Genomic DNA, 115343 nt, shown 5'->3' on the forward strand with positions numbered 1-115343 from the left:
GCCAATGATAGTGCTGCAACCAGTGTGAAAGTAGGTTATCGTCAGGCTCCCTATTGCTACCCCTCTCTGCTATCGCAGTGAGGGGTTTTGCTTTTGTGCGCTCCGATTGGGGTGTTCAAATAAAGGCATTCAAATCGAGGTGTTCAGACTGGGGTGTTAAGATTTGGGTCTACAGATCAGGTATCAGACTGAAGCGCTCAGGCTTAGACGCTCACCATCAGTCGCTTGTCAGTCCCGCATCGTTATGACACTTGGCGTTCAAAATCCAAATCCCACAGCCTCCAATCCTCAGATTCTCAGATTCTCTGACAATCAAACTACCAAATCCTCAAATCTTTAGACTCTCAAATTCTCAGACAATCAAACCACTAAACCCTCAAACCCTCAAATCATCAAATCATCAAATTCAACGATGCCTTTAGGTTTTATGGATCGCATGCTGCGTGTTTGCAACCAGTACGTTCTTACTTAAACAACAACAGTTAAAAAATTAATGAAAAGATTAAAATATTAAATAATGTAAATTTTTGTTATATTGTCTATAGTTAAACACTGATACGAACAGTAATATCGTCACTAGCCTTACAACCCTTGTGATAAATGCTGATGGTATTCGTATATCCGATTCTGTTGCTGGGCTATAAGGAATTCATATGGGAAGCAGTAATCAAAAAAAGAGGATCATTGGTGCACTCTCGTTGGTTACATCGACGGTATTTTTAGGTGGATGTGGACTTGGGGCAGAGGCGGAGGAGCAGGGACGTGAAATCGGCAGCGCGATAGCATGTGCACTCGTTAACTGTACTAATTCGGACACCATGATAGTGAGTGACATCACTGCTTCTTATTTTGTGACCCAAAAAAATGGGCAGGTCAGTATCGGCGCTTTCTTTGGTCAGACAGCGAATGTTCTAACAACGGTAGCGATAACCGGAGGAGATGCCCTTTCTGCTGCCGTCGACAATCAGCCAGTAACGTTTCAGGCGACACCCACTTTTGGGTCTCCCTACACAGCTCGTGTTGCAGATGCAAGTTTGCAGCCTGTAGCGTCAATCAATTTTGTCCGTGGTGTAACGAGCTACACAAGTACAGTAACCTTGCCCCCTTCATTTTCGATGCTGTCTCCCACTCGGGTAGTCAACGTGGGTAAAAGTACTGGAAACTTAGTCGTACAGCTGAGCATCCCGACGACGACAAATGTGCAGGGAACAATTAATGGTTCTTGTAATCGGGCTGATGGTTCTAATTTTGTAATCAGCGACCCAATTCCGGTAAGTGTGACACCGGTTCCAAATACGAATAATAATTTTGCGATGGCGACTGCGGATATTGATTCGCAAGTTAACTATGCCGGTCAAACCGCGAATGCGCAAGGGGTGTCAAATAAATCACCGGTCACGACTTGTGCTTTACAGGTCGATTGGCAAACGCAGGTGAGTGGTGTCGTTAGTCCCAGTTTCTATAAAGCCAGTCGTATTTTAGGAATTCAATCTGTCGAAAACCAAGTTAATTACGACGCTCGTATTTGAATTGTTATTGAGGAAAAATGATTTGTGTAGAAACAAAAATCTTTGTTTCTACATGAGGGTACCTCAATGTGCGGCGGTATGAGGTCATGCTTTGTGCACGATAAACGACACATGTACGCTCAATTGTTACTTTTAATCAATTCCGATGCACAAAAAGATTTCCACATGGAAATGAATAAGGCCATTTGTTAAAATTATTTCCTATAAATGTAAATTCAGTGCAAATGAAATGTAGTGAAAGTTTGTTCAGCGCTTAACGAGCAAGAAGCGGAGCAGTTGGTTTAAGTACCTTGTCGACATTGGCGTCCTCAATCACTCTGAATATGTTACGGTTTATTTGCTCAAATTTCCATTCCATTTGATTGATTTCTCCACAAAGGAGTCGAGGCACATGAAATTACACATAGTCGCAATCGATGATTCTTCGGTCAATCTCCGTCTTATTTCGTATCTTATTCGTCAAGTCGAAGACTGCAATGTGAGTGAATTTATGGATCCTAAGCAGGGACTCGAGTATTGTATTGACCATGTGCCTGACCTTGTGATCGTTGATTACATGATGCCGGAATTGGATGGTATCGAATTTATTGAGCGATTTCGCGCTTCGCCAGGGCGAGAAGATATTCCTGTACTAATGGTGACAGTCAATGATGAAACTGAAATCCGTTACCGGGCGTTAGAAGCGGGTGCCAATGATTTTTTGACGAGACCAATCGATAAAATAGAATTTATGGCGCGTACTCGCAATATGTTATCGCTTCGACGTAGCCAGCGAAAATTATTAGACACCGCATCTTGGCTCACAGATGAAGTGAGAATTGCTACGGAGAAAATCTTGGCCCGAGAACGTGAGACGATCATTCGTTTATCAAAAGCGGCTGACTCTCGTGATCCAGATACGGGTACACACGTGCAACGCATGTCTGAGTTTTGCCGACTCATTGCAGAGCATCTTGGCATGCCCGAGGAAAGACAGCGGATTCTCATGGATGCTGCACCGATGCACGATGTAGGAAAAGTGGGTATTCCAGATCAAATTTTGTTGAACCCACATCCTTTGGATACCAATGAAATTGAAGTCATGAGGAAGCATTCGCAATTAGGTTTTGGGATTCTTAACGGGAGCCAATCGGAGATCCTTCAGGCCGCTGCTCAGATTGCCTTATCTCATCATGAAAAATTCGATGGTACAGGCTATCCGTACGGGCTGGCAGGTGATGAAATTCCCGTCTTCGCTCGAATTTGTGCCGTTGCTGATGTTTTTGATGCACTGATTTCTGATCGAGCATACAAAAAAGCGTGGACAGACAGTGAGGCAATTGCTTATCTTCAACAAGGTCGTGGAAGCCACTTTGATCCCGCTTGTGTTGATGCCTTTTTAGGGCATTGGGATGAGGTGATGCGAATCAGACACCGATTTGAAGCAAAATGATTCACACGGATATTCTCTATGGATGCGATGTATGGGCTTGAGTCATGTTCGTGGATGTCGTTGCGGTCTTTGTGGAAATCATTGAGAGAATATCGAAAAAAATGAAAGTCCTCTTACGGTCATCACTAGTCGTTCTCGCCTATGTGATGTTCGGGAAATTATCGATTTTACTTGCACTTTCCCCAGGTTACACGTCCCCTATTTTTCCTCCTGCAGGTATTGCACTTGCAGTCATATTTATTGGTGGAAAACGATACCTACCTTCGATCATGGGGGGATCATTGATCCTCAACCTGTCGATTGCGTACACTGCTGAACGAACGTTGAGCCTAACAGGACTGGTGGCTTCGTTCTGTATAGCGATGTATTCCATGTGCCAGGCGGGAGTTGGAAGTGCTCTTTTACGCCGAGCGATTGGATATCCTGCCCGTTTAGACCGTATCAGTGACATTACCCGCTTTATGCTATTAACGCCGCTCTGCTGCGTGATTTCCGCGACGCTATCAGTGCTGAGCTTATATCTTCTTGGTCTGCTGACACTTGACGCACTATTGACTAACTGGGTGATTTGGTGGATCGGTGATACCTTCGGTGTCATGTTGCTTTTCCCGCTGACTATGATCGTTGCAGGACAACCCCGTGAGTTATGGGCGAAGCGTGTTCACTCTGTCGGTGTGCCTATTCTCTTTGCATTTACGATTTTTGTTGTTTTTTTCTTCCGTGCCAGTCAGTGGGAGTCCGATGACGCATTGAACGATTTCCATCAGACATCGCAAACAATCAAAAATGAAGTGCAAGCAAAATTAGGTGAGCAAGAATCACTTCTGGAGCAAATGGCCGGGCTGATGATTCAGGATAAGAATCATCAAGTGAGTAGAGACGGTTTTAGCCGTTTTGTTGCTCGTTCGCTGGTCCGATTTCCAATGATACAAGCCCTAGAATGGGCGCCTTATATTACTACTGACAAACGTCAAGAATTCGAAGCGAGGCAAAGGGAAAACATCGCCGGTTTTGAAATGAAGGAACGTGATGCTCAGGGTAAGATGCATACGTCTCAACCACACGAATTTTATTACCCTGTTACCTATATCGACCCCCTTGCTGGTAACGAGCCAGCGTTGGGCTTTGATTTGAGTTCTAACCCTGCACGCCAGCAAGCAATCAAAAAAGCCGTGATGTCCGGTAAAACGGTTATTTCTGCGCCGCTAAAGTTGGTACAGGAGACGCAACAGCAATTTGGTGCGCTGTTGTTACTAGCGGTTGATCCTACTGATCCTCATTCCGACGTCGTTCTCTCGGTATTGCGTTTGGGTGGTTTTATGGAGCATTTGCTTCAACCTACACGACCATTTGTGTACAGTAGATTGATTGACTTAGACGATAACGTTGTTGTCTACGATAATTTCAGTGGTGTTCAACCACTACATCTTTTGCAATACGCGCTTGATTTTGGATCTCGACATTACCGACTAGAGACCGCTCCAACGCCTTACTACCTTGGTATGCACCGCAACTGGCAAAGTTGGGCGTTGTTAGGAATTGGTATGCTGGGAACAAGTTTGTTGGGCTCCTTATTGTTGCTCGGATCGGGATATGCCTCGCGTATCAAACAAGACGTGACACAGCGTACGAAAGAATTGTTGGAGGCTAAAAAAGAGCTTGAACGAGAAAATCGCAAAAAAGTCGCGCTACTCCAAAACGCCAGTGATGGCTTACATATTTTGAACAGACAGGGCATTCTTATCGAAGCCAGTGATTCGTTTTGTACGATGTTGGGCTATGAGCGACATGAATTAATCGGGTGCCATGTGAGTAAGTGGGATCAGCAGTTCTCGTCCGAAAAGTTAGATCAGGTCATTGCACAGCAATTTAATAATCCGACCTTGTCACGCTTTGTCACGCGTCATCGATGCAAAGATAGTACGTTGATTGATGTAGAAATCAACGGTATGCCGCACAACTCAGACGGTGAGGAAGTGCTCATTAATTCTTCGCGTGACATCACAGAACGCAATCAATCCATGGAGCAGTTGAAACTTGCAAAAGAAATCGCTGAGGAGGCAAGTAACGCGAAAAGTGATTTTTTAGCGAACATGAGTCATGAAATTCGTACTCCCATGAATGGCATTATCGGGATGACGGAGCTCGCGTTAGATACGGAACTGAATCAAGAACAACGCGGCTATATCGAACTGGTGAAATCCTCTGCCGATGCATTATTAATGATCATCAATGACATTCTGGATTTCTCGAAAATTGAAGCCGGAAAGATGGAGATCGATCATATTGAATTTGATCTGCACAATATGCTCGGACAAACGACAAGAACGCTAGCCATTCGTGCTGATCAAAAAAACCTTGAGCTGCTACTGGACATCGATCCTGCGATTCCGAGAATGCTCATAGGCGATCCAGGTCGTCTTCGCCAAATCATTATTAATCTCATCGGTAACGCCATCAAATTTACCGAACGCGGTGAAATCGTTGTCAAAGTGGAGATCAATGACGCTGATGGAAATGCAGATGGTGACGCAGATGGTGATGGTGACCGTATCCCCCTTCGTATTAGCGTGAGCGATACGGGAATCGGTATTCCTAAGGAGAAATTCGACGTCATTTTCGATTCATTCTCTCAAGCTGACAGTTCCACAACCCGTCTCTATGGTGGAACGGGTCTTGGACTTTCCATTTCTGCGCGCTTGATCGAATTAATGGGAGGTAAAATTTCTCTTGAGAGCGAGGTAGGGAAGGGGACGAAATTTTATATTGATCTTTCCATGGAGCGAGCTAAGGAGAGTAAATCGGAACTTAATGACGCTGTCTATTTGAAGGATATGCGTGTATTAATCGTCGACGATAATTCAACCAATCGCGAGATCGCGGTCGCTCTGACCAAACGCTGGGGCATGTTGCCCACGGCGGTTGAGGGAGGCAAGCAAGCCGTCGAAGCAGTTACGCAAGCAATGCTCGCAGATGATCCATTCAAGTTGCTTTTGTTAGATGTACGTATGCCAGATCAGGACGGATTTTCAGTGATTGAAGATCTTCGTGCAATGCATGCTGATGATATTGCGCCAGTCATGATGCTGACCTCTGAGGGGCAGCACGGTGATGCCGTGAAATGTCGAGAGCTCGGCGTCTCAGCGTATCTGCTTAAACCCTACACTCAGTCGGATCTTTTCGAAGCGATCATGAATACGCTTGGTCTCAGTGAGAAAGAGGAACCCGCTCTGGTCACCCGTCACTTTTTGCGAGAGACGAAGCAACATTTGCATGTTCTGTTGGCAGAGGACAATAGTGTGAACCAAGCCCTCGTCAAAGGTTTATTGTCCAAATTTGGACATAGCGTTGATATCGCACAAAATGGATCTGAGGCTATCGAGAAGTGGATCGATGGTCGCTACGATTTAATTCTCATGGACGTTGATATGCCAGTGCTTAATGGCTACGGCGCGACTGAGCAGCTGCGTGCTCTCGAGAAACAACAAGGTAATGCGCGTATTCCAATCATTGGACTCACAGCGCACGTTCTTGAGGGAACGCGTGAAAAATGTTTAGCATCAGGTATGGATGGCTATCTCAGTAAGCCCATTAACACGGAAGCACTTTGGAGGGAGCTCAATAGTGTTCAGCATGCGATTCGTCATGAAACATCACCGGCGGAAGTAGTGGCCAAGTCGTTGCCTGTGGTCGATTTTAATAAGACCCGCGAGAATATTGACGATGACCGCGAGATTTTTGAAAAAATTGTAGAATTATTCCTAGCCGAAGCGCCGCTCCATATTCAAAAAATTAGAGAAAGCACTATTCAAAATGCAGTAGACCAAGTCCGGCGGAGCGCACATACCCTCCGTGGAATGTTGGGTATTTTTGCGGCTGAGCGGGCCATGTTGGTTGCCGATAAAATAGAGGCGCAAGCTGGCAAAATTCCGCTTGATGATCTGGTCAACGAACTTGATGATGAGATCAAGGAACTAAAAGAAGCGATGCACACTTACGAATGGTGAGCTACGTTGTGAAAGTACTGTAATAACTTACGCCAAAGGCGAAAAACGTCATGATAAAAAAATTCTCGATCAGTATTCTTGCCTGTGTATTGATGGTTGCCTGCGCATCTTCAGAGAAAACCGGTACGACAGTAACGAGTGTTGATCACGTCGATCTGCAAAAATACCTTGGCACCTGGTTTGAGATTGGCTCGTTTCCAATGTTTTTTCAACGACAATGTGTTGCCAATAGTCAGGCTAACTATACGATGGAAGCAGACGGACGTATTGGCGTTCATAACCAATGCCAAACCAATGACGGTATTGATAAAGCGAATGGCGTGGCGGTCGTTGTTGATGGCAGTAAGAATGCCAAACTGAAAGTGTCATTTTTCGGACCATTCTGGGCGGATTATTGGGTGATTGGGCTCGATCCTAACTATCAGTGGGCATTGGTTGGCAATCCTAATCGGAAATATCTGTGGTTGCTTTCACGTACAAAAACACTCCCCAAAGAGCAACTCGATGCAGCGCTCAGTGTCGCGCGTCAGCAGGGATTTGACCTCAATAACTTCCATTACACCGTTCAACGTTAAAAGTTAAACGAACCATGCATTGATGATGTTCAATGCATGGTTGTTTGTAACGTGTTGGTGCGCGGGTACTTGTTTGGATAATGATACATTTTCTGTGGCTGGAGGGATCGCAGCGATAGACAAAGTATAACGTCCCTTTCTACAGTCACTTCGAATTTCTATGAAACTCCTTTCCTTCCTCGTCGTTGCAGCATGCTTATTTAGCACCCATGTTTCTGCTCAGGAAGTGAAGCCAAGTGATGCCTCCTTGAAAGAGTTGATGCAGTTGGTGAATGCCTCAGATTTGCTCAAAGGCATGGACCAGCAGATGGATGTCATGTATGGAAACATGGTTCAACAAATGACGAAAGGGCAGACCGTCACAGCGCAGCAACAAAAGGCATTGGACGATTTTCACGGGAAAATGAAAGATATTCTGCATCGGCAATTGAGCTGGGATAAATTAGAGCCGCAAGTGATACAGGTGTACCGCGATACGCTAAGTCAGGATGAAGTGGATGGCATCGTCGTTTTTTATAAAACGCCTGCTGGCCAGGCGGTCATCAAAAAAATGCCTCTGATCATGCAAGCAACGATGACAATGATGCAGAAAAATATTCCTTCGATGATGGCAGAGGTGCAAGAAGCAGCTAAAGAATCATTCAAGGATTTTGATCGTAAGAAATAAAAACCACATCATTCATCACGTGACGCTCGGCAAAATAGTGCTGTTTTTTGTTGGTTTTTTAAGAAATTATTTCGGAATTTCCATTTGAATTTTTAATGGTAGGGCGGAACCCGGTACGCAACGACCATTGAAAATACGCAATATCGAGGTTTTGACAAGTGACGGAAGCTTGATGTCGCGAGCCAAACCCAGCATTGACAGACCAAAAGCTGCGGATACTCGGAGCCGTTGTGATGTCCGATTGGTTGGGAATAGCGCTATACAACCGGTCCTGATTCAATTCCCGTTTGCGGAATCAAATCCGCGTCCGTCAATGCCCATGAACCGCCTTCCAGGCTGTGTACTCGGACGGTCGTAAACCGTAGCGCGCCAGCACCCCCTCGTGTAGCCTGCGGAGTTCTTCGACAGTCAGTGCGTGTACGCCGGCTTGTTCACCCTCAGGAATTCGCTCTGCCACCGCTCGCTGAATGCAGGAAAGCGGTTCAAGATCCGGATGCGTGATGATTTTTCGGATGGTCTGCTTGATGAAGTCACGCCATGCCAAGCGAAGGGGATCGGGTTCCGACAAGTCTTGTTTGATCGCCAGATATTCCTGCGTAGAACGCTCATAAGCCCAGATGTAAAGATCACGCAGCAGTTCCACGCGGGTCATTTCGTACACGCCGAGCGTGGCCCGGCTGTAGGCCTGCTCTGGCACGTCCAGAAAAGTCAGAGGACAAAGATTCGCGAGGAACAGCGGGAGATTCGCGGCCAAACGCGATGTCCGCTTATTGATGTCGGCAAAAGGCTGCAGGTAGGGCAAATGCACCATCATGAAGAAGGACTGCTCAAACGGATCCTGAATCTGGTTGGCTTTACCCAGAAGCACTCCCAGCACGTCTTCGATCTGCTGTGGTGTCGAGAGCGGGCGATAAACGCTTTTACCGATATCAACGGCGTGCTGGCGAATTCGTCCCTCATCTGCTGGATTAGGTAACAAGTTTTCCGCTAAAGCGCTGTGCAAGTTCATCAGCGTGTAGCGGTTGAACTCGGCGCTGTTGATGTTTTCGACCAGCAGTTCGATCGCCGTTTTATGGTTCAGGATCATCTGTGTTTCGATGGCCGCCTTGCCCCGAGCGGCCTTGCCATGCTCAATGAGTTCGCGTGTATCGAGCCGGGAGTAGGTGTTGCCCTCCAGATGGCTTGATGCCCATGACAAATCGATCAGGAGTCGATTGAGAATGGCGCGGCTGTAGGTGCCCGCTGGTTCGTCAACGTCAGTAGTTTTGCCCATTTTGTGTAGTTGGCGACGCAGCGACTCAGACAAATACCAAGTTTCATTTGGATGGTAAGCATCCAAAAAATCTCGCTGGTAGCCTACCGGCTTGCGCGCTTCCAGAGGTTGATCGACATAGGCAAGGATGTCCTGGCTGTCAGCAGATAGGGGAATAAAAGGCGGGAAGCGATCTACACTGGTGGCCAGTGCAGCGCTGCCTGGCTGAGCATCTGCACGCAAATAGCGACGGGCCCGACCTTCACCCTTTGCTGCGACGTGGCCGCTATCGATCAGCTTTGCGATCAAACGCTGTGCTGTTCGCCGGGCAATGTGAGGGTGCGCGGTCAGCAGTTCTGCCAACGTCAATCCATCCCCGGATGCCCGGATGCTGTTCAGTAAGTCTGTTGTAGATGACATCGTGTTGTGGCGCCGTTCGAGGTTTATGTGGCGCAATTATGGCGCAGTTTATCGAACTGCGCCATAATTGACCCAAAAAAGTGGCGCAGTTTATGGCCATCTGCGCCACATCGGGGTGAAAGTCGAGGTCTCTGGTGCAAGGCTGAGCCCAATAGTGCGCCCATTTACATCCAATATGGCGCGGTTCTCCGCACGATCTGCGCCGAACGAAGCGTTCATGCGCTCCTGCCAACCCATTCGCAAGGAGACTAAGATGGAAGTTGTGCACTTCAATCAAAGACAACTGGCCGTACGCTGGGACGTCAGTGAGGCTACCTGTAGCGCTGCCTAGAGATTTCTACAAGCCAACGTACGATGGCGTCTCATTTTGGGTGTTACTTGCGGACGTAGCGATCCTCCGTAGTCAGGATCCGCTGGTCAATCGTGCTTGCCGTTCAAAAACAATGACCTGCCGTCAGACAGTGCGAATAGATGAGGGTAGTTGCGGGTTCCTGCTTACTGGTTCGTGCTCCTGCGGAAAGTTGAGGAACCTTGTGCGTTGGAACGACTATTACGCCTAGCAAACAATCGAACAAAATCAATTAATCCGACCCGCTTGAGGGGAAATGAATATTTCGACACTTTTCTACCACTTCACGAATGGCGGCGGTGACAATGGGTGTCGAGCAAACCATCCGCCGGCAGCCCTAAGCAACATCTTGTGGAGCCCCGCATTCGGAAATTGTCTCTTTAACTGCTTCATGTAACTGGCAGGTACGCCACCAAGGATCATTCCGAGTGAAAAGTCAGCCAAGTCAGAACGCCGGAAAATCTCCAGTAATGGATACTGCTGAGCCAGCGGACCTTTAATCGATCTGATCTTGTGGTGTAGATCGATCAGCAGGGTGATTTCCTCCTGCCAGTGTTGCAATTGATGATCATTGAGATATTTCACGGCCTCGCGAATCGACGGAGGCAAATAATCAACTGTATGGTCAGACCAGATTCCGATGTCGTGATGGCACGCGGCGATAATCAGCTTATGGCGGTCTTCGTCGCTACTGGGTACCAGTGCAAAGCAGCAATGCAGCATGCGGTAGACGTGATTCCTGTAGCCCTCGTAATCGACGCCAATTTGTTCACGCCAGGGAGACAGGATTTGCTCAACAAGTGGCAACGATGGGTGAACGGTCAGGGCAGAGGTCATGTTGAAGCTCGCTTTAGATGTAGATGTCTCTATTTTCCACGTCAGTCGCCAACACGAAAAGTGGCTTAAATGACGATTGTCGGTAATAATAGGCCATTATGAAAACTCAGATTTCACCTCGGCCTTCTGTCGCTGTTGTTGCCTTCGACCTGATCAGTCCATTCCATCTTTCCGTCCCTTGTGTCGTTTTTGGTGAGACGCACCCGAGTTGTCCGCCCTTCGATTTCAAGGTCTGTAGTCTGGAAGCCGGCATGCTGCGGACGTCGGCGGGATTCGATCTCTCTGTACTCCACGGACTTTCGGCTCTGCGCTGTGCAGATATCGTTATCGTTCCAAGCTGGCGTGATCCAGACGAGAAGCCGCCGGTCCAATTGCTCGATGCACTGAATGCTGCCCATGTGCGCGGCGCAAAGGTCGTTGGTCTTTGCCTCGGAGCCTATGTGTTGGCAGAGGCTGGCCTTCTCGATCGGCGGTCGGCAACGACTCATTGGGCCTATGCCAAAGACTTTAAGAGTCGCTACCCGAAGGTAGAGCTCAACGCAGACGTTCTTTACGTTGAGGACCGCGGCATCGTCACCTCAGCTGGCACCGCAGCCGCAATTGATTGTTGTTTGCACTTGTTGCGCCAGCAGTGCGGTTCCGATGTGGCCAACCGGGTTGCGCGCAGGTTGGTAGTGCCGCCGTTTCGTCAAGGTGGGCAGGCTCAATTTATCGAGCAGCCCATACCTGAAACCAATGCAAACTCCCGTCTAGCCGGCCTGTTCGATTTGGTTCTGCAAAATCTTCACGAATCCCACTCGGTAGAGTCTATGGCCAGTCGCGCCTTGATGAGCCGGCGAACCTTCACCCGTCAGTTCAAACAATTGACTGGCACCAGCTTCTTGACATGGCTGCAGAATGCGCGTTTAGCCTTTGCGCAACGATTGCTTGAAACCACGGATGTTCCAATTGAGGTCATTGCCGACAAAGCCGGATTCGGTTCGGTGGAGTCTCTGCGCCTGCACTTCAAAAGGCATATGAGTATTTCCCCAAGCGAGTGGCGGAGGCAGTTTCGTAGCTAACATACGATGATGAAGCGGCACATAAATGACCTACTTCGGAAAATTTCCTTGACGGGGAATTGGCTGAACTTTGCTGTTCCGTTTGCAGCGAAACCTGCATTCTCCACTCTCTGAATTAGGGCGGCTTCCGTCGCCTGCCGATGGCAAAAACAACCCCCTGATTCGTCCGATCATAACCTGTTGATTTATAACAAGGCAAAGTGTGGCTTTTGCGGACTTTGGGTGACTTAAGGGGAGGGGCGCAGTTGGAGAGAAAAATGGCCTTGAGAGAGTCAAAATCGGCTTTTTCTGACCGCCCAGCCAAACCACGAGGTCTGCAGGAATCCGCGTGCACCCTCGAAGACACGCGGGAGTTCAAGAAAAATGCCCAACTGCATAGGCAGTTGGGCATGTATATTGGTGGGTCGGCGGGAATCGAAAACTACGCCAGTAAATGCTTTCAAGAGTTTTAAGCCAAAGTTACTACGATAGTTACTACATACGGTTGACGGTGCAGGTAAGTGCATTAAGTCCGTAATTTACCTGAACTCATTTTGTAAATAAATTTCTATCAATTTTATATTTTTAATAGTCTTTCATGAGGTTCGTTTGGAAACGAAGGGCGGGCAATATTCAAGAAGCCGAGTTTTCGGCTTCTTGACAGATTCTTTCATGGGGTTATTTTGAAAATCTGCCACCGTATCCTCAAAACTGAGTAGGCGGTTTTTCTCTGTTCGCCGCTGGTGGCTGGGTAAAGGGTCGGATTTCAAATGCTGCCCTTTGGTCGTCCTCGCGCGCGTGCGCGTATTGCTCCGATTTTAATTAATCGCGCGCTATCGGGATACGACCGATAGGCCGCTATGCTCAATCTCATCGCGCGCGTACTTCGCAGAAGTAGTGCCAGCATGTACCTGTATGGTATGGATAAAATTATATTTTTTTAATATGAGTCGAGTTAGTTACGGCACTTTTTCGGCACTTTGCCGATCATCGTCGGCTTCAGTAACTGCCTTCTCAGTATTTCTCAGCACTTTGCTGGCTTTAGTACCCCATCTGTCAAATTGCAAAAACTAAAAGTTATGGACAATTAATTGAAGATCTTTCTCATATCCACTGTCCGTTTATCCGACTTAGTTTGCAAGCTGGGAAAATCACGGTCAATTTGCGACCAAATCTCTAACACTTCTTTTATTTCTTTGCTAGTGTCTTTCAACTTAACCGCTTCATCTTTGTTCATTTCATTAATATCAATCGTTTTATGAGAGTCAATATAACCAGTTGAGAGTAGATATTTAATTGTGACAATATTCGAAAAGTACCGAATAGCCGTTATTGCTCTCAAATATTCCATCTCTCTTTTAAATATCGGAGTTACATCAGATTGAGCAGCACGAAGTGTTTTGACTTCATCAGGGGAGAGATTGATTTTGTCCAAATCTTGGGGGCTAACGTTATGCTTTATTGCTAACCCGTTTATGATTTTCATTTCAGGCAATTCGTCTAATAACTTGTTGAGTTCAAGAGTTGTTGCAGTGTACTCATGCTCTAACGCCAAACCTAGAGAGCATACTGATCGATTCTCCTCATCAGGGTGATTAAAATCTCCTAGTTTCTTCTTTATCGAAAACAAGTAGGTATATTTTTTAGCATCATCGCTATTTAAATTAGGATTATTGGAATCAACGGCTAATTTTATTGATTTCATTATTGCCGGATCAAGCTTATCGATGTGTTCCGTCCTAGCAAATGTTAAGAAAGCGTAAATTATTTCAGTGTCGCGTTGAAATTGACTTTCCGCTAGCGTTTTGAGGTTAATCTTAATAATTCGGGATGATAATTCATCAAAACGTTGGGTCTCTTCAATTGAAAGAAAATCCTTGATCGGTTTATTTTGAAATTGTTTTCCCTTGTATCGGTCAACTATGCCAACAATTTCGTTATGAGGCTGCATCAATTTTTGCCCCAAAGACACTTCTCTGTTTATGCTCGCAAAGTTTATCGACATCCAAGCTTTATCAGCAGTGCAATTTACTAATGGTATCTCTGCCGCCACCATAGGTTGATCTGTATTTTCTGAATCCGCATAAGAAAAAGCATGAAATGCAAACAATGCAAACGCAATTAGAGATCGAAAATCCATTTTCACACACACGCAAAGTTAATGTTAATTGTTATTCAGTAGTACAGAGAATACCTCAATAATTTCTTCGATGATAATCAATTTAATAATTGATCATGCCAAACCATCATTCTCGGTTTAATGAAATCTAATTCTTAAAATACACACTGAGAAACACAAATATAAAAAATTTTTCAATATGTACCTGATTGCGTACTTATTTGATGCTCTGGCGGATTTATATTTTTCCATATGGCGTCTTCATCACTCTGGCGCTGATGGTTTCCGGTTCGGGTTTATTCGGCTAATGGTGCGAACCTATGCCGAATTGAAAAAGTCTGAATTGTGGAAATAAAAAAAAGATTAAACCGACGGTCAGAACGCCATACGGTCTTGAGGATTTTACCCCCCCCCGCCCATTCCAAACACCTCTAACAGTCAGGCTAAAGGGCTACGGTCTCGCGCATTGAGAAGCGCCAGCAAATAAACAAGCCAGCTCTGAGGCTGGCGCTGGTCTTAGTGATATGTCGGCTTGATTAGCTTCAGTGCTGGCGGCTGGCGCTGCATGTTGCCTTCTTTGTCCTGCTTATAGGTAGGTATTGACTCAAACAGGCCGCCTTCCTCAAATAACGAATCTCCCACGGCTTGCCCTTCTTCGGTGTTGGTCAGGAAGTCCATAAATACCAATTGCAAGGCTTCAAACATCGCGCCTTCTTTAAAGTCCTTTCCTCTGTGTTCTGCTGAATCTTCCAAGCCATGTACAAAGATGATGTGCGCAAGGCTATCAGATTCGGTCAGGTCTCCACGGTCGGATACATTAACATTTACTAACTCGCACCTTTGCGCCAAGGTCGTGCAAGTATCAAGCATATGACTAATGTCCATCAGCAAATAGCCCCATGCCTTCAATGCCGCGTTTGTGCTTTCCATTCCTTTGTGGATTGCGCTGGCAGTCTGTTCTAGCTCTGCTATTCTTCCAGCGTAAAACGGGCTGTTATAGCCTTTTAGCTGCCTTGCCTTTCTGCCGTACTGATAGGCTTCGTCACGAGCTGTATTGAGCGTTTTAACCGTCTTCCTGATTTTGTGACGAATGGCAATCAGAGGAAGTGCTATTTCTTGCATGGTTAGCGGGGTCGAATCGGTATTTTTCCGTTTCGCTTTCAATTGGTGAATGTTGCCAGCGCCAGCAATTTCTTCTTTTGTTTTCTTACTCATTGCCTTTACTCCATAAATTTATCACATCGGGGTAGGTCTTCTCACATTCAGCCATCGGGCAATGTACAACTATTTCGGCGGCCTTCTGTAAAGCTTCACCAAGCGGCAATTGATCGTCACGCATAAAGACATAAGCCATGTTATGAATACGCCGCATCTCGGCTTCTGGGTGTCCTGCTGCGATTTCTTGCTGTACTAGGTCAAACCTAAACAGTGCATTGAGTTCTATCGGGCTTGATAGGTGGCGCTCGATCTCCGCCTTATGGGTTTTAAGTAATGGGGCATATTTGCTCACCGCCTCCCTTGTCCCGCTGGCCTTGATGCTTCCATTCACCAAATAGACTGATACGCCGCTTTGTTCACATTCTCTTAAAAGGTCGCAAACGCTCATAATTCAATCTCCATGTGATCTTGCTGGTTAGCATCAGAATCAGGGTTAAACTCATTAAGACCGCCAAAATCTGTTAAGACCGCCACGTTTTTTCCTTGGCGGTCTTGGCGGTCTAAATGATTTTTGGCGGTGTTAATCACTTTTGGCATACTCCAGAACCAGTTACCCTTACCCTTGCCTTGTCCTCCCTCACGGTAAGCCTCTACGCTTAAAGAACGCTTTGCACGCTCAATAGTTCGCCAAGCATGTCCGGCATCACTTGATTCTGCCTTAATAACTTTGGTGGGCTTATCGCCATCCGCAAGCAAGTCCTTTAAAAACTGCTCCGCATCTTTTCTTTCGCTGCCGTCTTCGTTACCGTCCTGTTCTACATCGCCTAAAATCTCTCGTGCTGTTCCTTCAATAGCTCCGTCCCATGTGGCATAAGTCGTTTCTATGTTGCCCTCTATGGTGGTGACATTCAGGTTATAGGCCACGCCGCCATCATCGGGGGCAATGTTAGATTTTGCTCTGGCTAATACGCGGCGTTCTCCTTCTTCGTCTTTGGCTGCAACTAAGACCATACGCGCCAGTGCTCCAAACGCTTGAGAACCTATAACGCGATCTTGTGGGGCTTTTCCTACGCCGCCTTTGGCAAAGTGCGTAATCCCTATGACCGCACACAGATGCGCCTCTGCAAAGTCCACGATAGCTTGCAAGCTCCGCCGTACATCATTGGCCTTGTGCATATCGCCTGATACCGCTGAAACTATCGGGTCAATGATAAGCAGTGAAATACCGCCAATTTTCTCTACTGCGCGGTGTAGGTCTGGCATATCCTGCGAAGGGTCAAACGGTACATTTTCGCCATGGTGTGTAATGCCCTCGATAAAATGGCATCGCTTTATATCTGCCCCAGAAGCAATTAAACGGGGTAGCAAGGTATCCTCTGCCACGTCCTCACTAGACCAGATAAGGACGTTTCCGCGTTTAAGGCAGTGACTACCGTCCGGCCATTTCCCAGCGGTTGAAAGCGTGGCGGCTAGTCCTAATGCAAGCGTGGTTTTGCCTGTTCCTGCTGTTCCGGCCAGAATCGTGAGCTTTCCAGCGGGTAGCCATCCACTCCATAGCCAAGTAATCGGTACTGGGGTAATATCGGCTCCACTGCGAATGTTAACGGCTCTGTCTTGGCTGTTAGTCTTCTGTGGTGTTGGCGCTGCTATATTGGCTTTATCCATGATGGCTTTAACGGCCTGTAATCCCTCTGAATGGTGCAGGTCGTTAAAGTCCGTCAATTGAATGTCATCATTTTGAAAATGCGGGATAGCGATTAAGCCAGATACCGCGCCCGCTGCTTTGGTTGCTGCAACTAAGCCAGTATTAACGCCAGTCTTACTCTCGGTCTTCCTGTCATTGTCTGCACAAATAATGATCTTAATTGCTGCCCCCAGCTTGGCACGTAAGGCAATCGCTACGGCCTCCATGTTTCCAGCATGGAAAGCCACAGCCACGGGGTAGCCTGTCGCCTGGTGTAAGCTCGCCCCAGTAGCGTACCCCTCACATATAAGCAAGGTGTGAACGGGCTTCCCGCCAATGCTGTGGTAGCTGCCTTTAATTTTGCCATCTGCTTTAAATCTCTTTGTTCCGTCCGGCTCAATGAATTGCAAGCTGGTCAGGTTTCCTGATTCGTCACGCATTGGGACTAATAACGTGCGCTTATCTGAAAGCTCCCTAACTCCATACGGATTAATGCCTTTACGTTGGCAATAGGGGTTATCTGCTGGCGCTGGTGAGGCGTTATCCCATAGATCAGCGCATAAGCTCGCGGCCTTATCCTGTGCCCTGATGCGCTCGGCCTCTGCCTGTGCTTTGGCTTGCTGCATCAGTTCTATGTGCTTCTGCCATTCGCTTGGGCTTACTTGCTCTTTGCGCTTACTGCTCCATTTTTCAGATAAGCCTGTGCGCCAATCGCCATAAGCGCCAGCGGCAATACTTCCATCATCATAGAAAACATACCATCCAGTTTTGGATTGTCCTTTATCTTCGGAAGTAGCGAAGCGGTGGACTTTGCCGTCACTAATAATCTCTGATGGCTCTAATAGATAGGCCGCCATAGCATCAATAAAGCGGCTGGCGCTGTCCGTCAATAGTGCGCTCATTTGCTTACCTCCGCCCGATAGTTCAAAGGATCTGCAAAGAATTTATGAAGTTCTCGATTTGAATAAGCGGTGCAACGCTCGGAAAATTTGACTGGTTGCGGAGCCATGCCTTTTTTCACTAGCTGCCGGAATTTTTCACGGCTAAATGGTGAAAATGGGGCTATCTGGCTCCAGCGGCTCATGCCGTCGGCTGGGAGGGTCTTACTAGGGTTTACTGCTGGGTTTGTAATATTGCTGGTTTGGTCTAACATCTGAAACGCTCCAGAGAGAGCGTCCGCAACCATCGGTAAATTAGGAGGGAAATAGGCGTGCGGACGCTGTTACGTCCGCTGTACCCTTCTTACGGGTCTGGTGATGGTGATACTCTGCATGTTCCGCATGGACATACGGGGCAGGCTTCTGTTCTTTTTTAACAAGAACACTAGTGCTTAGAGGAGGTGGAACAAGGAACTAGAATCATTTCATATGCCCACTGGCATCCTTCGCTGCGACAAAATGGAATCAAAATCTAACGAAGTTCCGCGATGGTATCATGCAATAGAATGCAAAACAATGCCCAAAAACAGCAAAGGGGCAATGCTTGTTTTCCCGCCGTCGCGGTAGGCATGGTTAAACTGGTTATCTTGCTTGGTGCTCTCTAAACTCGATCAGGTCGCGTATTGCTACGCCAAACCTTGCCGCTGCCTTAGTTAAAGATTCGTCCGCAGCATTCTTTCGTATGACAAGGTATGTCGGCCCATCGCACGACTGTTCATAGCGAATTGAATTGTCAGAAACTTGCGCTAGTCTGTTGTCGTCATAGGTGGTAAGAATTACACGGCGGTCGGAAAAGTCTGCGGTGTGTGTAAAATCTGCCTCAGCCATAGTTCAAACTCCTTGTTAGTTTGGTTTGTGGTCAGGCGGCCTAAGTGTTCCCGCACCTCGTCCGCCGCTCTACCTGAAACCGTCAGGCTACGGAAACAAGCAAGACCGCCAATAAGCCAGCAAGTACGGCACATAAAAAGCGTGGCGGTGTTGGCGGTGTTGATATTAATTTTATAATCAAATGGAATGGTTAGGCCGCTCTAAATGGTATGACCTGAGCGCCAGACTTTAGGCCGTCCGCATAGTCTGCCCACGCTTGCATCATCTTTCTACGCTCATCGAGATACTGCGCTTTCTGATATACACCTTTAACGCCTTGTTCTTTATGGGCTAACTGACGATCAATAGCGTCTGTATTCCAGCCCATTTCTGCCAGCATTGTTGCTGCTGTATGCCTGAAACCATGCGGCTGGATAATGTCACTGCTATATCCAAGAGTTTTCAGCGCGGCATTGATCGTATTTTCAGATAGTGGACGTTCGCCCGCGCGAACACCAAAGACATATTCACCATGCCCCGTAAGTGCTTGTAGTCCCTGTAGTTTCGTAGCTACCTGATTAGACAAGGGTACGATATGGTCTGTTTTGGTTTTTGTCGCAATATAGCGCCACTCTCTAGTCTCAAGGTCAATATCTCGCCATTTGGCGCACCTAAACTCAGCGGGGCGGGTAAATACCAAGGGTAATAGAGAAAGGGCGACCTTCACCATGGGAGTGCCAGCATAATTATCTATGTCGCGTAAAAGTTGCCCCAACTGCTTAGGGTCTGTGATGTGAGAGAAGTTTTTGCCCACATGCTTAGGCAGTGCGCCAATTAGGTCGGCGGCAATATCACGCTTTGCTTTGCCGTTAGCAATAGCATACCGCCATATTTGTCCATTGACAGCGCGCAATCGGTTAGCTGCCTCTGTCGCGCCGCGTTGGTGAACTCTGCGCAAACATTCCAATAGATCAGGGGCTTCTATGTCGGCAATGGGTTTGCGGCCTATCCACGGTATTAAATCTTTTTCAAGATAAGCTAGAGTTCGGCTGGAATGACTTTCTGACCATGCAGGCTTCATGCCCTCGAACCACTCCATAGCAATATGAGCAAATGAATCAACAGTGGGTAAGCCGGAATCTTCGCGTTTCTCAATGGCAATTTGCTCTTTCTGCTTCGCTATATCTTCTTTGCGTAACGCGCTGGGGTCTCTCTTGGCAGATATCTCCTCCCGCGCTGCTTTTGCCTTTTCTCTGGCTGTTGCTAAAGTAGTATCGGGATATTTGCCAAGACTAATGGATTTTCTTTTGCCCGCGAAAGTGTAGTTAAAGCGCCAAGCTCTGCCGCCGCCTTTTACTGCCAGCAATAATACTAAGCCGCCGCCATCATCAAGGCGCTGCTTGCCCTTGTATTCGGTCGCACCTGCCTTAATCGCTCTCAGGGTTGTATCACTGAGTTTTTCTATTGCCATGATGCACCATGTAGTAACTGTAAAATGTAGTAACTAGAAAGTGTAGTAACTCATTAAATGTCAGTTACTACGATAGTTACTACATATTAGCGTAGGTTACTACAGCAATCAATTGGCAACGCTAGGCGAAAAAAAACCCAGTTACCTATGAGAGTAGCTGGGTTTTGGTCATACATTGTCATGCTTTTGCAGTAATTTGGTGGAGTCGGCGGGAATCGAACCCGCGTCCAGAAGCACTCTACAGACAGTTCTACATACTTAGTGCTGCCATTTGATTTAATCTTGACGACGCGGACGCACACGCTGCGGCAAGACGAGTTACCTATGATTTAATCCTGGGTCAAGTAACCCGGCTCAGGACGATTCCATATGAATGTCCTTACTGCTGTTGCCAGCCCACCCTATGGACGAGGTGGTGTAAGGTTAGCCGGTATTAAGCGGCTAATGCGTACGAGTTATCGTTTGCAGTTATAAATTTCAGATTGTATTTACGAGGTAGTCTGGCCTCGGTATGCCCTGCACTGCTTTGCAACCCCTGTCGAAACCTGGTCGACCCCAAAGCCCTGCTAGTATACCTCAATAATGGGGTTGAAGGCAGGGGATTCAATAGCCAAAGACGGTTTAAAGCCATTCTTTGATGTGTTCTAAGAGATCTTGAGGGCGATGCAGCACGAGGTTGGCATCCCATTGGGTTGGTTCGGTCGCGCCGCAGTATCCCCATGCAGCAGCGACACTCAGCATCCCTGCAGCTTTTGCGGCTTGGATGTCACGTAAATCGTCGCCGACGTACCAGCAATGCTCTGGGGTAATCCCGATTTGCCTGGCGGCTTCAAGTAACGGTGCTGGATGTGGTTTGGCATGGGGTGTTGTGTCGCCAGAAATCACGCAACGGGCTTGCTTGAGATCGAGTTGCGGCACCAACGCGTTTGTAAAGCGCATGGCTTTATTTGTCACAATGCCCCATGGCAACTGGAGCGCGTCCAATCCTTGTAACAAGGTCGGTACTTCTTCAAAGAGTTTGCTGTGTAGAGCGATGGCTGATTCGTACTGATCTAAAAATTCGATGCGCATCGACTCATATTCTGGCGCCTCTGGTGTGATATTGAATCCAGCACCGATGAGTCCACGTGCGCCCGCAGAGGCGAAGGGGCGGAGGAGTTCATAAGGCGTTGGCGGTAATTGCCTTTTCGTACGCATGACATTCACAGCCGCTGCCAGGTCGGGAGCGGTATCTGCGAGCGTGCCGTCAAGGTCAAATAAAATAGCTTTGGGTGTTTGCATGGCGTGAGACATTAAGATTCAGGCGCACAGCAGGTATGGTGGTCGGCGCCTGAACGGGGAGGAGGGGCACTATTAGGCTGGTTTAGTGCAAGCGATCATGTAGTTGACGCTCGTATCGTTATTGAGCGAGTACATTTTTGTAATCGGATTGTAGCCAAGACCTTTCATCGTATGCACATCAAGGCCTGCATTGCGAACATCTTGCGTTAATTCTGCTGGCGTAATGAATTTTGCGTAATCATGCGTTCCTTTTGGGAGTAATTGCAGAACGTATTCTGCGCCGATGATCGCAAACAAATACGATTTAATATTGCGGTTGAGTGTCGAGAAGAAAACATGTCCACCTGGTTTCACCATTTTTGTGCATGCTCGGATGATTGACGCAGGGTCTGGTACGTGTTCCAACATTTCCATACAGGTCACAACATCAAATTGTCCTGGTTCCAATTCTGCCATTTCTTCTGCAGGAATTTTTTTATAGCGTACGGAGACACCAGACTCCAGACCGTGAAGGTCCGCTACTTTGAGTGCCTTGTCCGAAAGGTCGATACCGGTCACGGTTGCCCCTTTCTTTGCCATGGATTCGGCGAGAATGCCGCCGCCACAGCCAACGTCAATAACTTTTTTACCAGCGAGTGGAATCCGTTGATTGATCCACTCTAGCCGCAAAGGATTAATTTCATGGAGTGGTCGAAATTCTGACGTTGGATCCCACCAGCGATGGGCAAGCTCACTAAATTTTTGAATTTCTGCTGGATCTGCGTTAATGGTAGACATGATGTGATCGCTTTGGCACAAAGTGCGAATGGCAAAAAAGCATATTGTAGGCGATTGTGGCAGATGCCGCATTAGCCCACATCAATCCAGAGTTCTCAGTGGGAAATACGAATGAATGTGCGACGATGATGAACGCGAAAATTGTCGCAATAAAGAGGGGGAGGCAAAAAAAAACCCCGCGTTTGCGGGGTTTTTGTCATCAAACTGACGTTTGATTATTTAGTGACGTTGTGTGTACCAACAACTTCGATCTCTACACGACGGTTTTTAGCGCGACCTTCTGCTGTTTTGTTGTCAGCAACTGGTTGTTTTTTGCCTTTGCCTTCTGTGTAGACGCGGTTAGCTTCGATACCTTTAGTTACCAGGTATGCTTTAACTGCTTCAGCGCGACGGATAGACAATTTTTGGTTGTATGCATCTGTACCAACAGAGTCAGTATGACCAACAGCAACAACCACTTCCAAGTTGATTTCTTTCAACTTAGCAGCCATGTCGTCCAGTTGTTTTTTGCCTTCTGGTTTCAATACAGCTTTGTCGAAGTCGAACAATGCGCTAGCAGCGAAAGTTACTTTTTCGGAAGTAACAACTGGAGCAACTGGTTTTGGTGCAGGTGCTGGTGTTACAACTGGAGCTGGAGCCGGAGCAGGTGCTGGAGCCGCTTCTTTAACCAATGGTGCATCGCAACCTGGCACTGCATCAGCAGGTGTCCAGTAGCCAGTGCGCCAGCACAGGCCGAACGGATCTCGTGCAACTACACCACGACCGTCTTGAACGTAGCCGCTGTTTGGTGTGCTTGCTTTGATGTCTTGTTGCGCGGATGCAGAAAAGGAAGCAACTGCGGACGCTGCGATAACGAGCTTAACTAAAATTTTCATATTTCTCCTCTCGGGTGAGATTGAATTACCGCAGATAAACTGCGCAAAATGCTGCATAAAACCGGATGATACCACGTGCTTGATAACAATACCATTTCGTCAAACAGGCTTTTATCATTGATTGATATTTTGCCATAGATAAAAGATTAGGAGTGCTTCTTGTTAATTCATTAAAGTCGCGAATCGCCTACTGTGTCGTGTATTGGCAACGAAATATCAGAAGTTTATTAATTTTAGGCTAATTTTAGTCGATATTTGAATAAGTTTCCTTGATTGTAAATCATTGTTTTTTGCCTAATTTGTTGTTATCGAGGTCGACTATTGCACCGTTTTGGGTCTGAATGCGATTGATTATGGTGAAAATAAGCTTCTTTTTTTGTGTCAGATTGTAACTGTCGCCACGTCAACGGTCGACTTTTCGGATTTTGTGAGGGGATGGAAAGTGTGATTTTGTTGCGACGCATCATTGCTGGTTCTTTCATCCTCATTTTCGGTAGGAATGCGTCAATCCAAGGTTGAAATGCTATTTTCTGCCGCTTTGGGGGCTTCTGCATGGTAGAATCAAGAGTTAAACGCTACATCAATTAATGACGCTGAGTTGCTCAAAAAGCCGCACGCTGGCTGTAATGGGCATCGCAAGGAATCGCATTAAATAAGATGGCGTCATCATTTAACCAAGCTCTAATTTGCCGGCCTGCCAATGGATCAATTCGCAAAAGAAACACTCCCGATTTCCCTTGAAGAAGAAATGCGCAAGAGCTACCTCGATTACGCGATGAGCGTGATCGTAGGTCGAGCCTTGCCGGACGTGCGTGATGGCTTAAAGCCTGTACACCGCCGCGTGTTGTTCGCGATGCATGAAATGAACAACGTCTACAACCGCCCTTTTGTGAAGTGCGCGCGTGTTGTCGGTGAAGTCATGGGTAAGTATCACCCGCATGGTGATGCATCGATTTATGACACACTAGTACGTATGGCGCAGGACTTTTCTCTGCGTTACACCCTAGTGGATGGTCAGGGTAACTTCGGTTCCGTTGACGGTGATAATGCGGCGGCGATGCGTTACACCGAGTGTCGTCTGGATAAAATTGCGAACGAAATTCTCGCAGACATCGAAAAAGAAACGGTTGATTTCGTTCCTAACTACGATGGCAAAGAAAAAGAACCATCGGTTCTGCCGACCCGTATTCCTAACTTGCTCATCAACGGTGCTTCTGGTATCGCGGTGGGTATGGCAACAAATATCCCTCCACATAACATTACGGAAGTCATCAACGGTGCATTGCACGTGCTGCGTAATGCCGACTGTACGATCGATGAACTGATCGAAATTATCCCAGCGCCGGATTTTCCGACTGCGGGCATTATTTATGGTGTGTCGGGTGTGCGTGATGGCTATCGTACTGGTCGTGGCCGTGTGGTCATGCGCGCGAAAACGCACTTCGAAGAATTTGGTAAAGATAACCGTACTGCGCTGATCGTTGATGAGCTGCCGTATCAAGTAAACAAGAAATCCTTGCTCGAACGGATCGCCGAACTGGTGCGCGACAAAAAGCTCGAAGGTATTTCCGATATTCGCGACGAATCGGATAAATCCGGTATGCGTGTTGTGATCGAGTTAAAACGCGGCGAAGTGCCTGACGTTGTTCTCAATAACTTGTACAAGCAAACACAGCTGCAAGATACATTTGGTATGAACATGGTGGCGCTCGTGAATGGTCAGCCGAAATTGCTGAACCTGAAGCAAATGCTGGAATGCTTCCTGTCGCACCGCCGTGAAGTCGTTACGCGCCGTACGGTATTTGAATTGCGTAAAGCACGCGAACGCGGTCATGTTCTGGAAGGTTTGGCCGTTGCTCTGGCTAACATTGATGATTTCATCGCGATTATCAAGGCAGCACCAACGCCACCGATTGCGAAACAAGAGTTGATGACACGTGCATGGGACAGCTCCATGGTGCGCGAAATGCTGACACGCACTGCGGCTGATAATCCAGGTGGTATTGCATCGTTCCGTCCAGAAAATTTACCTGCCCATTACGGTATTCAGAACGATGGCATGTACAAGCTCTCTGATGATCAAGCGCAAGAAATTCTGCAAATGCGTTTGCAACGTTTGACTGGTCTGGAGCAAGACAAGATCGTTAATGAGTACAAAGATGTTATGGCAGAAATCGCCGATTTACTCGATATTTTGTCTAAGCCTGAGCGTGTGACGTCCATCATTACCGACGAGTTGACCTTGGCGAAAAATGAATACGGCGAAGGCAACAAAGATGTTCGTCGCTCTGAAATCACGCATAACGCTACAGATCTTGAAACCGAAGATTTGATTACACCGCAAGATATGGTGGTGACCTTGTCTCATACGGGTTACATGAAGTCGCAGCCGTTGTCCGAATACCGTGCGCAAAAACGCGGTGGACGCGGCAAGCAGGCCACGGCAACGAAAGATGACGACTGGATCGAACAATTGTTCGTTGCGAATACGCATGATTACATCCTGTGCTTCAGCAATCGCGGTCGTCTGTACTGGTTAAAAGTATGGGAAGTGCCGCAAGGCTCACGTACTTCACGCGGCAAACCAATCGTCAACATGTTCCCGCTGCAGGATGGTGAAAAAATCACAGTGATTCTGCCGCTGTCCGGCGATAACCGCAGTTTCCCTGAAGACCATTACGTCTTCATGGCCACCAGCCTTGGTACTGTGAAGAAAACACCATTAACCGATTTCAGTAATCCACGTAAAGCCGGCATTATTGCTGTCGATCTGGATGAAGGTGACTTCTTGATCGGTGCTGCATTAACGGATGGTAAGCATGATGTGATGCTGTTCTCGGATTCTGGTAAAGCGGTTCGCTTCGATGAGAATGATGTTCGCCCAATGGGTCGTACAGCGCGTGGTGTTCGTGGTATGAACCTCGATGAATCGCAGCAAGTGATCGCGTTGTTGGTGGCCGAAAACGAACAGCAATCCGTCCTCACCGCGACAGAAAATGGTTTCGGAAAACGGACCCCGATTACTGAGTACACACGTCACGGTCGCGGTACGAAGGGCATGATTGCGATTCAGACCTCTGAGCGTAACGGTAAAGTCGTTGCCGCAACCTTGGTTGAGGCCAGTGATGAGATTATGCTGATCACAACAGGCGGCGTACTGATCCGTACTCGCGTGTCAGAAATTCGCGAAATGGGTCGTGCTACGCAGGGCGTTACGCTGATTGCTGTGGAAGATGGTACGAAATTATCTGGTCTGCAACGTATCGTTGAAACTGATGCTGATCCTGAAATGCCAGGCGCTTCTGATGGCGCTGATCATGATGGCGGCGCTGCGGAGACTGATCCAGGCGTAGCGGAGTAACGTATGACGGTCATCTACAATTTTTCAGCCGGTCCGGCGGTCTTGCCCCAAGAAGTATTGCAGCAAGCCGCTGCCGAGATGTTAGATTGGCATGGTAGCGGTATGTCTGTCATGGAGATGAGTCATCGCGGTGCGGAGTTCATGTCCATCATGGACGCCGCGCAGCAGGATTTGCGCGATTTAATGGCCGTCCCAGATAATTACAAAATCTTGTTTTTACAAGGGGGCGGTCTGGGTGAAAATGCCATCGTCCCGATGAATCTCATGGGTGCACGCCCTGATGCAACGATTGATTTTGTGCATACAGGGTCGTGGAGTGGTAAATCGATCAAAGAGGCACAGAAGTATGGCAAGGTGAATGTTGCTGCTTCTGCTGCAGATCTTGGATTCACTGCTGTTCCGCCGCGTGATACGTGGAAGTTGACACCAGATGCAGCATACGTTCATCTGTGCACCAATGAGACGATTGACGGTGTTGAATACCATTTTGTACCTGACGTAGCTGCTGATACTAATGGTGCACCGATTGTTGCTGATATGTCTTCGCACATCTTGTCGCGCCAAATCGATGTCAGCCGTTATGGCGTCATTTTTGGTGGCGCGCAAAAAAATATCGGCCCAGCCGGTTTGACCATTGCGATTGTCCGTGAAGACTTATTAGGGCACGCATTGCCTTGCTGTCCGTCTGCTTTCGATTGGAAAATCGTCGCCGATAACGGGTCGATGTACAACACACCACCGACCTACGCAATTTATATTGCTGGCCTGGTTTTCCAATGGCTCAAGCGCCAAGGCGGTGTCGCAGCGATGGAAGAGCGCAATATCGCCAAAGCCACATTGCTATACGACTATCTGGATTCGACGGATTTCTATGAAAACCGCGTGGCGAAAGAATACCGTTCTCGGATGAACGTTCCTTTTTACTTAAAAGACGAGTCCCTGAATGTCAGTTTCCTTGCGGCAGCCAAAGCGCGCGGTCTCTTGCAATTGAAGGGACACAAGTCTGTTGGTGGTATGCGGGCTTCTATTTACAACGCAATGCCGATCGAGGGTGTACAAGCTCTGGTTCAGTTTATGCGAGATTTTGAACGGGCATCCCGTCAATAAGTAACTTAATAATTACCAGCATCATTCAGTGATGTGGCAACGCGATCAGTGAAGATCGATATTCACTTTCTTGACTGAGATCGAATCGGTCCTGAATGATTGCTGGTTTCAGTTTTGCATCGTTAACGGCAGCCTTTTCTGCGCATGGCATCCCCCATCACCTGGAAACCGTAGTGCTGCCGATCCGGATCACAAGTCCGGCATCAATGCGCAACATATCACGCAGCTCTCCCTTGTGTGAGCTGTCAATACAATGATCAAACACGGTTTTTAGGTGCAGCATGAGCGATAATAAATTACTCCCTTTACGTCAAAAAATTGATGCGATCGATGCGCAGATTTTAGACCTCTTGAATCAACGTGCGCGTGTGGCGGAAGAAGTTGGTCACGTCAAAGCAGAAACGAATGCACCTGTCTTTCGTCCAGAGCGCGAAGCGCAGGTATTGCGTAGCGTTGCAGAGCGCAATCCGGGCCCACTCCTGAGTGACGACATTCAATTGATCTTCCGAGAAATTATGTCGGCCTGTCGTGCGCTAGAGCGTCGCGTTGTGGTCGCATTCCTGGGGCCGGTTGGTACCTTCAGTGAGCAGGCAGTGTACAAGCAATTTGGCCACGCGATTCAGGCCTTGCCATGCGTATCGATTGATGAGGTGTTCCGTGCAACAGAAGCAGGTACAGCGGATTTTGGCGTCGTACCGATTGAGAATTCTTCTGAAGGAGCGATTAACCGCACACTTGATCTGCTCTTGCAAACGAGCCTGTCTATTAGTGGCGAATTGGCGATCCCAGTGCAACATAGTCTGATGAGCAAATCCGGCAATATGGAAGGCATTAGCCGTATCTGTGCACATTCGCAGGCGTTGGCGCAATGTCAGGCGTGGCTCAATCAGCATTATCCGCATATTGAGCGCCATGCTGTCGCATCCAATGCGGAAGCCGCACGTATGGCGAGTGGTGATTTCACGGTGGCAGCCATCGCGAGTGAAATCGCTGGCCAACAATACAACTTGGGCGTGGTGAGTGCCCATATTCAGGATGATCCGCATAACCGCACGCGGTTTGCCGTAGTGGGCCGTTTAAATACAACGCCGAGCGGCAAAGATCAAACCTCGATCGTTCTCGCCACACCCAATAAGGCAGGGGCAGTCTATAACTTGCTGGCGCCGCTCTCTAAACACGGCGTGTCGATGACCCGCTTTGAATCTCGGCCAGCGCGTACCGGGAATTGGGAATATTATTTTTACGTCGACGTCGAAGGGCATGTGCAGGACGCGAAGGTGGCGGCCGCGATGGCAGACCTGAATGACAAGGCAGCCTTCTTCAAAATTCTTGGATCTTATCCTTGTACTTTGTGAGCGATCGATGCAAAAAAAATTTAATCGTATCGTTATTTTTGGTGTGGGTTTAATTGGCGGATCGTTCGCGCTAGCGTTAAAAAAATCGGCAGCAGTCAGACAAATAGTCGGCGTTGGTCGTAGCCATGCGTCATTAGAAACGGCAAAGCAGCTTGGCATCATCGATCATATTGCGACGTCAGTCGAAGAGGCCGTTCTTGGCGCAGATTTAATTATCATCGCCGCACCAGTGGCGCAAACGGAGTTGATTTTGCGCTCAATCGAACCGTTTCTGGCATCGTCCACCATTGTGACTGATGCTGGTAGTACCAAGACGGACGTGGTCGCGGCGGCACGACTGGCGCTGGGTGACAAGATTGGTCAATTTGTTCCAGCACATCCCATTGCCGGTCGTGAACTCAATGGACCTGAGGCTGCGCTTGTTGATTTGTATGTCGGAAAAAAAGCAGTCATTACGCGACTGCCAGAAAATACCGACGAGAGCGTTGCGCGTGTTGCGTGGGCTTGGCAGCAATGTGGTGCCATCATTCATCACTTGGAACCAGAGCAACATGATGCAGTATTTGCCGCGGTCAGTCATTTGCCCCATCTGCTGGCATATGCACTGGTCGATGATATTGCACGTAAGCCCCATGCCGATACCTTATTTCAGTATGCTGCGAGCGGCTTTCGAGACTTTACGCGTATTGCCGGTTCTTCACCCGAAATGTGGCGAGATATTACGTTGGCAAACCGCGTTGCCATGCTTGAAGAGCTTGACTCTTACACTGCGCGTTTGGCAGAACTGCGAACCTATTTGGTAAGCGCTGATAGTGATGCCATTGAGGGCGTGTATCGGCGCGCTCAACATGCACGACACAATTGGATCAGTGCGATTGAGGCTGCCGAAAAACAGCATCGCGAAGGTGGCGACTAATTGATAGCGCCAGTATGGCTGAGGTTTAACCTCTCACTGTAGATAAAAGTTAGAACGAGAATGACACAACACACTAAACACTATCCTCACTACGTCGATTTGCAGCCCGTCATGCAGGTGCAGGGAACTGTGCGTCTGCCGGGCTCAAAGAGTATTTCCAATCGCACACTACTGTTGGCGGCGTTGTCTGAAGGTGTCACCGAAATTAAGGAGTTGTTATCGTCTGATGACACGATGGTGATGCTGAATGCCTTGCAAAAACTTGGTGTTCGTTGGGAGCGCGAAGGCGAAACACAAAATTACATCGTCCATGGCGTGAACGGCAATTTTCCGCATCATCAAGCTGATTTGTTTATGGGTAATGCAGGCACGGCGATTCGTCCCTTGGTGGCGGCGCTTGCCGTGATTGGTGGCGATTACACCGTGCATGGTGTCGCTCGTATGCATGAACGTCCGATTGGCGATTTAGTCGATGCGCTTAACCATGCAGGCGCACAGATTGACTTCACAGGCAATCCTGGCTACCCACCGCTGCATATTCATCGTGGACATATTCACGCCCAGCGATTGCAAGTCAAGGGTAACGTATCGAGTCAATTTCTGACAGCGCTGTTGATGGCTGCGCCGCTGATGGCGAAGCTGCATGACGTCGTGATTGAGGTGGTCGGTGAACTGATCTCGAAACCGTACATCGAAATTACTTTAAACCTGATGCAGCGCTTTGGCGTTGAAGTTGAGCGCGACGGCTGGCAAGCGTTCACAATACGTCGCGGACAACATTACAAGGCACCCGGTGTTGTGCATGTAGAAGGAGATGCCTCTTCAGCGTCTTACTTCTTGGCCGCAGGAGCGATTGCTGGCGGACCAGTTCGTGTCGAAGGTGTGGGGCTTGATAGTATTCAAGGTGATGTCCGTTTTGCTGAAGCGTTAGAGCAAATGGGGGCGATTGTGACACGTGGCGATCATTGGATTGAAGTGAAGTCAAATGGCGTATTGCGTGCCATTGATATGGATTTCAACCATATTCCTGATGCCGCGATGACCATTGCAATTGCTGCTCTGTATGCGGAAGGTACTACCACTCTGCGTAATATTGCCAGCTGGCGTGTGAAGGAAACAGACCGTTTATCTGCGATGGCCACCGAGCTACGTAAACTCGGGGCGACAGTGGAGGAAGGCGCTGATTACATGACTGTAACGCCACCGAAAGAGATTCAGCCTGCAACGATTGACACGTATGACGATCATCGCATGGCAATGTGTTTCTCTTTGGCAAGCTTGGATGGGGCAGCACGTCGTGGCGCAGTGATCCGCATTAACGACCCACAGTGCGTGGCGAAAACTTTCCCTGATTATTTCGAGGTGTTTGCTAAAATCAATCATCGTGAGCTGTTTTAAGTTGTGGATATTTCCTCAACCTTGAGCGCAGCGTCTAATCCGTATCCATTCACTTTATTTAAAAAATAATCACCATGTCAGACCTGAGCCCTGTTATTACGATCGATGGACCAACCGCTTCCGGAAAGGGGACGGTTGCGCACCGTGTTGCCAAGCATTTGGGCTATCACTACCTCGATTCTGGGGCCTTGTATCGTCTTACAGCATTGATGGCGCAGCAAACCGGTGTTGCTCTGGATGATGAGCCTGCGATTGCGTCCTTTGCTCGGACGCTACCGTGTCGCTTTGAGCATGGTCACGTACTGCTCAATGATGTCGATGTCACGGAAGCGGTGCGAGCAGAAGCAATCGGCGTCGCGGCCTCTAAGATCGCGGTACTGCCCGAAGTGCGTAAAGCATTAGTCGATTTGCAAGTGTCGTTCAGAATTGCACCTGGCTTAGTGGCTGATGGACGCGATATGGGTACGGTGATTTTTCCGGATGCGCAGTTAAAAGTTTTCTTAACAGCAAGTGCTGAGGCGCGCGCAAGTCGTCGATATAAGCAATTGATTGAAAAGGGAATTTCTGCTAATATGGAAAACTTGGTAAAAGATTTGATAGAACGCGACGCAAGGGATAGTGCCCGAACCGCAGCGCCTCTCAAACCTTCCCCAGATGCAATTATTCTGGATACGTCAGAAATGACCGCTGAACAAGCGGTGCAAAATGTACTGGAATGGTTTGCAAAAACACAAGAATCTGCGTCACTTTAAAGATACTTGTGTTGTACGTCCCCTTTGATGAGGCAAGCTTGTTGAAGGGTTGTTTAACCTAACCCGGTAAATAGTGCCATTGTGCTATTCCGGCTAACTCGTAAATATTATGTCTACTGTATTCATGTCCCAAGATTTCGCAACCGGTGCAGACAGCTTCGCAGCTTTGTTCGAAGAGTCCCTGTCACGTCAGGATATGCGTTCCGGTGAAGTGATTTCTGCTGAAGTCGTTCGTATCGACCACAACTTCGTGATCGTGAACGCAGGCTTGAAGTCTGAAGCCTTCATCCCTGTTGAAGAATTCAAAAACGACCAGGGCGACCTGGAAGTGAACATCGGCGATTTCGTTTCCGTAGCGATTGACTCGCTGGAAAACGGTTTCGGCGACACAATTTTGTCCCGTGACAAAGCTAAACGTCTGGCTTCCTGGCTCGCGCTGGAAAAAGCGCTGGAGTCTGGCGAGATCGTTACTGGTACAGTTAATGGTAAAGTTAAAGGTGGTTTGACTGTTCTGACGAACGGTATCCGCGCTTTCTTGCCAGGTTCTTTGGTTGATACACGCCCAGTAAAGGATACAACTCCTTACGAAGGCAAAACCATGGAATTCAAAGTGATCAAGCTTGATCGCAAACGTAACAACGTTGTTCTGTCCCGCCGCGCAGTTGTTGAAGCGTCTATGGGCGAAGAGCGTCAAAAACTGATGGAAACCCTGAAAGAAGGTACAGTGGTTACTGGTGTTGTTAAAAACATCACTGACTACGGCGCGTTCGTTGATCTGGGCGGCATCGATGGCTTGTTGCACATCACTGACTTGGCATGGCGTCGTGTACGTCACCCTTCCGAGGTGTTGACAGTTGGTCAAGAAATCACTGCAAAAGTATTGAAATTCGACCAAGAGAAAAACCGTGTTTCTCTGGGCGTAAAACAATTGGGCGACGATCCATGGACAGGCTTGTCCCGTCGTTACCCAGCGAACACACGTCTGTTCGGTAAAGTAACTAACTTGACCGACTACGGCGCGTTCGTTGAAGTAGAACAAGGTATCGAAGGTCTGGTACACGTTTCCGAAATGGACTGGACAAACAAAAACGTTGCACCAAACAAAGTAGTTCAATTGGGCGACGAAGTTGAAGTGATGGTTCTGGAAATCGACGAAGAACGTCGTCGTATCAGCCTCGGCATGAAACAATGTAAAGCTAATCCTTGGGATGATTTCGCGATCAACCACAAGAAAGGCGACAAAGTTCGTGGCGCGATCAAATCGATCACTGACTTCGGCGTGTTCATCGGCTTGTCCGGTAACATCGACGGTCTGGTTCATTTGTCTGACTTGTCCTGGAACGAAGCTGGCGAAGAAGCAGTTCGCAAGTTCAAGAAAGGTGACGAGCTGGAAGCCATCGTTCTGGCAATCGACGTTGAGCGTGAGCGCGTTTCCCTGGGCGTTAAGCAATTGGAAGGTGACCCATTCAACAACTACTGCGCAATGAACGACAAAGGTGCGATCGTTGTTGGTACAGTGAAATCTGTTGAAGCTAAAGGCGCAGTGATCCAATTGGCAGACGACGTTGAAGGCTACCTGCGTGCATCCGAAATCTCCCGCGATCGCGTGGAAGATGCTGGTACACACTTGAAAGTTGGCGACAGCGTTGAAGCATTGGTTCTGAACATTGACCGCAAAGCACGTGGTATCCAGTTGTCTATCAAAGCAAAAGATAGCGCTGAAACACAAGAAGCAATGCAAAAAATGTCTACAGCAGTTGATGCAAACGCAGCTTCCGGCACAACAAGCCTGGGCGCGTTGTTGAAAGCTAAGCTCGACAACAAAAACTAAGCTCAATCTAGTCATTAGGTCTCATACATATGACGAAGTCGGAGCTGATAGCTCGTCTGGCAGAGCGATATCCACAACTGGTTGCTAAAGATGTGGATGTCGCTGTCAAAACTATTCTTGATGCGATGTCTGATGCCTTGGCAACAGGACAACGTATTGAGATCCGTGGTTTTGGTAGCTTTGCTCTGAACAGCCGTCCACCAAGGATAGGTCGTAATCCTAAGTCAGGTGATAAAGTGATGGTGCCAGAAAAACGGGTGCCACATTTCAAGCCAGGCAAAGAATTGCGCGAACGTGTCGATGCCATGGTTGGGCAGCCGATACGTGATGATTAGACGGGTCGTCGGACTTTGCGATTGACGCAAGATAAAGAACGGTATACCGGTTTTTCCGGTATGCCGTTTTTTTTTAGTACAATGCCTACTTTGATATTAAATTAACTTAGGTCACAATAAAGACATGCGCCACGATAGGGCCGACGTTGTCGTTGACGGTGGAGCTTCTGCCTTGCGAGGTGGTTTTTCACAATGGCTACTGCCTTGTTCTGTCTTCTCTGTCTACTCTTTTAGGATGCGTCCATGAAATATGTTTCCCGACTGCTTACTTTTGTCATTTTTGTGATGTTTTTTGGATTCGCATTAAAAAATGACAGCGAAGTCACTTTGCATTATTTTTTTGGATATGAGCAGAAAGCACCCTTAGTCATCATGCTGCTGGTGTTTTTTGTTTGCGGAGCAGTGCTTGGTATTCTGGCAATGGTGCCGATGATTTATCGTCATCGTCGTGATTTGCATCGACATAAAAAAACATTGGCTGAGATTGAAAAAGAACGCGAAGAGGCTGAGCGTGCTAGCACACAGGCACCACAACCTGATAGCATTCGTAACACCTAACATTAGCGACAAGCGTGTGATGCGGGCAGGGCGCGAACCAGAATGTCTGTGCGGTCACTCCTTCCTCGCTTTACTTTGGTGAGCGTGTGCCTCTTCGGCTTTGTCTCGGTTATTTGAAAGAACATCATAAAAAATGGAATTTGAAATCTGGTGGTTGCTCGGCGTCCCCTTATTTTTTACTTTAGGTTGGATGGCTGCGCGGGTCGATATTCGACAACTGTTGTCGGAATCGCGCAGCTTACCAAACGGGTACTTTAAGGGGCTCAATTTTTTGCTCAACGAGCAACCTGATAAAGCGATTGATGCGTTTATCGAAATCGTTCGATTGGATCCTGAATCTGTTGAGCTGCACTTTGCGCTGGGTAATCTGTTTCGCCGCCGTGGCGAGACGGAGCGTGCTATTCGTGTGCACCAAAATTTGTTGGCACGTCCAGATCTCCCGTTGGAACAAAAAACCAAGGCGCGTTTTGAGCTGGGTCAGGATTATCTGAAAGCAGGCTTGTTAGACCGGGCTGAAGAGACCTTTACGGTATTGCTTTCTGGTCCCTATGAGGCGCAGGCGCGACGTGCTTTACTCGAAATTTATCAGCGTGAAAAAGAGTGGGCGCGTGCAATCGATGCGGCGCATGCACTGCAAGAGGCTGGTGCTGGTGGCCGTCAAAAAGAGATCGCTCAGTTTTACTGTGAAATCGCGCAGGATGAGTTAGTCCACACCAACGCAGAGGCAGCGTTAGCGATGCTCGATAAAGCCTTGGCGACGGACAGACATAATGTACGGGCGACTATCTTGTCTGGTGATGTGCATCAGGCAAACGGCGATACAGAAAAAGCAGTACTGACTTGGCGTCGCGTTGAACAGCAGAGCGTTCCACACGTCGCTTTGGTGGCGCAACGTTTGATGGATGGATATCGGAAATTAGAACGACCGCAAGAAGGGTTGAACCTTTTAAAGAATTATCTCGCCGAGGCACCTTCCATCGATTTATTGGAAGTGGTCTTTAAGGCGACGCTGGAGCTGGACTCGGTCGCAGCGGCCAATCAATTAGTGCGAGATGAACTGCGTCGGACACCTACATTGCTTGGCCTTGATAAGTTGCTCGATGCACGGATGATCGATGCACCGCCTGAAGTGCGGCCTGAGTTGGCGATTGTAAAAAATCTGGTGCACGGCTATGCACAAAAACTCGCGCGTTATCAATGCTCGCATTGCGGATTTAAAGCACGACAGTTTTATTGGCACTGTCCAGGCTGCAGTCGTTGGGAGACCTATCCACCTCGGCGCACGGAAGAATTAAACGTCATGAATTAAGCTTCAATGAGGCGATGAGCTCAGGAGTACGTTGTTGTTTGCTCTTGGGTATAGCTCTTGCTTCGTTGAAGATGGTTGTGTGGCGTGATCAATCATGAGACGCAACACAAAGTAAATTCATACACATCGAAACGCCTATCTACATTTTATAGATTGTGATTACAAAATGAAAATTACTATTATCGGTACTGGCTATGTTGGTTTGGTGACAGGGGCATGTCTCGCGGAATTGGGAAACGACGTGTTTTGCCTTGACGTCGATGCTAGAAAAATCGAGATTTTGAATAATGGCGGTATTCCTATTCACGAGCCGGGTTTGGAAGAAGTCGTTGCGCGTAACCGCGCTGCAGGTCGTATCCGCTTCTCAACAGATGTCGAAGCCAGCGTTGAGCACGGTGATGTGCAATTCATTGCGGTTGGTACACCGCCAGATGAAGACGGCTCTGCAGATCTGCAATACGTACTCGCTGCTGCCCGTAATATCGGTAAATACATGAAGGGCTTCAAAGTCATCGTCGATAAGTCCACTGTGCCCGTTGGTACCGCCGACCGTGTTGCTGCAGCATTGCAAGCCGAGATCACGGCACGTAACGCAAGCGCAAAGTTTTCTGTTGTTTCCAATCCAGAGTTCCTCAAGGAAGGGGCTGCCGTCGAAGATTTCATGCGCCCTGATCGTATCGTGATTGGCTGCGACAGCACGCCAGAAGGTGATCAGGCGCGTGCGATGATGAAAAAACTCTACGCGCCGTTTAATCGTAACCATGAGCGTACATATTGGATGGATGTTCGCTCTGCTGAGTTCACGAAATATGCTGCCAACGCGATGTTAGCAACCCGTATTTCGTTCATGAATGAATTAGCTAACTTGGCCGATCACGTTGGCGCCGATATCGAAGCGGTTCGCCATGGTATTGGTTCCGATCCACGTATCGGTCACAGCTTTTTGTATGCCGGTTGTGGTTATGGTGGATCGTGTTTCCCGAAAGACGTGCAAGCTTTAGAGCGTACAGCACAAGATTACGGGTTGAACTTGCTTATTCTCCAAGCCGTTGAAGCGGTCAATGCACGTCAAAAGCAAGTGCTCGGTAATAAAATTCTGAAGCGTTTTGAGCAGAACCTGAAGGGGCGTCATTTTGCTATTTGGGGATTGGCGTTTAAACCGAATACCGACGATATGCGTGCGGCCTCTTCGCGCGTTTTGTTGGAAGAGTTACTACGCAACGGCGCCACAGTCGCGGTCTATGATCCAGTGTCGATGGAAGAGGCGAAGCGCGTATTTGCGTTAGATTTTGCGGATGCTCCTGAATTATTGTCCTCGATTCGTTTTGCTGAAAATCCAATGGATGCGCTCAATGGTGCAGACGCTTTAGCAATTGTGACCGAGTGGAAGGCCTTCCGTAGCCCTGATTTTGATCAAGTCAAAGCGCGCTTAAAACAACCAGTGATTTTTGATGGTCGAAATTTGTTTGAGCCAGGTGTGATGACAGAGATCGGTATTGAATACCACGGTATCGGCCGCTCTGTTCTTACACGTAAATAAAAAGGATAACGAGCGCCATATGTGGCGCTCGTTCTTTGCCAACTCGTTCCATCGCTACAAGTCGAATAATCAACACACATCATGTCTTCAGAACATATCAAAAAGCGCATTTTAATCGCAGGTGACGTCATGCTGGACCGCTATTGGTTTGGTGAGGTCAATCGTATTTCTCCCGAAGCACCAGTGCCCGTGGTACGTGTCGAGCGGCGCGAAGAGCGGCTCGGCGGAGCAGCAAACGTCGCGCTTAACGCAGTTGCATTGGACGTCGATGTCGGTTTGATGGGCGTTGTTGGGGATGATGAGCCTGCGCATTCCATTAAGCGCCTCTTAGAGAACGCTGGGATTACCAGCTATCTGAGCTGTGATACACAAATTTCGACGATCATTAAGTTGCGTGTGATTGGACGGCAACAGCAACTCGTCCGTATCGACTTTGAAGAGCGTCCAACGGAGCTCGTCCTCAAAGACAAGCTCAACCGATTTAATACCTTATTGTCGACGTGCGACGTTGTCATTTTTTCTGATTACGCGAAAGGTAGCTTAGTCAACGTCACCACCATGATTGAAGCCGCAAGAAATGCGGGTAAGTTGGTGTTGGTCGATCCAAAGGGTAGTGATTTCACTCGCTACGCCGGTGCGACCCTGCTGACCCCAAATAAATCCGAACTCAAGCAAGTGATTGGCGAGTGGTACAGTGAAGAAGAATTGACTGCAAAAGCCCAAAAATTACGGCAAGAATTACGTCTGGAAGCGTTGCTGCTCACTCGTTCTGAAGAGGGCATGACGCTTTACACGGAAAACGATATTGTCAACGTGCCTGCTATGGCGCGTGAGGTGTTTGATGTCTCGGGTGCCGGTGATACGGTGATCGCGACGTTGGCGGTTATGATGGCGAATGGCATGCCAATGAAAGATGCCGTTGTGATCGCAAACCGTGCAGGTGGTATTGTGGTTGGAAAATTAGGCACGGCAACGGTGTCTCGTGAGGAGTTATTTCCGGGGGAAGCAGTATCCAATTAAATACGCCGACTGGCGGTCAACCTTAACTGTCGCATAACGTTAATTGATTCAAAACGACGATCCATTGTTGTGATCGTTTTCTGACCAGTGAATCGATGTTGACGTAATGTTGATACGATGTTGACCAATAGGGGGTATTAATGTTGAAGAAATTAGGACTAGCGCTGATTGCCATGATCGTGACCATGGGCGCTGCTTTTGCTGATGTGGATGTCAATCAAGCAGACCAAGCGGCACTCGATGGTATCAAAGGTCTTGGGCCAGCTAAATCAAAATTAATTCTGGCAGAGCGCACGAAGAATGGTCGCTTTAAGGACTGGGCCGATTTTCAAAGCCGCGTCAAAGGGATTGGTGACAAGAGTTCTACAGCACTCTCTCAGGCGGGTTTGACCATTAATGGACAAGCAAAGCCAGTGCTGGCGGACAAAGCGGCGACGTCCGTAACATCATCTTCTAAAGCGGTGAAGGCTGTGAAAGCGGACGCAACATTAACGCCAGCAAGCTCAGTGACTTCAGTAAGCAAAAGCCACTAAACGTACGAAGACAACGCTGTCATCGTTGCTGCTTCTCAAAAAACCTCTGATTTTCCATCAGAGGTTTTTTTTATTTACTTATTTGTAGAATGTATAAAGTACGTTGATCCCTGGAATTGCGCAGTAAGTGGTTGATTGCCTCGGTTTTTGCAGAAAATAAGCGACGATGACACGATTTCGTAAAATTTTCTTGGTTAAAGAAAAATAAAGAGCAATACGCGTATGCGCCGCTCCGTTTAGAATAGACGTTTGACCATTGAGAGATAATGAAATGGCTTATCTGACGATAGAAGACACCATTGGCAATACCCCGCTGGTGCAATTAAAAAGAATTCCCGGCGATGAGAATGCTCGCCGTAATAATATTATTCTTGGAAAGCTTGAAGGCAACAATCCCGCAGGTTCAGTCAAAGATCGTCCCGCGCTGTCGATGATTTTGCGTGCCGAAGAACGTGGCCAGATCAAGCCAGGTGATACCTTAATTGAGGCAACGAGTGGCAACACGGGCATTGCGTTGGCGATGGCGGCAGCCATGCGTGGCTATAAAATGATTCTGTTGATGCCTGAAAATCTGAGTATCGAGCGGCGTCAAAGTATGGCGGCGTATGGCGCGCAGATTTTGCTGACGCCAAAGACCGGCGGCATGGAGTATGCACGAGATCTTGCTGAGCAAATGCAGTCTGAAGGTAAGGGCGTGATCCTAGATCAGTTTGCTAATCCGGATAACCCTTTGGCGCATTTCGAGGGTACCGGCCCTGAGATCTGGCGCGATACCGAAGGTCGTGTGACCCATTTTGTGAGTGCAATGGGAACGACTGGTACGATCATGGGTGTCTCCGCCTATTTAAAGCAGCAGAATCCCGATGTCCGGATCATTGGCGCACAACCAGAAGAGGGGTCACAGATTCCAGGCATTCGTAAATGGCCGGAAGCATATTTGCCGAAGATTTACGATAAAGCGCGCGTTGATCAGGTTGAGTCCGTTACGCAATCCGAGGCAGAACATATGGCGCGTCGGTTGGCGGTGGAAGAGGGTATTTTCTGTGGTATTTCCGCAGCGGGCGCATGTCAGATTGCTTTGCGCATTGCCCAAACAGTAGAAAATGCCACGATTGTGTTCATCGTGTGTGACCGCGGTGATCGTTACTTGTCGACGGGGGTATTTCCCGCGTGATGGAGTCATGCCGCTGGTCGAGTGTGTATCAGCGGCTGCTGCTATGAAGCATGCGAGGGCTCATGCTTGCCCCATCGGTGAGTTGAGACGGGGTAGTAAAAAATCATCAACAAGCAATAAGCAATAAACAATAAGCAATAAACAATAAGCAAAAAAAATACCGAAATTACTTATCAGTAACTTCGGTATTTTGCCTTTTAGACACGGATAGTATCCAAGGTAATATGTTCAGCGAAAATTAAGCAGCGTCTTTTGGTTTGAATTGCTTATCACTGATACGGAACTTCGCACGGCGATCACCCATGAGTTCACGTAATTCTTTGATGCTGACATCACTGATTTCGTGCATACGGATCAACAAAGACGCGCCAACTGGCAGACGACGATGTCTAATTTTACTAATTACTGGTGGAGCAACTTCCAGAGCCCGTGAGAGCGCTGCGTCATTCTTTAAATGCAATTGCTTGATCAGAGTGTCCAAAAGATTATTTGGATCGTAGTCGATTTCATCTGATTCAAGCTGGGTCAGATTTGCCATAATTACCTCGCTGTCTAGTCTATTGATGCTGGATTTAATTGCTTCAATGAGAATTAATCATACGGTAATATTGTATCTTTAAAATAGTAAAACCTTATCATAAAAATAGCAAAAAATTGTTAAATCTATTGACACATTGTATCTAGTTCATGCCATTGTGTTAATGCGATTTAACCACTGTAGTTTAATTCATAATGAAAAACAAGCAATGTTTTTTAAAACGGTGGAATGAATCATCATCTTCTTGTTGCAGGGAGAAAAGTACCTTGCAAGTGAAGTATTGGGCAAAATGTTCTTTAGATCAATTGGTATAACTGAAATATATTGTTAAAAATTGTTTGTAAGTCGATAAGTATGCTCAATTTAATCTGGCGGCTTTGATCACCTGTCCGAGGTCGATGACTGACATCGCATAGAAGTAACTACGGTTGTATTGCGTAATAGCGTAGAAGTTATCCGTACCCAACCAGTACTCAGTAGCGTCATCTCCATTTTGTAAATTGATCAGCCCGTACTGGATGCCAGTCGGTGCATCGCTGCTGGATGTTGTCACGAATTGTTTCAATTCACCCAGTGAGTATGTGGCTTGTAAGCCGCGGGAAAGTGCGGTTTTTACACTTTCTTGGGTGTCATCTGCCGACAACGTGGCTGGAAATACCGTCGGTAAATGTCGTTTCCATCCATGTGCCGCGAGGTAATGGGCAACACTGCCAATGGCATCTGCCGCCGAATGGCTCAGATCGATCTGACCATCTCCATCAAAATCGACGGCGTATTGCCTGATGCTACTTGGCATGAATTGCGATAGTCCAATTGCACCCGCATAAGAGCCTTTGAATGCAAACGGATCAGCACCAGCGTCTTTGACGATCAGCAAGAAATTTTCAAGTTCTGATTTGAAAAACTGCATCCGTGCTTCGCGAGTTGGTGTATCTGGATAATCGAAAGCAAGGGTCGTGAGTGTATCCATGACTCGGAAATTACCGGTGTTTTTTCCGTAAATGGTTTCCACCCCGATCAGCCCAACAATAATTTCCGCGGGAACACCATATTGCTTTTCGGCGCGATCGAGCACGTCAGCGTATTGGTTCCAAAATGCAACACCGGCATCGATACGGTGTGGCTCAACAAAGCGAGATCGATAGGCTTTCCAGTTTTTGGGCTTACTCGGAGGCGCTGGCCGCATTAACTGTCTTGCCGTTTCTATATAGCGAGCCTGATCAAACCATGTCGTCAAGGTCGATTCAGGGATGCCGTGTTTACTGGCCATGTCTTGGATAAAACTATTGACATCTTTCCATTGGGAAAAATGTACATACTCTGCTTGATCATCCACCGCCGCTGCTTTTTTCGCTTTCGCTTTTGATGTGTTTTTGACCGTACTCGCACATGCAGGGTTGGTAGCGACTAGCGCACCCAACAGGGCGACGCAAACAGTGGAGAGAAGTAGTGACCGAGGGGGGGTAGGGAAAAATTTCAAAATACGCTTCTGCAAGTTAGTGACAGGCAGCCAGTAAAGCTTTGAGCCTCTGCGCAGCGCTGTGGTCGGAAAGCACGTGCTTACCGTACTTCGCTGCAATATAAAAATGTAAAAAACGTTCGACGGGTGGCAATTGTTCAGCCGGCAATGCCAGTCTGAGACGTTGCAGATAGGCCTGCGGTCCCTCGTGGAGTGTGCGTGGTGCTGCGTATTTTGCCATTTTGATACAGAACGAAAAGTATACTCTATCCAATGGCGCGACAGTGGTTTTGTTGCGTGTGAGAGGGAGCGCAACAACGGCAATGAATAGGGTCCCGGTCACAAAAAAGAGTAAGCTGAGTTGCGCCCAGTCGATATTTTTGAATCCCAAACGATCAAGGAGGTTACGTTGCGTGTTTTGGTTGTAATTTAACACCCACTGGTTCCAAGAATTGTTCATCGCATTCCACCGCATCTGGACGCCTTTTACCCAAGAAAATCCTGAAAATGCTTTTCCAACCAGCCCAGCAAGTCCCCGCTGAGGTAGTGCCCCAGCGAGATTCTGCATCACACGTTCGGGTGCAACAGCGGCAGTCGGATCGACCCTCACCCACCCTTGATTAGGTAACCAGACCTCTGCCCAGGCATGCGCGTCGGATTGGCGGATTTCAAAATAACCATCGACGTCATTTCTAAAGCCACCTTGATAGCCGGTCACAATGCGAGCAGGAATGTCTGCGGCGCGCATGATGTTCACGAAAGCGCTGGCGTAATGTTCACAAAATCCGGCTTTGCTTTTGAATAAAAAGTCATCAACGCTATTCACCCCGAGCAAAGGAGGTTCGAGGGTGTAGCTGAATTCTTGGGTTGTGAAAAAATGGAGTACTGCATTGATCAGGTCCGTGTCGCTTTGATAGCGTTGGCGCAAATCCGTCGCCAATTGGAGCATGCGTGGATTGTATCCACTCGGGAGTTCCAATGACTGCTCTCGCTCGAGCGGCAATAGCTGATCGGGCGAACGAAAGTCAGGGGCAGAGGTGATCTCGTAACGTAACCGCTGAACGATAGGCTCATTGCTGCGTAGCTCGAGGTAAGACGTTAATTCGCCGATATTTCGCTCGTTATTTGTTGGGGCTATTGTCGGTGTCTCCAACCCGAACAACCAACGCTGCCCTTGTGGTTCGAGGATAATTTCTTGCTTTATCTGCTTACCTGTCGATGCCATGTCACTGAAGCGTTTTTGATTGATTGCTGGAGCAGCGCGCCAAGTCTTACCGTCAAAATCGTTCATCACCACGCCGCGCCAGTACAGCACAGATTTGTTTGTAATCGGCTGATCAAATTTCGCTCTAAAAACGATGTCCTCAGACAGAACGAGATCGCTGATACCGCCTGGTGCCATCGATTCAGATAATCCGGAGCGACCTTGATGCGCATCGCCGGGCAATCCCCAGAGGGGACCTTGAATGCGAGGAAATAGCAGAAAGGCACATAAGGTGAGCGGGATTGCACAGCCAAGTAGCGTCGCAATGAGTCGGCCTTTTTGTTTGAGTGATGGTACCAGTCCTGTATATTGAAACGAGACTTGTGCAGTGAGAAGGAGGGATGTCGCTAAGAGCGCCACCAAAGCGGAAATGATCGTTTGTTGGTAAAAGAAACTCGTAAGTAATAAAAAGAAGCTCAGAAACAGCACCACAAATAAGTCGCGTTTAGCGTGCATCTCCAGCAATTTACAAGTTAGCAGCAATACCAACATGGTGACACCGGCTTCTCTTCCCAAAAAGGTATGAAAGCTCGCATAGACCCCCACCATTAACAAGGCTGCAATGGGAAGTAGTATCCAGGATTTTGGTAAGCGTCTGCCAGTGAGTGTCAGCCATGCGCGCCACGCAAGCATCGCGCCACAGGCGGGGCTGACCCACCAAGCGACATGCGTTGAATGGGGTAGGAGAACAGCAAGGCATGCCGTCAACAGTAATAAAGTATCAGCCTTGTCGCGGCTGATGATGGTGGAGGATAGGCCGAGTCGCATCGCGTTACATTTCAAAAAGGGCCAAAGCGCGAAGGCAGGCATCGCGGTGGGCGGGACCTTGCGCTGGGGCGAAATCACTGCTGCCAATACGGAACCCGTAGGGCAGACCAGTGCGATCTGCTTCAAGTACCCAACTGGTTAAGCGCGCGAGTTTGAGTTCGGTATCCATGACCCTCGGCAGGCTGGCATAGTCAATCATGACATTGCTTCCCGTGCCCCCGGAAAATTGTTTTGTCACCAACTGTCCACCTAAGGCTGTATCAACCCGTGCAATCTGTTTCCAGGCGAGATGTTTCATCGCATCGCCGGCTTGATAGGCGCGCACTCCTGCAAAATCCTCGTGGCCTGATTGTCCATCAAGCGCTGTCACGTTATTTTGTCCAGCGGTTGGCAACGGTGGTGGATTTTGCTCCGGTCTGGGATACACCAAGGCCTGTGTATCCGGCAGCCATGTACTCCACACTCTTAACAATCCCAGTGGGAACCATGTTTGTAATCGTATCCTCGGAATGGGTTGCCAGCCCCGTTGTTGGGTTGGGTAGCTCAGTTGCAGTGTGGTCTGACTGTGAGGCGCAATGTCGACGGCGGTGTCGGGATGCCCTTTTTCTGCAAAACCCACCCAGATCGCAAAGCGTTGGTGGTTCCGACGATTTATGAGATGCACCGTATATTGCGTCTCTTCGCCCGCAAAGACAGCCCGCGCAGGTCCAGCAAGTAAATGGAGATAAGCCATGTTTCTGAACCCCCAAAAGGCGTTGACCATGGCAACACTTGCCAACACAAACGTGAGCGCAAAGCCTAAGCTCAGGTTGTAATTGGTGGACGTGATGAACATCAAGAGCAGCACTAGTATAAACATCCAGCCCGGCTTACTTGGGAGGGTAAAGACCCGGCGTTGCCCAAGTAAGACTTCGCCGCGTTCTGGTTGTCGTTCGAGAAACAGGGTCTGACGCAGGCGTTGCCGCAAGGATTTCAACATGGTCAATGTCGTCCGAGTGAGAGTGTCATTCAGCGTGTTAGTCTGTGTTAAATCGGGACGCGCTTGATTAATTCCGCCAGCATTTCGCTGCTGGCAGTGATTTTTCCGCTCACGGACCGAAGTGGTCTGAGACGATGCGCAATCACTGGGATAATCACCGCTTGCACATCTTCGGGTAAAACGTGGTCTCGACCTTCCAGTGCTGCCCAAGCCCGTGCGGCTTGTAATAAAGCGATCGACGCCCGAGGACTCATTCCCTCGGCGAACAAATCACCCTGACGTGTGGCGTTGGCAAGTGACTGGACGTAGTCAATCAGTGGTCCGGAGGTATGGATCTTTTTTAATTCTCGTTGTGCTTGAATCAATTCTTCGGCTTGCATCACGGCAGGGAGGTTTGCCAGCAAACTTCGTCTGTCTTCTCCTAATAACAAAGCCCGTTCTGCGGCTGCATCTGGGTAGCCAAGCGATAAACACATGAGGAAACGATCTAATTGAGACTCTGGGAGCGCAAACGTTCCCACTTGGTGCGCTGGATTTTGGGTTGCAATGACAAAAAATGGTGATGGTAATGGGCGTGTTTGGCCTTCGACTGACACTTGGCGCTCTTCCATCGCTTCGAGCAAAGACGATTGGGTTTTGGGTGTGGCGCGATTAATTTCATCGGCGAGTAATACCTGAGTAAATACAGGGCCGGGATGAAATAGAAATTGACCTTTTTCACGATCAAACACAGAAATACCGAGAATATCGGCTGGTAGTAAGTCGCTTGTAAACTGTAAACGATTAAATCGTAATCCCAACGAAATCGCGAGTGCATGCGCTAACGTCGTTTTGCCAACGCCCGGTAGATCTTCGATCAACAAGTGGCCGCCTGCAAGCAGACACACAAGCGCTTGGCGGATCTGTCGTTCTTTGCCAATAATGACTTGATTGACCTGTTGGGCAACCTGATGCACTTTTGAAAACATACGGCTCCTTTACATAAAATCCAGACACGCAGTGTAAACCGAATCTAGGTGTTCTGTTGTAATCACAGGTAGATCCCTGTGCGGCATTTGCAAAAGCAAGCAAATAGGCGGAAACTAGGTTATCTCGGTCGACAAGAATGCGGAACAGGCACGGCTGCCGCTGCATTCTGCTACCGAGGAAAAGATAGGCGTTTCTTAAACCAATAAATAGACGAGACATGACGACCGCGTATTACACCCATGCTGATTGTAAGCGGCATGAAATGGGCTCCTGGCATCCAGAGTCCCCCGATCGCTTGCAAGCGATTGAAGATCAATTGATTGCCAGCCGGATTAACACGCTATTAGATTACCGCGATGCGCCGCTGGCACAGGAATCGGATCTAGCCCGCGTCCATACGCCTGACGCGATTTACAGGATTCGCGAAAATTGTCCTACTGAGCGTTCAGAATATGCTCACTTTCCGCTCGATGCGGATACGTCGCTCAACGCTTATACCTGGCGTGCCTCTCTGCGCGCTGCGGGTGCCGCAATTGCCGCGACAGATGCGGTGATTGATGCTGAAGTCGATAATGCATTTTGTGCAATTCGTCCTCCTGGTCATCATGCCACCAGCAAAGAGGCAATGGGTTTTTGTATGTTTAATAATGTCGCTGTCGCCGTCAAACATGCGCTGGACGTGAGGGGCTTACAGCGTGTTGCGATTGTTGATTTCGATGTCCACCATGGTAACGGTACAGAAGAAATTTTTAGTCAGGACCCGCGGGTGTTGATGGTGAGTTTTTTTCAACATCCTTATTATCCCTACAGTGGGGCAGAGCATCCTTCTGCCAATATGATCAACGTCCCCGTACCGGCGCATACTTACGGTCAGGCCATTCGCGACTTGGTCACAGAAAAATGGCTCCCCGCGCTCAGAGCATTCCAACCTGAAATGATTTTTATCTCAGCAGGCTTTGATGCGCACAGAGAAGATGACATGGGTCAACTTGGCTTGGTGGAAGCGGATTATGCGTGGATCACCCGGAAGGTGATGGAAATTGCTTCTGAATATGCAAAAGGGCGCATCGTCAGTTGCCTCGAAGGCGGATATAACCTGTCAGCGTTGGGGCGTAGTGTTATTGCGCATGTAAAAACACTGGCGGATCTGGAGTAAAAGAAGAGCCGTTGTTCTGTTCTCATTTTTGCGGACGATGCATTGCACGACACCTTATTTTGCAAATCGTTGAAGAGAGGCGTTATAAAATGATAAGTAGTTGATTTTAAAAGAAGAAATATTGCTGTGGTGACGTTTTTATTTGCAACATGCAGCGTTTTTTCGCTTTTGTTTATCTACTTTTCTTTGTATAATTGCTGCGAAGTAACTTGATTTTTTAATTTGGGCAAACCCGTCGAAAGCCGGGGACGCAAAGCTTCCGACCTACGGTACGCCGATGAGCGCACTAAGGTAGCGGGGTTGCCAGTGTTGGCATGCTTTACTAACACTGTGCGTGCGCAGCCTTTTTCCATACTGGAGAGCTGACACCATGAGTTTTAAACAAAAACGATTATCGACATCCGTTTTTTCTTCGATTTCTTCCCCGTTGGCAGCTACCGTGGTGTCCGTTGGTGTTCTCAGTTTGCTGAGCGCATGCGGCAGTGGTTCTGGCACGTCAACACCCGCTGCAAGTACAGACGCTCCAGGGCAAGTATCGACGGCGACAATGACCTTTGGTGTCAGCGCGCCTACTAGCGTCGATATCCCTTTGACAACGTTGGCACCAACATTCCACGTTGCGCCTGTCATTTTGAATGCACCATCTGACATCGACGCAAGTAATGCGAGTGCATCCGCAAGACTGGCACCGAGCCAACAAGCGATCCCAGCTGAATTCCAAGGATTGAGTTCACGCGGTCTCACGTTGTCGACATTGCAGTCTGTGAAGGCGGCAAGATTATCAACAACACAAAGTGTGAGTGCAGACGGTGTGACACCCAAAGCAAGCACGTCTGTTGCGACCACCTATACACCGGCGCAAATCCGTGCCGCCTATGGTCTGCCAACCTTACCTGCGAGCTTCACAGGATTGACCGCAGCGCAAGCAGCACAGTTGGGTGCCGGCCAGACAATTTACATTGTCGACGCACAAAACGATCCTAACGTTGTTGCAGAGTTGGCTGCTTTCAATTCGAAATTTGGTTTGCCAGGTTGCACGGTAAAGACGATTGCGACCAACGCCTCGTTGCCATTGCCAGCACCATCGACCAATGCTTGTGATTTATCGATCGTCTACAGCACGCCATCATCGGGGATGACTGCGACTGCGCCAGCTTATGATTCTGGTTGGGCGACTGAAATTACTCTCGACGTTCAGTGGGCACATGCCACAGCACCTTTGGCACGTATTGTGCTGATCGAATCTGCTGATGCGTCTAATACAGGACTGATTGGTGCGATTGGTCTCGCGAACAAGATGGGTCCTGGCGTCGTGTCGATGAGCTTTGGTGGCGCGGAAGGGAGTTGGACATCGTCGGTTGATTCCGCTTTCTCCAACACACAAATGACCTACCTCGCCGCAACAGGCGACAATGGTGCCTCCGTGAGCTGGCCTTCCGTTTCTTCACGGGTTCTGGCAGTTGGCGGCACTACACTTAACTATACCGGTGGCACTCGCTCCGAAACAGTGTGGTCGGGTACTGGCGGTGGTGTAAGCGCTTATACGCCAACACCTTCTTACCAGACCAATGTCGTACCAGGCATGGGAACCCCTGCGAACCGCACAGTCGCTGACGTATCGTTCAACGCTGATCCATCCTCGGGTCAATATGTGGCCGTCATTAATCAAGGCAGCAGTTCTGTTGGTTGGTTGAGTGCAGGTGGTACTAGTTTGGCGACACCGCAATGGGCAGGTATTATGGCCGTCGCTAACGCTTTACGTGTCCAAGCATCTAAAGCAGTACTGGGTGCGCCACACTCTGTCTTGTATCAACAGATCTCGACAGTTCCTGGTACTTATGCAAGCAGTTTTGCAGATATCAAACAAGGATCTGATGGAAGCTGTGCCGCATGTTCCGCAAAAACTGGCTATGACTTCCCAACGGGCTTAGGTACGCCAAACGTCACTAACTTGTTGACGGCGCTTGCCGGATCTGGTGCAGTCAGCGCCCCAGTGGTTACTGGTGCCAATGTCAGTGGTCAGGTCGGTACAGCATTGTCCTTCACAGTATCGGCTTCTTCCCCTAATCCATTAAGCTTTAGCTTGACTGGTGCGCCTGCTGGCATGTCGATCAACAGCAGTGGTGTAGTGACTTGGGCGACACCTGTTGCAGGCACTTACAATGTCACCGTAACGGCGACTGACGCTAAGGCGAATTTGTCTGGCAAAGGCGTGTATGTGGTGACGATTGCTGCCCCTGTTCCACCAGTAGTGACTGGTGCAAGCATTAGCGGTAACGTTGGTACAGCATTGTCCTTCACTGCGAGTGTGACAGACAGCAATCCTTACACTCTGAGCCTCAGCGGTGCACCATCAGGAATGACCATCAGCAGCGCTGGTGTGGTCAGCTGGGCGACGCCAGTGTTGGGTACGTACACTGTGACGGTCACTGCGACAGATAGCAAAACGGGTCTGACAGGCAAAGGTGTCTACTCCGTGACGATCTCACCGCAACCAGCACCGAAAGTCAGTGGTGGTTCCATCACGGGAACAACTGGTACAGCGTTATCCTTCACAGTGAGTGTCGCAGATACGAATCCGTTGACTTACTCTGTGACAGGTGCTCCATCTGGATTGGCGATTAGCACAACAGGCGTCGTAACATGGGCCAAACCAGTTGCTGGTACCTACAGCGTGACTGTGGTTGTCAAAGACACCAAGACAGGATTGAGTGGTCAGGGCGTGTACTCGATCGTTATCAGCGCACCTGCGGCCGTTGGTCCGGTCATTACTGCACCGACAATGACGGGTGTAGCGGGCAAAGCCCTCTCGGGTACCATTAGTATCACCGACGCTGGCGCTAGCGGCTTCTCGGTCTCGATTTCTGGCGTTCCTTTGGGTATGAGTATTGTGCCTGCCGGATCGACAACAGGTATCGCGTTGGTGGCAAGCTGGGCGAGTCCTGTGACTGGAACATACACGCTGAAGGTCTCAGTAACGGATAATCTTGGTCGGACAGCAACAACGTCCATTCCTGTAACGATTACTGCCCACTAAGCACCCCTCGCTCTCAATACAAAAAGCGACACTGATTGACTCAGTGTCGCTTTTTTATTAAGTAGGTCCAAGGCAAACACGACACAGCATGCTACGGAGAATGACTTCATTGCTGATTTGAAAAATGTGCTAACGATCATTGTTGTGATCACAATCCCGCCTTTGATGAGCGCCCATAAAGATAATTTTTCGGCGTTATCAACAAACTTTTGGGTCAATCCCGACAGACTTCCGTACAATATCGCTTTGATTTAGCAAAAAAGAAGAATAAGTATGTCCATACAATGGTTCCCCGGCCACATGAACGCCGCCCGCAAAAAAGCGGCGGAAACCATGGAAAACACCGATTTGGTGATCGAAGTGCTGGATGCCCGCATTCCGCAAGCTAGTTGCAATCCCATGGTGGAGCAATTGCGCGTTTTTCGCCAACGTCCCTGCTTAAAGATTTTAAATAAAGCCGATTTAGCAGATCCACATGCGACCAAGCAATGGCTCGACTTTTATAACGCACAGAAGGATGTGTTCGCTGTTGCGATGAGCTGCAAGAAGCCTGCCGACGTTGCCAAAGTACCTGGTTTCGCCCAAAAACTGGCACCGCACCGTGGCGTTCCCACCAAACCGCTGCGCATGATGATCATGGGTATTCCCAACGTTGGGAAATCAACGCTGATGAATGCCTTGTTGAAAAAACGGGTGGCCAACGTAGGTGACGAACCTGCTGTCACTAAGACGCAGCAACGCTTATATCTTGGCAAAAATATGATTTTGACCGATACGCCTGGGATGCTGTGGCCCAAAATCGAGCATCCCACTGATGGCCTCATGTTGGCGGCGAGTCATGCGATTGGTGTCAACGCTTTGATCGAAGAAGAAATTGCAACGTTCTTGGCGGAACAATTATTGATCCATTACCCCAAATCCCTAGTGACGCGCTATGGATTTAACCTTGAGGGGATGGACGCGGTCGCCGTCATTGAGGGCGTTGCCATGAAGCGGGGCTACAAACTCAAAGGGGGCGATTGGGATTTTGAAAAAGCATCCCACACCTTGTTGATTGATTACCGCAGCGGCGCGTTAGGACGGATTAGCCTCGAAACACCTGCGAGTCGCGAGCATTTGTTGGCCACTTATGTGCCCCCCGTGTTATTGGGGCAGGGTAAGAGCGTTCAGACTGGCATGGAGCCAGAAGACGACGATGAGGATCGCGTTTAGTCGATCCCCTTTAGCCTTATTGAGGTGATCGGTGGTCGGTATGGCTAGTTCGCCACTGGTACGTTACGCGCGAATGACTCCAAATAATCCATCAGACCATCGATTGCCTTAGTCGCAAGATCGATTTTTCCTTTAGAAACAGCTTTGGCGACCAGTAAATGGCAGCGCGCACATTCTTCTAAATCGCCTTCATGCTGATAGGCGTACCAGAAGCGGCGACTTTTGATAATCAATGGTGTAACAGCCGCAACGGCTGACGGATTAGCGCAGGCGCTCTGGACAATATGGTCGAAGGCCTGGTCAGCGGCCATGTACTCTGCGAGGGTATGGCGTTTCGCGGCAACTAACATCTGCTCTGCACAGACAACAAGGTCTTTTCGCTCTTGGGGTGTCGCTTTTTCAGCGGCATTTTGTGTGATGAGACGTTCCAGCACGCGTCGTGTTTCAATGAGTGATAAGTGCGCTGAGGCGTCAATATCGCTGACCACCAATCCACGGCGCGGCATTTGCAAAATGAGTCCATTGGAGGACATCCGCATCATTGCCTCGCGCAGAGGTGTTCTGCCGAGACCCGTTTTTTCGATCAACGTTGCTTCGATGATCGGGGCACCCGGTTTTAATTCCATCGTGACAATCATGCTCTCAAGCGCATCATAAGCGACATCGGCGGCGCGTTTTTTTGCTACGGGGTCAGCATTTTCTGGAGGGGTAGGCATGGAATGAACCTTGTCGATGGTTAATATATCTTTAAAAGATCATATCAAGTTACTTCCAAATTTTACTCTGTTTAAAACAGATTTATCAAATTTTCACTTGTATCATTGCTTTTCATTAAGTGTGAAATATGGTGCGAAGTGTGATTTTATGAATCGCAATGTAAAATCGGACCGCTACGATTGAGGTATGATTTTGGATGTTAATAGGGAGACAAATCAATGGAAAAAAGTGATCACGCTGGAGAGGCACAACGCATTGCCTTAGCGGCCCAGATCGGTGACGCATTTTTTTCTGAAATATTGTTTGACGCCATGAGCGACATTGTCTTTTTCGTGAAAGATAAAGGCGGAAAATATGTTGTCGTTAATCAGACCTTGGTAAGACGGTGTGGACTCCGTGAAAAATCCGCGTTGCTAGGGCGGACTGCCAGCGAAGTTTTTCCCAGCCGATTTGCTGCCAATTATGCCGCGCAAGACGCGCTTGTTTTAAGTGGCAGCAAAGAGATCCGTGATCAACTCGAATTACATCTCTATCCTAACCGTTCTCCCGGTTGGTGTTTAACACAAAAAATTCCTTTACGTGATCGCCATCAGCAAATTGTCGGCATGACCGGCATCTCGCGCGATCTTGCCAGCCCAGATAAACATCATCCGGTCTACGAAAAAATTGCTGCGGCTGTTGAACATTTGCATCGACACCATGCGCAGCAAATCAAGATGTCAGAGCTTGTTACGTTGACTGGATTATCGTTGGCACAAATCGAACGCAATTTTCATAAGATATTCTCACTGACCCCCCGTCAAATGATGGTCAAAATTCGCCTCGATGCGGCGTCAACGATGTTGAGTCAACCCGAACTGAGCATCACAGAAATTGCGCTTGCCTGTGGTTATCAGGACCATAGTGCCTTTTCCCGTGTTTTTAAAGCTACTGTGGGGATGACGCCGCGCGCTTATCGTGACGTCCTCTTCAGTGCATAGTGCTTTTCCCGTCTAGCGAATTCCCCATGCAAACGGATCACGCTCATCCACGAGCAATGTCGCTTCTGCATTGACGAATGCACTACCTCGCAGGCTCGGAAGGATCGTGATGGCTGTCTCGGTTGGTGAGAGGGCGATATCAATTTTTGCTGGTTGATACGACGCGGCAAAGACGCTACCGATGATGCTCTCTTGACGCCATGGCTCGCCTGCGGCAAGTTTTTTATCTGCCGCTAAGCAAGCCAGCTTTGCGCTCGTACCGGTGCCGCAAGGTGAACGGTCATAGGCTTTTCCCGGACACAGTACAAAATTCTTACTGTCATTGTCTGCGTTGGTAGAAGCACTAAATAATTCGATGTGATCAATCAACGCCCCCTCCGCGCCAGTGATGCCCTGCGCTTCGAGTGCACATCGTACGCGCCAGCAGTAGTCGGTCAGTGCGTCAATGCCAGCGAGGTCAAGACGCAGCCCATGATCGCTGATGAGAAAAAACCAGTTACCGCCCCAAGCAATATCACCCTCAACAGAACCAATCCCATCGACGTGGACGCTGACATTCTTACGGAAGCGATAGGCAGGGACGTTATGTACCGTCACGGAATGATCTTCATGTAATTCTGTCTCGACGATGCCCACAGGCGTTTCGATGCGATGTTTGCCGATGCTTATTTTTTTCTGGTAGGCTAGCGTCGAGATAAAACCAATCATGCCATGACCGCACATCCCAAGATAGCCAACGTTATTGAAAAACAGGACACCCGCAACGCAATCCGGGGCAGTCGGCGTGCAGGCGAGTGCGCCCACCAACACGTCTGAGCCACGTGGTTCGCAGACGGTTGCAGTACGGTAATGATCAAATTGCGCTTTAAACACACCGAGCTGTTGTGCAACAGATCCTCCACCAAGCGCAGGACCACCATCGATAATGACGCGTGTTGGTTCTCCGCCCGTATGTGAGTCAATGATATGTATTTTTTTCATGATGAACGCGATGAGATGGCAATACCGCTAGGATACGATGTTTGAATTCATGATGTCTTGCTCTGAATAAGGCCGAGAGATGACGAAATCGGCATAGATCATGCTGAGGAGGTGTCATGGCGCCGTGACCTTTTTCACTGCTTTTACGTGATGTTTTATTGCTAAATGTCTGTCATGGGTGCAGACGGATGGTACATTAATGATTTTGGGACCTCAGTTACGATCTCTTTTTTTGGATACATCACACTTGCATGAATCTGTTTCCTCGCCACAATAATCACAATATCCCGAGCGAGGTAAAACGCCGATTAACGATTGCTACGATCGTTTCACTGCTTGTTCATGCGCTGATTCTCTCTTTGCAATTCGCGATTCCTGGTGGCGTATCCGGTCCCGAGACTTCCTCCCGCTCACCAACGAATGGTGCGCCCTCAATTACCTTAACGATTGAGCAGGTCACGCCGACACCGTTACCGTCGCCATCACCATCCACCGTCACTCCGGCGTTATCACAAAATACGCCCACCTCACCAGCGCCATCAGCACCCTCAATGGCAGCCCAGTCACCATTACCTTCATCACCACAGGTACCGTTGCCCGCTGAAAGTACCGTCAAAGCGCCCCATGGTGTGCAGTTGGTGCCGCTTCCTGTGACGACGCAATCGCCTTCGTTGGTGCGGAAAAAGAAAGGTAAATCAAAGTCAGCCTCTGATTTGACCTATCAGCGACGGTTCGCGAGTGCCGCTCGACAGGCACGTGCCCACAAATTAGTGGTGACCGAGATACCGGATGTGATTGCACAAGATGTACTCAAGGATGATCATTTCGTCGTCGCAGTGCGGGATCCCGACGAAGTGAAAAAAGAGGACGCCCCACAAGATATCGCGCCGAGAACAGCGACCTTGCCGATGTTGGCGCAATCCGATTCTCAGACTGAAACATTGAAAGAAGAAAAAATACCGCTACCTCCTGCCGTATCCGATTCAGTACCAGCGAGTGTTGCTCGTTACGAAGCCGATGACAGTGCACGCCAGAAATCAGACGCATCACGCTTACAACGAATGCACATACCGACGTTGGCAACTAACGTCGACACTTCCGAGCGCGATCGTATCCTTCAACAACTGAATGAACAAAATCGAGAACAGTCAGAGCAGCTCCGACGCGAACAGCTTGCTGCCGCATTAAAGGAACAACTCGAAAAAGAAGAAGCGGCACGAAGAGCGCAGCAAGAGGCGACGAATGCTGCCATGTTGGCGCAAGCCGATATGCAGCGGTCTGAAAATATGCGACAGGTTGATGAAGATATTCAGCGACAGTTACAACTTGCGCAGCGTCAACGCGAGTTAGAGCGAAAAGAACGCTTGCGGGCGCTCGATGCCAAGCGTCAAGAGAATGAAGAGCGGGAAGAGCGCGAGGAGCGTGAGCGCCTCGCTTTGCAGGAGGCTGAAATACAGCGACAGCAGCAAGCAAAAATGCTTGCTCAACAGCAAGCGGCCCAAGCGGCCCAAGCAGCCCAAGCAGCACAATTAGCGCAGGTTGCACAGGCAGCACAGGCCGCTCAGCGAGCCCAAGCTGCCGTCGCTGCTGCCATGGCGACACAGCGTGAAGCGGTCGCTTCCGCAGTATCGACGCAGGCCAATGCAAACCCGCAGGCTGCATCGCGTTCATCGTCTTCTGGCGACGATATCTTTGGATCGGGGATGAAACGTGGCGAGGCTGATTCCGGCAATAACAAATCTGCATTGACGTTGCCCAAGAACTTGTTACGCAGTGATTTAGCGACCCGCGCACTGGATAGCTCGCGAGGCTTGGGGCTATTGCCAGGAAATCCGCCCGCTCCGATGCTCGATGAGAAAGCGCGTCGACATACGATTCTCAATAGCCTTGAGCGCAACGTGCAATTGCGCATGTACGCTGATAATTGGAAACAGAAGATCGAGCGCAACGGTAATCTCAATTATTCGCAGCGGACAAGCAGTCGTGTGCGCGCTGATCCGCTCGTCAGTGTCGCCATTCGCAGTGACGGTAGCGTGGAGCAAATTACCATTTTGCGTTCAAGTGGTCGCGAAGAAATCGATCAGGCCGTCCGCAATATCGTGCGTATTAATGCAAGGTATGCGGCGTTTCCCCCAGAGATCGCCGCGCAATACGATGTACTCGAGATCCGACGTATCTGGAGTTTTGATGATAATCTAAAGCTTATTGAAGAATTACGATGAATGAACGCCGTTGAATGATAGTGCGGCTTTCATCACCTTGATACCCAACCGTAAGATAGAGAAAATCATGCATATTCTAATGACAGGCGGAACGGGATTGATTGGCCGGCGTTTGTGTGTCGCACTGACAGCAAAGGGCCACACGATCACCGTCTTGAGCCGACGGCCGCAGCAAGTGAAGCAACTATGCGGGGAAAACGTTCGTCCTATGGCGAGTCTCGATGAATACTATCCGGATAGTCGTTTTGATGCCGTGATTAACTTGGCTGGTGAGCCTATCGTTGATGCACGTTGGACGGCGCGTCGCAAACAACAACTTCGCCAGAGCCGGATTGAGTTGACCGAGGTGCTGCTACAAAAAGTGCATCAGGCAAAGGTTCGTCCGCAGATTTTTTTAAGCGGCTCAGCGATTGGGGTGTACGGTGACGGTGGCGATGCCCTCCTGAACGAGCAATCACCGGCGGGTGGCGACTTCGGCGCACAATTGTGCGTTGACTGGGAGGCGGCTGCTATGCGTGCTGCGTCGCTCGGCGCACGTACCTGCATTTTGCGTACGGGGCTCGTCTTAGACGGCACCGGGGGGATGTTGCATAAAATGCGGTTGCCGTTCAGCCTTGGGCTGGGCGCTCGCATTGGCAATGGCCGTCAGTGGATGAGTTGGGTTCATATTGAAGATTATGTGGCGATGACGCTCTTTTTACTTGAGCACGAGAGCGCAGCAGGATGTTTCAATATGGTGGCACCAGAAGCGGTGACCAATCGCGAGTTCACGCAGTCGTTGGGTAAAGCATTACATCGTCCGGCACTCTTCGTCGCGCCTGCGCCGATGCTGAAGATAGCAATGGGGGAAATGTCCACGCTATTAATCGGCGGACAGCATGTTGTGCCCGCCAAAATTCAGTCGCTCGGATATGCGTTTCGTTTTCCGTCGCTCCTCCCTGCGTTAACGGATTTACTCCATCCGTCAAGTTAAGTCATTAGGGGAGGGCCGCTGGCGACGCGTAGTAGCTCGTCGTCAATGACTTAAACTGTCCACCATCTGTTTTGATGGTGGTCTGGTGTGTTTCTCCAGCGCTAAAAACGATCCCGACAGCCCCTGCAGTCACCAACTGAGCAGGGTTGTTGAGGAAATAGTGCGCGCGGTTGTCACGCCACTTTCCGGAAATCCCGCCAGGGACCAGAGAAGGCGCACCGAGAGGTGTTTGCCACCACAAAAGAGGTAATTGCAACCCGCTGTTAAAGCTGGCGCCTTGTTGCAAATTTTGTTGGAAGTTCGGTGTTGCCACATTATTTTCATCCCAATACCAACCCGTACCACTCCGTGTACAGTAAGAGTGTTGTGGCGTTGTTTCGAAACATCCTGCGTCGCGATCAAGCGTTTGCATCACCACAAAATCCGCATTTCCTGCCCCTAGCTTTTGCATAAACCCAATAGATGCTGGATAAAGATCGGAGGCGAGCGATGGTGGAAAACCAACATAGGCATTGGGGGCATAAGTACGGGCAGTGAGCAAGAGACACTGCGCTACGCCACCCACTGTATTGGCAAGATTGGGGCAGTCTGTATTGGAATTGACGACAGCGGTTACTGTACTGGGATCGGCATTCGTACTTGCACGTTGCGCATACTCCCAAAAATCGGGTTCAAAATTGACCAGTACTGGTTTGCCGTAGGCCTTAATTTTTTGAAACAGAAGCCGAACGTTACTCCAGTATTGCCCCATAAAGGTAGGGTCAGTCAATACAGAGAGATTGCCGTCGCCGTTCGCTGCCATTTGATAGAGCGTGAACATCGGCACTGCACTGATTGACGCCGCGTTTTGTGCAACGATTTGTACGTAGGCACCCGATGGACTGTTCCAAGAGGGCCAAGAGGTGCTACCAACGCCAGTGAGGTATTGATCATAAATATCGACATGAATATTTTGCGCCTGAATGTCTGGAACATCCGTGGTTCCTAAGCCGATCAATAGACGCTTTGGCAAGCCAAGGGCTGTCGCGAGCACACCGGGTTTTTGTTGTAAAGTAGGTGGCGTTGGGGTCGGTGTTGGCGTGGGCGTCGGCGTCACTGCCGATCCCGCGCTACCACCACCGCCTCCACAGGCTGTCATGAGGATGGCGAGTATCAGAGAGAGTGGGCGAGTAGATTTCATTTTTTAAAACATCAACACGTAAGCGATATTGATATCATAGTCGAAGCAGCAATTTGTTGTTCCAGATCGATGTAAAACTGCGTTAAGTTAATGTCTTTTAGGCAATGTGATTGTTCAGTGCTTATTCCGTCGTACAATGCGCCCCCCGATGTTGATGAAGTCTTGACATGACCCTACACCCCGATAATGCAGCGCCAGTAGGCAATTCCCGTCGTGTTTGCCAACGGTGTCAGCGCCCACTGACACAGTGCATCTGTCGATGGATCACGCCCATTCAGAATGTGGTGGATGTGTTGATACTGCAACATCCACTTGAGACGAATAACGCAAAAGGTAGTGTGCGCTTACTTGATTTGTGTTTGCAGTCATCCTCTGTGAAGGTTGGAGAGCAATTTGCGCCTGAATATTTGTCGTCCGCTTTGTATGCCTCTTCCGCGTCCGATCCCGCATTGAACCGTATTCAACCGATTTTGCTTTATCCTGATTTGCAGGACAATGAAGCACCTGACCTGATTGCACGCCAAGGAGAGAAATTGCCGGATGGGATAACACCACAAGGGGTGCGGCTGGTTGTTCTGGATGCCACTTGGCGAAAAAGTCGCAAAATGCTCTACCTGAACCCCATGTTGCAGCACCTTCCTAGGCTGAGCTTGAGTGAAATGCCTGCTTCACATTACCGCATTCGCAAAGCACACAAGCCTGATCAGTTATCGAGTCTTGAAGCGAGTACTTACGCCTTGATGCGTTTGGAGCACAATGAAGCGAAATACTTACCCTTGATCGACGCCTTTGATGGTTTTGTTGAACAGCAGATGCAATACATTCCTTCGCGCCCATAAAAAAAGCTCCGCATTTTTTTGCGGAGCTTTTTGAGTGATCGAGAAGAATCAGGCTAATACATTGATAATGGCGTTGCCGATACCCACCAGCGCAGCACCTGATACCAGTCCAGCGCAGATTGGTTCGCAACCGTCCACCCAGAAGTCATACCCTTTTGTGCCCGGAGTAACATGACGGCGACCCATGATCCAGAAAATCATCGCGCCGATCCACATGGCGAGGCAAGATTCTGGTGGCAAGACGACACCCAAACCAATAGAAACAGCGGAGAGCGGGAAACGACCTTTGGTGATAATCCGCGCACCTTCAATTACCACCGCACTGATCGCAGCCACAATCATCGAAATAACAGCAGAGGTATGTAAGCTATGAACACCCTTGGCAATCAGATCCGCAACGCCCTTCCATTGTACGGCAGCGGGGAAAGCAAACTGCTCGGACACGATCGTTGCAGTGCTCCGTACGCCATTGGCATCTGCCGGTAAAAATAACAAGAAATAAAGCGGTACACATGCCAATGCACCGGCGATGATACCGATCACATGTCCCACTGCTTGTTGGCGCGGTTTCGCACCAAGCATGTAGCCAGGCTTGATATCCGACAGCAAGTTTGATGCATTCATCGCCACTTCAGCAGTCATGCCTGCTGGCAATAAGTTGTTGGCGGGATTAACGTGATCAATAGCACCAATCGAGAACTGCGTAATTTTTGACAGTGCGCCAGTCGGTACCCAAGATGTTAAAGCCATGGAGTTGATACCGATGATGCTCAATACAAAAATCAATGGCAATGAAATGAACGACAGCAGCCAGGAAACGCCAAAGAACTCATGGGTCACCGCAGCGCCCAAGATACTGAAAATAGGGACACCAATGTAAGAAATCCACAGCGGGAGTTCAATCTCTTTTAATACGTCATTGTTGTCTTCTGGCGCAGATTTTTTCTTGAGATTCTTAAAGGCGTTCGTGAATATTTCTGGTTTTCCCAGCAAGCCGACGATGGAGCCAACAACCATCATGGAGACACCCCACCACAGGGACCATTGATTGACAATCTCAGCACGGGTTAAGGCAACGATATTCCCATCAATGCCAATGCGCGGAGCGATGTCCCCCAGATTGATCATGATGGGGGCTAGGATGACGAAGTTGATAAACGCACCCAATAATACGCTACTGGAGACGCGAATACCCATTAGGCCACCTACGCCGAACATCGCCGCATCAACGGTAAAGCGCAATCCAAGTGTACGGAAATCGACACCGGCGATTTTTGGTGACCATAAATCATATTTCACCATCGCAGCGTAGTAATAATCGTCCAAACGCTCATGCAGATTCCAAGGCTCTTTCAACCCCGCCCACTGATCCATTTTTAAGATTTTGAACTGAATCAACTTCATCCATCCATCACTGATGATCATTTGATACAGGCCGGTAAAGATGGCGGTCATTCCGAGCAGACGAGCTTTATACATACCGACACTGGCGTTACCCGTGTAAAGTGAATCGAGCACGACACCGCATGCACGACCTTCTGGAAACGGTAACTGATCTTCGTTAATAAAGCGACGCTTCATCGGGAATGCAATGAGGACACCGAGGACCGCAACGATCACCATCCAGATCATCATCTGCCACCAGGGGATAATTTTGCCGCTGATGAGCATAAAGGCGCTCAAGCTAGCCATCAGGGGTGAGACCATATAGCCAGCTGCTGTGGCAATGGATTGGGTGCAGTTATTTTCGAGTACCGTAAAATCGGCCGCTAATCCAGCTTGGGAAAGCAGCTTGAACATGGCAAACGCCAGAATGACGGATGTGAGGCCAACACCAATTCCCACGCCGGTTTTTGCGCCAATATACAGCGCAGTGGCAGCGAGAACGCCGCCAAGTATAAAACCAGTCAGGGCTGATCGTAAGGTCAGCTGGGCCATGTCGCCACGGTAAATGTTATTGAACCACCATGTATCTTTTTGGGATCGGGTCCAGGTCTTTATCTGCTCATCGGATAAGTGTTGCAGCGCCATTATGTCTCCAGCGTCATGTAGTAGGACAGAAACGAGGGCAGTGTGCTTTTTTGTCTTCTATGTCAAAAAAGCGGCAATGCTCCATAAAAAATGAAAGTTTTCTTTCAGGTGCCGAAGTATCTGAGTCTGTACTCGTACTGTCAAGCATCATCAGGAGAAAACCACAAATTGCTTATGATGCGGCGCGATAAAAGAAGTTCGATAACAATGTCTATTAATTATTTTATATCGATTGCTAGCAGAGAGTAGGGGCCACATGCATCAGTGCCGAGACTTGACGACATCGAAGTGAAGCACCACTGTCTCAGGGTTGGAAGCGCTTTCCTTTAGTATTGCTTGGTGTTGCTTGCTGTTGCTTGATATCGCTTCTTTTAATGAGAATACCAAAAGAAAAAACCCCACAACGGTCGTTGCGGGGTTTTGGTGAATGCGACTCTGTAGCGAGTAGCAAGCGATATTACATCATACCGCCCATGCCGCCCATACCACCCATGCCGCCCATGTCACCCATGCCGCCTGCTGGCTTGTCTTCAGACAATTCAGCAACCAGTGCATCGGTAGTCAAGATCAGGCCAGCAACAGACGCTGCGTTTTGCAATGCAGAGCGCGTTACTTTCGCTGGATCCAGAATACCCATTTCGATCATGTCGCCGTAGGTGTCGTTTGCAGCATTGAAGCCGTAGTTGCCAGTGCCGTTCAGGATGGCGTTAACAACAACGCTTGGCTCGCCACCAGCGTTAGCAACGATTTCGCGCAATGGTGCTTCGATTGCTTTCAGAACCAGTTTGATACCTGCTTCTTGGTCAGCGTTGTCGCCTTTGATGACGCCAGCTGCTGCACGTGCACGCAACAGAGCAACGCCGCCGCCAGGAACAACACCTTCTTCAACTGCTGCACGAGTTGCATGCAATGCATCTTCAACGCGCGCTTTTTTCTCTTTCATTTCTACTTCAGTTGCAGCACCAACTTTGATCACAGCAACACCGCCTGCCAATTTGGCAACGCGTTCTTGCAGTTTTTCGCGGTCGTAGTCAGATGTTGCTTCTTCGATCTGAGCGCGGATTTGTTTAACACGTGCTTCGATGCCGATTGCTTGACCTGCGCCGTCGATCACTGTTGTGTTTTCTTTACCGATTTCAACACGTTTAGCTTGGCCCAAATCTGCCAATGTTGCTTTTTCCAGTGTCAGACCCACTTCTTCTGCGATCACTTGGCCGCCAGTCAGGATAGCGATATCTTCCAACATCGCTTTACGACGATCACCGAAGCCAGGCGCTTTGACAGCAGCTGTTTTCAGGATACCGCGGATGTTGTTCACAACCAGTGTTGCCAATGCTTCGCCATCAACGTCTTCAGCGATGATCAACAGTGGGCGGCCAGATTTTGCCACTTGTTCCAATACTGGGAGCAAATCACGGATGTTCGAGATTTTTTTGTCGAACAACAGGATGAATGGGTTTTCCAGGATAACGGATTGTTTTTCTGGATTGTTGATGAAGTAAGGTGACAGGTAGCCACGGTCAAACTGCATACCTTCAACGATGTCGAGTTCGTTGTCGAGTGATTTACCATCTTCAACAGTGATCACGCCTTCTTTGCCGACTTTGTCCATTGCACGAGCGATGATGTCGCCGATGTTGGCATCAGAGTTTGCAGAGATAGAACCAACTTGAGCGATTTCTTTGTTGGTCGTTGTTGGCTTGGACAAAGTTTTGATTTCAGAAACGATGGCCACAACTGCTTTGTCGATACCGCGTTTCAAGTCTGTTGGGTTGAAACCCGCTGCAACGTATTTAAAGCCTTCGCGAACGATTGCTTGTGCCAATACAGTTGCTGTTGTTGTACCGTCACCAGCGTTGTCAGAAGTACGGGAAGCCACTTCTTTCACGAGCTGCGCGCCCATGTTTTCCAGCTTGTCTTTCAGTTCGATTTCTTTAGCAACGGAAACGCCGTCTTTTGTTACTGTTGGCGCGCCGAAAGAGCGCTCCAGAACAACGTTACGGCCTTTAGGGCCCAGTGTTACTTTGACTGCGTTAGCCAGAATGTTCACGCCATTAACGATTTTCGCACGTGCGTCATCGCCAAAAATTACTTGTTTAGCTGCCATGTTATTTTCTCCGGAATCTTGTGGATTACTGATTACTTAGGAATGCAGGAATTACTTCTGTACGATCGCGAAGATGTCTTCTTCACGCATGACCAGCACTTCGTTGCCGTCAACTTTGACAGATTGGCCAGAGTATTTGCCGAACAACACGCGGTCGCCAACTTTTACTTCCAGGGCGCGCACAGTGCCGTTATCCAATTGTTTACCTGTACCAACGGCTAATACTTCACCTTGATCTGGTTTTTCTGCTGCCGCGTCAGGCAGAACGATACCGGATGCAGTTTTTGTTTCTTGATCCAGACGTTTTACGATCAGGCGATCGTGCAGGGGACGAAGGTTCATACAAGCTCCTTTAAATTTGCGAGTAATTACGAGTGAATTCATTTTAAGCTGAGTTAGGACTTTGTTAGCACTCTCTCTCAACGAGTGCTAATTATATGGGCGAGGTACTGCTATTTCAAGGAAGAAAAAATGGAGATTTTTATTTTCTTTTAAAAACAATGACTTAGCTTTGTCTTTTTCATGCGATGATCGTTTTCAAATCAACAGAACGTGGAGTGGTATCTTGTTTTAATAATAATTATTGTCTCCGTGTAAATGTGATTTTTTGTGAAGTGATCAAATTTCCATTAAAAAAGGTCCAAAATATGTGTGTTAAAGCAATATTGTGGTGTTGGTAGCGGATGTGTGGTGTATCAGACGAGAAGATTGATCCGGTCGCGTATTGGTAGTGCAGGAAACTGTGCCTGATTCGAACTCCGTCGTGGGTCTGAGAATGCTCATGGTCCACACCGGAGGGTGGGAGTGAATATGAAATGGTGGCATTGTTGTTATCGGATAATCGGCGCGTGGTTTATGTTGATGCCATGCTTGTCGTTTGGTATGTCCGTGACATTTCTCAATCCCGGTAAATCGGATGAAGTGTTTTGGGTCACATCGGCTCATTGTATGTCCGCTGCGGCGCAAAGCTTGGGCGTTCGGCTCGAAGTTCTCTACTCTGAGCGTGATCACCTGAAAACACTGTCGATTGCCAGGGAGATTGCAGCACGCCCCCCCTCAACACGCCCAGATTACGTCATTCTTTCAAACGACTATGCCACTGGCGTGGAGGCGATACGTATTCTTGATGCGGCCCATATCAAGACGTTTCTTGCCTACAGCGCCATTACTGATTCCCATGAGCGTGAAAAAATCGGCGGACCGCGACAAGTCTACAAAGGGTGGTTAGGTTCGCTGGAACCAAAATCAGAAGATGCGGGTTATCTGACTGCACGAGAGTTAATTCAACGCGGGGAAGCATTACATCTCGAAGGGCCTGACGGTAAATTACACCTGCTGGTGATTGCCGGAGATCGGTCAACAACCTCTTCGCTCAAGCGCAATGCAGGTATGCACCGCGCTGTCGCTGAGGCGCACAATGTTGCCATCGATCAAGAAGTTTATGGCGAATGGAGTAGAAGCAAGGCAAAAGTCCAAGGCGAGTGGCTCTTTAAGCGTTATCCAGGAAAGCATCTTGTGTGGGCTGGGAACGATCTGATGGCCTTTGGTGCGATGGAAAGCTGGCGGGCAATCGGTGGCACGCCGGGAAAAGACGCGCTTTTTAGTGGCGTGAATACCTCAGCTGAAGCGATGGCCGCCATTCAATCTGGTGAGCTGACAGCACTTGCAGGTGGTCATTTTGTTGCGGGTGCATTCGCGTTAGTGATGCTCTATGACTATCACCATGGTCGGGATTTTGTCGATGAGGGACTAGAACTCGATCGCACGATGTTTATCTCCTTCGACAAGGATAGTGCTCAACGTTTTGATCGTTTATTTGGACAATTAAATTTTGACCGTGTCGATTTCAAACAATTTAGTAAAACGTATCGTCCTCATTTAACAAAGTACGAATTTAGCTTCAAGCAATTATTGACGCAAAAGTAAAACAAACATGAATCCAACTACCGTACAACCCATCGCGACGTTGTTAATACGCCGTGTCTTTAAATGGGTGCTGCTTTGTGTTGTTGCGTTCAGCAGTATTCATGCTTGGTTGAGTTATCAATCAATCGAAAGAAATTTTGATGCAACAGCAAGGGATGTTGCGGAGACGCACCTCCCATTACTCTCTGTCGCAATCTGGGATATCGAGCCACAAACAATACAGAAACAAATCACACTGATATTGAAAAACACCTCCGTTGTCTACGTCGCAATCACGGCGAGCACAGGGCAGACGTTCGTGGGCGGCGAGCGAGGGATGGTTGGAATGGGCAAGCACATGGTGTTTGATATTCCTGCACCAGCTGGAAATGCGAGCAAGGTGGGTACGCTGGATCTGGTGGTTGATACGCGTATCTTACATCGCGAGCTGATTCAGAGTTTTCTGCTCATTACGATTGAAGTCGTCCTACTTGCCGTACTGATACTGACGGCAGTCGTTGCCATCTTGCGTCGAGATCTCGAGCGTCCCATGCGTCAATTAGCTGACTACGTTCGAAACATTCAAGCGGATCAACTATCGAGCGCGGTACCAATCGCATTGCCCGATGTTCAAGCGTATAGCGAAATTGATTTGGTCTACGAGGGCTTTCAAGTGATGCACAACCGCATCAAACAGCATATCGTGCATCAGGATGCATTGGTCATGGAAAGGACGATGCAATTAGAAAAAGCGATGGAGTCGTTGAAACAACTGTCGATTACTGATGGTCTGACTGGATGTTATAACCGCTTGTTGTTTAACGAGCGGATGCCGAGTGAGATGCGGCGAGCGAAGCGCTATGAGCGGCCATTATCGATTATTTTTTGCGACATCGATTTTTTCAAGAAGGTCAATGATCAGTATGGTCACTCGGTAGGGGATAAGGTGTTGATCGCTTTTGTTCAATGTCTGATGCAAGAGATTCGCGTTGCCGTCGATTGGGTTGTTCGATACGGCGGCGAGGAATTTGTTGTAGTGCTGCCAGAGACCCGCTTATCCTCTGCAATCGAGGTAGCTGAGCGCATGCGGCGGCGTGTTGAAAGTACACTGGAGTCGGTGATTACCAGTGGCGAAGGGATGACAATCACCGCCAGTTTTGGCGTTGCTCAAAAAACAGAGATCGACAATATCGATAGCCTCGTGAATCGCGCTGATAGTTGCTTGTATGTCGCCAAATCGAGCGGACGAAACAGAGTGTGTCCTAGTAAATAAAAAATCGCCTTGGTCCGGTGTTGGATCAAGGCGATGTTGACTGCGCTGAGAAGCGCTTTTTTGATTTATGCAGCGTGATCTGACGTCTTTTCTGCGGATTCTTTTTTGCAGTGTGGGCAGGATTTTCCTGGCACATACCACGGTGATAATTGTTCACGCGGGGTAACGACAGCGCGACATGCAAAGCATTGTTTGGTATCGGTTGCTTCGAGTTGCGGATTTAAAGCCGTACGATAGTCAAACACAAAGCAGTCGCCGTGGTAATGATCGCCACCGACTTCTTCAAAATACTTCAAGATACCGCCTTCAAGCTGATACACGCTCTCGAAGCCCACATTTTGCATATGGATCGCCGCTTTTTCGCAGCGGATACCGCCGGTACAAAATGTGACGACGGTTTTGTCGTTCAATGCATCGCGATTGGCTTCAATCACTGCTGGGAATTCTGTGAATTTGGTGATGCGGTAATCGATTGTGTTATCAAATGTACCGACGTCTACCTCAAAATCGTTCCGCGTATCAACCATGACAACCGGTTTGCCATTGTCATCATGTCCTTGGTCGAGCCAGCGTTTTAATGTTTTTGGCTCAACAAATGGCGCACGACCCTCTTCAGGTTTGATTAGTGGCATACGCATGGTGATGATTTCTGATTTCAGTTTCACCAGTAATTTGGTAAAGGGCTGACGATCAGAGAAACTCTCTTTAGCGACGATATCGGCAAAACGAGGATCTTCATGCAGCCAATCCATGTAGGCATCGATTTCATGACGCAGACCGGCCAAGAACATATTGATGCCCTCAGGGGTCAACAATACAGTACCTTTTAAGTTGAGTTCTTTGCATTTATCAATGAACACCTGACGTTTTTCGGCAGTGTCATTAAACGTGATAAATTTATAAGCTGAGATATTAACGTAGGGCGTTTCAGGAGAAAGTGTTGCTACCGGCATAATAATCGATTCAGTAAGTCATTGATTTGGCAGCATTATAGTAGAAAATGCCCTCAAAATGCTCAAACCTTTTCAATCGTTGGTGCTGCCAGCACCATATCAACGTGGGGAATGTCATCTTCTAGATACATCTCGCTGACCGTCACAAAACCAAAGCTACCATAAAATTTTTCGAGGTAGGCCTGAGCACCAATGCGGATGGCGGCGTCAGGGTACAGTGAACGTAAGGCCGCAATACTATTGGTCATTAACAATTTACCGATACCGCTTCCACGCCACTTTTGTGCACTCAGGACGCGCCCGATAGAAGGCTCTGCAAAACTCAAGCCTGCTGGGACGATGCGCGTGTAGGCAGCCACGTCGCCATTGTCGTCCCACGCGATCAGGTGATGGCAATGCGGATCTTTGCCATCCACATCCAGATAAGGGCATTGTTGCTCCAGAATAAACACAGCACAACGTGCGGCGTAGATCTGATGTAACTGCGTAGTCGTCAACGCAGAAAATGGGACGCATTGCCATTGCAATTGAGAAGTGTTTGTCATCTTGAAATGCGCGAAAGGAGTGATCGGAGTAATTTGAGTGATTGGAGTGATAGATTACAGGGCTGACACCGTTTTGGATTAAACCGATAAGAACGATGTACAACCACTGTATCGCCGCTACATCTGTTTAAACAAATGCGCGTAAACACGGCTAACGGATAATTTGTCGTCAGAGTGTTTCAATGTCAATGTGATTTTACCAGCTTCATCTCTGTGCGCCATCTTCACTTGTTTGATATGGACGACGGTGCTCCGGTGGATCTGCCAGAACAAATGTGGATCGAGTTGAGGTAGCAATTCTCGTAGACTGCTCCGAATGAGTGATGAATGCTCAGCGGTGACAACGTTGATGTATTTATCCGTCGCCTCGAAGTAAATCACATCTTCAATTGGAATCATCCGAATATTATTGCCGACGGCAGCGCGAATAACAGCAAGCTTTTCTGTCGGCATCACCGGATGTCCTGTTAATGTTGGACGAGCGAGCTGTTGTAGTTCTCTTAACTGCGTAATGACTCGCTCAAGATCGTTACCCGTGTCGGGTTGTTGGACGTTCGGTGTACGCGTTTGAAAATGGGATTGCAGACGTTGTACGGTTTTTTGCAAACGTGCTTCACTGACTGGTTTGAGGATATAGTCTGCAGCGCAAGTTTCGAACGCCTTCACTGCAAATTCATCGTACGCTGTGACATACACAATCAGAGGAAAGGCTTTATCGATAGGCCATTCTTCTGCCAACTCTTGGGCAACTTCGAGGCCTGTTTTGCCAGGCATGTTGATATCCAAAAATAGCACATCTGGCATGGAGGTCAGTGCGTTTTGTACGGCCTCAAACCCGTTTTCAACCACACACGAAAGATCGAGTTCAGGCCATAACTTGTTGAGCATCCTTTGCAATGTTGCGGACAAAATAGGTTCATCTTCTGCAATGAGAGCGTTGATAGGGCGGTGTTGCGTAGACATACTCGTCGTCAATTCCATCAAAAATAATCAATCAATGAATTTTTAGCGTGCCATTGGGATCGTGATTGTCGCGATCGTTCCTTCTGGCGTATTGGGGCGCAAAGTGAATGCGGCGCGATCGTGAAAAAGTGCAAATAAACGTTCTCGGATATTGGTATTGCCGAGTTTTGATTTATCGGCAAGGACTTGTTTATCCTCATAATTGAAAGGTAAGCCGAGTCCGGTGTCGCGCACCTCAAGCGTGAGAACGTCATTGTTCTTGCTGGCGCTGATGGTGATTGTGCCACCATGAATACTGGGCTCCAAACCGTGTTTGATCGCATTCTCGACGATGGGTTGCAAGAGCATTGGGGGGATCTTTTCTTGTTCTAGTTCGATCGGCAGGTCGATCGTATACCGTAGTCGCTTGCCCATACGAATCGCAATTAAATCGAGATATGCTTGAATGAGTGTGAATTCACTCTGCAGGCTGGTGTTTTCTGCGCGAGACGCACTCAGTGTGGCACGTAAATAAACGATCAACTGTGCCAGCATATGTTGCGCTCGGTCGGGATCAATTGAAATCAAGCCCTGTAGATTTGCCAGCGTATTAAATAACATGTGGGGTTCTATTTGCGCCTGCAGTAATTGAAGTTGCGCTTGCATCGCTTGCCTTTCGATGGAGGCGTTGCGTGCTTTTTCTTTTTCTGCGATGGCGATCAATTCTGTCATTTGAATTTTGTTCCAGAATGACCACGCTGCAACCACACTGATGATGCACGTCAGCGTAATGAATGCATAAATAAACTTACTTTGGAAGTGGAGAACGCTGGTGATCGGGTAGGAAAATAGTACGGCACCAATGACGGAGCCAAGGACAAAGCCGATCGGTGCCATGGTGACACTGAGTAAATAAAACGCGAGCACGGTCGGCGGTGTTTCTTTCCACAAGTAATAGCCCACGCCACGAATGAGCAGATAGCAAGAAGCGCCGATTGCATTTGAAAAGATCCAATTTTCAAACAAAGAACTCCCATTGCGGATAACAAATGTGACGAGCAATGTACACAACACATTGATGATCAGTAAGCGAGGGAGCTCAGTGATGACTTTTTTCAGAAAACAGTCGGGGATTGTGTTCAGCCATTGCTGCCATTTCGCAATTATTTGTTGCTTGGTGCTCATACCCATTACACGCCTGTTGTTTTCAAGATATCAGAAGAATACGGAATATGTCGTTTTTTGCGCAAGCACTTCGCGACAGAGCACCGTATTTTGTCGCCAAATGTATCGATTCGGACGCGAATGGGAGACATGGATCAGCCATTCACGTCCAGCAAAGGCCAGATAGCAGGTAGGCAAAATGCTTTTTCGTGCTGGAGCTCTGCATAAGTTCAGATTACCTTTTTTGCTCTCAGCGATGCCAATTGATCTGCGTCGTAATGTAAATGCCGTTGTAATACCGTGGATGTGTGCTGTCCGAGTAACGGCGGTGCACCTGCATAACTCACCGGTGTTGCTGACAATTTCATCGGGCTAGCGACAAGTCGGACGGTACCTGCGGTTGGATGTGGCAGGTTAATTTGCATTTGTCTTGCCTGTACTTGTGGGTCCTCGAACACTTCATTGAGTTTATTGATCGGGCCGCATGGCACACCTGCATCTTCGAGAAGTTGTAGCCATTCTGCTTTTGTTTTTAGCTTGACCATCTCCGCTAAAAGTGGAACCAGCGTATCGCGGTGCTGCACTCGTGCTGGGTTTGTACTAAAGCGTTCATCATTGGCTAAGTCGGGACGTCCACCGGCTTGTATGAATTTTTTGTACTGTCCATCGTTACCGGCGGCAACAATGATATGTCCGTCGGCGGTCGCGAATGTTTGATAAGGAACAATATTCGGGTGAGCATTTCCCCAGCGCTTGGGCGGTGTCCCTGAGGTGAGGTAGTTCATGTTCATGTTTGCCAACATCGCTACTTGTACGTCGAGCAAAGCCATATCAATATATTGCCCTTCACCTGTCCGGTCTCGGTGGGTGAGGGCTGCCATCACAGCAATCGTGGCATACATGCCCGTCATCAGATCTGTAATCGCGACGCCTGCTTTTTGAGGCCCTCCACCGGGTAAATCATCGCGTTCTCCGGTCAGTGACATGAATCCTCCCATGCCCTGCACAATAAAATCATAGCCCGCACGATGGGCATAAGGACCATCCTGGCCAAAACCCGTAATCGAGCAATATATGAGATCTGGTTTTATTTCTCGTAGTGATTCATAGTCGAGTCCGTATTTTTTTAGTTGACCTACTTTATAGTTTTCAAGGACGACATCTGATATTGCCGCGAGCTGTCGGATAATTTCTTGTCCCTCAGGGGTTGCAATGTCAACGGTGATGGCTTGTTTACCGCGATTGGCCGCGAGATAATAAGCGGCCTCGGTTGTATTGTTGCCGTCACTATCTTTGAGGTATGGTGGCCCCCAGCTACGCGTATCATCGCCGGCACCGGGGCGTTCTACTTTGATGATTTCTGCCCCGAGATCGGCTAGATTTTGCGCGCACCATGGACCCGCCAGAACGCGGGTTAAATCCAGTACTCTGATATGTCCTAACGCGGTACGCGGTAATGAGCTTGTCGTCATCTTCGTTTATCCTAAGGGTGTGAGTGTTGTTATTTTTAATTATTTTTTCAGGAGAGCAGTATGTGGCCCTATTCTAAGGTTATCGCCCACCGAGGCGGCGGCACCTTATCACCGGAGAATACACTGGCAGCGATGCAGTGTGGCCTTGATTATGGGTTCGCCGCCGTAGAGTTTGATGTCATGTTATCAAAAGACGGCATCCCTGTGCTGATGCACGATCCAGAATTTGGTCGAACCATCCGTGGTACCGGAAGTGTTGCAAATAGCACGGTGGACGAACTGGTGAAGATGGATGCAGGCGCTTGGTTCTCTGATCAATTCATTGGTGAGAAAGTCCCTACTTATGAAGAAGTAGTGCGATTTTGTCGCGCACATGGGATCTGGATGAATGTAGAAATCAAACCTGCACCTGGGTTTGAAGAAGAGACCGGTCGTGTTGTGGCAGAAATGACTGCTGCGATGTTTGCAGATGTGAGTGTGACGGATTTGTCACACCTGCCTTTATTTTCTTCTTTTGAATTTCCAGCCTTGATGGCCGCAAAACAGGCGGCCCCGCACATCCCACGTGGTTTTTTGATCGACGAAATCACTCCCGATTGGCGGGCGCAGCTACAAGCGCTTGGTGCTTCTGCGCTGCATACCAACCATCGTCATTTAACGCCATCGCTTGCCAAAGAGATTAAGGATGCAGGGCTTGGTTTGTTTTGTTATACCGTGAATACGCCCGAGCGAGCCGCTGAAATCCTCAGCTGGGGCGTGGATGCGTTTTGTACAGATCGTCTCGATCTCATTCCTGCTGATTTTTAAAAAAGAGAGGGGCGCAAGCGTACAAAGTGCATAGCGACTGTTGTTTCAAGGTCGGATGAAAAAGCGTAACCGGTCTTTTTTTGTCTGTTTTTTGTCTAATAGATAGTATTTCTCTAGAAATAGTTGTATTTTTTAACACTGGACAGCGAGACTTGGCCCTAGCGAGCGATGTGCTTTGCACCGGCGCGTGTTTGCGTGGTGCTTTTGCCCCTTCATTGCTGATGTTGTACTTAATTTATACCGTATAATCAAAAATTAGATCATTTTTAAGCTTAGCCATCTCAATTTATGAACTCGTCAGAAATCCGCGATAAATTCCTTAGTTTTTTTGAATCAAAAGGCCACAGCCGTGTCCGCTCTTCCAGTCTGATTCCAGGTAATGACCCTACCTTATTGTTCACCAACTCAGGTATGGTGCAATTTAAGGACGTATTTTTGGGTCAGGACAAGCGCGCTTATACGCGTGCAACGACTGCGCAACGTTGCGTACGTGCCGGTGGTAAGCATAATGACCTTGAAAACGTTGGTTACACAGCGCGTCACCACACCTTTTTCGAGATGTTAGGTAACTTCTCTTTTGGTGACTATTTCAAGAAAGACGCGATTCATAATGCGTGGGAACTCCTCACTGTTGTCTATGGCTTGCCAAAAGAGAAGCTGACAGTGACGGTATATCACGAAGATGATGAGGCATACGACATCTGGAAGAATGAGATCGGCGTTCCTGTAGAACGTATCATTCGCATCGGTGATAACAAAGGTAGCCGCTACGCGTCTGACAATTTCTGGCAGATGGCCGATACCGGTCCTTGCGGTCCATGTACTGAAATTTTCTATGATCACGGTCCAGAGATCTGGGGCGGTCCTCCAGGATCGGCAGAAGAAGACGGCGATCGTTTTATTGAAATCTGGAATCTCGTCTTTATGCAATTTAATAAAGATGAAGCCGGTGTACTGCATCCGCTGCCGAAACCATGTGTCGATACCGGCATGGGTCTGGAACGCTTGTCTGCGGTATTGCAACACGTTCATTCTAACTATGAGATCGATACATTCCAGAATCTGATCAAGGCAGCAGCGCGTGAAACGGGCTGTGCTGATTTAGAAAACAATTCTTTACGCGTCATCGCCGACCACATTCGTTGCGCGGGCTTTTTGATCGTCGATGGTGTCATTCCGGGTAATGAAGGTCGTGGTTATGTCTTGCGTCGTATCACTCGTCGCGCGCTGCGTCATGGCCACAAATTGGGTCAAAGTCAACCATTCTTCTTCAAATTGGTGGCTGATCTGGTCAAAGAAATGGGTAGTGCTTACCCAGAATTAGCCGAAGCAGCAGATCGCGTTGCGGAAGTCATTCGTCAAGAAGAAGAACGTTTCGGTGAAACGCTCGAGCACGGTATGAAAATCCTTGAAGCAGCGCTTGCGAAAGGAACGAATCAGCTCGATGGCGATACCGCATTCACTTTGTATGACACCTATGGTTTCCCATTGGATTTGACCGCTGATATCTGTCGCGAACGTCATGTTGTGTTGGACGAAGCGGGCTTCAATGCTGCCATGGAAGTGCAGCGTGAAAAAGCACGTAAAGGCGGTAAATTTAAAATGGCCGTAGCAATTGAATACAGCGGCGACAAGACAACATTCGTTGGCTACGATCAATTGCAACATGAAGCAAAAATCGTTGCATTGTATGTCGACGGCAGCCCAGTCAACGAAGTGAAAGCAGGTCAGCATGCAATCGTTGTTCTGGATACGACACCGTTTTATGCAGAGTCCGGTGGTCAGTGCGGTGATTCAGGGGTCTTGGTTGGTAGTGACGGTACTGTCTTTGAAGTCAATGACACACTCAAAGTGCAAGCCGACGTATTCGGCCATCATGGTGTTCTGAAATCTGGCACGCTGACGATCGTGCAAAGTGTGAAGGCAGAAGTCGCAACAGAGATTCGTGCGCAGACAATGCGTAACCACTCTGCAACGCACCTTATGCACAAAGCACTGCGCGAAGTGTTGGGAAGCCATGTGGCGCAAAAAGGCTCTTTGGTCGACGTTGAAAAAACACGTTTTGACTTTAGCCACAACGCACCAATGACAGCGGATGAAATCCGTCAGGTGGAGACGATCGTTAACCGTGAGATTCTCGCAAACGTGGCGACACGTGCGCAGTTAATGGCATTTGATGATGCTGTAAAACATGGTGCGATGGCACTCTTTGGTGAGAAATACGGCGACGAAGTCCGCGTGCTGGATATTGGTTCTTCGCGCGAGCTGTGTGGCGGTACTCATGTTTCCCGCACTGGTGACATCGGTTTGTTCAAAATTGTTGCTGAAAGCGGTGTTGCTGCTGGCATTCGTCGCGTTGAAGCGGTGACTGGCGAGGTGGCGCTGACATTGGTGCAAACGCTCAATAATCGCGTCAACGAAGCCGCGGCTGCGCTCAAAGCACAGCCAGAGGAACTGACAGCCCGTATCTCTCAGGTGCAAGACCACGTGAAAGCGCTTGAAAAAGAATTAGCAAGCCTGAAGTCCAAAATGGCATCTAGCCAGGGCGATGACTTAGTCTCGCAAGCAGTTGAGATCAAAGGTATCAAAGTGTTGGCGGCGGTACTCGACGGTGCAGATGTGACCGCACTGCGTGAAACCATGGATAAGCTCAAAGACAAACTGAAAACAGCGGCAATTGTGTTGGCGTCGGTGGTGGATGGGAAGGTGAGTTTGATCGCAGGTGTTACCGCAGACAGTACCTCAAAAATCAAAGCTGGTGAGCTGGTTAATTTTGTAGCGCAGCAAGTCGGTGGTAAAGGTGGTGGGCGCCCGGATATGGCACAGGCAGGTGGTACTGAACCTGCTGGCTTGTCTCAGGCATTGGCGAGTGTCAATGATTGGATTAACGGAAAATTATGATCCACGTACGTCGCGCAGAAGTTTCTGATGCGGCCCAGATCCAACGGGTCTATGCAAGTGTTGGTGCGTATGGCGGTAGCTTGCAGCTACCCCATCCGTCAGTCGAGATGTGGCAAGATCGATTGCGGCAAAGCAGCACGAACGATACTTTGCTGGTTGCTGTCAGCGATGGCGCAATCGTTGGTACAGGTGGCTTGCGTTTAGAAACGAAGCAGCGACGTTCTCATGTCGCAACCCTCCGTATGGGGGTTGCGGATTCATTCACCGGCCGTGGTGTCGGTACCGCCTTATTAACCGAGTTATTGAACTTGTCAGATAACTGGCTACACGTGCTGCGAATCGAGTTGACCGTGTTTTGCGATAACGCGGCAGCGCTTCATCTCTATAAAAAATTTGGCTTTGAAATCGAAGGAACCCACCGAGCGCATGCATTGCGCAACGGACGTTTTTCGGACTCTTATTCAATGGCACGGCTGCATCCGCAGCAGCCCCTCATCCCTACGCGTGAAACCTAATGGAAATTCGCTTCTGCCCGGTGTGTGCGAGCGATTTGGTGTCGCGTTTTGATGATCAAGATCCCAATAAAACGCGTCTTAGTTGCCCAGAAGGTCATTGGACGCATTGGGATAATCCCATTCCTGTTCTCGCTGCGCTCGTTGAGGTCGAGGGACGGATTCTGCTTGCTCGGAATGCTGCGTGGGTTGAAAAAACCTTTGCATTAATCACGGGCTTCATGGAGCGAGGTGAGACTCCAGAACAGGGTATCGCGAGAGAAATTAAAGAAGAGACCAATCTCGATGCCACTACCATCACGCTCATTGGTGTCTATGAATTCACAAAAAAGAATGAAGTCATCATTGCTTATCACGTCAAGGCTACCGGCGAAATTCGTCTTTCAGAGGAACTGGTTGAGTACCGTTTAGTTGCCCCCGAAAAGCTCAGACCATGGAATGCCGGAACAGGTCATGCGGTGGCGGACTGGATGCGCTCGCAGGGCTATGAACCTGTTTATATTGAATGGCCAACAGGATAAAGACCTTTTTGATATATTTAAGATAAGTTTTTGCGACCTTTTGGTGCATGAAATTTACATTCTTTTAATAAAATGTTGTTAGTGTGTTGCGTTGCACCATCCTGAAGAAAAATCCGGTAGAATTGGTGCATCATATGTTTTGCAAATGAACTTATTTCATTTGCTGCTACAGGAAAAATCATGCAATTCAATAAAGAACTGGATGCACGCGGACTTAATTGCCCATTGCCCATTTTAAAAACAAAAAAAGCACTCGCAGAGATGATTACCGGTGAGGTACTGCATGTGCTAGCGACGGACCCAGGTTCAGTCCGCGATTTCAAAGCGTTCTCAAAACAAACCGGCAACGAACTGCTGGCGCACCAAGAGAACACCAATGAATTTGAATATTATATAAAACGAAAATAATCAGCCGTCACTTTTCGTTTTGCATTGCCTAGACGTGTTCTGATTTAATAGGACGATGAAAACCCGCAAACGTGTTTGCGGGTTTTTTTATGCCTCAACGGCGAAGGGGAGCGTTGCGAAGAGGCGTTTAAGTTGTTCATGATGGCGCTTCCATGTCTATGTCGCATTTTGCGGCAGAGAAAACGAGCAAAAAGTCACTGAGGCGTGCTGTAAAACGCAGGAACTATTCATTACAACCGAGTGATCACAATCAATCCATGGGGCCCGTTTGAAACAGTTTGATGATCTCGGGTTGTGGTGAAGGTTGTCCGTTCCAGTGGGCACCTGGTTGGAGTGCAAAGCGTTGTACTTTTCCTACGGGAAGCGGAATGCGTTGATTACCCTTCACCAAGGCGGCAGTGATCTGGTCAGGGCCATCACCGACGGTGACCTCGACGGTGGACATTTCCTCGTCGCCGGGGAAGTATTCATTGTCTTCCATTTGTCTGCCCAAAGGGTTTCGAGGCTGGAGTTCGCACGAGGATCAATATCAATGCTGTATTTACAAAACGAGATATCCCATTCATGAAGGCAGTTTCTGGCGTGATATGACGGGGCATAAATAATCCTGTTAAAAAATTCGAGGCGGAGGTCGGGGGGGAGGGGGCAATCCGAAGCCGGATATGGCTGCGCTGGTGAGCTACGCACGGCGATGTTGGTTGATAGATTTAACCGGCTTCATGATGGCGTTTCCATGTTGTTGGGTTTTGATAACGAGGTTCTATGCCGAACTTATCGCTGGCAGAGAGACGCAGAGAGACGCAGAGAGACGAAGATAGGCGTGACGAAAGGCCTTTGCGGTCTCCGTGCCTAATTGAGCATCCAGCTCCCAAATCATGCGCTTAGGTTTTCCATTTTTCATCACGCCAAAATATCGGGTACTATGAATAGCTTTTATTGATCCCGTTTGATTGTGCCGTTTTCTTGGATTTTGTAAATTTTGTCTTTCGTACGATCATTGAACCAACTACTATCAATAACGGTAATTTGATGATTTTGATCGATAGAAAATTGGCCCTTCACCGCCAACGTTTGGATGATTTTGTTATTCAAAATGGTTACGAACGTTGGTGCTAAGAGATCTTCTCTATAGTTTGCTCCCCGGTGCTGTTCATTGTGCATTTCCTTATCATGAATCAATGCAACTAATACATTTTTAAACGGCGTAAAAAAAAGCACAATTGGATGTAAGCCATGCTTTACAGGGTTGTCATAGTCTAGAGGATGGGCGTATTCCATGCCGAGATTGAAAATGTAGTTATAGGAACCAAGCAATGAGCCTAATGGGTCGGTATCTGATTTTCCTAAGTTAAATGGATGATAAAACACAGTGCAGTTACTGGATGGCGTTTGTATATACTCCCCATAACGATTTCTCTTATTTGAGCCAAAGCACCAATCATTATATTTTTTAAACTCAAACGGTAATAGGGTGAGTTTTCGACCATAGGTATTGATGGCGGCATTGTTCATTGCTGGTTTTTTGTAGCTAAAAAAGGCGTTGCCATAATCAATGATGATTTGTGTTGGAAAAACTAGTATTGGAGAAGATAAAAACTCGTTACATTGGTTTTTAAATTTTATGCTGACGCTATATCCCCAAGGTAATTTTCTTAGATCCATTTTCTCATTGAAATTTTTCGCAAAAAATGCAGCGATATTCTCGTCGGTCGCTCCGCCTTTCATCATTAACTGAAATGGATCAAAGGCTGGATAGATTTCTTTTTGAATTGGCATTTGGCATCCATGACCATCGATGATCTTATTACCACTTATGACAAATCGTGGTTCTTGAACCTCATTGATTTTCATATTTGGTTCGTCATAATCAACGACTTTCTGAAATACCCAGTCACCTGAAATATCTTGACTCTGGTCTGCACTCGTAAAGCTCTGCGCGAACACTAAAGTTGTCTTAAAAATCAAAGCAATCAATATCAATAGTAGTTTCATTATTTACTTTTAAAATTCCAAAGAAGGCGTGACATGACCTCTATTGCAAGGCAATGCCACGCATGAGTGTGTTGGGAATATTCATGACTAATTCGCCTTCGACGAAACCGGTCATCACGCCAAAATATCGGGTACTACGAATAGCTTTTATTGAACCCGTTTGATTGTGCCATTTTCTTGGATTTTGTAAATTTTGTCTTTCGTACGATCATTGAACCAGCCACTATCAATAACGGTAATTTGATGATTTTGATCGATGGAAAATTGACCATCCATCGCCAATGTTTGGATGATTTTGTTATTCAAAATGGTTACGAACGTTGGGGCTAAGAGATCTTCTCTATAGTTTGCTCCCCGGTGCTGTTCATTGTGCGCTTCTCTATCATCGACCAATGCAATCAATACATTTTTAAGCGGAGTAAAAAAAAGTACGACAGGACGTAATCCATGCTTTACGGGGTTATCGTAGTCTAGCGGATGGGGATATTCCATGCTGAGATTAAAAATGTAGTTATAGGAACCAAGCAAAGAGCCTAATGGGTCGGTATCTGATTTTCCTAAGTTAAATGGATGATAAAACACAGTACAGTTACTGGATGGCGTTTGTATATACTCCCCATAACGATTTCTCTTATTTGAGCCAAAGCACCAATCATTATATTTTTTAAACTCAAACGGTAATAGGGTGATTTTTCGACCATAGGTATTGATGGCGGCATTGTTCATTGCTGGTTTTTTATAGCTAAAAAAGGCGTCGCCATAATCAATGATGATCTGTGTTGGGAAAACCAGTATTCTTGCGGACAAAAATTCGTTACACGAATTCTTTAAATTTGTATTTACCCGATATCCCCATGGGGATTTTCTTAGATCCATTTTCTCATTGAAATTCTCCGCAAAAAACGAAGTGATACTCTCCTTTGTAGCGTCTCCTTTCATCATTAATTGAAATGGATCAAAGTGCGGATAAATTTCCTTTTGAATTGGCATTTGACATCCATGACTATCGATAATCTTATTGCCACTTATGACGAATCGTGGTTCTTGAAGGTTATTAATCTTCATATTTGGATCATCATAATCAACGACTTTCTGAAATACCCAGTCACCTGAAATATCTTGACTCTGGTCTGCACTCGTAAAGCTCTGCGCGAACACTAAAGTTGTCTTAAAAATCAAAGCAATCAATATCAATAGTAGTTTCATTATTTACTTTTAAAATTCCAAAGAAGGCGTGACATGACCTCTATTGCAAGGCAATGCCACGCATGAGTGTGTTGGGAATATTCATGACTAATTCGCCTTCGACGAAACCGGTCATCACGCCAAAATATCGAGTACTATGAATAGCTTTTATTGAACTCGTTTGATTGTGCCGTTTTCTTGGATTTTGTAAATTTTGTCTTTCGTACGATCATTGAACCAACTACTATCAATAACGGTAATTTGATGATTTTGATCGATAGAAAATTCGTCATCCACCGCCAACGTTTGGATGACTTTGTTATTTAAAATGGTCACGAACGTTGGTGTTAAGAGATCTTCTCTATAGTTTGCTCCTCGGTGCTGTTCATTGTGCATTTCCTTATCATGAATCAATGCAACTAATACATTTTTAAACGGCGTAAAAAAAAGCACAATTGGATGTAAGCCATGCTTTACAGGGTTGTCATAGTCTAGAGGATGGGCGTATTCCATGCCGAGATTAAAAATGTAGTTATAGGAACCAAGCAAAGAGCCTAATGGGTCGGTATCTGATTTTCCTAAGTTAAATGGATGATAAAACACAGTACAGTTACTGGATGGCGTTTGTATATACTCCCCATAACGATTTCTCTTATTTGAGCCAAAGCACCAATCATTATATTTTTTAAACTCAAACGGTAATAGGGTGAGTTTTCGACCATAGGTATTGATGGCGGCATTATTCATTGCTGGTTTTTTATAGCTAAAAAAGGCGTCGCCATAATCAATGATGATCTGTGTTGGGAAAACCAGTATTCTTGCGGACAAAAATTCGTTACACGAATTCTTTAAATTTGTATTTACCCGATATCCCCATGGGGATTTTCTTAGATCCATTTTCTCATTGAAATTCTCCGCAAAAAACGAAGTGATACTCTCCTTTGTAGCGTCCCCTTTCATCATTAATTGAAATGGATCAAAGTGCGGATAGATTTCCTTTTGAATTGGCATTTGGCATCCATGACTATCGATAATCTTATTGCCACTTATGACGAATCGTGGTTCTTGAAGGTTATTAATCTTCATATTTGGATCATCATAATCAACGACTTTCTGAAATACCCAGTCACCAGAAATATCTTGACTCTGGTCTGCACTCGTAAAGCTTTGTGCATGCGCTACATTTGCATTAAAAATGAAGGCAATCAATATCAATAGTGGTTTCATTATTCATTCTCCATTAATGTGTATAGATATATTTATTGTGCAAAAACATTTCCATTTCGTGTTTGCGTCTCGTGATTAGTCCGGGCAGGCCACCATTAGTAATGTCAGAAAATTCGTTGCAACAGCCTTGGTAATCGCGCGAGTTCAGTTTTGCTAATTGGACTGGATATAATTTATTTGTATTAAATGCCAAGCAAACTAAGGCATCAAATTCGTGTTGATATAACGGAACAGCAATTAATTTTTTAACTTTTTCTATGACACCTATTAAGTCATTTTTCAAATCCTCGTCTGCCGACTTTTCAGAATAACTGGCGATCACTTTATAGTAGTTATCAGAGCCTTTTTTTTCTAAAGCACGACAGCTATTTTTTCCGTCAATTAGATGTCCCCAGCCGATGGTGCAGTAGCCAGAACTATCCTCGTAGGGCTCCGTCCTGAGTTTTTCCCAGCTCTTAATGAATTGGATGCCCTTATCAGACAACGACATTGTGTGTACATTTTTGCGCTCGTTCGTCGTAATCGATGAGTTTGTTTTTATCGCAGGAATAGTAGGAGCGATTGGTGGAGGAATTCGCCCACCACAGACCACGGCAGCACCTTTTCCTTCACGTCTCGCCATTTCAAGTATGCTGCCGTTTTCCGCTGTTTCTCGCGTTACGCTAAAGCGATGATTCGGCTCCTTTTGCCATCCCCATATATCAAAATGTACCCATGATTTAGCACCCTCAAAGGTACTCTCTAAATATAACCTTTTACCCGATCCATCTCTCGTTCCAGGCTCAAGAGCACCCATGTATTTCATAAAGATTTGTTTCCGAATTTTATTTAGTCCTGCGTCATCCCTCACTTCGTTTCCATTCTTATCATTGAAGTGCAAATCTAATGCGCTCCCCATGTGATTGGTCGTTTTGGATTTCGCGTTGTTCTTGTTCCACCATGTACATCGATATCCTGACGATATGAATTTCAACGTATAGCCAAGGCCCTTTTCTTTGGTGTGCAAATAAAAGAGCATCGCTCTTAATATCCAATACACACTACGATGGATTCCAGGATGCTCCCCAGGACTAACCTCACAACCTTGCTTATCTTTTTCAAAGCTTGAATTACCAAAGCCGTCGCAATGCGTGCCCTTGCAATGACATTTCATGCTATCTAGGTTGATAGGGTACTTTGCCTTGAACTCATCTAATGCAAATAAAACACTTCCACAAACTTTTCCTGTCTCGGCAACACCCATGTAATCACGCTGAAATTGTTTGACTGCCAGCTCCAATGCATTAGTAAAGGTGGTTGTAGGTTTAGATCCACCAAACCCGGCCAGCCGAATGCTCAGCTCTTCAATCAATGGACCTTTATCCCCTAATTTGATGCACTGACTTTCATCGCACTGTCCGCTCCACTCCGATTTGGGTGTGCCATTTTTACCTCTCTTATCGCTCATGATGAGCGGTACCGGGACGGTATCCGATGGGGTACTTGGCGATATAGATCCATCAACATTAGTATCTGTTTCTGAATGTCCAAATGTCTTCTGAGCGGGCGTAGCGTGTTCGTGGCTAGCTTTTTTGGATGGCGCAACCGACACAGGTGCGGGTGCGTGATCAGTACTGTGTCCTGATGTGCGTTCATTTTGCAGAGGAAGCTTCAGAATCTGTCCTGCAGCAATGTAGTTTTCATTTCTAATGTTGTTGAGGCGAACCAGCGCCTCGACAGTGGTTTTATTTTCTTTGGCGATGGATGCTAATGTGTTGCCTCCTTTTACTTGATAAGTTTTACGCTGATAGTTACCAGGCGTACCTATATCTTTCTGTAAAAGTATTTCTCTCTTCACTTTGGGGCTGTATAGCTTAACGATCTGCTCTTCAGAAAAGGCTTTGATGATCTTGACAAGCTTCATCTCATCATTCAAAAACCGTTTCACATAGATGCCGATATCGGCACCTAGTTTGGCATGAACGTGCCCAATTTTTCCGTCAGCATCTGTCACGCCTTCATGTATCAATTCATTGCCAATTTTGACGGCAACCTTTAGGCCAGAAATGCCAGCGTTGAGTGCATCCAATAAAATAATATGTACTTTACTTTGATCATTTTCTTTATTCATGTATTTGCTCTCCAACGACATATTTTTATATTAAGGAAATTATTCTTGGTATCATCATTTTGCGGACACTAACGAGCACTATCCATGGAATGGTAAAGAGCGTCCCACTCGCTAACCGTTGAGTTTCCGAACAGAACTGCGATCTTTTGCTGCTGAGAGGAATACAAAGGTAGAGTCCGCCCGTGCATATCTAATGACCCAGCTAATGAAGTGCCGTCGGTATATGTAGCCTGATATTCCACGTCGCTGAAGGCATGTTGGTGAAACACGTAATGTGCATCGATGCGATTACTGAAGTCCTTTTTCTCTGGTTTAACTAGTGGCTCAATCATTCGATCATTTGGCGTTGTAAAATCGTGTGTTGCTGCATACGTCGTCCATGCGCCACGAGTGCCAGTTGTTACTCCCGATGCATCCCAATGGGTAAAGCTTGTTGCGCCGTTGACGACGACGTCTTGTTCGCTTTCGATACAGATACGCTTTTTGGAGCGAATCACAATCTCACCATTTTCACTAGTAATTTGGATCTCTTTGAGTGCTAGCAATGTCATTGCATCGCTTTGTGCTTGGAGATCTATTTTTCCGGCAGCTGCGATATATTTCATGCCACCCAGTTGGGTGAACATGCGAGTTCCCTGTATGGCGCTCACGATCATGCGACGGCCAGTAGCAATGGATGTATGTTGAGTGCTTGTGAGAGCAATATGTTGACCGCTATTAATGTGTGCGTTACCACCTGCAGTAACAGCGTAACTTTCTGGAGTCGACATCACCATGTCAGCGTTAGCAAGTTCCGGAAAATCCCCAGCAGCAGCTTTACTCGGGACTTCGCTCATCGCCATTAATACTTTACTTTGAATATCTTGCAGCCCTTTAGCACCCATGGCGAGAGCAATACCATTAGCAGTACTTGATACTCCATCAGCTAAATCCTGGAATCTAGGTACTGTGTGAGATAACCTATCCGCGAATTGGGTGGCAGTTGCGGCGGCACCAACGATATGCTGTACCGCCCCGCTGGGAGAATAAATAACGCCACCTATCTGCCGCGAGCTAGGGGGAAGCTGATTCGCTACCGAGCTAATAGCACCATCGATGGTGTTACCTCTTTCACTTGATTTACTATCTGATTGGGATGCGTCGAGCCCCTGTCGCAAAAGCAAATTCATCTCACTCTGCACTTCGCTACTAATATCGCTTAAGCCAATGCTGGCAGCGGCAAAGGTGGCAGTATTTTTGAAACCCGCAATTTGCGCGTTTTGGAGTTGTAACGAAAGTGCTACCTCAGATTGATCCAATTCATTGTCATTCGCTTTGCTTTTGATCGCTAAAGCAGCAAGAATATTTTGTAAGCTTTGACCTTGAATGAGTCGCGCAACGGTTTCCCCCATGTCCGTTAGGTGGTTTGCCGCTCTTGGTCTTCCATACGTGGATACTAACAATCCTTCTTTAGTCCGAATCGCACCACGCCCATCCGTTCTGAGCTCAAACCCTTGACCGCGTGGTTCTTGACGGCCTTGCTTGTTTTCAATCCGTGTGATGAAGCCTAGACTCAGTTGACTGTGATCATGATCGCTCTTGAGTTGCGCCTGAATTTGGTCATGGGTATCGTCAAGAACAAGGTGGTTACTACGCCCAGTGGCGCTGTTGCCGCCGCCTTGGTCGGTCAGTTCTCTACTACGAATCCCCATCAAGGCTTGCTGATTGGGTAGTTGCCACGGTGGCATATTGAATTGGTTGTGCACGCTGCCGCTGCAGATCGGTCTATCTGGGTCGCCGCCAATGAAGTCGACGATGACTTCTTGTCCAATGCGGGGAATTGCTTGTTGCCCTAGCTGATTGCCTGCCCACGGCAAGACGACGCGAACCCAGCAACTGCTGTTTTGATTGACTTCCCCGTAGCGATCCCATGGAAACTGGACTTTGATACGGCCATATTGATCGGTATAGATATTACTGGCGGCGGTATCGCCATGCGGGCCGGTCACGATGGCCACTTCGGGGCCGTAGCAACGCGGCTTTTGTTGTGTGTGTTCTGGGCGCACCACGGCGTTACTTGGTTGTACGGTGAAATCGGTCTGTACACGCCATAAGCCGTGCTCAAGTTGACCGACGGACCGCGCCGTCGTGAGGTTAGGCAGTACAGCGAGATCGATTTGTTGAGAAGGATGACGCTGGGTGTCTTCGCTGACGTTCTCGATTAAAAAATGCGTACGAATGACGACGTATTCTCTGTTGGCGATACCTTGAGGATGGTCCGTCAGGGTGAAGGAAACGCCAGGCGCTAAGCCGCGGAGATAGGCGCTAGCCTTGGCACGCTGCCCATGCTGGCGTCGCTCTTCGATGCGCAGTCGGGTTAAGAAGCGGCCTTGTTCATCGGTTTTATTGGCCTGTGGGTTCGCCCCTGCATTCGGTTGGCTATACCGATTGCCACTGTGGGCATCATGCCAGCTATAGAGTTCTTGTTTGTTTTGTCCGGTATTGCGGGGATCACTGGCGTTGGCATCGAGGCTGGAACGGCATCGGGTGTAGTCGTAATCACGGCTGGCGACGCTGCCTGATGTGAGGCTGTTCTCTGGGCTAAAAGCATGAATATATTCGCGGTCGATTTTATGACCCAGTGGGTAATACGGAATCGTTGCGTAGGCCTCACTGGCGGTGCGAAACGCACCATTGATATCAGAAAGAATCAGACGATGAACACCGTGACTATGCTCAAAGTGATAGTTAATACCCCACTCTTGCATGAGACGCGTTACAAATGCAAAATCAGATTCGTTGTACTGAACGCAATAATCTCGTACGGGATAGGTATCGATCAGGCGCTTATCGACGACAAATGCATAGTCATTCAGCACTGCTACAATCGTTTCAACAGGCGTTTGATTCTGAAAGACTTTGCAATCAGTCGTGAGGGTCGCGAGATGCAACCAAGGACGCAAGGTGAATTCATAGAGCGCATGACGGCTATCGACGCCGATAAAGCGTGCCGCAGTGATGAGGGCGGAGATTTCGCGCTGTCCAGCACCGATGTGAGCGCTACCGCCACCGGGGAGACCTGGGATAAATGCACCCATGCCTTCAAGTTCGATGATGCAGGTGATCTCTTTGCCGATGACACTATCGAGGTCGAGATTGGCCCCAATAGCAGCGCCAATGCCAAGATCATCCGAGGTCTGGAGCGTTAAACGATAATCGAATAACTGGTTAATGCCATCGGTTCCGACTAAGCGTAATGGTGTTAGCGGCTTACGGAGATCAGCCAATGCTGGGCCGCTGATGCTTAAGGCGCGAGGGTGGGTGAATGGTTCGTTCAAGAATTTATTCCTATGGCGAAGTTGATGTATGTCTTGTGCGATGGCGCAGCTATTTCCTGCGTAATCTGAATGGACTCTCTTTTCGGTGATATGGTGTGCATCATCGAAATGCATAAGAAATTGCTAATTTTTGAATGGCAATGAAAGGCGCGTTCGATTGCGGGAGAATCGTAGCCAGAGAGGAATGCGGGGTGAAGTAGTTTTACGTTGTGATGCAGTTATTACATGCGGTAGTTTATTCGCGTAGAGTTGTTACTATTGTTGCCTGATCATTGGCCCAATTGATGGTACTAGGATATAGGGAATGGTCTGATGCCATCTGTCGAATAATGCGCGAAACACCTTCTTGGTGAAGTACTCAATCTCTCTTGTCTCGGGTACACTAGAGCCCCATGAAATCTGACCTCCTTGCTCTCTCCGCCATTGCTCTTTGGGCTAGTCTTGCTGCACTTGGTGTGACGCTGTCGCACGTGCCGCCATTTTTACTCACCGGAAGTGCTCTCCTTATTGGTAGTTTGATTGCGGTGCCATTATCGGGCTTTCGAATGGCGGCATGGAAAGTGCCGTTGCCGACCCTTTTATTGGGCGTGTATGGTTTGTTTGGTTTTCATTTATTATTTTTTGTTGCCCTTCGTAATGCGCCGGCAGTGGAAGCCAACCTGATTAATTATTTGTGGCCGCTGGGGATGGTCGTGCTGGCGCCGTTGTTTCTTCCTGAGACAAAGCTGACTCGCTCCCATCTCGGTGCGGCTTTGTTGGGCTTTGCCGGCGCAGCAGTGGCGATTCTTGGGCGGCATCATGCTGACGGATTGAGCGCGGAATTTCATTCTGGCTATGTGTTTGCTTTTGGTTCTGCGCTGATTTGGGCGACATACTCGTTGGGATCTCGACGGGTACCGCACTTTGACACAGCTGCAGTGGGTAGTTTTGCTGCGTTGTCTGGTGTGCTGTCGCTGGGATGTCATTTTTTATTTGAACCGGCGGTCGATGTGACGTTGTCAGATTTTTGGCGTATTGCAGTGCTGGGATTAGGTCCACTGGGCGGTGCGTTCTTTTTGTGGGATGCCGCCATTAAACAGGGCGATCCAAGGCGGATTGGCGTGTTTGCTTTTTTGACGCCCTTGTTATCCACCATCGTGGTGGTGATTTCTACGGGGCAGTCGTTTTCAATCAACATCATTGTTTCCGCTGCGATGATTATTGCAGCGGCGGAATGGGGACGCCGTGCTACGCGATAGGCAATGTTCTTCAGTATTTTTAAAAGCGCAGTTTCTTGATTGAATGATGCTTGCTCGTCTGAGCTTCGTTCGCATCGCAACGAATAGTTATTCCCGCGGTTTCAGCGGTGGTTGCTGTTGATTTTTATCAATTTGTTTGCATAAAGATATTATTTTTTACCTTCGATCGTTTTCTTTTTCAATAAAAATCCGCTTTTTCATCGCCTGAAGAGCGTTTAGACAACTCGCTCTAGCACGATTTAGATTAAAAAAGGAACGATCGTGCTAAATTATGCGAAATGTTCTTCATTTCGATTTATAATCGAGATGATTTACGTATACGTCAATTTGACTGATCGCATGTTCGCGCTAGCATGTCAGTGCGCGCTGTCCTGTAGAAAGGATTAGTATGTCGTGTTGGTCAAATCAAGCGTCATCCGGTTTCGTTTTTAGCATTACACCCAAATAGCAACACCCTCAGTATCCCGAAAATTAGCTCATAAAGGCAGAACTATGAAAGTCCTGGTACCAGTCAAACGAGTAGTCGATTACAACGTCAAAGTGCGCGTCAAATCTGATGGCACAGGCATGGATATCGCCAATGTCAAAATGTCCATGAATCCTTTTGATGAAATCGCCGTCGAAGAAGCAACGCGCTTGAAAGAAGCCGGTGCAGTTACTGAAATCGTCGCTGTATCTTGCGGCGTGGCGCAATGCCAGGAAACACTGCGTACAGCGATGGCCATTGGTGCTGATCGCGGTATCCTCGTTGAAAGCGATGCAGAATTGCAACCATTGGCCGTTGCCAAGTTGCTCAAAGCACTGGCTGACAAAGAGCAACCACAATTGATCATCCTCGGTAAGCAAGCCATCGATGACGACTGCAACCAAACCGGCCAAATGTTGGCTGCTCTGTTGGGTTGGCCACAAGCAACATTTGCTTCCAAGGTCACTGTAGCAGACGGTAAAGCAACAGTAACACGCGAAGTGGATGGTGGTTTGGAAACATTGTCCCTGACATTGCCAGCGATCATTACAACAGACTTGCGTTTGAATGAGCCACGCTATGTGACTTTGCCAAACATCATGAAAGCCAAGAAAAAACAATTGGACAACGTGAAGCCAGCCGATTTGGGCGTTGACGTAGCATCCCGCGTTAAAACACTGAAGGTTGCAGAACCAGCGAAACGTAGCGCAGGCGTGATCGTTCCTGACGTTGCTACCCTGGTTTCTAAGCTGAAAAATGAAGCAAAAGTTGTTGGCTAATCGTTGCCGGCCATTTTTGTGATTTCTCAGATTAGCTGAAATTATTTTACGAATCATTGTTCACCAGACTACTTTTGCTGGTGATTTACCAAGTGGAAAACATCATGACTACACTCGTCATCGCTGAACACGACAACGCTAGCCTTAAAGGCAGCACATTAAACACGATCACTGCAGCAGCACAATGCGGCGGCGACGTTCACGTTTTGGTTGCAGGTTTTAACGCAGGTGCTGCGGCACAAGCTGCTGCGCAAATTGCTGGTGTGAGCAAAGTATTGCACGCTGACGCAGCTCATTTTGCTGATGGCCTGGCAGAAAACGTCGCGGAACAAGCATTGGCTATCGCTAGTGGCTACACACACATCCTGGCACCAGCAACCGCATACGGCAAAAATATCCTGCCACGCGTCGCTGCAAAACTCGACGTATCTCAAATTTCTGAAATCACCAAAGTCGATTCTCCAGACACATTTGAGCGTCCAATCTACGCTGGTAATGCCATCGCTACGGTGCAATCCACAGATGCCATCAAAGTTATCACTGTACGTACAACGGGCTTTGATGCCGCTGCGACAGGTGGCTCTGCTGCTGTTGAAACAATCACAGCGGTTGCTGATTCTGGCAAATCCGCTTTTGTTTCCCGTGAAGTCGCTAAATCTGATCGTCCAGAATTGACTGCGGCAAAAATCATCGTTTCCGGCGGTCGTGGTATGGGTTCAGCAGAAGCATTTAAAGTCTTGGAACCATTGGCTGACAAACTCGGTGCAGCAATGGGCGCATCCCGTGCAGCAGTTGATGCAGGTTATGTACCAAATGACTGGCAAGTGGGTCAGACAGGTAAGATCGTTGCGCCACAGCTGTACATTGCGGTGGGTATTTCCGGCGCGATTCAGCATTTGGCTGGTATGAAAGATTCCAAAACAATCGTCGCGATCAACAAAGATCCAGAAGCACCGATCTTCTCCGTTGCTGATTACGGCATTGTTGGCGATCTGTTTGAAATCGTTCCACAACTTGTTACAGAGTTGGGCTGATAGTTTGCGCATGATCAGCCGGTGGTTCGTTACGAGCCGCCTAGGTTGAATGAGACAGAATCGGTGGTTTGTCGCTTCATAAGCAGCAATGCGTTGTAGTAGTGACACATGGCTGATTCTGTCTTTTTTTACGCACGTAAGCTTGTTGTATGTGTGTGATGCCATCATGGCCGACACAAAATCGTTTTAATTTTATTCTGGTGCTGACAGGGTCGGTAGAGGTCAGACAGTGCCAGAGCATCGCAGAGCAATTTTGTTTCTGTCATATCTACTTTTGGGGAAATGCTATGAGTTATGTTGCACCAGTAAAAGACATGTTATTCGCGATTAATGAACTCGCAGGCTTGTCTGACGTCAATGCGTTGCCAGGCTGTGAAGATGCAACCGCAGAAACCGTTGAAGCAGTGCTCGAAGAAAATGCAAAATTTGCCGGCGAAGTGGTAGCTCCATTGAACTGGGAAGGTGATAAAGCGCCAAGCTACTGGAAAGACGGTCAGGTATTTACGACAAAAGGTTTTAAAGAAGCATTCAAATTGTTCGGTGAAGCCGGTTGGCAAGGCGTGCAGCATCCACAAGAGTTTGGTGGTCAAGGTCTGCCAAAACTCGTAGCGACCCCTTGCATCGAAATGCTTAACTCAGCCAGTATTTCCTTCGCGCTCTGCCCATTGTTGACAGACGGTGCGATTGAAGCCCTGTTGACAGCCGGTAGTGACGAACAAAAAGCCATTTATCTCGAAAATTTAATTTCCGGTAAATGGACTGGTACCATGAACCTCACAGAGCCACAAGCAGGTTCTGATCTCGCGATGGTGCGTACTCGCGCTGTTCCTCAAGGGGATGGAACTTACAAAATTTTTGGTACAAAAATTTACATCACCTACGGTGAGCACGATATGGCAGAAAATATCGTCCATTTGGTGCTGGCACGTACGCCAGATGCACCCGAAGGCGTCAAAGGAATTTCTCTGTTTATCGTGCCAAAATTCTTGGTAAATGCAGATGGTTCACTTGGTGCGCGCAACGATGCACATTGCGTTTCGATCGAACACAAACTGGGTATTAAAGCCAGCCCAACCGCTGTATTGCAATTCGGCGATAACGGCGGCGCAATCGGTACATTGGTTGGTGAAGAAAACCGCGGTCTGGAATACATGTTCATCATGATGAATGCGGCACGTTTTGGTGTAGGCATGCAAGGTATCGGCGTCGCAGAACGTGCTTATCAAAAAGCCGTTCAATACGCACGTGATCGCGTCCAGTCGCGTGATCTGGCAGGCTCCGCAGGTCCTGTCGCCATCATTCATCATCCAGACGTACGTCGCATGCTCATGTCCATGCGTGCACAAACAGAAGGTGCACGTTCGCTCGCCTACGTTGCCGCAGCCTTGAGCGATGTCGCACATCATCACCTCGATGCAGACACGCGTAAAGCGAACCAAGCAGTCTACGAGTATCTCGTGCCCATCGTCAAAGGCTGGTCCACAGAAATGTCCCTCGATGTCACATCCACCGGTGTACAAGTGCACGGTGGTATGGGCTTTATCGAAGAAACAGGCGCTGCACAACATTACCGTGACGCAAAAATTTTGACGATTTACGAAGGTACAACCGCTATTCAGGCCAACGACCTGGTCGGTCGTAAAACTGTTCGTGACGGCGGCGCAACAGCCAAAGGCCTCATCGCACAAGTCCGTGCCGTCGAAGCAGAATTGGCCGCAGTAGGTACGCCAGATTTACTCGCAATCCAAGCACAACTCGCTCTCGGATCAGCAGCACTCGAAGAAGTCGTCAACTTCATCGTTGCTAATGTGAAACAAGATATCAAAGCCGTATTCGCAGGAAGTGTTCTCTACCTCAAGCTCGCAGGTATCGTCCTCGGCGGCTGGCAAATGGCGCGCGCAGCATTGATCGCGCACAACAAGCTCCAGGCGGGTGAAGGTGATGCCGCGTTCTATCAGGCAAAAATCGTGACAGCGCGTTTCTTCGCAGACCACATCTTGTCAGCAGCGCAAGGATTGAAATCGGCGATTGTGGGGGGGAGTGCAGGGGTATTAGGTCTCCCAGTCGACCAATTCTAAGACGGACTTCCGAAAAACCGCCCCAGCGGCGTTATGGCTCCTTGCCGCACTAAAGTGCTGTCTGCGTCGCCATGCCTTGCTGGGACGGCTTTGCGAAAGTCCTTGGCTTCCGAAAAAATGTCCCGGCGGCGTTATGGCTCCTTGCTGCACTAAAGGCCTGTCTGCGTTGCCATGCCTTGCTGAGACGGTTCTTGTTAGCCTGGTATCTTGGAAACAAAAAGACCTGTTAAATATGATTTAACAGGTCTTTTTGTTTGTCCATTCCGCCGTGAGCTTGCAAAGATGCTCGGTAGGTGAGGATAAAGGGTGGGGTAGTGTCAGGCGATACTACTCATCGTTGCTTGGGTGCTCTCACGTGTGAATTGTGCGGTAAAGCAAACCCATCATTGCAGCAACTTAACCGTATGCCCCACCGGTGTAAAACAAATCAAAAGCTCTAGCAATAGTGCCAATCAGGGCGATAGCGCCGATCCCGACGGTGAGTACGAGAATGAGCGCTAGTGGCCATGATGACTCACTTGGGTGATCGGAATGCTGGTTATGAATGGCGTCCCATTTTTCATCGGGGGTAAGGCCAATGATGAGCGCTTCCAACAGTGCTACCAAGAAGGACAGTACCAATGCACTGTAAGTGATTAAGCCGGGTTGTCCGAAAAAAAAGTGACTAATGATGAAAGAGAGGGGTAATGCGATAAAATGCAGCCAGCCCCATTTGTCGCTTTTGCCATACATATAAAATCGGTGTGCTCCGATGCCGCCGATGAGTGCAGCGAGCAATGTGGTAATTGTTTTATTCTTATGTGTCGACGTCATTGAAGTGGTTTTCATCGTAAAAGAAGAACACTGATTGTAGCGCGATGTCTTTGCTATGGGCGAAAAGCAGACGCTTCTCGTCGAATTCGTTGATAATCCTTGCGTGTTTTGTTTTAAGCGGGCTATAATCTACAGCTTTTTCCGCGTTTAGAACATTTTTTGGAAATATTATGGTCGTTATTCGTTTAGCTCGTGGTGGCGCAAAAAAGCGTCCTTTTTACAATATCGTTGCAACTGATTCCCGTAATCGTCGTGATGGTCGCTTTATCGAGCGTATCGGTTTTTACAATCCAGTAGCAACTGGCAATGCAGAAACAGTACGTGTTGCAGCTGACCGTCTGGCTTACTGGCAAGGCGTAGGCGCACAATTGTCTCCGGCAGTTGCACGTCTGGTTGCTCAAGCTGGTAAAGCAGCAGCTTAATAGTTTGCTCGCGATGTCAGTAGGAGTCGATGTTCCTGACGATTTAGTCTTAGTTGGCTACGTCTCGGGAGCATTTGGTATTCATGGTTGGGTAAAGATTCGTCCTTATTCAGCGGATGCCGATGCAATGCTGTCCTCCAAAACTTGGTGGATAGATAAGCCTGAATTGCGAAGCGTTCAGCGCATGGAAGCAAAAATCCATGGCGAAGACGTCGTCGCAAGGTTGTCAGGTGTAACAGATAGAAATGGGGCTGAGGCGCTTAAAGGCGCAACAGTCAAAATTTCGCGTCAACAGTTCCCAGTGTTATCCGATGGCGAGTTTTATTGGGTAGATCTGGTCGGCTTGCAAGTTGAAAACCTGCAAGGCGAGAGCTTGGGCGTGGTCAGAGATCTCATGGACAACGGTGCGCATCCAATTTTACGGGTGGCGGCAGCGGACATTCCAGAGGCTGATTTGCAAAAGCACGAACGATTGATTCCTTTTGTCGAACACTTCGTCAAAGAAGTGAATCAAGAAGCGCGAAAAATTCAGGTTGACTGGGGTAGTGATTACTAAGCCGATGGAATCAGAAAGCATTGCTATGCAGTTTGATGTCATCACGCTGTTCCCCGAAATGTTCGCAGCAATCACCCAATCGGGTGTGACGCGGCGTGCATTTGAAGAAAAAAAGTGCGAATTAAAGCTGTGGAATCCTCGTGATTTCACCACAGACCGACACCGAACTGTGGACGACAGGCCTTACGGCGGCGGTCCAGGTATGGTGATGTTGGCGAAGCCCTTACAAGCGGCAATTCAGGCAGCGAAAGCGCGCCAAAGTGCACTTGGCAAGGCTGAACCAAAGGTGATCTATTTATCGCCGCAAGGCAAGCGCCTCACGCATCAACGCGTCATGCAAATGGCAGATTTATCTGGCATGGTTTTATTGTGTGGACGTTATGAAGCGGTCGACCAGCGATTGCTCGATTCATGTGTGGATGAAGAAATCAGTCTGGGGGATTTTGTCTTGTCTGGCGGAGAATTGCCCGCTATGGCACTGATGGATTCAGTGATTCGCCAGATACCCGGTGTACTCCACGATGATTTGTCCGCAGTACAAGACAGCTTCGTGAATGTATTGCTGGATTGTCCGCATTACACCCGACCAGAAGAATTTGAGGGTCGCGTTGTTCCACCCGTGTTAATGGGAGGTAACCATGCTGAAATTGAAAAATGGCGGCGCCAACGCGCACTTGAAGCAAGTGCGCTGAAGCGACCTGATTTGATTGATGCAGCGCGTGAGGCTGGTTTGCTTAGTCGTGCAGACGAAAAGTTTTTAAACAGTTTGTAAGTTTTCTGATCTGCATTGCAGATGAGATATTGAAGCGCATACCTAGGTATGCATGTTAAACCCCATCCTCTACCGGACTTAAGTCAGACAATGTCTGCGGTGTCGGCAAGATGGTTATCGGAGTATAAAAATGGATCTGATCCAAAAATTAGAGCAAGAAGAAATTGCTCGCCTCGGCAAAAACATCCCTGACTTCGCGCCAGGTGATACAGTTGTTGTTAACGTTAACGTTGTTGAAGGTACACGTAAACGTGCACAGGCTTACGAAGGCGTTGTTATTTCCCGTCGTAACCGTGGTTTGAACTCTAACTTCATCGTTCGTAAGATTTCTTCCGGCGAAGGCGTAGAGCGTACATTCCAATTGTATTCTCCTTTGATCGCTTCTATCGAAGTGAAACGTCGCGGTGACGTACGTCGCGCTAAGTTGTACTACTTGCGTGAACGTTCAGGTAAATCTGCACGTATCAAAGAAAAATTGCCAGCACGTAAAGTGGCAACAGCAAAAGCAGAATAATATCTGGCGATGTTGTTTAAAAAAGGATGCTTCGTGCATCCTTTTTTTGTTTTTACCGCTATTTTTTTATTTTTTCTCCCTCTTTTTTCGCTCTCACCACCGCTGACCGCCTCTCGTCACTTTTAACCACAATTGATGGTGATTGATGCAGACCTCCTAGGTCGCGCATAATCAGCATAGCGTGCGCGCTTTGTAGTCTCGGTTATTGTAGCCACAAAGAAATACTTTAATGCGACAATAGTGGGTGATCGTGCTCTTGGAATCCTTGAGTGACTGTCAGCGGTCGTTGTCGTTGGGGCGGTGTAGGTCACCTGTCTCTTGCCGTTGCTTTTTTAACGTTGTTTTTCTACCGAATTGATCCCTTGTGAGTAAACTGATTTTTGATCCCGAGCAGTTGCCAGTCATTTCTATTGCCAATGAAGAGGCTGTCCCTTCATCCAGACTTTCAACGGACTGGTTGCGAGATCGTTTCTTTCAGCCGCCAGTGTGGACGCCAGAGGTGCAAACGGAGGGACCCTTATTCGGTGAACTGACTTTTCGCCCTGCTTCCGTGTTAATCCCTTTGGTATCGCGCGAGGAGGGCTTGCACGTTCTATTAACGCAACGTGCTACGGGTCTCCATCACCACGCTGGGCAAATCAGTTTTCCGGGTGGTCGCTACGAGCCTGCAGATGTGACACCCGTCGAGACGGCGATCCGAGAAACTGAAGAAGAAATTGGTCTTGATCGTCAACGTATTGAAGTGATCGGCATGCTGCCAGAGTACAAAACTGGTACAGGGTACCAGGTCACACCGGTTGTCTCTTTGGTGACGCCGCCTTTTGAGGTTCGCACTGATCCAGGCGAAGTGGCCGCCGTTTTTGAGGTGCCACTGCACTTCCTTATGGATGGTCGGCACCATCAACGTCGCGCCTTTCAAATGCCAGATGGTAGTGGGCAACGTATATTTTATGCGATGCCTTACCAGCAGCATTTTATCTGGGGAGCGACTGCTGGGATGCTCAGGAATTTGTTTCATTTCTTACGCGCATAAATAGTTTGTCATTGCGCATAGAACAAAGCTTCATAATCTCTGCAATTGCGTTTACACTTGCCGCATTAGCAAACTATTTGACGATCGTCGTCGCCGCGACGTTAGCCTAGCCTACCATGACATTTCTCTCTATCCTGTTTGCCTTACTGATCGAACAACTGAAACCTTTGCGTGCCGATAATCCTATCTACATGCAAATACAAACGCTCGCCACAAAGATTGAAGCGTCATTTAATGCGGGTAAGGTCAAACATGGTCGCTTAGGGTGGTGGTTAATGGTGGGGTTATTGACCTTACCTACAGCCTTAATCCATTGGTTTTGCTTACGTTTCAGTCCCTTCGCGGCATTCGCTTGGAACGTCATTATTGTGTATCTCACCTTAGGTTTTCGTCGATACAGCCATTATTTCACCTCCATTCAACTCGCTCTCAGTTCTGGTGATGACGAAAGCGCGCGCCGTTTTCTCGCTGAATGGACGCATCGCGACACCAGTGACATGGATGTCTCAGAAATTTCCAGAATTACCATTGAGCGCGCCCTGATTGCGACACACCGCAACGTCTTTGGTGTGTTTTTCTGGTTCTTGATGCCGGTTGGTCCAGCGTGTGCGGTGATGTATCGCGTCGCCGAGTATTTAGCTCGCGCTTGGACAGAGCCAGAGCACATGAAAAATGAAGAATTCGGCATCTACGCCACCAAGGTGTTTTACTGGATCGATTGGATTCCTGCGCGATTAACGGCGGCGGCATTTGCTGTTGTCGGTAATTTTGAAGATGCTGTGTACTCTTGGCGTAATTATGCCGACCGCTGGACGGACGAAGTGGTGGGGATCATTCTCTCAGCGGGCGGTGGAGCGCTTGGCGTGCGTTTGGGCGAACCAGAAGAAAAAGCCATGGTCTTGCAAGCGGATGCGAGTGCTGTCGATGTGGATAGCCTCGAACTTGAAAGTCAGCCGGGTGCAGAAGCCTCCCCGCGCGCCTTGCAGAGTGCTGTCGGTTTAGTCTGGCGTGCGTTGTTGTTGTGGATGTTGTTGTTATTGTTGTTGTCATTTGCTGTCTGGATTTAATCCAGATCGTGAAGTAAAGAAGCCGCTGTTTGCGGCTTTTTTGTTTTTCAATCAGCTATCGCATGGATGATTGATTCTTGATGGCACATGATGTGTTGTGGATTGCCACTACCTTAGGCAATCCTTCGTGTTTTTCTTGTTTCTTATAAAAATATGTCAAAACGTAGCAGCGTCATTGATACAGCCAGAGGTATTGGTATCGTCTTGGTTGTTTTTGGCCACAATTGGATCATTGCGCATGATCATGGTGCTTTATTTCGGGTTGTGTTCTCGTTCCACATGCCGCTGTTTTTCTTCCTTGCTGGCCTATTTCTCCGACCGACAGAAGGCATTAACACATTCGTTTCATCGAGAGCAGATAGCTTGCTCAAACCCTACTTTGTGGTCTTAGGTGCATGGGGTGTGCTTCGACTGATCGTGGCAAACATTCCGGTGTTGCCCTATTTCATGGGAGTGTTATATGGCACGGGTTTCACCATTGAGTGGGTGCCTCTGTGGTTCTTACCGCACTTATTCGTCAGTCTTTTACTGGTATTGGCGTTAATGAAATGGGCTACCCATTTTTCTTCTCCGAGACGATTTTTGGCATGGTCCATGTTGATTTGTCTGCTATCGGGGTGGTATGCGATGACATGGTTACAAGCGCAACAATGGCAAGATATGCAACCATGGTATGCCAAGCTTAATCATCTCACAACAGAGTTTCCAGGATTGCCGTGGAGTCTTGACCTGGTTGGTATCAGCGCGGCTTTTGTGCTGGCGGGTTTCCTTGCACGGGAGGCGGTACTTGCGTTTCGTTTTCATTGGCGCAACACAATCTTGGTCGGGGCCGTATTTGCTGCGTGTCATCTTCTGTATGGGCAGACGATGGATTTGCATATGCGCGAGTATGGCAATCCCGTAATCTCTAGCCTTCAGGCCGTGGCGGGTATTTATCTCAGTATCAGCCTTGCCGCTTTTATACAACGATTCGAGTCGTTATCAAAAGGCATGATGGCGTTGGGGCAGGCCAGTTTATTCATTTTGATATTTCACTCGTGGATCGAATGGAAAGTGTTTGGTCTATTGCAACACCACGGCATCGGCGACGATGTTGCCGCTTTGATTGCCTTGTTCCTGGGTGTTGTCTTACCCGCCTTATTGTGGCGCTACATGAGTTTATTCCCATGGTTGGCCGCCCTGTTATTGCCTAAAAAAAATAAAGTATCAAGTAGTTAATTGAAAGTAATAGGTTAATTATTTGATATCCAAGAATGCTGCTGTCTTTTCTTGATCTCCGTGGCGTGTGCTTTACTAAAGGAGGAAATACGCTATATTGGAGTCATTGCGTGGACCATATCGCTGCTGTTGGGATGATTTTTTCGATAACCGAACGAGCAGGCATTATTTTTGCATGGCTGAATTTAAATGTATCGGAGGTTTCGATTCAAGTCTTCTATAAGATATAATACCTATGTATTTTGAAAGCTCAGTATCACAGAATGATATTGTTGCTTTGTTCAATTTTGCTTCACAGCGAGCCGAGCACATGGCCGATTCCAAAAACACACAATCAAAGCCGATTAAAGAATTTTTCATCCAGGGTATTACCAGCGATGGAAGGCAATTTCGCCCAAGCGACTGGGCGGAGCGTCTTTGCGGCGCCATGTCTTGCTTTAGTCCGGACGGTGGACGCAATTCTCATTTGCAATATTCCCCGTACGTGCGCCCCATTTTGCTTAACGGTGTTCGTTCAGTTGTGGTAAATGAGGCAATTCGCGACATCGAGCCACTGGCGTACCACTTTGTGCTCAGTTTTGCAAAAGATAACGATTTGCAAATTATTGACGCTTGCCTGATTCCTGACGAACCAGAAAAAAAGAAATAAAAGCGCGAACCACAATAGCGATGAAGCCCTGAGGAATCAGGGCTTTTTGTTTTTTGTCTGCGTCAACGCCGATCGGATTTCAGAATGACATTCGTTAAACATACTTACTACCCGCTACTTCGTTATTTTCATGTCGGCGAAAATTCAGTGTGTGTTAGCCTATTCCGTCAAGAAAAGGTAGTGGTGGTTCAATATTGAAATGAACAAAACGTCTTTCCATACCTCGTCATTCCCGCGTAGGCGGGAATCCAGAACGCTTCAGCAAATTCGAATAGGAGACGTAGGAGTCGTGGTCCAACGCTGAAGGTGCTCGCGCACCACTGGATCACCCGCCTGCGCGGGTGATGACGAGCTGAGTGGGTAATGGCGATGTGCGCGATGGATGACGAGGCGAGTGGGTGGCATGGCATGGAGCAAGTGAACCAAATGTATTTGATCTTGAATAGGCGACATTTAATTGTACGTCATTGTATTTTGGTAGCAAAAAAACAATAGTGTTTCAACATTGAAATCAACAAATCGTCTTTCCACACCTCGTCATTCCCGCGCAGGCGGGAATCCAGAGCGCGTCAGAAAATTTGAATAGGAGACGTAGGAGTTGTGGTTCAACGCTGAAGGTGCTCTCGCACCACTGGATCACCCGCCTGCGCGGGTGATGACGAGTTGAGTGGGTGATGACGACGTTAGCCGTTGATGACAGCGTTAGCGGGTTTTAGCGTCATTAGTGGATGTTGACGTCGTTAGCGGATGATGACGAGGTGAGTGGGTGTCGACCACGTTAGCCGTTGATGACAACACTAGCGCGTTACTTTGTACTGCGAGGGGCTGAATGCTTTGGTTACTTTATAGTCGCGTAGACCCGCATGTTTAGAGGTTCTTCCGGTCACACGCTTGCGCCATAGGGCGAAAGAGCGAGGCTTAAGCTGGCTGCGCATGAGTTTGATGACGTCTGTTTCGGTTAATCCAAAATTGAGCTGAATTGCCTCGAAGGTGGTTTTATCTTCCCATGCCATTTCAATGATGCGGGAGATTTGTTCTGGGTTGAGATTGACTGAGGCCATCGTCGCTTTGGATATCGTTGTTAAACAAAATTGCGCAGGAATTACGCTGTGGCTTAGTGTAACATTTTTAATTGAATCGCGATTCTTGGCGCAATGCGCGGCATCACAACAGGACGTTTCGATTGATGTACTGAGCCAAAATGTGAATCGCACTATAATGTGGTGACTATTTTTTTGAGGCGCACCGTCATGAAAAACTATGTACTGCATATCAATGGTGAAAAGCACAAGGTTGACGTGGATCCTGATACCCCTTTGCTGTGGGTCTTGCGCGATACGATCGGTTTAGTGGGAACGAAATACGGTTGCGGTGTAGGGCAATGTGGTGCCTGTACAGTGCATGTTGATGGTGTGCCGAGTCGTTCTTGCTTAACCCCTGTTTCGACAGTCGGTGCGCGCAAGATCACCACCATTGAAGGTTTGGATCATCACGCGCAACATCCGCTGCAACAAGCGTGGCAGGAACTGGATGTTCCGCAGTGTGGGTACTGCCAAGCGGGGCAGATCATGACGGCTGCCGCCTTACTCAAGTCCAACCCGCGTCCCAACGATGCGGATATCGATGCGGCAATGGCCGGAAACTTATGTCGTTGCGCGACCTACTTACGTATTCGGGCTGGCATTCATCGTGCTGCAGAATTGCGTTTGACGACTCCATCATCTGCTGGGAGTAAAAAATGACCTTCCCGTTACCCCAATCGCAATCTCTATCACAATCTCGTCGCGATTTTTTACGTCAATCTCTGGCTGGTGGTTTAGTGTTAGGGATGGTTGGCACGGGTGCGCTGGCGCAGATTAGCAAAATATCCGAGCCGTCTCCTGATTTTAGACCCAATGCGTTTATCCGTATTGCAACGGATGGGCGTGTGACGATTGTTTCCAAGCAGCCTGAAATTGGTCAAGGGATTAAAACATCGCTACCGATGGTGATTGCGGAAGAACTCGAGGTTAATTGGAAAGATGTGCAGATCATTCAAGGTGATTTGAATCCGATCTATGGCAGTCAAAGTGCTGGCGGTTCTACTTCAACACCGACGAACTACAACGATTTTCATCGGCTTGGCGCGACAGTGCGGACCATGTTAATCACTGCTGCGGCCCAACAATGGAGCGTACCCGTGACCGAATGTCGGGCAGCGGAGAGCGCGGTGATTCATGATAAAACGAGCCGTCGTATCCGCTATGCGGACTTGGTCGTGACGGCATCGACATTGCCTGTACCTGATCCGAGCGTTGTACGGTTGAAGGAGCCTTCGACCTACAAGCTATTAGGTACCCGCATCGGCGGCGTAGACAATGCAGCGATCGTATCCGGCAAACCGCTATTTGGTATCGATATAAGCCTTCCTGGCATGCTCTATGCCACCTTCGCAAAATGCCCCACATTAGGCGGTAAAGTGGTGAGCGCCAATATCGATGAGATCAAAGCATTACCTGGTGTGCACGATGCTTTTATCATTGACGGCGTGTCAGATAATCCGCGTGGATTAATGTCAGGCGTCGCGATTGTTGCTCGTTCGACCTGGATCGCATTTAGTGCACGTAAAAAATTGAAAGTCGTCTGGGATAAAGGGCGCGGGGCAGCAGATCGTTGGGAAAATTTTGTTGCACAAGCGCAGTCTACATCGCACCAGCCTGGCGAGAAAATTTTACGCAATGATGGCGATGTTCATGCTGCCTTTCATAACGCAGCAAGCACCCTCGAAGCAGCGTATTCGTATCCATTTATTTCACATGCGAGTATGGAGCCGCAGAATTGTACAGCGTGGTTTCATGCCGACGTAGGGACGATGGAGTTGTGGGTGCCCACGCAAAATCCAGCCGCTGGACAAGACCTCATTACATCTACAATGCATATTCCTAAAGAAAAAATTACGCTGCACATGACACGGAGTGGCGGTGGGTTTGGGCGTAGGCTGAGCGCTGATTATGTTATCGAGGCGGCAGCTATTGCCCATCGTGTCAACGCCCCCGTCAAGCTAACGTGGTCGCGTGAAGATGACATGCAGCATGATCATTTCCGTGCCGGTGGATTTCATTTTCTGCGAGGCGCGCTTGATGAGAAGGGACGCGTGTCCGCATGGCACAATCACTTTGTGACGTTTGCGAACCGCATACAAAAAGACGGACAAAGCATCTTGCAACCGGGTAGCGGCGCTGCCTTGAGCGCAGATGAATTCCCGGGTCGTTGGATTAAAAACTGTCTATTAGAACAAACCGCGTTGGAGTGCAGTATTCCTATGGGGCCGTGGCGTGCGCCGGGTAGCAACGTATTTGCTTGGGTCTTTCAAAGCTTTATTGATGAGTTAGCCCATGCGGCTTCCCGAGACCCACTAGCGTTTCGCTTGGAACTGCTGGGCGATCAAGACATGGTCCAAGGTAGCGGTGATCGCGGCATTCCTTACAACGTTGCACGGATGAAGCATGTATTGCAACAGGTCGCTGAAAAATCGTCATGGGGGCAACGCCAGTTCCCGCGTGGACAAGGTCAGGGGATGGCGTGCTATTTTAGTCATCGCGGCTACATCGCTGAAGTTGCCGAAGTCACCGTATCAAAAAAAGGTGAGCTCACGGTCGATCGTGTGGTCGTGGTGTCTGATATCGGCTCGCAGATTGTCAATCTGAGTGGTGCTGAAAATCAGGTGCAGGGCTCGGTCATTGATGGACTCAGTACATTGATGTACCCAGAACTCACGATCGAAGGCGGTGCGATTGTTCAAAGTAATTTTCATCAATACCCTTTACTCCGCATGCCACAATCGCCGCCGCGCATTGATGTACATTTTTTGAAAACGGATTATCCAGTGACTGGTCTCGGTGAACCTGCACTCCCGCCGTTGGCTCCTGCCGTGTGCAACGCCATTTTTGCTGCGACAGGTAAGCGTGTACGTCAGTTGCCATTGAGTCGGACCGATCTGAGTTGGTCCTAACTTGGCTAAACGCTTCTATTGGGTTTTCCGCCACCGCGGAAAATGACGAGAAGCGGTCGTGATGCGCGTTGCCCATACTGACAACATCGCCCTTGAACATCGCCCTTGAACAACGACATTAGTAGTCCGCGGGCGATGCGGAGTGGCGTACATGGTCATGTCGAAACGCGTTCATGACTTGCTCCCGTAGCCATTGGTTAGCGGGATCGAGCTCCAGATTTTGATGCCAATACAGATATACATCCCACGAAGGCATCGTTAAGGGTAGTGGCAGGATTTGATTATCAAATTGCTGATTCACGATGCGGGCATAAGCTTCGGGCATCGTCAGCAATAAATCTGTCTGACTTGCTACGCGGCATGCTGCAAAATAATGCTGGCATCGTAGCCGTATCCTTCGCTGTAAGCCCAGTCGGCTTAATTCAAAATCTTCTAGTCCCATTCCTTTTCGTCGTGAACTGGCAAGAATATGTTCTGCTGCTAGGTACTGGTCCAGACTCAATCTACCCTGAACAACGGGATGGTCTTTCCGTGCCAATACGACGGTGGTATCGCGTGAAATTTGTTGACGGCGGATCTCTGATGGCAGTGGTAACAGCATATCAATAGCGACATCGATCGTACCGGCAGCAAGCTCGCTGACGAGTTCCCTCCGATCGACCTGAATGGCAGCGACATTGATTTGAGGTGCTTGGTTGGTAATGCTTTCTAACAGAGGGGGAAGAACGGTCGACTCCAGGACGTCGCGCAGGGCGAGGTTGAATTGCTTACTTGCTTGCGAGGGCTCAAATTTTCTGTTTTCGGTCAGGGTCATTTCTAGCCCGCGAAGAGCCTGTCTGACGGGCTCAATGATGCTGCGTGCAAGCGGCGTTGACACCATGATGTTGCCCTGTCGGACGAAGAGCGGGTCATCAAACATACTTCTTAGGCGATTGAGCGCATGGCTGATCGCAGGCTGTGTCAAATGAAGTTTCTGACTGGCACGGGTCACGGTGCCTTCTGTGTAAATCGCTTCAAAGACAATAAACAGGTTCAGATCAAGGCGTGATATATGCATAGAATTAATATTCTGAGATAACAACTATTCATTTGATCAATTATAGACCCAGACTTACACTCGGTGACTGAAATAGTGCGCCAATAAAGACCGTGTGGCGGAACCATTCGATGGCTGATACGATGAAAAGGGCAATACTGAGAGCCGCAGTCACATCAAGGCGTTCATCAACACGTTAACAGAACAAAAGGTGGAGTAACTCATGGCACAACTCTATTTGATCAGACATGGACAAGCCTCGTTTGGCAGTCAGAACTATGATCAATTATCGGAATTAGGTGGGCAGCAGTCGGCGCATTTAGGTCAATGGTGGGCCGAGCGGGATATGGCGATGCATCGTATCGTGACCGGAGCATTGCATCGGCACCAACAGACGGCCGAGGCGTGCATAGCGACGCTGCGCCGGCAAGCGCCTACAGCAGTCGATAAAACAGCGTGGATCACTGACGCTCGCTTTAATGAGTACCATCATCACGAAGTATTGGCGAGGCATGTTCCTGAATTTGATGATCCCGCCGAGGTAAAGCGTTTCTTGACCAGCAAGCCTGATGCGGGTCGCGCATTTCAAGACATTTTTTCAGCCGCCGTTGCGCGCTGGATTTTCGGTCAGTTTGACCATGAATACACCGAAACTTGGCATACCTTTCAGCAACGTTGTGTAAGTGCTTTTCTGGAGCAAGTGACCCGTGACGATGGTGCAAAAAATATCGCCATTTTCACATCCGGCGGCACGATCGCCGCGATTTGCCAGCACGTGCTTGGCATTCCTGATGCGCAATTTTCTGCATTGAATTGGTCCTTGGTCAATACCGGTGTAACGCGTATCCATGTCCAGCCCGGGAGAGAAGGACATGAGAATCGTTACGCACTTTCTTACTTGAATAATTTTTCACATCTTGAAGTATTAAACAACCCGAAGTGTATTACTTACGTTTAGGAATCGACGATGAAAGATCTTTTTGATTTACACGGTAAGGTCGCCCTCGTTACTGGGGCGAGTCGTGGTATTGGCGCCTCCATTGCCAAGCTGTTGGCGGCACATGGTGCATTGGTGATTGTCTCTAGTCGCAAGGCGGACGCCTGTGCCGCGGTGGTTGAAGAGATTGTCGCCGCTGGTGGTAAGGCCGAGGCGCGGGCATGTCACATTGGTGATATGGCACAGATCCAAGCGTTGTTCGCTGATATCGCAACGGCCCATGGACGTTTAGATATTCTGGTCAACAATGCAGCGACGAATCCACACTTCGGTCATATTGTAGATACCGATGAAGGCGCGTTTCAGAAAACGGTGGATGTGAATATCCGTGGTTACTTTTTTATGTCATCTGGCGCTGCGAAGCTCATGGCAACGCATGGCGGTGGCAGCATCATCAATGTGGCGTCGGTGAATGGCGTGATTCCGGGACCGTTGCAAGGGATTTATTCGATTACCAAAGCAGCCGTGATCGCCATGACGAAGTCATTTGCCCACGAGTGCGCGCAGATGGGTATTCGTGTCAATGCCTTATTGCCTGGCGCTACGGACACCAAATTTGCCTCTGCTTTATTTGGTAATCCTGCAATTTTAGAGAAAGCCTTAACGCGAATTCCTATGAAGCGCATTGCCGAACCTGATGAGATGGCTGGAACCGTGTTGTATCTGGCATCGGATGCGGCGAGCTATACCACGGGTGCCTGCATTAACGTGGATGGCGGGTATCTCGTCAGCTAGATCAATACTGTCTTCCCACCGAATTTATTTGATGTTCAAAGGATTACCATGGATTTTCAATACAGCCCTAAAGTCATCGAATTACAAACGCGCTTACAAGCGTTTATGGATGAACATATCTATCCGAATGAGGCCACGTTTTATGGCGAAATCGCCGCTAACCGTAAAGCCGGTGATGCGTGGATTCCGACAAAGATTGTGGAGCAACTCAAAGCCAAAGCACGCGATGCTGGGCTGTGGAATTTATTCTTACCCGAATCGAGTCATGGCGCAGGATTAACCAATCTCGAATACGCGCCGTTGTGTGAAATCATGGGGCGAGCCCTGTGGTCTGCTGAGGTATTCAATTGCTCGGCACCCGATACCGGCAATATGGAAGTCTTTGCACGGTACGGGACGCCTGAGCAGCAGGAACAATGGCTCAAGCCCTTGCTGCGCGGCGAAATTCGTTCTTGCTTCGCGATGACTGAACCTGCGGTGGCGTCTTCGGATGCGACCAATATTGAAGCATCGATTGTGCGGGATGGTGATGAGTACGTGATTAATGGCCGTAAATGGTGGTCGTCGGGGGCGAATGATCCTCGCTGTAAAGTATTTATTTTTATGGGGAAAAGCGATCCCGATAATGCAGATCGCCACCGGCAGCAATCGATGATCATTGTTCCGAGAGACACACCAGGCGTCACCATTCTGCGTGCCTTGCCCGTCTTTGGATATGACGATGCGCCTCACGGTCATGGCGAAGTGGTTTTTGACAATGTGCGAGTACCAGCGACTAACATGCTCTTGGGTGAGGGACGTGGTTTTGAGATTGCTCAGGGCCGTCTGGGACCAGGGCGGATTCATCACTGCATGCGCTTAATTGGCTTGGCGGAGCGGGCACTGGAGGACATGTGCAAACGGTCATTGAAGCGCGTTGCATTTGGAAAGCGTGTCGCTGAACAGGGTGTCACGCTTGAGCGGATTGCTAATGCGCGCATTCTCATTGATCAAGCGCGATTCCTGGTACTCAATGCTGCGCAAATGATGGATACCGTTGGCAATAAAGCGGCCGCAAAAGAAATCGCCATGATCAAGGTGGCAGCGCCGAATATGGCGTGTCAGGTGATTGATTGGGCTATCCAAGCGCACGGTGGTGGTGGCGTGTCGGATGACTTTGGTTTGGCGTACGCCTATGCGCAGGCGCGTACCTTACGCCTTGCGGATGGTCCGGATGAAGTACATCGTAACCAGATTGGTAAAATGGAATTGAAAAAATATAAGCACGAATAAAAATAGTGGTACCGTAGATTGCCGGAAAGGATGATTTCGCTGTATGTTTAAGTGAGTCTGGTCGGTAACTGACGCGTGCCATCGATCACATCACATCATGGGAACCCCAGGTTGACTGGTGGCTTCCCTTTGATGTTTTAAAGAACACAAAACATGAGGAGGGAAGTGGGGTTCATGGATGATGCATCGTCGAGGGTGCATCGGTCGTGATGAGATAGAAAAATTTGACATTGATTTGAAATAGTTTGGGTTGTGCTTAATTTCCAAAAAAAAACGACAAGTTCAGGAGACAATAATGAGCGAAACACCTTGGATCAAATCTTATCCGCCAGGCGTACGTTGGGATGCTGACTTACCCACAAGCGCCGTTCCGCAGTTATTACATGATGCGGTGAAACGCTGGGTAGATCAGCCTGCGTTAGAATTTATGGGCAAGCGGACGAGCTACCGCGAGTTACAAACACAGGTCGATCAAGCCACAAAAGGCTTTCAGGCTTTAGGCGTGAAACCTGGCGTTCACGTCGGGTTATTTTTACCTAACACTCCCCACTATGTCATTTGCTTCTTTGCGATTTTGCAAGCGGGCGGAACGGTCGTCAATTATTCGCCGCTTGATGCCGAAAAGGTATTAGCGCACAAAATCGAAGATAGCCATACGGACATCCTCGTCACTTTAGATATGGTGATGTTGTATCCGCAAATGGCGAAGATGCTGTCACACACACGCTTAAAGAAAATCATTGTCGGCAATATCGCAGACATGTCGCCCTACCCCGATGCGGTGAAAGCGAATCTGCAACAGGCGGGCCAACTGTGCGCGATTCCTGACGATGCACACCACCTCTTATTTGCGCAGCTGATCGATAACGATGGTCATTATTCGCCCGTTGCCGAGACAGATCCAGCGGAGACGATCGCCGTTTTGCAATACACTGGTGGTACGACTGGCTTACCCAAGGGTGCCATGTTAACCCACGCTAATCTGACAACGGCATGTAGCCAGATTATCGAAACAACGCATGTGGATCCACCGATATTAGAAGAAGGAAAAGAGCGTTTATTGGCGGTATTACCGTTATTCCATATCTATGCCTTAACGGTTGATATGCTCTTTGGTATTCGTATGGGCGCGGAGATTGTGCTACATACCCGTTTTGATGCGGACGCTGTCGTCAAGGATTTAGCGACGAAAAAAATCACGGTGTTTCCCGGTGTACCGACGATGTATGCCGCGATTATTCAACACCCCCATATCAGTGAGTTTGATTTGAGTTCATTGAAATTCTGCAACTCAGGCGGCGCACCATTGCCAGCGCAGATTTTACAAAAATTCCAGACGCTTACCTCATGCAATTTGCTCGAAGGGTGGGGCATGACAGAAACATCCCCAACCGGCACATTTACGCCATCAACTGGCGTACGCAAGTCGGGATCCTGTGGCTTGCCGACGCCGGGTATCCGCTTCCAATTTGAGAGCCTTGATGAACGTGGTACTTATGTCGCCATTGGTGAGCGTGGAGAAATTTGCGTGTCCGGTGCCAACATCATGAAAGGCTATTGGAATAAGCCTGATGCCAATCGTGATGCATTTACGGCAGATGGCTATTTCCGTACAGGGGATGTCGGCTACATGGACAGCGATGGCTTTGTGTACATCGTTGACCGCACAAAAGATATGATCCTCTCTGGCGGTTATAACGTCTATCCGCGCAATATCGAAGAGGCGATTTATCAGCATCCCGCCGTGGCGGAGGTGAGTGTGATTGGCATCCCAGATGAATATCGCGGTCAAGCAGCCAAGGCCTTTATTAAACTCAAGGCGGGTACCGCCTTATTATCTTTTGATGAATTAAAAGATTTTCTGCGCGATAAATTAGGCAAGCATGAAATGCCACAAGAGATGGAGATTCGGGCGGAGTTACCGAAAACGCCTGTGGGGAAATTGTCTAAGAAAGAGTTGTATGACGAGGAGGCAAAACGTCGCGGGAAGTAATCATCAGCTGATAACGGGTGCGGAGACAAACATTGTCAAATCTCACACGATAGCCTGTCTGTTGATACTATAAAAAAAGGGATGTCACTTTGATTCGTGACATCCCTTTTTTGCTATCGAGACTGATAAAAAGGATGAGCCTGTTGGTCGTTGCTAACCTTTTTCAGGAATACCTCTGTTGATTACCAAACAGCTTTACCAGAACCGTCTTTGATTTGTGCTTTCCATGTTTTTTCGATCAGATCCACAACGCTGGATGGCATTGGGATGTAATCGAGTTCAGTGGCCATGGCTGTACCATTTTTGTAGGACCAGTCAATGAACTTCAATGTTTCTTTGACTTTGGCAGCATCTGGTTGTGTTTTATGAACCAAAACAAATGTCGCACCAGTAATTGGCCAGCTTGCTTTACCTGGTTGATCTGTCGATACGACAGCGAAGCCTGGTGTTTTATCCCATGCAGCACCTGCAGCAGCAGATTTGAATGTATCAGCGTCTGGCGTAACGAATTGACCTTCACGGTTTTTCAACTGTGTGTAGGACAGATTGTTTTTCTTCGCATAAGCAAATTCAACGTAACCGATGGAACCATTGATACGCTGCACGTTGGCCGCAACACCTTCATTCCCTTTGCCGCCCAAACCAGCTGGCCATTTCACAGCAGTGCTGGAGCCGACTACTTTTTTGAATTCTGCATTGACTTTAGACAGATAGTCAGAGAACAGGAATGTCGTGCCAGAAGCATCTGAACGGTGAACAACGGTGATGTCTTCTGTTGGCAGTTTAACGCCTGGATTGATTGCAACGATCTCTGCATCAGTCCATTTTGTGACTTTACCCATGTAGATGTCAGCGATGACTTGGCCAGTCAATTTCAATTGACCAGGTTTGACGCCGTCGATGTGAACAACAGGAACAACGCCACCCATGACGACTGGGAACTGCAGTAAGTCTTCTTTGTCCAGCTCTTCCACAGTCAATGGCATATCGGATGCGCCAAAATCAACGGTGTTTGCTTTAATTTGTTTGATGCCACCGCCGGAGCCGATGGACTGATAGTTCAGGCTATTACCAGTCGCTTTTTTATAGGCTTCAGCCCATTTGGATGCGATTGGGTACACAAAGCTCGATCCTGCGCCAGTGATTTCAGCGGCCATTGCAGAAGAAAATGTGAACAGGGTAGCAGCAGTAACGAGTGTGGTTTTCAAAAAGAATTTCATTGTTAAGTATCCTTAAACTCCAAACTTGGAGCCCCGAACCTTACAGGGGATTTGTGACAGAATAATGACTAAAATTCATTGCAAAGAAATAAAAGTCCAGACTTGCAAGATCCTCGATATCACAGTTCGTATGAGGCAATTTTCGATACCGTGAGAGAGATCGAGCAGAGATGAGAATAACGCCCTGATGACCAGGGTGAGGAAGGTCGATGAAGATATTTTAGTGTTTTTTTTATACTATTTCTTTATTGCACGTAGGTATGCATCTGACATCCTTTCCCGGCGATTGAGACAATACACTTGAATCATGAAAAAAAGACCTTCTCGTACCGCATTTCATCTGGAAATTTATCTTCAATACGTCATAATCTCTGGTATGGTGCGATCTTTCGCCTTCATTTGTCGAATCCAGCACCGAATTCACGTGATATGTCTGCGGTGATCCGGTTGTGTGATCTCCCTCTGAGGGATGGCTCGCAGCGCGTGAAATGCTGGTCGCGCATCTCAATGCAAACTTCAATTTAAATTTAGTCAGGTGTTAAGCAATGTTGAAACGCTTAGTTGGTCTTTGCTTGGTGCTGCATATCGGTAGCGTAGCCGCCGTGCAGTTAAATTCGCAACACGCCATCGTTGTCGAGGATGGTACGGGCAAAGTGTTGCTGGAAAAAAATGCGACATCGGTCGCGCCAATCGCCTCGTTGACGAAACTCATGACGGCCATGGTCATTCTCGATAGTAAGCCCAATATGGATGAGATGATCTCGATTGAGACCGCCGATCTCGATACCATCAAGCACAGTACGTCGCATGTGCCAGTTGGTTCCAGCTTGTCGAGAAGAGACGTCTTACAACTCGCATTGATGTCGTCGGATAACCGGGCTGCTGCTGCGCTGGCGCGTACTTATCCGGGCGGCAATGTGGCTTTTGAAAAAGCAGTCAATGCGAAGATCAAAGCCCTGGGTATGACCAATACCGTCATGAAAGAGCCGACGGGTTTGTCACCTGAAAATACATCCACTGCCGCCGATTTGGTCAAAATGGCTGTGGCAGCATCCCACTACCCACAAATTACCGACATCACGACAGACACGTCCGATATGATCGAGTTGAAGGGCCGCAAGCGCCTCTTTCACAATACCAATCGCTTGGTGGGCAGAAAAGGCTGGGATATCTTGCTATCTAAAACGGGGTTCACCAATGAGGCTGGAAACTGCCTCATTATGCGAATCAAACTCGCAGAGAAAAAAGCGACCTTGGTTTTATTGAATGCGAGTGCGAGCTCATCCCGCTTTGTTGATGCGATGAATATCTCACGCTTAATCAAAGGTGAAGATATTGTTCCTGCGATGCATGCGTCGATGCGCCGTCGTTCACGTTCTGCCAAGGTGTAATACAACAAGCACTTTGCGTTAGCCCTTGCACCCGGTGTCATCTCTTTGTTGATGTCGGGTGGTAATCTTGTCCAGTAGTAGTCGCTTGTACAAGCGGCTCCTCGATCCCGCCAGCATCCTTTGCTCGGTCTTTCTCTTCTGTTTTGCATTACTTCGTCGACCACAGCCGCTTTATGCATGCGGTGTCACCAAATAATCGCCTCTTTTATTTCTCTCAGGGAATTTATAAAAATGCAATATTCTTTAAATATCTTTAAATAGATTTAATTTTATTGCAAGACTAATCTTGACGTTGTACATTTGTAAATGATGATGTGTGTTGAGAAGGCAAATGTTGTTCTCAACACTGGCTAGCCGCTCGATCTTTCTATGTGGACAGATAATGGGCATTGGTTTTATTCGATGTCCGTTTTATCGCGTCGTAAAACGCAACGTGGCCCATTTTTGTTATTTACTTCATTTTTGACATACTCTTTATGCGTCAATTCCGGGTTTTGATTGTTGCTTTTGCACATTGGGAAGGGCTCTCTCGGCTTCCAGCCTTGCTGCATCGCGCCGGTTGTGAGGTCAACATACTTGGGGTGCCGGGTAATTTTCCAGCGCTCTCGCGATTCGCGAAGCAGCTTTATATTTCCCCAAACGATGTGGATGCTGTTGTCGCAGACTTAAACGTCCATTTACAGCAACGAGCGGGTTATTACGATTGGGTCGTTATCGGTGATGATCCGTTACTCTATGCACTAGAGAAGCGGCGTAGAGAGCCGTGGGTGCAACAGGTTTTTCCAACTGTGGCTGGCGATGAAGGCATCGATTTTATTACGTCCAAGGCTACTTTCATTCAGCGTTGCAAAGAACATGACATCCGTGTCCCTGATTTTGCGCTGTGCGCTGATCAAGCACAGTTACAGGCTGCTGGTCAGCATCTTGGGTTTCCGCTGGTGATCAAAGAAGCGCAAGGTTTTGCAGGATTAGCGGTTTGCGTTATTGATAATGCGAGAGCATTGACTGAAATTTCCCCAAATGAAGAAGTGATCGCGCAGAAATTTGTTCAAGGTCGCTTAGTCAGCTGCACCGCTGTGTACAAAGAAGGGAAGCCCGTCGCTTGGTTTTCATACTACCGTTCGCGCACCTGGGGCACGTTCGGTCCTTCGTCTGCAATTGAGTTTAAAGTGTTTCCTGAGCTAAAGGGGATTCTTCGCAAACTGGGCGATCTATCAGGTTTTCATGGTTTATGCGGACTCGATTTTATTGAGGATGCGCAATCAGGTCGATTGGTGCTCTTGGAGCAGAATTTCCGACCCACACTGACGATGGATTTAGGTAATAGGGTTGGCGTTGATGTGAAAGATGCTATCCAGCTCTTGCTCAATATGGATGCGACCGGTGATCGATCGCCATTAGTACAAAAAGAAATCGCCGCAGGCACGGTACCGTTATTCCCACAAGATGTCTTCCGTGCCATCGATGATGGCGACACGAGGAGTTTGTTTTCTTGGCTGTGTAATCCATGGCGGTGGCGCGAAATGCGCTGGAATGAACCGTGGATTCTCGCCCAGAACTTGCGTCATATTTTTGCGAAACTGCGGGGTAGAAAAAATCACGAGAAGCGACGCTTCGTCTAAGGCAAGGATGCTTGTTGATCGAAGCGTAGGAAGTAGGCATCTATTGATGCCCTTTTTTTATTTTACGGCGCAGTACACAAACAATGGGTGATTGCCGAGTACGATTTACCTTCTTTATTGAGATCTGACAACCAGCTAAAGTCGGCCAACATTTGTTTCGCTGCGACCGGAGGAATGCCCGTCGGAACAAGTGCAACTTTAAATTGATCTTGTAAAACGTGGGCCGTTTGTGCACCGATCAGGTCGAAGATGCGATCAAACTTAGTCAGTTCAGGTTCGATGTAGCTGATGCGATAGTCATTGCCCAATTTAGCACGTGTTGCCGCGGAACGGATGGCGTCAGAGTAAGTGCCAACGGTATCGACAAGACCGCGTTCTTTGGCTTGCGCACCGGTCCATACGCGGCCCTGTGCCACTGCATCGATTTTTTCTGGCGTCGTTTTACGAGCAGCGGCTGCTTTGCCCGTGAATTCGGCGTAGATATGATTGATGCTTGATTGTACTAATTCGCCAAACTTTGGATCCAACGGGCGCAGTGGATTAAATGGATCCGCCAGCCAAGTTGTCGTAGTGCCGGCAGTATGAATGCCTAACTTTTCAATGGCCTTGTCTGCGGTCGGTAAGATGGCGAATACACCAATCGAACCAGTAATAGTTGCTTCATCGGCGATGACTTCATCGGACGACATTGAGATCCAGTAACCACCAGACGCAGCGACGTTACCCATCGAGATCACAACGGGTTTGCCTGCTTTACGTGTGAGTTCCAACTCGCGACGGATCAATTCAGAACTAAATGCACTTCCGCCTGGCGAATTGACACGCAGTACTACGGCTTTGATGCTGTCATCTTCGCGCGCTTTACGAATCAATGCTGAAGTTGACAAACCACCGATCGCGCCTGGTGGCGCTGTGCCATCGCCAATTTCGCCTTCTGCAATCACCACACCGACGGCATCGCCCAATAATTTTGGTTTTTGGCGAGCGAGGTAGTCATCGAATGCGACTTGACGGAACGTGTGATTTTGCTCATCGGGCGCTGCGCGTTTGAGCATGAGTTCACGCAGTTCATCGCGCGTTTTCAATCCATCGACCAGCTTGAGATTCACGGCCAATTTCGCGGCATCGTCACCGGCGGCTTTCATCAGGGCTGGTAAATCGTTGATCCCTTGCATGATGCTTCCTGCTGGCAATTTACGCGCATGCTCAACGTTGTCGGTGTAGGTTTTCCACATCGCATTGTAAAGATAGCTCTCTGCCTCTGCTGCTGCTTCGGAAGGTGCGTTCGCAATGTAAGGCTCAGCGAAGCTCTTGTACGTACCGACCTTCAACACATTGACGGTGATGCCAATCTTATCGAGGGCATCGTGGTAGTAATTTCTGTATTTACCAAA

92 protein-coding genes, 1 other RNA gene and 1 riboswitch (1 of these 94 running past the window's edge) are annotated in these 115343 nt (G+C 48.2%); of the genes, 54 read left to right on the forward strand and 39 right to left on the reverse strand.

The features are described from left to right. Positions 1-653 precede the first annotated feature (653 nt). The 5 genes from ACO0K2_RS15715 to ACO0K2_RS15735 all read left to right on the forward strand — a co-directional run bounded on the left by ACO0K2_RS15715 (position 654) and on the right by ACO0K2_RS15735 (position 8210). A complete protein-coding gene (locus ACO0K2_RS15715) occupies positions 654-1529 on the forward strand; it encodes a hypothetical protein (protein WP_423020518.1) in 876 nt (291 codons plus the stop codon). A 391-nt stretch (positions 1530-1920) separates the two neighbouring features. Next, positions 1921-2961 (forward strand): HD-GYP domain-containing protein, encoded by a 1041-nt coding sequence (locus ACO0K2_RS15720; protein WP_423020520.1) that lies wholly within the window; start codon positions 1921-1923, stop codon positions 2959-2961. A gap of 101 nt (positions 2962-3062) precedes the next feature. Next, complete coding sequence (locus ACO0K2_RS15725) at positions 3063-6968, forward strand: response regulator (protein ID WP_423020522.1); 3906 nt, start codon at positions 3063-3065, stop codon at positions 6966-6968. 50 nt (positions 6969-7018) lie between these two features. Beyond that, entirely contained in the window at positions 7019-7543 is a 525-nt protein-coding gene (locus tag ACO0K2_RS15730) for a lipocalin family protein (RefSeq protein ID WP_423020524.1), read from the forward strand. A gap of 160 nt (positions 7544-7703) precedes the next feature. Then, entirely contained in the window at positions 7704-8210 is a 507-nt protein-coding gene (locus tag ACO0K2_RS15735) for a DUF2059 domain-containing protein (protein ID WP_423020526.1), read from the forward strand. Between the two features lie 310 nt (positions 8211-8520). On the opposite strand, the gene ACO0K2_RS15740 is transcribed toward ACO0K2_RS15735, so the two are convergent. Both ACO0K2_RS15740 and ACO0K2_RS15745 read right to left on the reverse strand, forming a co-directional pair. Beyond that, positions 8521-9882 (reverse strand): Fic family protein, encoded by a 1362-nt coding sequence (locus ACO0K2_RS15740; protein ID WP_423020528.1) that lies wholly within the window; start codon positions 9880-9882, stop codon positions 8521-8523. Positions 9883-10507: 625 nt separating this feature from the next. Next, the gene (locus ACO0K2_RS15745; RefSeq protein ID WP_423020530.1) at positions 10508-11068 is read right to left on the reverse strand and encodes a hypothetical protein; all 561 of its coding nucleotides are present in this window, start codon (positions 11066-11068) and stop codon (positions 10508-10510) included. A gap of 98 nt (positions 11069-11166) precedes the next feature. Between ACO0K2_RS15745 and ACO0K2_RS15750 the strand changes: the two genes are divergently transcribed. After that, the gene (locus ACO0K2_RS15750) at positions 11167-12129 is read left to right on the forward strand and encodes a GlxA family transcriptional regulator (RefSeq protein ID WP_423020532.1); all 963 of its coding nucleotides are present in this window, start codon (positions 11167-11169) and stop codon (positions 12127-12129) included. Between the two features lie 1066 nt (positions 12130-13195). On the opposite strand, the gene ACO0K2_RS15755 is transcribed toward ACO0K2_RS15750, so the two are convergent. The 10 genes from ACO0K2_RS15755 to ompA form a co-directional block, all read right to left on the reverse strand. After that, the gene (locus ACO0K2_RS15755; RefSeq protein WP_423020534.1) at positions 13196-14248 is read right to left on the reverse strand and encodes a hypothetical protein; all 1053 of its coding nucleotides are present in this window, start codon (positions 14246-14248) and stop codon (positions 13196-13198) included. Between the two features lie 495 nt (positions 14249-14743). Next, positions 14744-15442 (reverse strand): hypothetical protein, encoded by a 699-nt coding sequence (locus ACO0K2_RS15760; RefSeq protein ID WP_423020536.1) that lies wholly within the window; start codon positions 15440-15442, stop codon positions 14744-14746. Further along, on the reverse strand, positions 15435-15833 hold the full coding sequence (locus ACO0K2_RS15765; RefSeq protein ID WP_423020538.1) for a hypothetical protein: 399 nt from the start codon (positions 15831-15833) through the stop codon (positions 15435-15437). Before ACO0K2_RS15765 ends, ACO0K2_RS15760 begins: the two co-directional genes overlap by 8 nt. Then, positions 15830-17971, reverse strand: a complete 2142-nt coding sequence (locus ACO0K2_RS15770) for an AAA family ATPase (protein ID WP_423020540.1) — start codon at positions 17969-17971, stop codon at positions 15830-15832. Before ACO0K2_RS15770 ends, ACO0K2_RS15765 begins: the two co-directional genes overlap by 4 nt. Then, entirely contained in the window at positions 17968-18222 is a 255-nt protein-coding gene (locus ACO0K2_RS15775) for a helix-turn-helix transcriptional regulator (RefSeq protein WP_423020542.1), read from the reverse strand. Before ACO0K2_RS15775 ends, ACO0K2_RS15770 begins: the two co-directional genes overlap by 4 nt. Before the next feature lie 803 nt (positions 18223-19025). Beyond that, a complete protein-coding gene (locus tag ACO0K2_RS15780) occupies positions 19026-20285 on the reverse strand; it encodes a tyrosine-type recombinase/integrase (RefSeq protein ID WP_423020544.1) in 1260 nt (419 codons plus the stop codon). Positions 20286-20482: 197 nt separating this feature from the next. After that, positions 20483-20842, reverse strand: a transfer-messenger RNA (tmRNA) gene (gene ssrA, locus ACO0K2_RS15785). Positions 20843-20906: 64 nt separating this feature from the next. Continuing rightward, positions 20907-21566, reverse strand: a complete 660-nt coding sequence (locus tag ACO0K2_RS15790; RefSeq protein ID WP_423020546.1) for an HAD family hydrolase — start codon at positions 21564-21566, stop codon at positions 20907-20909. 72 nt (positions 21567-21638) lie between these two features. Then, positions 21639-22343, reverse strand: coding sequence for a bifunctional 2-polyprenyl-6-hydroxyphenol methylase/3-demethylubiquinol 3-O-methyltransferase UbiG (ubiG, locus tag ACO0K2_RS15795; RefSeq protein WP_423020548.1), 705 nt, complete (start codon positions 22341-22343; stop codon positions 21639-21641). A gap of 215 nt (positions 22344-22558) precedes the next feature. Continuing rightward, positions 22559-23218, reverse strand: a complete 660-nt coding sequence (gene ompA, locus ACO0K2_RS15800; protein ID WP_423020550.1) for an outer membrane protein OmpA — start codon at positions 23216-23218, stop codon at positions 22559-22561. Positions 23219-23918: 700 nt separating this feature from the next. Between ompA and gyrA the strand changes: the two genes are divergently transcribed. From gyrA to cysM, 14 genes are all read left to right on the forward strand, one after another. Then, complete coding sequence (gyrA, locus tag ACO0K2_RS15805; RefSeq protein ID WP_423020552.1) at positions 23919-26579, forward strand: DNA gyrase subunit A; 2661 nt, start codon at positions 23919-23921, stop codon at positions 26577-26579. 3 nt (positions 26580-26582) lie between these two features. Next, positions 26583-27686, forward strand: coding sequence for a 3-phosphoserine/phosphohydroxythreonine transaminase (gene serC, locus ACO0K2_RS15810; protein WP_423020554.1), 1104 nt, complete (start codon positions 26583-26585; stop codon positions 27684-27686). 281 nt (positions 27687-27967) lie between these two features. Further along, positions 27968-29041 carry a prephenate dehydratase gene (gene pheA, locus ACO0K2_RS15815; protein WP_423020556.1) on the forward strand — a complete coding sequence of 358 codons (1074 nt, stop codon included), beginning with the start codon at positions 27968-27970 and terminating at the stop codon, positions 29039-29041. A 7-nt stretch (positions 29042-29048) separates the two neighbouring features. Then, a complete protein-coding gene (locus ACO0K2_RS15820; RefSeq protein ID WP_423020558.1) occupies positions 29049-29957 on the forward strand; it encodes a prephenate dehydrogenase in 909 nt (302 codons plus the stop codon). A gap of 60 nt (positions 29958-30017) precedes the next feature. Beyond that, positions 30018-31355: a 3-phosphoshikimate 1-carboxyvinyltransferase gene (aroA, locus tag ACO0K2_RS15825; protein WP_423020560.1), complete on the forward strand. Its 1338-nt coding sequence runs from the start codon at positions 30018-30020 to the stop codon at positions 31353-31355. Between the two features lie 74 nt (positions 31356-31429). Beyond that, positions 31430-32107 (forward strand): (d)CMP kinase, encoded by a 678-nt coding sequence (gene cmk / locus ACO0K2_RS15830; RefSeq protein ID WP_423020562.1) that lies wholly within the window; start codon positions 31430-31432, stop codon positions 32105-32107. Positions 32108-32216: 109 nt separating this feature from the next. Beyond that, complete coding sequence (gene rpsA, locus ACO0K2_RS15835) at positions 32217-33938, forward strand: 30S ribosomal protein S1 (RefSeq protein ID WP_423020564.1); 1722 nt, start codon at positions 32217-32219, stop codon at positions 33936-33938. A 29-nt stretch (positions 33939-33967) separates the two neighbouring features. Continuing rightward, positions 33968-34273, forward strand: a complete 306-nt coding sequence (locus ACO0K2_RS15840; protein WP_186912852.1) for an integration host factor subunit beta — start codon at positions 33968-33970, stop codon at positions 34271-34273. Positions 34274-34516: 243 nt separating this feature from the next. Next, entirely contained in the window at positions 34517-34831 is a 315-nt protein-coding gene (locus ACO0K2_RS15845) for a LapA family protein (protein ID WP_423020566.1), read from the forward strand. 133 nt (positions 34832-34964) lie between these two features. Beyond that, positions 34965-36140: a lipopolysaccharide assembly protein LapB gene (lapB, locus tag ACO0K2_RS15850; protein ID WP_423020568.1), complete on the forward strand. Its 1176-nt coding sequence runs from the start codon at positions 34965-34967 to the stop codon at positions 36138-36140. Between the two features lie 166 nt (positions 36141-36306). Further along, a complete protein-coding gene (locus tag ACO0K2_RS15855) occupies positions 36307-37680 on the forward strand; it encodes a UDP-glucose dehydrogenase family protein (protein WP_423020570.1) in 1374 nt (457 codons plus the stop codon). 81 nt (positions 37681-37761) lie between these two features. After that, positions 37762-38700, forward strand: a complete 939-nt coding sequence (gene rfaE1 / locus ACO0K2_RS15860) for a D-glycero-beta-D-manno-heptose-7-phosphate kinase (protein WP_423020572.1) — start codon at positions 37762-37764, stop codon at positions 38698-38700. A gap of 140 nt (positions 38701-38840) precedes the next feature. After that, positions 38841-39233 carry a ComEA family DNA-binding protein gene (locus ACO0K2_RS15865; RefSeq protein WP_423020574.1) on the forward strand — a complete coding sequence of 131 codons (393 nt, stop codon included), beginning with the start codon at positions 38841-38843 and terminating at the stop codon, positions 39231-39233. Positions 39234-39504: 271 nt separating this feature from the next. Then, on the forward strand, positions 39505-40407 hold the full coding sequence (gene cysM, locus ACO0K2_RS15870; protein ID WP_423020576.1) for a cysteine synthase CysM: 903 nt from the start codon (positions 39505-39507) through the stop codon (positions 40405-40407). A gap of 238 nt (positions 40408-40645) precedes the next feature. Here the strand turns inward: cysM and ACO0K2_RS15875 are convergent, their stop codons facing one another. From ACO0K2_RS15875 to ACO0K2_RS15895, 5 genes are all read right to left on the reverse strand, one after another. Continuing rightward, positions 40646-40945 carry a hypothetical protein gene (locus ACO0K2_RS15875; protein WP_110257001.1) on the reverse strand — a complete coding sequence of 100 codons (300 nt, stop codon included), beginning with the start codon at positions 40943-40945 and terminating at the stop codon, positions 40646-40648. Positions 40946-41303: 358 nt separating this feature from the next. Then, positions 41304-42425 carry a lytic murein transglycosylase B gene (mltB, locus tag ACO0K2_RS15880; RefSeq protein WP_423020578.1) on the reverse strand — a complete coding sequence of 374 codons (1122 nt, stop codon included), beginning with the start codon at positions 42423-42425 and terminating at the stop codon, positions 41304-41306. Positions 42426-42441: 16 nt separating this feature from the next. Continuing rightward, entirely contained in the window at positions 42442-44436 is a 1995-nt protein-coding gene (locus tag ACO0K2_RS15885; RefSeq protein ID WP_423020580.1) for a transglutaminase TgpA family protein, read from the reverse strand. Between the two features lie 4 nt (positions 44437-44440). After that, positions 44441-45415 carry a DUF58 domain-containing protein gene (locus ACO0K2_RS15890; protein WP_423020582.1) on the reverse strand — a complete coding sequence of 325 codons (975 nt, stop codon included), beginning with the start codon at positions 45413-45415 and terminating at the stop codon, positions 44441-44443. A 47-nt stretch (positions 45416-45462) separates the two neighbouring features. Continuing rightward, positions 45463-46383, reverse strand: a complete 921-nt coding sequence (locus ACO0K2_RS15895; protein WP_423020584.1) for an AAA family ATPase — start codon at positions 46381-46383, stop codon at positions 45463-45465. A 218-nt stretch (positions 46384-46601) separates the two neighbouring features. On the opposite strand from ACO0K2_RS15895, the gene ACO0K2_RS15900 reads away from it, so the two are divergent. The 3 genes from ACO0K2_RS15900 (at position 46602) to ylqF (ending at position 51789) form a co-directional block, all read left to right on the forward strand. Further along, the gene (locus ACO0K2_RS15900) at positions 46602-47540 is read left to right on the forward strand and encodes a histone deacetylase family protein (RefSeq protein ID WP_423020586.1); all 939 of its coding nucleotides are present in this window, start codon (positions 46602-46604) and stop codon (positions 47538-47540) included. A 215-nt stretch (positions 47541-47755) separates the two neighbouring features. After that, positions 47756-47848, forward strand: a riboswitch (cyclic di-GMP riboswitch). 62 nt (positions 47849-47910) lie between these two features. Next, positions 47911-50577 (forward strand): putative Ig domain-containing protein, encoded by a 2667-nt coding sequence (locus ACO0K2_RS15905; RefSeq protein ID WP_423020588.1) that lies wholly within the window; start codon positions 47911-47913, stop codon positions 50575-50577. 273 nt (positions 50578-50850) lie between these two features. Further along, on the forward strand, positions 50851-51789 hold the full coding sequence (gene ylqF / locus ACO0K2_RS15910) for a ribosome biogenesis GTPase YlqF (RefSeq protein ID WP_423020590.1): 939 nt from the start codon (positions 50851-50853) through the stop codon (positions 51787-51789). A 44-nt stretch (positions 51790-51833) separates the two neighbouring features. On the opposite strand, the gene ACO0K2_RS15915 is transcribed toward ylqF, so the two are convergent. Further along, the gene (locus ACO0K2_RS15915; RefSeq protein WP_423020592.1) at positions 51834-52505 is read right to left on the reverse strand and encodes a GntR family transcriptional regulator; all 672 of its coding nucleotides are present in this window, start codon (positions 52503-52505) and stop codon (positions 51834-51836) included. A gap of 219 nt (positions 52506-52724) precedes the next feature. Here ACO0K2_RS15915 and ACO0K2_RS15920 point away from each other — a divergent pair, with 219 nt between their 5' ends. Beyond that, positions 52725-53486 (forward strand): helix-turn-helix domain-containing protein, encoded by a 762-nt coding sequence (locus ACO0K2_RS15920; RefSeq protein WP_423020594.1) that lies wholly within the window; start codon positions 52725-52727, stop codon positions 53484-53486. A gap of 12 nt (positions 53487-53498) precedes the next feature. On the opposite strand, the gene ACO0K2_RS15925 is transcribed toward ACO0K2_RS15920, so the two are convergent. After that, positions 53499-54467, reverse strand: a complete 969-nt coding sequence (locus ACO0K2_RS15925) for a 4-hydroxyproline epimerase (protein WP_423020596.1) — start codon at positions 54465-54467, stop codon at positions 53499-53501. A 251-nt stretch (positions 54468-54718) separates the two neighbouring features. Here ACO0K2_RS15925 and ACO0K2_RS15930 point away from each other — a divergent pair, with 251 nt between their 5' ends. Together ACO0K2_RS15930 and ACO0K2_RS15935 are read left to right on the forward strand one after the other, a co-directional pair. Further along, on the forward strand, positions 54719-56689 hold the full coding sequence (locus tag ACO0K2_RS15930) for a TonB family protein (protein ID WP_423020598.1): 1971 nt from the start codon (positions 54719-54721) through the stop codon (positions 56687-56689). Between the two features lie 67 nt (positions 56690-56756). Beyond that, positions 56757-57662, forward strand: a complete 906-nt coding sequence (locus ACO0K2_RS15935) for a TIGR01777 family oxidoreductase (RefSeq protein WP_423020600.1) — start codon at positions 56757-56759, stop codon at positions 57660-57662. 4 nt (positions 57663-57666) lie between these two features. On the opposite strand, the gene ACO0K2_RS15940 is transcribed toward ACO0K2_RS15935, so the two are convergent. Next, positions 57667-58842, reverse strand: a complete 1176-nt coding sequence (locus ACO0K2_RS15940) for a hypothetical protein (protein WP_423020602.1) — start codon at positions 58840-58842, stop codon at positions 57667-57669. A 167-nt stretch (positions 58843-59009) separates the two neighbouring features. Between ACO0K2_RS15940 and ACO0K2_RS15945 the strand changes: the two genes are divergently transcribed. Continuing rightward, on the forward strand, positions 59010-59681 hold the full coding sequence (locus ACO0K2_RS15945) for a tRNA-uridine aminocarboxypropyltransferase (RefSeq protein WP_423020604.1): 672 nt from the start codon (positions 59010-59012) through the stop codon (positions 59679-59681). Between the two features lie 48 nt (positions 59682-59729). On the opposite strand, the gene ACO0K2_RS15950 is transcribed toward ACO0K2_RS15945, so the two are convergent. From ACO0K2_RS15950 to groES, 3 genes are all read right to left on the reverse strand, one after another. Further along, positions 59730-61712, reverse strand: a complete 1983-nt coding sequence (locus ACO0K2_RS15950; RefSeq protein ID WP_423020606.1) for an OPT family oligopeptide transporter — start codon at positions 61710-61712, stop codon at positions 59730-59732. Positions 61713-62169: 457 nt separating this feature from the next. Continuing rightward, complete coding sequence (gene groL / locus ACO0K2_RS15955; protein ID WP_423020608.1) at positions 62170-63819, reverse strand: chaperonin GroEL; 1650 nt, start codon at positions 63817-63819, stop codon at positions 62170-62172. A 51-nt stretch (positions 63820-63870) separates the two neighbouring features. After that, on the reverse strand, positions 63871-64161 hold the full coding sequence (gene groES, locus ACO0K2_RS15960) for a co-chaperone GroES (RefSeq protein WP_422999569.1): 291 nt from the start codon (positions 64159-64161) through the stop codon (positions 63871-63873). Positions 64162-64629: 468 nt separating this feature from the next. Between groES and ACO0K2_RS15965 the strand changes: the two genes are divergently transcribed. After that, positions 64630-65745 (forward strand): ABC transporter substrate-binding protein, encoded by a 1116-nt coding sequence (locus tag ACO0K2_RS15965; RefSeq protein WP_423020610.1) that lies wholly within the window; start codon positions 64630-64632, stop codon positions 65743-65745. A 7-nt stretch (positions 65746-65752) separates the two neighbouring features. After that, positions 65753-66997 carry a GGDEF domain-containing protein gene (locus tag ACO0K2_RS15970; RefSeq protein WP_423020612.1) on the forward strand — a complete coding sequence of 415 codons (1245 nt, stop codon included), beginning with the start codon at positions 65753-65755 and terminating at the stop codon, positions 66995-66997. 65 nt (positions 66998-67062) lie between these two features. On the opposite strand, the gene ACO0K2_RS15975 is transcribed toward ACO0K2_RS15970, so the two are convergent. From ACO0K2_RS15975 to ACO0K2_RS15995, 5 genes are all read right to left on the reverse strand, one after another. Next, entirely contained in the window at positions 67063-67950 is an 888-nt protein-coding gene (locus ACO0K2_RS15975; RefSeq protein WP_423020614.1) for a sulfurtransferase, read from the reverse strand. Positions 67951-68012: 62 nt separating this feature from the next. Then, positions 68013-68495, reverse strand: a complete 483-nt coding sequence (locus ACO0K2_RS15980) for a GNAT family N-acetyltransferase (RefSeq protein ID WP_423020616.1) — start codon at positions 68493-68495, stop codon at positions 68013-68015. 117 nt (positions 68496-68612) lie between these two features. Continuing rightward, positions 68613-69458: a LytR/AlgR family response regulator transcription factor gene (locus tag ACO0K2_RS15985; protein ID WP_423020618.1), complete on the reverse strand. Its 846-nt coding sequence runs from the start codon at positions 69456-69458 to the stop codon at positions 68613-68615. 42 nt (positions 69459-69500) lie between these two features. Next, positions 69501-70622: a sensor histidine kinase gene (locus ACO0K2_RS15990; RefSeq protein WP_423020620.1), complete on the reverse strand. Its 1122-nt coding sequence runs from the start codon at positions 70620-70622 to the stop codon at positions 69501-69503. A gap of 209 nt (positions 70623-70831) precedes the next feature. Then, positions 70832-72073 (reverse strand): CaiB/BaiF CoA transferase family protein, encoded by a 1242-nt coding sequence (locus ACO0K2_RS15995; protein WP_423020622.1) that lies wholly within the window; start codon positions 72071-72073, stop codon positions 70832-70834. 60 nt (positions 72074-72133) lie between these two features. Here ACO0K2_RS15995 and ugpQ point away from each other — a divergent pair, with 60 nt between their 5' ends. The 5 genes from ugpQ to ACO0K2_RS16020 all read left to right on the forward strand — a co-directional run bounded on the left by ugpQ (position 72134) and on the right by ACO0K2_RS16020 (position 77222). Continuing rightward, entirely contained in the window at positions 72134-72880 is a 747-nt protein-coding gene (ugpQ, locus tag ACO0K2_RS16000; protein ID WP_423020624.1) for a glycerophosphodiester phosphodiesterase, read from the forward strand. A 288-nt stretch (positions 72881-73168) separates the two neighbouring features. Continuing rightward, positions 73169-75781 (forward strand): alanine--tRNA ligase, encoded by a 2613-nt coding sequence (gene alaS, locus ACO0K2_RS16005; RefSeq protein WP_423020626.1) that lies wholly within the window; start codon positions 73169-73171, stop codon positions 75779-75781. After that, positions 75778-76296: a GNAT family N-acetyltransferase gene (locus ACO0K2_RS16010; RefSeq protein ID WP_423020628.1), complete on the forward strand. Its 519-nt coding sequence runs from the start codon at positions 75778-75780 to the stop codon at positions 76294-76296. Before alaS ends, ACO0K2_RS16010 begins: the two co-directional genes overlap by 4 nt. After that, complete coding sequence (locus tag ACO0K2_RS16015) at positions 76296-76814, forward strand: NUDIX domain-containing protein (RefSeq protein ID WP_423020630.1); 519 nt, start codon at positions 76296-76298, stop codon at positions 76812-76814. The genes ACO0K2_RS16010 and ACO0K2_RS16015 overlap by 1 nt, the downstream gene beginning before the upstream one ends. 180 nt (positions 76815-76994) lie before the next feature. Continuing rightward, positions 76995-77222, forward strand: coding sequence for a sulfurtransferase TusA family protein (locus ACO0K2_RS16020; RefSeq protein ID WP_423020632.1), 228 nt, complete (start codon positions 76995-76997; stop codon positions 77220-77222). Between the two features lie 250 nt (positions 77223-77472). Here ACO0K2_RS16020 and ACO0K2_RS16025 read toward each other — a convergent pair whose 3' ends face one another. From ACO0K2_RS16025 to ACO0K2_RS16050, 6 genes are all read right to left on the reverse strand, one after another. Beyond that, a complete protein-coding gene (locus tag ACO0K2_RS16025) occupies positions 77473-77703 on the reverse strand; it encodes a hypothetical protein (protein ID WP_423020634.1) in 231 nt (76 codons plus the stop codon). A gap of 452 nt (positions 77704-78155) precedes the next feature. Next, positions 78156-79214 carry a hypothetical protein gene (locus tag ACO0K2_RS16030; protein ID WP_423020636.1) on the reverse strand — a complete coding sequence of 353 codons (1059 nt, stop codon included), beginning with the start codon at positions 79212-79214 and terminating at the stop codon, positions 78156-78158. A gap of 147 nt (positions 79215-79361) precedes the next feature. Continuing rightward, positions 79362-80420 carry a hypothetical protein gene (locus ACO0K2_RS16035; protein ID WP_423020638.1) on the reverse strand — a complete coding sequence of 353 codons (1059 nt, stop codon included), beginning with the start codon at positions 80418-80420 and terminating at the stop codon, positions 79362-79364. A 147-nt stretch (positions 80421-80567) separates the two neighbouring features. After that, positions 80568-81626 (reverse strand): hypothetical protein, encoded by a 1059-nt coding sequence (locus ACO0K2_RS16040; protein WP_423020640.1) that lies wholly within the window; start codon positions 81624-81626, stop codon positions 80568-80570. 13 nt (positions 81627-81639) lie between these two features. Continuing rightward, positions 81640-83736 (reverse strand): glycoside hydrolase family protein, encoded by a 2097-nt coding sequence (locus ACO0K2_RS16045; RefSeq protein ID WP_423020641.1) that lies wholly within the window; start codon positions 83734-83736, stop codon positions 81640-81642. 68 nt (positions 83737-83804) lie between these two features. Continuing rightward, complete coding sequence (locus tag ACO0K2_RS16050; RefSeq protein ID WP_423020643.1) at positions 83805-87053, reverse strand: type VI secretion system Vgr family protein; 3249 nt, start codon at positions 87051-87053, stop codon at positions 83805-83807. Between the two features lie 392 nt (positions 87054-87445). Between ACO0K2_RS16050 and ACO0K2_RS16055 the strand changes: the two genes are divergently transcribed. From ACO0K2_RS16055 to ACO0K2_RS16070, 4 genes are all read left to right on the forward strand, one after another. Beyond that, a complete protein-coding gene (locus ACO0K2_RS16055) occupies positions 87446-88291 on the forward strand; it encodes a DMT family transporter (protein WP_423020645.1) in 846 nt (281 codons plus the stop codon). Between the two features lie 492 nt (positions 88292-88783). Next, positions 88784-89536 (forward strand): electron transfer flavoprotein subunit beta/FixA family protein, encoded by a 753-nt coding sequence (locus ACO0K2_RS16060; RefSeq protein ID WP_423020647.1) that lies wholly within the window; start codon positions 88784-88786, stop codon positions 89534-89536. 104 nt (positions 89537-89640) lie between these two features. Further along, entirely contained in the window at positions 89641-90570 is a 930-nt protein-coding gene (locus ACO0K2_RS16065) for an electron transfer flavoprotein subunit alpha/FixB family protein (RefSeq protein WP_423020649.1), read from the forward strand. A 287-nt stretch (positions 90571-90857) separates the two neighbouring features. Then, positions 90858-92648 carry an acyl-CoA dehydrogenase gene (locus tag ACO0K2_RS16070; RefSeq protein ID WP_423020651.1) on the forward strand — a complete coding sequence of 597 codons (1791 nt, stop codon included), beginning with the start codon at positions 90858-90860 and terminating at the stop codon, positions 92646-92648. Positions 92649-93044: 396 nt separating this feature from the next. Here ACO0K2_RS16070 and ACO0K2_RS16075 read toward each other — a convergent pair whose 3' ends face one another. After that, positions 93045-93461 (reverse strand): NINE protein, encoded by a 417-nt coding sequence (locus ACO0K2_RS16075; protein ID WP_423020653.1) that lies wholly within the window; start codon positions 93459-93461, stop codon positions 93045-93047. A 170-nt stretch (positions 93462-93631) separates the two neighbouring features. Here ACO0K2_RS16075 and rpsP point away from each other — a divergent pair, with 170 nt between their 5' ends. The 8 genes from rpsP to ACO0K2_RS16115 all read left to right on the forward strand — a co-directional run bounded on the left by rpsP (position 93632) and on the right by ACO0K2_RS16115 (position 99692). Next, a complete protein-coding gene (gene rpsP / locus ACO0K2_RS16080; RefSeq protein ID WP_423020655.1) occupies positions 93632-93883 on the forward strand; it encodes a 30S ribosomal protein S16 in 252 nt (83 codons plus the stop codon). Between the two features lie 13 nt (positions 93884-93896). Further along, the gene (gene rimM / locus ACO0K2_RS16085) at positions 93897-94439 is read left to right on the forward strand and encodes a ribosome maturation factor RimM (RefSeq protein WP_423020791.1); all 543 of its coding nucleotides are present in this window, start codon (positions 93897-93899) and stop codon (positions 94437-94439) included. Between the two features lie 25 nt (positions 94440-94464). Continuing rightward, positions 94465-95211, forward strand: a complete 747-nt coding sequence (trmD, locus tag ACO0K2_RS16090) for a tRNA (guanosine(37)-N1)-methyltransferase TrmD (RefSeq protein WP_423020793.1) — start codon at positions 94465-94467, stop codon at positions 95209-95211. Positions 95212-95341: 130 nt separating this feature from the next. Beyond that, positions 95342-95725, forward strand: a complete 384-nt coding sequence (gene rplS / locus ACO0K2_RS16095) for a 50S ribosomal protein L19 (protein WP_423020657.1) — start codon at positions 95342-95344, stop codon at positions 95723-95725. Between the two features lie 364 nt (positions 95726-96089). Further along, positions 96090-96758 (forward strand): CoA pyrophosphatase, encoded by a 669-nt coding sequence (locus ACO0K2_RS16100; RefSeq protein ID WP_423020659.1) that lies wholly within the window; start codon positions 96090-96092, stop codon positions 96756-96758. Between the two features lie 116 nt (positions 96759-96874). Continuing rightward, complete coding sequence (locus ACO0K2_RS16105; protein ID WP_423020661.1) at positions 96875-97825, forward strand: CobD/CbiB family protein; 951 nt, start codon at positions 96875-96877, stop codon at positions 97823-97825. A gap of 153 nt (positions 97826-97978) precedes the next feature. Further along, positions 97979-99043 (forward strand): acyltransferase family protein, encoded by a 1065-nt coding sequence (locus tag ACO0K2_RS16110; RefSeq protein WP_423020663.1) that lies wholly within the window; start codon positions 97979-97981, stop codon positions 99041-99043. A gap of 310 nt (positions 99044-99353) precedes the next feature. Continuing rightward, complete coding sequence (locus tag ACO0K2_RS16115; protein WP_423020795.1) at positions 99354-99692, forward strand: DUF3579 domain-containing protein; 339 nt, start codon at positions 99354-99356, stop codon at positions 99690-99692. Positions 99693-100489: 797 nt separating this feature from the next. Here ACO0K2_RS16115 and ACO0K2_RS16120 read toward each other — a convergent pair. Beyond that, positions 100490-100753, reverse strand: coding sequence for a TIGR03643 family protein (locus ACO0K2_RS16120; protein ID WP_423020665.1), 264 nt, complete (start codon positions 100751-100753; stop codon positions 100490-100492). 189 nt (positions 100754-100942) lie between these two features. Here ACO0K2_RS16120 and ACO0K2_RS16125 point away from each other — a divergent pair, with 189 nt between their 5' ends. After that, complete coding sequence (locus tag ACO0K2_RS16125) at positions 100943-101434, forward strand: (2Fe-2S)-binding protein (protein WP_423020667.1); 492 nt, start codon at positions 100943-100945, stop codon at positions 101432-101434. Continuing rightward, a complete protein-coding gene (locus ACO0K2_RS16130) occupies positions 101431-103683 on the forward strand; it encodes a molybdopterin cofactor-binding domain-containing protein (RefSeq protein ID WP_423020669.1) in 2253 nt (750 codons plus the stop codon). Before ACO0K2_RS16125 ends, ACO0K2_RS16130 begins: the two co-directional genes overlap by 4 nt. A gap of 118 nt (positions 103684-103801) precedes the next feature. Here ACO0K2_RS16130 and ACO0K2_RS16135 read toward each other — a convergent pair whose 3' ends face one another. Further along, complete coding sequence (locus ACO0K2_RS16135) at positions 103802-104740, reverse strand: LysR family transcriptional regulator (RefSeq protein ID WP_423020671.1); 939 nt, start codon at positions 104738-104740, stop codon at positions 103802-103804. 202 nt (positions 104741-104942) lie between these two features. Between ACO0K2_RS16135 and ACO0K2_RS16140 the strand changes: the two genes are divergently transcribed. The 4 genes from ACO0K2_RS16140 to ACO0K2_RS16155 all read left to right on the forward strand — a co-directional run bounded on the left by ACO0K2_RS16140 (position 104943) and on the right by ACO0K2_RS16155 (position 109716). After that, a complete protein-coding gene (locus ACO0K2_RS16140; protein ID WP_423020673.1) occupies positions 104943-105677 on the forward strand; it encodes a histidine phosphatase family protein in 735 nt (244 codons plus the stop codon). Positions 105678-105686: 9 nt separating this feature from the next. After that, the gene (locus tag ACO0K2_RS16145; RefSeq protein WP_423020675.1) at positions 105687-106451 is read left to right on the forward strand and encodes an SDR family oxidoreductase; all 765 of its coding nucleotides are present in this window, start codon (positions 105687-105689) and stop codon (positions 106449-106451) included. Between the two features lie 48 nt (positions 106452-106499). After that, a complete protein-coding gene (locus ACO0K2_RS16150) occupies positions 106500-107723 on the forward strand; it encodes an acyl-CoA dehydrogenase (protein ID WP_423020677.1) in 1224 nt (407 codons plus the stop codon). A gap of 295 nt (positions 107724-108018) precedes the next feature. Continuing rightward, the gene (locus ACO0K2_RS16155; RefSeq protein ID WP_423020679.1) at positions 108019-109716 is read left to right on the forward strand and encodes a long-chain-fatty-acid--CoA ligase; all 1698 of its coding nucleotides are present in this window, start codon (positions 108019-108021) and stop codon (positions 109714-109716) included. 182 nt (positions 109717-109898) lie between these two features. On the opposite strand, the gene pstS is transcribed toward ACO0K2_RS16155, so the two are convergent. After that, a complete protein-coding gene (pstS, locus tag ACO0K2_RS16160) occupies positions 109899-110936 on the reverse strand; it encodes a phosphate ABC transporter substrate-binding protein PstS (protein WP_423020681.1) in 1038 nt (345 codons plus the stop codon). 545 nt (positions 110937-111481) lie between these two features. Here pstS and ACO0K2_RS16165 point away from each other — a divergent pair. Both ACO0K2_RS16165 and ACO0K2_RS16170 read left to right on the forward strand, forming a co-directional pair. Beyond that, positions 111482-112327 carry a serine hydrolase gene (locus ACO0K2_RS16165; RefSeq protein WP_423020683.1) on the forward strand — a complete coding sequence of 282 codons (846 nt, stop codon included), beginning with the start codon at positions 111482-111484 and terminating at the stop codon, positions 112325-112327. A gap of 476 nt (positions 112328-112803) precedes the next feature. Beyond that, positions 112804-113949 (forward strand): ATP-grasp domain-containing protein, encoded by a 1146-nt coding sequence (locus ACO0K2_RS16170; protein ID WP_423020685.1) that lies wholly within the window; start codon positions 112804-112806, stop codon positions 113947-113949. A gap of 62 nt (positions 113950-114011) precedes the next feature. Here ACO0K2_RS16170 and sppA read toward each other — a convergent pair whose 3' ends face one another. Next, positions 114012-115343, reverse strand: partial view of a signal peptide peptidase SppA gene (gene sppA, locus ACO0K2_RS16175; RefSeq protein ID WP_423020687.1) — the 3' portion only. The gene runs 525 nt beyond the window's last position; only the last 1332 of its 1857 coding nucleotides appear in the window; its start codon lies off the right edge, out of view; the stop codon is at positions 114012-114014.

Source organism: Undibacterium sp. MH2W (genome assembly GCF_049340215.1).
Taxonomy (GTDB): Bacteria; Pseudomonadota; Gammaproteobacteria; order Burkholderiales; family Burkholderiaceae_D; genus Undibacterium.

Coding starts and splice junctions, on each gene's coding strand:
- rplS (WP_423020657.1), top strand. CDS start 95,342: ATGGATCTGATCCAAAAATTAGAGCAAGAAGAAATTGCTCGCCTCGGC.
- ACO0K2_RS16115 (WP_423020795.1), top strand. CDS start 99,354: ATGGCCGATTCCAAAAACACACAATCAAAGCCGATTAAAGAATTTTTC.
- ACO0K2_RS15900 (WP_423020586.1), top strand. CDS start 46,602: ATGACGACCGCGTATTACACCCATGCTGATTGTAAGCGGCATGAAATG.
- ACO0K2_RS15730 (WP_423020524.1), top strand. CDS start 7,019: ATGATAAAAAAATTCTCGATCAGTATTCTTGCCTGTGTATTGATGGTT.
- ACO0K2_RS16165 (WP_423020683.1), top strand. CDS start 111,482: ATGTTGAAACGCTTAGTTGGTCTTTGCTTGGTGCTGCATATCGGTAGC.
- ACO0K2_RS16010 (WP_423020628.1), top strand. CDS start 75,778: ATGATCCACGTACGTCGCGCAGAAGTTTCTGATGCGGCCCAGATCCAA.
- ACO0K2_RS16155 (WP_423020679.1), top strand. CDS start 108,019: ATGAGCGAAACACCTTGGATCAAATCTTATCCGCCAGGCGTACGTTGG.
- ACO0K2_RS16025 (WP_423020634.1), bottom strand. CDS start 77,703: ATGGAAGACAATGAATACTTCCCCGGCGACGAGGAAATGTCCACCGTC.
- trmD (WP_423020793.1), top strand. CDS start 94,465: ATGCAGTTTGATGTCATCACGCTGTTCCCCGAAATGTTCGCAGCAATC.
- ACO0K2_RS15895 (WP_423020584.1), bottom strand. CDS start 46,383: ATGTTTTCAAAAGTGCATCAGGTTGCCCAACAGGTCAATCAAGTCATT.
- ACO0K2_RS16135 (WP_423020671.1), bottom strand. CDS start 104,740: ATGCATATATCACGCCTTGATCTGAACCTGTTTATTGTCTTTGAAGCG.
- ACO0K2_RS15885 (WP_423020580.1), bottom strand. CDS start 44,436: ATGCGACTCGGCCTATCCTCCACCATCATCAGCCGCGACAAGGCTGAT.
- ubiG (WP_423020548.1), bottom strand. CDS start 22,343: ATGTCTACCATTAACGCAGATCCAGCAGAAATTCAAAAATTTAGTGAG.
- ACO0K2_RS16105 (WP_423020661.1), top strand. CDS start 96,875: ATGACATTTCTCTCTATCCTGTTTGCCTTACTGATCGAACAACTGAAA.
- cysM (WP_423020576.1), top strand. CDS start 39,505: ATGGCTTATCTGACGATAGAAGACACCATTGGCAATACCCCGCTGGTG.
- aroA (WP_423020560.1), top strand. CDS start 30,018: ATGACACAACACACTAAACACTATCCTCACTACGTCGATTTGCAGCCC.
- gyrA (WP_423020552.1), top strand. CDS start 23,919: ATGGATCAATTCGCAAAAGAAACACTCCCGATTTCCCTTGAAGAAGAA.
- ACO0K2_RS16040 (WP_423020640.1), bottom strand. CDS start 81,626: ATGAAACCACTATTGATATTGATTGCCTTCATTTTTAATGCAAATGTA.
- ACO0K2_RS15905 (WP_423020588.1), top strand. CDS start 47,911: ATGAGTTTTAAACAAAAACGATTATCGACATCCGTTTTTTCTTCGATT.
- ACO0K2_RS15930 (WP_423020598.1), top strand. CDS start 54,719: ATGAATCTGTTTCCTCGCCACAATAATCACAATATCCCGAGCGAGGTA.
- ACO0K2_RS15875 (WP_110257001.1), bottom strand. CDS start 40,945: ATGGCAAATCTGACCCAGCTTGAATCAGATGAAATCGACTACGATCCA.
- ACO0K2_RS15740 (WP_423020528.1), bottom strand. CDS start 9,882: ATGTCATCTACAACAGACTTACTGAACAGCATCCGGGCATCCGGGGAT.
- ACO0K2_RS15780 (WP_423020544.1), bottom strand. CDS start 20,285: ATGGCAATAGAAAAACTCAGTGATACAACCCTGAGAGCGATTAAGGCA.
- ACO0K2_RS16015 (WP_423020630.1), top strand. CDS start 76,296: ATGGAAATTCGCTTCTGCCCGGTGTGTGCGAGCGATTTGGTGTCGCGT.
- ACO0K2_RS15990 (WP_423020620.1), bottom strand. CDS start 70,622: ATGAGCACCAAGCAACAAATAATTGCGAAATGGCAGCAATGGCTGAAC.
- cmk (WP_423020562.1), top strand. CDS start 31,430: ATGTCAGACCTGAGCCCTGTTATTACGATCGATGGACCAACCGCTTCC.
- alaS (WP_423020626.1), top strand. CDS start 73,169: ATGAACTCGTCAGAAATCCGCGATAAATTCCTTAGTTTTTTTGAATCA.
- ACO0K2_RS15915 (WP_423020592.1), bottom strand. CDS start 52,505: ATGCCTACCCCTCCAGAAAATGCTGACCCCGTAGCAAAAAAACGCGCC.
- ACO0K2_RS15940 (WP_423020602.1), bottom strand. CDS start 58,842: ATGAAATCTACTCGCCCACTCTCTCTGATACTCGCCATCCTCATGACA.
- ACO0K2_RS15980 (WP_423020616.1), bottom strand. CDS start 68,495: ATGACAAACACTTCTCAATTGCAATGGCAATGCGTCCCATTTTCTGCG.
- rimM (WP_423020791.1), top strand. CDS start 93,897: ATGTCAGTAGGAGTCGATGTTCCTGACGATTTAGTCTTAGTTGGCTAC.
- ACO0K2_RS15920 (WP_423020594.1), top strand. CDS start 52,725: ATGGAAAAAAGTGATCACGCTGGAGAGGCACAACGCATTGCCTTAGCG.
- ACO0K2_RS15890 (WP_423020582.1), bottom strand. CDS start 45,415: ATGTTGAAATCCTTGCGGCAACGCCTGCGTCAGACCCTGTTTCTCGAA.
- ACO0K2_RS15965 (WP_423020610.1), top strand. CDS start 64,630: ATGAAATGGTGGCATTGTTGTTATCGGATAATCGGCGCGTGGTTTATG.
- ACO0K2_RS15925 (WP_423020596.1), bottom strand. CDS start 54,467: ATGAAAAAAATACATATCATTGACTCACATACGGGCGGAGAACCAACA.
- ACO0K2_RS15725 (WP_423020522.1), top strand. CDS start 3,063: ATGAAAGTCCTCTTACGGTCATCACTAGTCGTTCTCGCCTATGTGATG.
- ACO0K2_RS16150 (WP_423020677.1), top strand. CDS start 106,500: ATGGATTTTCAATACAGCCCTAAAGTCATCGAATTACAAACGCGCTTA.
- ACO0K2_RS15760 (WP_423020536.1), bottom strand. CDS start 15,442: ATGAGTAAGAAAACAAAAGAAGAAATTGCTGGCGCTGGCAACATTCAC.
- serC (WP_423020554.1), top strand. CDS start 26,583: ATGACGGTCATCTACAATTTTTCAGCCGGTCCGGCGGTCTTGCCCCAA.
- ACO0K2_RS15720 (WP_423020520.1), top strand. CDS start 1,921: ATGAAATTACACATAGTCGCAATCGATGATTCTTCGGTCAATCTCCGT.
- ACO0K2_RS15765 (WP_423020538.1), bottom strand. CDS start 15,833: ATGAGCGTTTGCGACCTTTTAAGAGAATGTGAACAAAGCGGCGTATCA.
- ACO0K2_RS16145 (WP_423020675.1), top strand. CDS start 105,687: ATGAAAGATCTTTTTGATTTACACGGTAAGGTCGCCCTCGTTACTGGG.
- rpsA (WP_423020564.1), top strand. CDS start 32,217: ATGTCTACTGTATTCATGTCCCAAGATTTCGCAACCGGTGCAGACAGC.
- ACO0K2_RS16045 (WP_423020641.1), bottom strand. CDS start 83,736: ATGAATAAAGAAAATGATCAAAGTAAAGTACATATTATTTTATTGGAT.
- ACO0K2_RS15970 (WP_423020612.1), top strand. CDS start 65,753: ATGAATCCAACTACCGTACAACCCATCGCGACGTTGTTAATACGCCGT.
- ACO0K2_RS16060 (WP_423020647.1), top strand. CDS start 88,784: ATGAAAGTCCTGGTACCAGTCAAACGAGTAGTCGATTACAACGTCAAA.
- ACO0K2_RS15840 (WP_186912852.1), top strand. CDS start 33,968: ATGACGAAGTCGGAGCTGATAGCTCGTCTGGCAGAGCGATATCCACAA.
- groL (WP_423020608.1), bottom strand. CDS start 63,819: ATGGCAGCTAAACAAGTAATTTTTGGCGATGACGCACGTGCGAAAATC.
- ACO0K2_RS15735 (WP_423020526.1), top strand. CDS start 7,704: ATGAAACTCCTTTCCTTCCTCGTCGTTGCAGCATGCTTATTTAGCACC.
- ACO0K2_RS16125 (WP_423020667.1), top strand. CDS start 100,943: ATGAAAAACTATGTACTGCATATCAATGGTGAAAAGCACAAGGTTGAC.
- ACO0K2_RS16140 (WP_423020673.1), top strand. CDS start 104,943: ATGGCACAACTCTATTTGATCAGACATGGACAAGCCTCGTTTGGCAGT.
- ACO0K2_RS16110 (WP_423020663.1), top strand. CDS start 97,979: ATGTCAAAACGTAGCAGCGTCATTGATACAGCCAGAGGTATTGGTATC.
- ACO0K2_RS15715 (WP_423020518.1), top strand. CDS start 654: ATGGGAAGCAGTAATCAAAAAAAGAGGATCATTGGTGCACTCTCGTTG.
- ACO0K2_RS16055 (WP_423020645.1), top strand. CDS start 87,446: ATGAAATCTGACCTCCTTGCTCTCTCCGCCATTGCTCTTTGGGCTAGT.
- ACO0K2_RS15755 (WP_423020534.1), bottom strand. CDS start 14,248: ATGGATTTTCGATCTCTAATTGCGTTTGCATTGTTTGCATTTCATGCT.
- ACO0K2_RS15775 (WP_423020542.1), bottom strand. CDS start 18,222: ATGTTAGACCAAACCAGCAATATTACAAACCCAGCAGTAAACCCTAGT.
- ACO0K2_RS15820 (WP_423020558.1), top strand. CDS start 29,049: ATGCAAAAAAAATTTAATCGTATCGTTATTTTTGGTGTGGGTTTAATT.
- ACO0K2_RS15745 (WP_423020530.1), bottom strand. CDS start 11,068: ATGACCTCTGCCCTGACCGTTCACCCATCGTTGCCACTTGTTGAGCAA.
- ACO0K2_RS16065 (WP_423020649.1), top strand. CDS start 89,641: ATGACTACACTCGTCATCGCTGAACACGACAACGCTAGCCTTAAAGGC.
- ACO0K2_RS16130 (WP_423020669.1), top strand. CDS start 101,431: ATGACCTTCCCGTTACCCCAATCGCAATCTCTATCACAATCTCGTCGC.
- ACO0K2_RS15855 (WP_423020570.1), top strand. CDS start 36,307: ATGAAAATTACTATTATCGGTACTGGCTATGTTGGTTTGGTGACAGGG.
- ACO0K2_RS16035 (WP_423020638.1), bottom strand. CDS start 80,420: ATGAAACTACTATTGATATTGATTGCTTTGATTTTTAAGACAACTTTA.
- ACO0K2_RS15950 (WP_423020606.1), bottom strand. CDS start 61,712: ATGGCGCTGCAACACTTATCCGATGAGCAGATAAAGACCTGGACCCGA.
- lapB (WP_423020568.1), top strand. CDS start 34,965: ATGGAATTTGAAATCTGGTGGTTGCTCGGCGTCCCCTTATTTTTTACT.
- groES (WP_422999569.1), bottom strand. CDS start 64,161: ATGAACCTTCGTCCCCTGCACGATCGCCTGATCGTAAAACGTCTGGAT.
- ylqF (WP_423020590.1), top strand. CDS start 50,851: ATGTCCATACAATGGTTCCCCGGCCACATGAACGCCGCCCGCAAAAAA.
- ACO0K2_RS15790 (WP_423020546.1), bottom strand. CDS start 21,566: ATGCAAACACCCAAAGCTATTTTATTTGACCTTGACGGCACGCTCGCA.
- ACO0K2_RS16075 (WP_423020653.1), bottom strand. CDS start 93,461: ATGACGTCGACACATAAGAATAAAACAATTACCACATTGCTCGCTGCA.
- ACO0K2_RS15975 (WP_423020614.1), bottom strand. CDS start 67,950: ATGCCGGTAGCAACACTTTCTCCTGAAACGCCCTACGTTAATATCTCA.
- ACO0K2_RS15770 (WP_423020540.1), bottom strand. CDS start 17,971: ATGAGCGCACTATTGACGGACAGCGCCAGCCGCTTTATTGATGCTATG.
- ACO0K2_RS15985 (WP_423020618.1), bottom strand. CDS start 69,458: ATGTCTACGCAACACCGCCCTATCAACGCTCTCATTGCAGAAGATGAA.
- ACO0K2_RS15995 (WP_423020622.1), bottom strand. CDS start 72,073: ATGACGACAAGCTCATTACCGCGTACCGCGTTAGGACATATCAGAGTA.
- ACO0K2_RS16120 (WP_423020665.1), bottom strand. CDS start 100,753: ATGGCCTCAGTCAATCTCAACCCAGAACAAATCTCCCGCATCATTGAA.
- rfaE1 (WP_423020572.1), top strand. CDS start 37,762: ATGTCTTCAGAACATATCAAAAAGCGCATTTTAATCGCAGGTGACGTC.
- rpsP (WP_423020655.1), top strand. CDS start 93,632: ATGGTCGTTATTCGTTTAGCTCGTGGTGGCGCAAAAAAGCGTCCTTTT.
- ACO0K2_RS15865 (WP_423020574.1), top strand. CDS start 38,841: ATGTTGAAGAAATTAGGACTAGCGCTGATTGCCATGATCGTGACCATG.
- ACO0K2_RS16030 (WP_423020636.1), bottom strand. CDS start 79,214: ATGAAACTACTATTGATATTGATTGCTTTGATTTTTAAGACAACTTTA.
- ACO0K2_RS15845 (WP_423020566.1), top strand. CDS start 34,517: ATGAAATATGTTTCCCGACTGCTTACTTTTGTCATTTTTGTGATGTTT.
- ugpQ (WP_423020624.1), top strand. CDS start 72,134: ATGTGGCCCTATTCTAAGGTTATCGCCCACCGAGGCGGCGGCACCTTA.
- ACO0K2_RS16070 (WP_423020651.1), top strand. CDS start 90,858: ATGAGTTATGTTGCACCAGTAAAAGACATGTTATTCGCGATTAATGAA.
- ACO0K2_RS15750 (WP_423020532.1), top strand. CDS start 11,167: ATGAAAACTCAGATTTCACCTCGGCCTTCTGTCGCTGTTGTTGCCTTC.
- ompA (WP_423020550.1), bottom strand. CDS start 23,218: ATGAAAATTTTAGTTAAGCTCGTTATCGCAGCGTCCGCAGTTGCTTCC.
- ACO0K2_RS15935 (WP_423020600.1), top strand. CDS start 56,757: ATGCATATTCTAATGACAGGCGGAACGGGATTGATTGGCCGGCGTTTG.
- pstS (WP_423020681.1), bottom strand. CDS start 110,936: ATGAAATTCTTTTTGAAAACCACACTCGTTACTGCTGCTACCCTGTTC.
- ACO0K2_RS16170 (WP_423020685.1), top strand. CDS start 112,804: ATGCGTCAATTCCGGGTTTTGATTGTTGCTTTTGCACATTGGGAAGGG.
- ACO0K2_RS15945 (WP_423020604.1), top strand. CDS start 59,010: ATGACCCTACACCCCGATAATGCAGCGCCAGTAGGCAATTCCCGTCGT.
- pheA (WP_423020556.1), top strand. CDS start 27,968: ATGAGCGATAATAAATTACTCCCTTTACGTCAAAAAATTGATGCGATC.
- ACO0K2_RS16020 (WP_423020632.1), top strand. CDS start 76,995: ATGCAATTCAATAAAGAACTGGATGCACGCGGACTTAATTGCCCATTG.